Annotated in this window: 93 protein-coding genes and 14 pseudogenes; 78 read left to right on the forward strand and 29 right to left on the reverse strand. The window is 75.1% G+C overall.

The annotated features are described in order from the left end of the window. Positions 1–57: 57 nt before the first annotated feature. The 4 genes from AC1VL8_RS10890 to AC1VL8_RS10905 all read left to right on the forward strand — a co-directional run bounded on the left by AC1VL8_RS10890 (position 58) and on the right by AC1VL8_RS10905 (position 3152). Positions 58–480, forward strand: a complete 423-nt coding sequence (locus AC1VL8_RS10890; protein ID WP_389226987.1) for a VOC family protein — start codon at positions 58–60, stop codon at positions 478–480. A 49-nt stretch (positions 481–529) separates the two neighbouring features. Then, positions 530–1813: an AfsR/SARP family transcriptional regulator gene (locus tag AC1VL8_RS10895; protein WP_483075180.1), complete on the forward strand. Its 1284-nt coding sequence runs from the start codon at positions 530–532 to the stop codon at positions 1811–1813. Beyond that, positions 1770–2360: a hypothetical protein gene (locus AC1VL8_RS10900; protein ID WP_483075181.1), complete on the forward strand. Its 591-nt coding sequence runs from the start codon at positions 1770–1772 to the stop codon at positions 2358–2360. Before AC1VL8_RS10895 ends, AC1VL8_RS10900 begins: the two co-directional genes overlap by 44 nt. A gap of 483 nt (positions 2361–2843) precedes the next feature. Continuing rightward, on the forward strand, positions 2844–3152 hold the full coding sequence (locus AC1VL8_RS10905) for a hypothetical protein (protein ID WP_483075182.1): 309 nt from the start codon (positions 2844–2846) through the stop codon (positions 3150–3152). A 116-nt stretch (positions 3153–3268) separates the two neighbouring features. Here the strand turns inward: AC1VL8_RS10905 and AC1VL8_RS10910 are convergent, their stop codons facing one another. The 3 genes from AC1VL8_RS10910 to AC1VL8_RS10920 all read right to left on the reverse strand — a co-directional run bounded on the left by AC1VL8_RS10910 (position 3269) and on the right by AC1VL8_RS10920 (position 5566). Further along, complete coding sequence (locus AC1VL8_RS10910) at positions 3269–3967, reverse strand: matrixin family metalloprotease (RefSeq protein ID WP_483075183.1); 699 nt, start codon at positions 3965–3967, stop codon at positions 3269–3271. 199 nt (positions 3968–4166) lie between these two features. Further along, positions 4167–4481 carry a hypothetical protein gene (locus AC1VL8_RS10915; RefSeq protein WP_483075184.1) on the reverse strand — a complete coding sequence of 105 codons (315 nt, stop codon included), beginning with the start codon at positions 4479–4481 and terminating at the stop codon, positions 4167–4169. Continuing rightward, a complete protein-coding gene (locus tag AC1VL8_RS10920; RefSeq protein WP_483075185.1) occupies positions 4472–5566 on the reverse strand; it encodes an NYN domain-containing protein in 1095 nt (364 codons plus the stop codon). The genes AC1VL8_RS10915 and AC1VL8_RS10920 overlap by 10 nt, the downstream gene beginning before the upstream one ends. Positions 5567–5666: 100 nt before the next feature. Between AC1VL8_RS10920 and AC1VL8_RS10925 the strand changes: the two genes are divergently transcribed. Together AC1VL8_RS10925 and AC1VL8_RS10930 are read left to right on the forward strand one after the other, a co-directional pair. Continuing rightward, a complete protein-coding gene (locus tag AC1VL8_RS10925) occupies positions 5667–6167 on the forward strand; it encodes a PucR family transcriptional regulator ligand-binding domain-containing protein (RefSeq protein ID WP_483075186.1) in 501 nt (166 codons plus the stop codon). Then, positions 6164–7228 (forward strand): PucR family transcriptional regulator, encoded by a 1065-nt coding sequence (locus tag AC1VL8_RS10930; RefSeq protein WP_483075187.1) that lies wholly within the window; start codon positions 6164–6166, stop codon positions 7226–7228. The genes AC1VL8_RS10925 and AC1VL8_RS10930 overlap by 4 nt, the downstream gene beginning before the upstream one ends. 174 nt (positions 7229–7402) lie before the next feature. On the opposite strand, the gene AC1VL8_RS10935 is transcribed toward AC1VL8_RS10930, so the two are convergent. Further along, complete coding sequence (locus tag AC1VL8_RS10935) at positions 7403–7861, reverse strand: PPC domain-containing DNA-binding protein (protein WP_389227008.1); 459 nt, start codon at positions 7859–7861, stop codon at positions 7403–7405. A 1-nt stretch (position 7862) separates the two neighbouring features. Next, positions 7863–8885 (reverse strand): adenosine deaminase, encoded by a 1023-nt coding sequence (add, locus tag AC1VL8_RS10940; protein ID WP_483075188.1) that lies wholly within the window; start codon positions 8883–8885, stop codon positions 7863–7865. A gap of 384 nt (positions 8886–9269) precedes the next feature. On the opposite strand from add, the gene AC1VL8_RS10945 reads away from it, so the two are divergent. From AC1VL8_RS10945 to AC1VL8_RS10965, 5 genes and pseudogenes are all read left to right on the forward strand, one after another. After that, positions 9270–10343 carry an ABC transporter substrate-binding protein gene (locus AC1VL8_RS10945; RefSeq protein WP_483075189.1) on the forward strand — a complete coding sequence of 358 codons (1074 nt, stop codon included), beginning with the start codon at positions 9270–9272 and terminating at the stop codon, positions 10341–10343. Between the two features lie 65 nt (positions 10344–10408). Further along, positions 10409–10621 (forward strand): annotated as a pseudogene (locus AC1VL8_RS10950) (ATP-binding cassette domain-containing protein); the annotation flags it as partial. A gap of 130 nt (positions 10622–10751) precedes the next feature. Further along, positions 10752–11120, forward strand: a complete 369-nt coding sequence (locus AC1VL8_RS10955; protein ID WP_483076233.1) for an ATP-binding cassette domain-containing protein — start codon at positions 10752–10754, stop codon at positions 11118–11120. Beyond that, a complete protein-coding gene (locus tag AC1VL8_RS10960; RefSeq protein ID WP_483076234.1) occupies positions 11117–11890 on the forward strand; it encodes an ABC transporter permease in 774 nt (257 codons plus the stop codon). The genes AC1VL8_RS10955 and AC1VL8_RS10960 overlap by 4 nt, the downstream gene beginning before the upstream one ends. After that, on the forward strand, positions 11887–12678 hold the full coding sequence (locus tag AC1VL8_RS10965; RefSeq protein WP_483075190.1) for an ABC transporter permease: 792 nt from the start codon (positions 11887–11889) through the stop codon (positions 12676–12678). Before AC1VL8_RS10960 ends, AC1VL8_RS10965 begins: the two co-directional genes overlap by 4 nt. On the opposite strand, the gene AC1VL8_RS10970 is transcribed toward AC1VL8_RS10965, so the two are convergent. Then, a complete protein-coding gene (locus AC1VL8_RS10970; protein ID WP_483075191.1) occupies positions 12618–13508 on the reverse strand; it encodes a hypothetical protein in 891 nt (296 codons plus the stop codon). The two genes, AC1VL8_RS10965 and AC1VL8_RS10970, sit on opposite strands and share 61 nt — an antisense overlap. Positions 13509–13554: 46 nt before the next feature. On the opposite strand from AC1VL8_RS10970, the gene AC1VL8_RS10975 reads away from it, so the two are divergent. The 15 genes and pseudogenes from AC1VL8_RS10975 to AC1VL8_RS11045 all read left to right on the forward strand — a co-directional run bounded on the left by AC1VL8_RS10975 (position 13555) and on the right by AC1VL8_RS11045 (position 27660). Continuing rightward, complete coding sequence (locus AC1VL8_RS10975) at positions 13555–14256, forward strand: amidohydrolase family protein (protein ID WP_483075192.1); 702 nt, start codon at positions 13555–13557, stop codon at positions 14254–14256. Beyond that, the gene (locus AC1VL8_RS10980; protein ID WP_483075193.1) at positions 14253–15491 is read left to right on the forward strand and encodes a type III PLP-dependent enzyme domain-containing protein; all 1239 of its coding nucleotides are present in this window, start codon (positions 14253–14255) and stop codon (positions 15489–15491) included. The genes AC1VL8_RS10975 and AC1VL8_RS10980 overlap by 4 nt, the downstream gene beginning before the upstream one ends. A 73-nt stretch (positions 15492–15564) precedes the next feature. Continuing rightward, entirely contained in the window at positions 15565–16773 is a 1209-nt protein-coding gene (locus AC1VL8_RS10985; protein ID WP_483075194.1) for an amidohydrolase family protein, read from the forward strand. A 65-nt stretch (positions 16774–16838) separates the two neighbouring features. Further along, a complete protein-coding gene (locus AC1VL8_RS10990) occupies positions 16839–17603 on the forward strand; it encodes a hypothetical protein (protein ID WP_483075195.1) in 765 nt (254 codons plus the stop codon). Between the two features lie 91 nt (positions 17604–17694). After that, positions 17695–18888, forward strand: a complete 1194-nt coding sequence (locus AC1VL8_RS10995) for an NAD(P)/FAD-dependent oxidoreductase (protein ID WP_483075196.1) — start codon at positions 17695–17697, stop codon at positions 18886–18888. 125 nt (positions 18889–19013) lie between these two features. Next, positions 19014–19835: a PP2C family protein-serine/threonine phosphatase gene (locus AC1VL8_RS11000; protein WP_389227041.1), complete on the forward strand. Its 822-nt coding sequence runs from the start codon at positions 19014–19016 to the stop codon at positions 19833–19835. A gap of 121 nt (positions 19836–19956) precedes the next feature. Next, complete coding sequence (locus tag AC1VL8_RS11005) at positions 19957–20850, forward strand: LLM class F420-dependent oxidoreductase (RefSeq protein ID WP_389227044.1); 894 nt, start codon at positions 19957–19959, stop codon at positions 20848–20850. Positions 20851–20923: 73 nt separating this feature from the next. Beyond that, positions 20924–21304, forward strand: a complete 381-nt coding sequence (locus AC1VL8_RS11010; RefSeq protein WP_389227047.1) for a VOC family protein — start codon at positions 20924–20926, stop codon at positions 21302–21304. Positions 21305–21352: 48 nt separating this feature from the next. Further along, the gene (locus AC1VL8_RS11015; protein ID WP_483075197.1) at positions 21353–23011 is read left to right on the forward strand and encodes a SpoIIE family protein phosphatase; all 1659 of its coding nucleotides are present in this window, start codon (positions 21353–21355) and stop codon (positions 23009–23011) included. Positions 23012–23405: 394 nt separating this feature from the next. After that, positions 23406–23660 carry a hypothetical protein gene (locus tag AC1VL8_RS11020; RefSeq protein ID WP_483075198.1) on the forward strand — a complete coding sequence of 85 codons (255 nt, stop codon included), beginning with the start codon at positions 23406–23408 and terminating at the stop codon, positions 23658–23660. 176 nt (positions 23661–23836) lie between these two features. Beyond that, positions 23837–24817 (forward strand): annotated as a pseudogene (locus tag AC1VL8_RS11025) (RHS repeat-associated core domain-containing protein); the annotation flags it as partial. A 56-nt stretch (positions 24818–24873) separates the two neighbouring features. Next, positions 24874–24969, forward strand: coding sequence for a DUF6188 family protein (locus AC1VL8_RS11030; protein ID WP_483076279.1), 96 nt, complete (start codon positions 24874–24876; stop codon positions 24967–24969). Positions 24970–25438: 469 nt separating this feature from the next. Then, positions 25439–25828, forward strand: coding sequence for a hypothetical protein (locus AC1VL8_RS11035; protein ID WP_483075199.1), 390 nt, complete (start codon positions 25439–25441; stop codon positions 25826–25828). 249 nt (positions 25829–26077) lie between these two features. Next, on the forward strand, positions 26078–27058 hold the full coding sequence (locus tag AC1VL8_RS11040; protein ID WP_483075200.1) for a putative toxin: 981 nt from the start codon (positions 26078–26080) through the stop codon (positions 27056–27058). A 38-nt stretch (positions 27059–27096) separates the two neighbouring features. Beyond that, positions 27097–27660, forward strand: a complete 564-nt coding sequence (locus AC1VL8_RS11045; protein WP_483075201.1) for a HEAT repeat domain-containing protein — start codon at positions 27097–27099, stop codon at positions 27658–27660. Between the two features lie 40 nt (positions 27661–27700). Here AC1VL8_RS11045 and AC1VL8_RS11050 read toward each other — a convergent pair whose 3' ends face one another. Further along, the gene (locus AC1VL8_RS11050) at positions 27701–27850 is read right to left on the reverse strand and encodes a hypothetical protein (RefSeq protein ID WP_483075202.1); all 150 of its coding nucleotides are present in this window, start codon (positions 27848–27850) and stop codon (positions 27701–27703) included. A 61-nt stretch (positions 27851–27911) separates the two neighbouring features. Next, entirely contained in the window at positions 27912–29537 is a 1626-nt protein-coding gene (locus tag AC1VL8_RS11055; RefSeq protein WP_483075203.1) for an endo-1,4-beta-xylanase, read from the reverse strand. Positions 29538–29986: 449 nt separating this feature from the next. Here AC1VL8_RS11055 and AC1VL8_RS11060 point away from each other — a divergent pair, with 449 nt between their 5' ends. Together AC1VL8_RS11060 and AC1VL8_RS11065 are read left to right on the forward strand one after the other, a co-directional pair. Next, positions 29987–30505: a M15 family metallopeptidase gene (locus AC1VL8_RS11060; protein ID WP_483075204.1), complete on the forward strand. Its 519-nt coding sequence runs from the start codon at positions 29987–29989 to the stop codon at positions 30503–30505. Positions 30506–30575: 70 nt separating this feature from the next. Next, a complete protein-coding gene (locus tag AC1VL8_RS11065; RefSeq protein ID WP_483075205.1) occupies positions 30576–31454 on the forward strand; it encodes a universal stress protein in 879 nt (292 codons plus the stop codon). 15 nt (positions 31455–31469) lie between these two features. Here the strand turns inward: AC1VL8_RS11065 and AC1VL8_RS11070 are convergent, their stop codons facing one another. Next, entirely contained in the window at positions 31470–32075 is a 606-nt protein-coding gene (locus AC1VL8_RS11070) for a sugar O-acetyltransferase (RefSeq protein ID WP_483075206.1), read from the reverse strand. 25 nt (positions 32076–32100) lie between these two features. Beyond that, a complete protein-coding gene (locus AC1VL8_RS11075; RefSeq protein WP_389227066.1) occupies positions 32101–33141 on the reverse strand; it encodes a LacI family DNA-binding transcriptional regulator in 1041 nt (346 codons plus the stop codon). Between the two features lie 260 nt (positions 33142–33401). On the opposite strand from AC1VL8_RS11075, the pseudogene AC1VL8_RS11080 reads away from it, so the two are divergent. The 6 genes and pseudogenes from AC1VL8_RS11080 to AC1VL8_RS11105 all read left to right on the forward strand — a co-directional run bounded on the left by AC1VL8_RS11080 (position 33402) and on the right by AC1VL8_RS11105 (position 40208). After that, positions 33402–34332, forward strand: a pseudogene (locus tag AC1VL8_RS11080) (carbohydrate ABC transporter permease). 4 nt (positions 34333–34336) lie between these two features. Continuing rightward, positions 34337–35266: a carbohydrate ABC transporter permease gene (locus tag AC1VL8_RS11085; RefSeq protein ID WP_483075207.1), complete on the forward strand. Its 930-nt coding sequence runs from the start codon at positions 34337–34339 to the stop codon at positions 35264–35266. A gap of 47 nt (positions 35267–35313) precedes the next feature. Then, positions 35314–36627: an ABC transporter substrate-binding protein gene (locus AC1VL8_RS11090; protein WP_483075208.1), complete on the forward strand. Its 1314-nt coding sequence runs from the start codon at positions 35314–35316 to the stop codon at positions 36625–36627. An 81-nt stretch (positions 36628–36708) separates the two neighbouring features. After that, entirely contained in the window at positions 36709–37224 is a 516-nt protein-coding gene (locus tag AC1VL8_RS11095) for a beta-galactosidase (protein ID WP_483075209.1), read from the forward strand. Then, the gene (locus AC1VL8_RS11100) at positions 37164–38474 is read left to right on the forward strand and encodes a beta-galactosidase (protein WP_483075210.1); all 1311 of its coding nucleotides are present in this window, start codon (positions 37164–37166) and stop codon (positions 38472–38474) included. Before AC1VL8_RS11095 ends, AC1VL8_RS11100 begins: the two co-directional genes overlap by 61 nt. Before the next feature lie 111 nt (positions 38475–38585). Continuing rightward, positions 38586–40208, forward strand: a complete 1623-nt coding sequence (locus AC1VL8_RS11105) for a PAS domain S-box protein (protein ID WP_483075211.1) — start codon at positions 38586–38588, stop codon at positions 40206–40208. A gap of 311 nt (positions 40209–40519) precedes the next feature. Here the strand turns inward: AC1VL8_RS11105 and mtnN are convergent, their stop codons facing one another. From mtnN to AC1VL8_RS11125, 4 genes are all read right to left on the reverse strand, one after another. Then, positions 40520–41257 carry a 5'-methylthioadenosine/S-adenosylhomocysteine nucleosidase gene (mtnN, locus tag AC1VL8_RS11110; RefSeq protein ID WP_389227084.1) on the reverse strand — a complete coding sequence of 246 codons (738 nt, stop codon included), beginning with the start codon at positions 41255–41257 and terminating at the stop codon, positions 40520–40522. Further along, entirely contained in the window at positions 41254–41706 is a 453-nt protein-coding gene (locus AC1VL8_RS11115) for an S-ribosylhomocysteine lyase (protein WP_483076235.1), read from the reverse strand. Before AC1VL8_RS11115 ends, mtnN begins: the two co-directional genes overlap by 4 nt. 152 nt (positions 41707–41858) lie before the next feature. Continuing rightward, positions 41859–42821 (reverse strand): DNA-3-methyladenine glycosylase family protein, encoded by a 963-nt coding sequence (locus tag AC1VL8_RS11120; protein ID WP_483075212.1) that lies wholly within the window; start codon positions 42819–42821, stop codon positions 41859–41861. Positions 42822–42892: 71 nt separating this feature from the next. Beyond that, positions 42893–43726: an alpha/beta fold hydrolase gene (locus AC1VL8_RS11125; protein WP_389227090.1), complete on the reverse strand. Its 834-nt coding sequence runs from the start codon at positions 43724–43726 to the stop codon at positions 42893–42895. 115 nt (positions 43727–43841) lie between these two features. Between AC1VL8_RS11125 and AC1VL8_RS11130 the strand changes: the two genes are divergently transcribed. Continuing rightward, positions 43842–44432 (forward strand): TetR/AcrR family transcriptional regulator, encoded by a 591-nt coding sequence (locus tag AC1VL8_RS11130; protein ID WP_483075213.1) that lies wholly within the window; start codon positions 43842–43844, stop codon positions 44430–44432. A 79-nt stretch (positions 44433–44511) separates the two neighbouring features. Here the strand turns inward: AC1VL8_RS11130 and AC1VL8_RS11135 are convergent, their stop codons facing one another. After that, entirely contained in the window at positions 44512–45489 is a 978-nt protein-coding gene (locus AC1VL8_RS11135; RefSeq protein ID WP_483075214.1) for an alpha/beta hydrolase, read from the reverse strand. Beyond that, positions 45486–46904, reverse strand: coding sequence for an MFS transporter (locus AC1VL8_RS11140; protein ID WP_483075215.1), 1419 nt, complete (start codon positions 46902–46904; stop codon positions 45486–45488). The genes AC1VL8_RS11135 and AC1VL8_RS11140 overlap by 4 nt, the downstream gene beginning before the upstream one ends. A 98-nt stretch (positions 46905–47002) precedes the next feature. On the opposite strand from AC1VL8_RS11140, the gene AC1VL8_RS11145 reads away from it, so the two are divergent. Then, positions 47003–47914: a DUF72 domain-containing protein gene (locus tag AC1VL8_RS11145; protein ID WP_483075216.1), complete on the forward strand. Its 912-nt coding sequence runs from the start codon at positions 47003–47005 to the stop codon at positions 47912–47914. A gap of 19 nt (positions 47915–47933) precedes the next feature. After that, positions 47934–48764, forward strand: a complete 831-nt coding sequence (locus tag AC1VL8_RS11150; RefSeq protein WP_483075217.1) for a class I SAM-dependent methyltransferase — start codon at positions 47934–47936, stop codon at positions 48762–48764. A 4-nt stretch (positions 48765–48768) separates the two neighbouring features. Here AC1VL8_RS11150 and AC1VL8_RS11155 read toward each other — a convergent pair whose 3' ends face one another. Then, positions 48769–49149 carry an RNA-binding S4 domain-containing protein gene (locus AC1VL8_RS11155; protein ID WP_389227851.1) on the reverse strand — a complete coding sequence of 127 codons (381 nt, stop codon included), beginning with the start codon at positions 49147–49149 and terminating at the stop codon, positions 48769–48771. A gap of 77 nt (positions 49150–49226) precedes the next feature. After that, the gene (locus tag AC1VL8_RS11160) at positions 49227–50231 is read right to left on the reverse strand and encodes a ketopantoate reductase family protein (protein ID WP_483075218.1); all 1005 of its coding nucleotides are present in this window, start codon (positions 50229–50231) and stop codon (positions 49227–49229) included. Positions 50232–50291: 60 nt separating this feature from the next. On the opposite strand from AC1VL8_RS11160, the gene AC1VL8_RS11165 reads away from it, so the two are divergent. The 6 genes from AC1VL8_RS11165 (at position 50292) to arfA (ending at position 58788) form a co-directional block, all read left to right on the forward strand. Further along, on the forward strand, positions 50292–51518 hold the full coding sequence (locus AC1VL8_RS11165; protein ID WP_389227107.1) for an amidohydrolase: 1227 nt from the start codon (positions 50292–50294) through the stop codon (positions 51516–51518). A 118-nt stretch (positions 51519–51636) separates the two neighbouring features. After that, positions 51637–52932 carry a S1C family serine protease gene (locus AC1VL8_RS11170; RefSeq protein ID WP_483075219.1) on the forward strand — a complete coding sequence of 432 codons (1296 nt, stop codon included), beginning with the start codon at positions 51637–51639 and terminating at the stop codon, positions 52930–52932. Positions 52933–53050: 118 nt separating this feature from the next. Continuing rightward, positions 53051–54055: a LacI family DNA-binding transcriptional regulator gene (locus AC1VL8_RS11175; RefSeq protein ID WP_389227113.1), complete on the forward strand. Its 1005-nt coding sequence runs from the start codon at positions 53051–53053 to the stop codon at positions 54053–54055. Next, complete coding sequence (locus AC1VL8_RS11180) at positions 54052–55089, forward strand: LacI family DNA-binding transcriptional regulator (RefSeq protein WP_483075220.1); 1038 nt, start codon at positions 54052–54054, stop codon at positions 55087–55089. The genes AC1VL8_RS11175 and AC1VL8_RS11180 overlap by 4 nt, the downstream gene beginning before the upstream one ends. A gap of 169 nt (positions 55090–55258) precedes the next feature. After that, on the forward strand, positions 55259–57190 hold the full coding sequence (locus AC1VL8_RS11185; protein ID WP_483075221.1) for a glycoside hydrolase family 127 protein: 1932 nt from the start codon (positions 55259–55261) through the stop codon (positions 57188–57190). A gap of 86 nt (positions 57191–57276) precedes the next feature. Further along, on the forward strand, positions 57277–58788 hold the full coding sequence (arfA, locus tag AC1VL8_RS11190; protein WP_389227122.1) for an arabinosylfuranosidase ArfA: 1512 nt from the start codon (positions 57277–57279) through the stop codon (positions 58786–58788). A 188-nt stretch (positions 58789–58976) separates the two neighbouring features. Here arfA and ppdK read toward each other — a convergent pair whose 3' ends face one another. Continuing rightward, positions 58977–61688: a pyruvate, phosphate dikinase gene (gene ppdK / locus AC1VL8_RS11195; protein ID WP_483075222.1), complete on the reverse strand. Its 2712-nt coding sequence runs from the start codon at positions 61686–61688 to the stop codon at positions 58977–58979. A 297-nt stretch (positions 61689–61985) separates the two neighbouring features. Between ppdK and AC1VL8_RS11200 the strand changes: the two genes are divergently transcribed. The 22 genes and pseudogenes from AC1VL8_RS11200 to AC1VL8_RS11305 all read left to right on the forward strand — a co-directional run bounded on the left by AC1VL8_RS11200 (position 61986) and on the right by AC1VL8_RS11305 (position 89024). Continuing rightward, positions 61986–62996, forward strand: coding sequence for a PhoH family protein (locus tag AC1VL8_RS11200; protein WP_483075223.1), 1011 nt, complete (start codon positions 61986–61988; stop codon positions 62994–62996). Further along, positions 62993–63446 (forward strand): annotated as a pseudogene (ybeY, locus tag AC1VL8_RS11205) (rRNA maturation RNase YbeY). Before AC1VL8_RS11200 ends, ybeY begins: the two are co-directional and overlap by 4 nt. Before the next feature lie 89 nt (positions 63447–63535). After that, a pseudogene (locus AC1VL8_RS11210) lies at positions 63536–64129 on the forward strand (CNNM domain-containing protein); the annotation flags it as partial. Between the two features lie 187 nt (positions 64130–64316). After that, entirely contained in the window at positions 64317–64823 is a 507-nt protein-coding gene (locus tag AC1VL8_RS11215) for a transporter associated domain-containing protein (protein ID WP_483076236.1), read from the forward strand. Positions 64824–64834: 11 nt separating this feature from the next. Next, a pseudogene (era, locus tag AC1VL8_RS11220) lies at positions 64835–65738 on the forward strand (GTPase Era). Between the two features lie 80 nt (positions 65739–65818). Next, positions 65819–67315: an alpha/beta hydrolase family protein gene (locus AC1VL8_RS11225; RefSeq protein ID WP_483075224.1), complete on the forward strand. Its 1497-nt coding sequence runs from the start codon at positions 65819–65821 to the stop codon at positions 67313–67315. A gap of 86 nt (positions 67316–67401) precedes the next feature. Further along, complete coding sequence (locus tag AC1VL8_RS11230; RefSeq protein WP_389227143.1) at positions 67402–68232, forward strand: PP2C family protein-serine/threonine phosphatase; 831 nt, start codon at positions 67402–67404, stop codon at positions 68230–68232. Continuing rightward, positions 68229–69668 carry an FHA domain-containing protein gene (locus tag AC1VL8_RS11235; RefSeq protein ID WP_483075225.1) on the forward strand — a complete coding sequence of 480 codons (1440 nt, stop codon included), beginning with the start codon at positions 68229–68231 and terminating at the stop codon, positions 69666–69668. Before AC1VL8_RS11230 ends, AC1VL8_RS11235 begins: the two co-directional genes overlap by 4 nt. Continuing rightward, positions 69665–71218, forward strand: a complete 1554-nt coding sequence (locus tag AC1VL8_RS11240) for a serine/threonine-protein kinase (protein WP_483075226.1) — start codon at positions 69665–69667, stop codon at positions 71216–71218. Before AC1VL8_RS11235 ends, AC1VL8_RS11240 begins: the two co-directional genes overlap by 4 nt. Before the next feature lie 680 nt (positions 71219–71898). Then, positions 71899–74298, forward strand: a pseudogene (locus AC1VL8_RS11245) (Ig-like domain-containing protein); the annotation flags it as partial. Between the two features lie 454 nt (positions 74299–74752). After that, positions 74753–76327: pseudogene (locus tag AC1VL8_RS11250) on the forward strand (fibronectin type III domain-containing protein); the annotation flags it as partial. 144 nt (positions 76328–76471) lie between these two features. Beyond that, complete coding sequence (locus tag AC1VL8_RS11255; protein WP_483076280.1) at positions 76472–76888, forward strand: fibronectin type III domain-containing protein; 417 nt, start codon at positions 76472–76474, stop codon at positions 76886–76888. Positions 76889–77179: 291 nt separating this feature from the next. Continuing rightward, positions 77180–78133: an AAA family ATPase gene (locus AC1VL8_RS11260; protein ID WP_389227155.1), complete on the forward strand. Its 954-nt coding sequence runs from the start codon at positions 77180–77182 to the stop codon at positions 78131–78133. Between the two features lie 37 nt (positions 78134–78170). Further along, on the forward strand, positions 78171–79340 hold the full coding sequence (locus AC1VL8_RS11265; RefSeq protein WP_483075227.1) for a DUF58 domain-containing protein: 1170 nt from the start codon (positions 78171–78173) through the stop codon (positions 79338–79340). Then, positions 79337–81874: a transglutaminase-like domain-containing protein gene (locus AC1VL8_RS11270; RefSeq protein WP_483075228.1), complete on the forward strand. Its 2538-nt coding sequence runs from the start codon at positions 79337–79339 to the stop codon at positions 81872–81874. Before AC1VL8_RS11265 ends, AC1VL8_RS11270 begins: the two co-directional genes overlap by 4 nt. Beyond that, positions 81871–83475: an RDD family protein gene (locus AC1VL8_RS11275; protein ID WP_483075229.1), complete on the forward strand. Its 1605-nt coding sequence runs from the start codon at positions 81871–81873 to the stop codon at positions 83473–83475. The genes AC1VL8_RS11270 and AC1VL8_RS11275 overlap by 4 nt, the downstream gene beginning before the upstream one ends. A 35-nt stretch (positions 83476–83510) precedes the next feature. Continuing rightward, positions 83511–84725, forward strand: coding sequence for an outer membrane protein assembly factor BamB family protein (locus tag AC1VL8_RS11280; RefSeq protein WP_483075230.1), 1215 nt, complete (start codon positions 83511–83513; stop codon positions 84723–84725). After that, complete coding sequence (locus tag AC1VL8_RS11285; RefSeq protein WP_483075231.1) at positions 84680–84928, forward strand: hypothetical protein; 249 nt, start codon at positions 84680–84682, stop codon at positions 84926–84928. The genes AC1VL8_RS11280 and AC1VL8_RS11285 overlap by 46 nt, the downstream gene beginning before the upstream one ends. Positions 84929–85129: 201 nt before the next feature. Then, the gene (gene leuA, locus AC1VL8_RS11290; RefSeq protein ID WP_483075232.1) at positions 85130–86905 is read left to right on the forward strand and encodes a 2-isopropylmalate synthase; all 1776 of its coding nucleotides are present in this window, start codon (positions 85130–85132) and stop codon (positions 86903–86905) included. 191 nt (positions 86906–87096) lie between these two features. Next, positions 87097–87828 (forward strand): DNA repair protein RecO, encoded by a 732-nt coding sequence (gene recO, locus AC1VL8_RS11295; protein ID WP_483075233.1) that lies wholly within the window; start codon positions 87097–87099, stop codon positions 87826–87828. Beyond that, positions 87828–88621, forward strand: a pseudogene (locus tag AC1VL8_RS11300) (isoprenyl transferase). Before recO ends, AC1VL8_RS11300 begins: the two are co-directional and overlap by 1 nt. Before the next feature lie 49 nt (positions 88622–88670). After that, positions 88671–89024: a VOC family protein gene (locus tag AC1VL8_RS11305; protein ID WP_483075234.1), complete on the forward strand. Its 354-nt coding sequence runs from the start codon at positions 88671–88673 to the stop codon at positions 89022–89024. Positions 89025–89100: 76 nt separating this feature from the next. Here the strand turns inward: AC1VL8_RS11305 and AC1VL8_RS11310 are convergent, their stop codons facing one another. Beyond that, on the reverse strand, positions 89101–89706 hold the full coding sequence (locus AC1VL8_RS11310; protein ID WP_483075235.1) for a DedA family protein: 606 nt from the start codon (positions 89704–89706) through the stop codon (positions 89101–89103). 239 nt (positions 89707–89945) lie between these two features. On the opposite strand from AC1VL8_RS11310, the gene AC1VL8_RS11315 reads away from it, so the two are divergent. The 3 genes and pseudogenes from AC1VL8_RS11315 to AC1VL8_RS11325 all read left to right on the forward strand — a co-directional run bounded on the left by AC1VL8_RS11315 (position 89946) and on the right by AC1VL8_RS11325 (position 92992). Further along, the gene (locus tag AC1VL8_RS11315; RefSeq protein WP_483075236.1) at positions 89946–91991 is read left to right on the forward strand and encodes a glucose PTS transporter subunit IIA; all 2046 of its coding nucleotides are present in this window, start codon (positions 89946–89948) and stop codon (positions 91989–91991) included. Between the two features lie 175 nt (positions 91992–92166). Beyond that, positions 92167–92529, forward strand: a pseudogene (locus AC1VL8_RS11320) (CAT RNA binding domain-containing protein); the annotation flags it as partial. Positions 92530–92788: 259 nt separating this feature from the next. Next, complete coding sequence (locus AC1VL8_RS11325; protein WP_483075237.1) at positions 92789–92992, forward strand: PRD domain-containing protein; 204 nt, start codon at positions 92789–92791, stop codon at positions 92990–92992. A gap of 18 nt (positions 92993–93010) precedes the next feature. On the opposite strand, the gene AC1VL8_RS11330 is transcribed toward AC1VL8_RS11325, so the two are convergent. The 4 genes and pseudogenes from AC1VL8_RS11330 to AC1VL8_RS11345 all read right to left on the reverse strand — a co-directional run. Beyond that, positions 93011–93913 carry a metal ABC transporter permease gene (locus AC1VL8_RS11330; RefSeq protein ID WP_483076237.1) on the reverse strand — a complete coding sequence of 301 codons (903 nt, stop codon included), beginning with the start codon at positions 93911–93913 and terminating at the stop codon, positions 93011–93013. A gap of 23 nt (positions 93914–93936) precedes the next feature. Further along, positions 93937–94740 (reverse strand): metal ABC transporter ATP-binding protein, encoded by an 804-nt coding sequence (locus tag AC1VL8_RS11335; RefSeq protein WP_483076238.1) that lies wholly within the window; start codon positions 94738–94740, stop codon positions 93937–93939. Further along, positions 94737–95447: a metal ABC transporter substrate-binding protein gene (locus tag AC1VL8_RS11340; RefSeq protein WP_483075238.1), complete on the reverse strand. Its 711-nt coding sequence runs from the start codon at positions 95445–95447 to the stop codon at positions 94737–94739. The genes AC1VL8_RS11335 and AC1VL8_RS11340 overlap by 4 nt, the downstream gene beginning before the upstream one ends. 70 nt (positions 95448–95517) lie before the next feature. Continuing rightward, positions 95518–95715: pseudogene (locus AC1VL8_RS11345) on the reverse strand (zinc ABC transporter substrate-binding protein); the annotation flags it as partial. A 124-nt stretch (positions 95716–95839) separates the two neighbouring features. Here AC1VL8_RS11345 and AC1VL8_RS11350 point away from each other — a divergent pair. Both AC1VL8_RS11350 and AC1VL8_RS11355 read left to right on the forward strand, forming a co-directional pair. After that, positions 95840–97225, forward strand: a complete 1386-nt coding sequence (locus AC1VL8_RS11350; protein WP_389227200.1) for a glycine--tRNA ligase — start codon at positions 95840–95842, stop codon at positions 97223–97225. 86 nt (positions 97226–97311) lie between these two features. Beyond that, the gene (locus tag AC1VL8_RS11355) at positions 97312–98385 is read left to right on the forward strand and encodes a YibE/F family protein (RefSeq protein ID WP_483075239.1); all 1074 of its coding nucleotides are present in this window, start codon (positions 97312–97314) and stop codon (positions 98383–98385) included. Positions 98386–98757: 372 nt separating this feature from the next. Here AC1VL8_RS11355 and AC1VL8_RS11360 read toward each other — a convergent pair. After that, positions 98758–99983: pseudogene (locus AC1VL8_RS11360) on the reverse strand (YibE/F family protein). A gap of 86 nt (positions 99984–100069) precedes the next feature. Between AC1VL8_RS11360 and dusB the strand changes: the two are divergent. Then, a pseudogene (dusB, locus tag AC1VL8_RS11365) lies at positions 100070–101252 on the forward strand (tRNA dihydrouridine synthase DusB). 85 nt (positions 101253–101337) lie between these two features. Here the strand turns inward: dusB and AC1VL8_RS11370 are convergent. Both AC1VL8_RS11370 and AC1VL8_RS11375 read right to left on the reverse strand, forming a co-directional pair. Next, positions 101338–103083 carry a glycoside hydrolase family 13 protein gene (locus AC1VL8_RS11370; protein ID WP_483075240.1) on the reverse strand — a complete coding sequence of 582 codons (1746 nt, stop codon included), beginning with the start codon at positions 103081–103083 and terminating at the stop codon, positions 101338–101340. Continuing rightward, on the reverse strand, positions 103080–104108 hold the full coding sequence (locus AC1VL8_RS11375; RefSeq protein WP_483075241.1) for a LacI family DNA-binding transcriptional regulator: 1029 nt from the start codon (positions 104106–104108) through the stop codon (positions 103080–103082). Before AC1VL8_RS11375 ends, AC1VL8_RS11370 begins: the two co-directional genes overlap by 4 nt. A gap of 214 nt (positions 104109–104322) precedes the next feature. Between AC1VL8_RS11375 and AC1VL8_RS11380 the strand changes: the two genes are divergently transcribed. The 4 genes and pseudogenes from AC1VL8_RS11380 (at position 104323) to AC1VL8_RS11395 (ending at position 110184) form a co-directional block, all read left to right on the forward strand. After that, the gene (locus AC1VL8_RS11380) at positions 104323–105555 is read left to right on the forward strand and encodes a sugar ABC transporter substrate-binding protein (RefSeq protein WP_483075242.1); all 1233 of its coding nucleotides are present in this window, start codon (positions 104323–104325) and stop codon (positions 105553–105555) included. Positions 105556–105752: 197 nt separating this feature from the next. Next, a pseudogene (locus AC1VL8_RS11385) lies at positions 105753–107379 on the forward strand (ABC transporter permease subunit). Positions 107380–107465: 86 nt separating this feature from the next. Next, complete coding sequence (locus tag AC1VL8_RS11390; protein ID WP_483076239.1) at positions 107466–108314, forward strand: sugar ABC transporter permease; 849 nt, start codon at positions 107466–107468, stop codon at positions 108312–108314. Between the two features lies 1 nt (position 108315). Next, a complete protein-coding gene (locus AC1VL8_RS11395) occupies positions 108316–110184 on the forward strand; it encodes a glycoside hydrolase family 13 protein (RefSeq protein ID WP_483075243.1) in 1869 nt (622 codons plus the stop codon). Positions 110185–110233: 49 nt separating this feature from the next. On the opposite strand, the gene AC1VL8_RS11400 is transcribed toward AC1VL8_RS11395, so the two are convergent. Next, on the reverse strand, positions 110234–110629 hold the full coding sequence (locus AC1VL8_RS11400) for a type II toxin-antitoxin system VapC family toxin (protein WP_483075244.1): 396 nt from the start codon (positions 110627–110629) through the stop codon (positions 110234–110236). Further along, complete coding sequence (locus AC1VL8_RS11405; protein ID WP_389227230.1) at positions 110626–110874, reverse strand: FitA-like ribbon-helix-helix domain-containing protein; 249 nt, start codon at positions 110872–110874, stop codon at positions 110626–110628. The genes AC1VL8_RS11400 and AC1VL8_RS11405 overlap by 4 nt, the downstream gene beginning before the upstream one ends. A gap of 106 nt (positions 110875–110980) precedes the next feature. On the opposite strand from AC1VL8_RS11405, the gene AC1VL8_RS11410 reads away from it, so the two are divergent. The 3 genes from AC1VL8_RS11410 to AC1VL8_RS11420 all read left to right on the forward strand — a co-directional run bounded on the left by AC1VL8_RS11410 (position 110981) and on the right by AC1VL8_RS11420 (position 115211). After that, positions 110981–112201: a deoxyguanosinetriphosphate triphosphohydrolase gene (locus AC1VL8_RS11410; protein WP_483075245.1), complete on the forward strand. Its 1221-nt coding sequence runs from the start codon at positions 110981–110983 to the stop codon at positions 112199–112201. Between the two features lie 163 nt (positions 112202–112364). Then, entirely contained in the window at positions 112365–114617 is a 2253-nt protein-coding gene (gene dnaG / locus AC1VL8_RS11415) for a DNA primase (protein ID WP_483075246.1), read from the forward strand. 87 nt (positions 114618–114704) lie between these two features. After that, entirely contained in the window at positions 114705–115211 is a 507-nt protein-coding gene (locus AC1VL8_RS11420) for a phosphoribosyltransferase (RefSeq protein ID WP_389227239.1), read from the forward strand. Positions 115212–115343 lie beyond the last annotated feature (132 nt).

Here is a 115343-nt window from a genome sequence, read left to right on the forward strand (position 1 = left end):
GTGAGGTGGGTCACACGTCGCCCGTCCGTCCAGCCCTGAGTCGCCCTGGAGGTCGTCATGCCCACCCGACTGAACCCGTACCTCGGCTTCCGGGACGACGCCCGGCAGGCGATGGAGTTCTACCGCTCGGTGTTCGGTGGCGAGCTGACCCTGAGCACGTTCGGCGAGCTGCAGGCGAGCGACGACCCGGCGGAGCGGGACAAGATCATGCACGCGCAGCTCGAGACGCCCGGCGGTCTGGTCCTGATGGCCGCCGACACCCCGAACCGGATGCCCTACACGCCGGGCGACAACTTCTCGGTCTCGCTCAGCGGCGGCCCGGACTCGGACGCGGAGCTGCGCGGCTACTGGGCGGGGCTGGTCGAGGGCGGCACCGTCGTCGAGGACCTCGCGGTCGCGCCCTGGGGTGACGCGTTCGGCATGGTCAAGGACCGGTTCGGCACCCTGTGGCTCGTCAACATCGCCGGAGCCGCGGCCTGAGCCGACGGGCCGGGCCGGGGCGGGCGCCCGCCAGGACGGTGACCGCGCCGTGGCCGCCGGGATCACGCTGCTCGGACCTCCCGCGGTGCGGGGGGCCGGGGACGCGCCCGGGGTCGGCGGCGTACCCGGTCCGCGGGGCACCAAGGCGTGGCTGCTGCTCGCCTACCTGGTGCTCGCCGAGCGGCCGGTGCCGCGCGCCCGGCTCGCGCGGCTGCTGGTCGACGACGCCGACGACCCCGGTGCCGCGCTGCGCTGGAACCTCTCGCAGCTCCGCCGGACGCTCGCGGGCGTGGCGGACGTGGGCGGGGACCCGGTGGCCCTGGACCTGCGGCCCGGGGCCGTCGTCGACGTCCGCGTGCTCGCGGACGGGCCGGTGGACCGGGCGCTCGCGCTGCCCGGGTTCGGGGGCGCCCTGCTGGAGGGGGTGGTGCCGCGCGGGAGCGCCGCGCTCGAGCTGTGGCTGGCGGGGGAGCGCGAGCGCGTCGCCGGTCTGACGGCGGGCGTCCTGCACGAGGTCGCCCACGCGCGCCTCGCCCGCGGGGACGCCGCCGGTGCCGTGGCGCTGGCCGCCCGCCTGGTCGAGGCCGAGCCGCTCGCCGAACGCGGGCACGAGCTGTGGGTCCGGGCGCTGCTGGCCTCGGGCGACCGGGCCGGTGCCGAGCGGCGCGCGGCCCGCAGCGCGGCGCTGCTGCGGCGCGAGCTCGGGGTCGAGCCCTCGCCCGGCCTGACCGCGGCGCTGGGACCCGCGCCCGCGCCCGCGCCGTCGCCCGCGGCGGTGGACGCCGCGGTCGAGGGCGGCGACGGCGCGGCGACGGCGGGGGCGTACGAGCGGGCGATCGAGCTGCTCCGCGCGGCGCTCGCCGGGGCGCGGGCGCTGAACGACCCGGCGCGCGTCGCCCGGGCGTCCGGTGCGCTCGGGCGGGTGCTGGTGCACGGGGTGCGGGGCAGCGACGAGGAGGCGGTGGCGGTGCTGCACGGCGCGCTGCTGGCCGCCCGTCGCGCCGACGACCCGCGGGTCGCCGCGCGCGCCGCCCTGGAGCTCGGGCACGTCGAGCCTGCTGCGCGGTCGGTACCCGCGGGCGGCGTCCTGGTTCGACCGCGCGCTGCGGCTCGACGGAGCCGACCCGCGGCTGCGCGCCTGGGTGGGGGTGTTCGCGGGGATGGCGCTGAGCGACCGCGCGGAGTACCCGGCGGCCGCCACGACGCTCGGTACGGCGGTCGACGACGCCCGGGCGGCCCGGGACCCGCGGGCCGAGGCGTACGCGCTGACGGCGCTCGGCCGGGGTCACGTGCTGCTCGACGAGCGCGACGAGGCGCGCCGCCGGCTCGATGAGGCGTGCGAGGTGGCGCAGGAGGCGGGCGCCACGTCGTTCCTGCCGTTCCCGCGCGCCCTGCGGGCCGAGGTGCTGCTGCGCGACGGCGACCTCGACGGCGCCGGCGCGGGGCTCGAGGGTGCGTACGCGCTCGCCTGCCAGGTCGGCGACCCGTGCTGGGAGGCCTACGCGCTGCGGGGTCGGGGGCTGCTCGCCGCGGCGCGGGGTGACGGCGCGACCGCGCTGGCGCTGCTCGCCGAGGCGCCCGCGGCGTGCCGTCGGCAGCGCGACGCCCACGACTGGGTGCAGGGGCACGCGCTCGACGCCCTGTGCGGGTACGCCGTCCCGCACGGCGTGCCGGGCGCGCCCGGCTGGGTCGACGAGCTGGAGGCGTTCGCGGCCCGGCGGGGGATGACCGAGCTCGTCGCGCGGGCGGCCCTGCACCGGGCCGCGCTCGGGCAGCCGGGCGCCGCCGAGCACGCCGCGGCGCTGGTCGCCGGGGTGGCGAACCCGTGGCTCGCGCGCACCGCGGCGGGGGTGGCGGTGCGGGCGGTGCCGCGGGCGTGAGGCGCGGGCGGTGTCGCGGGGCGGAGCCGAGTCGCGCAGCGGTGCCGCAGGATCCGCCCCGCGCGACGAGCGGCCGCCGAGCCCTCCACAGGGCGTCCGGGTGCGCGTCGTCCCCAGGTGAGGGCGTCGTGGGTCCGCGGAGCCCTGCACGCGTCCGTAGCGTCGCCACCTCGGAAGAGGGGAGTGCGATGCGTGACAGGGTGCGTTACATTTTCTGGAGGCGGTCGAGCTGATCTGGTCCGAGGAGTTCGAGGACCACATCGCGCGGCACGCCGTCACGCCGGAGGAGGTGCACCAGGTGGTCGCCGAACGCTACGCGCGCGTGCGGGGGCGTGCCGGGGTGAGCCTGGTGTACGGCCGGACCCGCGGGGGCCGCCCGCTCCTGGTCGTCCTGGCGCCCACCGAGGCCGGCGCGGCGACGGTCGTGACCGCCCGGGACCTGACACCGGCCGAGCGTCGGTCGGTGCGACGAAAGGGGTCGCGATGACCGAGGACGTGGACAGCCTGCGGGACTACTACGACACCACCGACACCAGCGAGGCGCTCGAGGCGGCGCAGGTCGTGGAGCCCGGCGGGGGCGCCACGATGGTCGGCATCACGATCCGGCTGCCCGTCGCGACGCTGGACGCGGCCCGTGCCCTCGCCCGGGACGACGGCGTGAAGGTCACCGCGCTGCTGCGGGCCTGGGTGGAGCAGCAGGTCGCCGAGCGCGTCGACGACACCTCCGTGATCCCGGTCGCTGAGCTGCGACGGCTGATCGCGCGCGCGTCCCGGGAGTCGCGCGGCGGCTGAGCCGCGGGCGGCTGCCGACCATATCGACCCGCGCCCGGCCCGCACCTCCGGCCCGCTCGTCCGGCCCGCACGTCCGGCCCGCTCGTCCGGCTCACGCGCTCCGCGCGCCCCTCGGCTCACACCCCCGGCGCGCAGGGCCCGCGTCCGAGCTCGGCGAGCCCGGTGAGGTCGCCCGCCTGGAACGTCGCGACCCCGGTGGTGGGGTTCATCATCTGGGTGGGGTCGTCGACGTGGTCGAGGCCGACGACGTGGGCGAGCTCGTGCCGGAGGACGGCGAGGTAGGCGGCCGGGTCGTGGTCGGCGTGGAGCAGCTCGGGGTCGAGGTACACGGTGCCGGAGACGAAGTGCTGCCTTCCGGACCGGCTGCTCGCGCCGTTGACCTGGGCGATGCCCGCGACCGTGCCGGCCAGCTCTGGCACGTCGGTCGGGTTCCCGAAGCCCACCAGCACCGGCGCCCACCGGTCGCCGTAGAGCTCGGGCTGGAACATCGGCCGCTCGAGCCCGGTGGGCTCGTCGACCTCGCCGTCCACCGTGAACGTCAGTCCGGTCGCGGCTGCGACCTCCGCCACCGCGGCGGCCACGTCGGCCTCGAAGTCCACGGGCGCGGCCGTCGTGTCGACCACCACGTGCACCGGGCGGCAGGGCGACCAGGTGACCGGGACCTGGGCGCCGTCGACGTCCTGCATCTCCTGGAACGCGTACGACGGGTCCGGCGCGGTGACGTCGACCGCCGGCGCGATCCGCTCGTCCGACTCCTCGTACCCGGGTCGGGGGCGCTGCGCGACGAGGCGGGCCGCAGCTCCGGGAACGCCCACGACGGGCCCACGACGCCGCGCTCGGCGAGCCAGTCCACGGCGACGAGCGAGGCCAGCACCCCGATCACCAGGCACAGCACGGCGGCGGTGAGCGAGGGACGACGTCGGCGGCGGGTCACACCGACTCATCGGCGCGACCCCCCGCCCGGTTGAGGCTCCGGGGCGGAGGTCCCCCGGCTGCGTCAGTCCTCCGGCTGCCTCAGTCCTCCAGCTCGTCCAGCAGGCCGCCGCCGACCCAGTCGTCGATCGCGGCCTCGTCGGCGGCGGTCAGCTCCATGCGGGCACCGCGGCACAGGCCCACGACGTTGTCCGCCCACGCCTCGGCGATGTCCTCGGCGGTGACGGTGCTGTCCAGCTCCAGGCCGGAGTAGAGCACCCCGGACAGGACGAAGTTCACCGTCGAGCGACCGACGGCCGCGCCGGCCTCCTGGCACTTGTCCCGGACGCGGCGGGCCGTGGCGGCGCGCTCGAACGGGTGCGCGCGGACGTCCTCGGCGAGGGTGGTCAGCAGCACCCGGTAGTTGTCCTGGCTGAGGCCGGGGGTGTCGGTGACGGCGATGACCTGGCGCTGCAGGGCCGTCGGGTCGGTGCCCTCGGACGCGGCGCCGGGCAGGTCGGCCTCGCCGAACCGCTTGGGGTCCCACACGTAGCCGGGGACGGCCGGGCGGCGACGCCGAGCTCGGGCACGGCCTGCGCGAGCCACGGCAGGAACCCGCCGGTGCCGTTCCAGCGCGAGCCGGGCAGCGAGGGGTCGGCCTTCTGGGCGGCCTGCGCGACGGCGCCGGTGGGCACGGGGCGGTCGGCGGACCGCACCCGCTGCAGCACCGCGCGCCGGGCGGCGAGCGAGCCGGCGGCGGGCGCGGCGGCCTGAGCCTCCTTGCGGCCCCCGCGCGCGGCGGGCTCGGTCGTCGACGCGGCTGCGGTCGCGCCCGGGCCCGTCGGGGCGCCGGTGCCGGTCGCCTGCTCGGTGGCCGGCGCGTTCCGGTCGGTCGCGGCGACGGCGGCGGTCGGCGTGGCGGCGTGGTCGGTGTCGTCCGCGCCGTCGCCGTGGTCGACGGTGACCAGCTCGGCGAGGTCGTCGGCGGTGATGACGGTGTCGGCGACGGCCCGGTAGGCGCTGGCCGCGGGGCTCGCGGTGATGATGGTGACCCGGCGGTCGGCGGCGCGGCACCGCTGCACGAGCGGCGTGAAGTCGGCGTCGGCGGACACGATGACGAACTCGTCGTACCGGGTGTCGGCGTCGAGCGCGTCGACCGCGTCGAGCACCAGGTTGATGTCGGCGCTGCTCTTGCCCTGCTGGGTCAGCGACGGGCAGTCGACGACCTGGAAGCCGGCGCGCGTGAAGTTCGGCCGGTAGCGGGAGAACACCGACGGGTTGAGGTAGCAGGCCCGCACGAGGAACCGGCGGTTGAAGTCGCCGTCGGCGTCGGTGCCGTTCTCCAGCTCCGCGAGCCAGTGCCCGGGGTCGGACGCGAACGCCTCCGCGGCGTCCGGGTCGAGCCGGCGCAGGCCGATGTAGACGTTGTCGAAGTCGACGAACATCGCGGCACGCAGGCGGCGCGGGGAGTCGAGGCGGTCGGTTTCCAGGGCGGACGTCACGGCCCCATCCTGCCCCCTCGCGCGGTCGACCTCCTGCCGGACGCCCCCGGACGGCCCTCGTACACTGGCCCGGTGCCGAGCAGGAGCCGGGCGGTGACCCGTGGACGTCCGTGACCTCCTCACCACCCCGGGCCTGGGGCTGAGCGTGGTCGCGGCCGAGCGGGACGCCCTCGACCGTCCGGTGACCGCCGCCTACATCACCGACCTGCCGGACCCGTCGCGGTTCCTGTCGACGGGCGACGTGGTGCTGACGTCCGGCCTGTGGCTGGACCGCCCGGACGGCGCGGAGACGTTCCTCGGAGCGCTGGCGCGGCAGGACGTCGCCGCCCTGATCGTCGGGCTGATCGAGATCGGCGTGATCCCGGACGAGGTGATCGCGCTCTGCCGGGCGCGCGGCCTGACGCTGCTGACGGTGTCCCCGGGGGTGTCGTTCCGGCAGATCGCGGACGAGATCGCGGCCCGGCAGCCGGGGTCGGCCGCGGGGCTCGCGACCCGGACGATGCGGTTCAGCCGCCGGATCGCGGACACGGTGTCGCGCGGCGGCGGCGTGGCGGGCTGCTGGCGCAGTTCTCCGCGGAGTTCTCGATCGGCTGCTGGGTGATCGACGAGACCGGGATGCTGCTCGCGTCGGTCGGCGCCGCGCCGGACCGCGCGCAGGTCGCCGAGCAGTGGAACGCCGTCATCGCCCGGGAGCACGACAAGCGCGTCATCGTGCCCGGCGGCCGCGGCGGGGCCGACCAGGGCCCGGTGACGATCACCCGCACCGGGGCGCGCGACCGGTCGGGGTTCTTCGGGTGCTGGGGCGACCACCGGTCGTTCTCCGACGAGGTCGCGCTCGCGATGGACGCGCTGGTCGGGGCGCTGCGGGTGGAGATGGAGCTCGCCGGACGCTGGCGGGAGACCCGCGACGCGCAGGTGGCGGGGCTCATCACGTCGATCCGCGACCAGGAGGCCTCACCGGGGGCGATCTCCGCGCGGATGCGCCTGGAGGGGCTGGGGCCGCAGGACGAGACGACGATCGTCGCCGCGCAGGTCGACGACCCCCGGTTCCCGCAGGCGGCGGTGCTGGAGATGCTGCAGCGGACCCTGTCGGCCCGCGGGCACCGGGTGATGGGCTGCCGGTCGCAGGAGCTGGTGGTGCTGCTGGTCAACGGCCCCGGCGACGACGACCGGCCGCTCGCCGAGCACCTCGCGGAGGAGTACCACCTGCTGCTCGCGGGCCGGCAGCTGCGGGTCGGGATGAGCGACCCGGTCAGCGGGGTCAGCCGGCTGAACTCCGCGATCGCGACCGCCGTCGAGCGGGTGCAGAACGCGTCCGGCACCGAGCCCGTGGTGGTGTCGACGTCGCTGCACGTGCAGACGCACCGGGCGCTGCTGCGGATGCTGGGGGAGAGCACCCGCGCCGGGTACGCGCGCGAGGTCCTCGCGCCGCTGCTGTCCTACGACGAGCGGCACAACGCCGACCTGGTGGGGACGCTGCGCGCGTTCCTCGACGGCGGCGGGGCGTGGCAGGAGACGGCCCGGCAGCTGCACCTGCACACGAACACGCTGCGCTACCGGATCGCGCGCATCGAGGAGCTGACCAACCGCGACATGAGCACGATGTCCGACCGGGTGGACATGTTCCTGGCGATGACCTGCCTGGACGAGTCCGGCGACTGACGACCGCGCCCGCTCGCCCGCTCGCCGGATCGCCCGCTCGCCGGATCGCCCGCTCGCCGGATCGCCCGCTCGCCGGATCGCCGAGATAGGACCGCGTCGCCGAGCAAGGGCCTTGGGACGCCCCGTCTCGGCGCGGAGGTCCTATCTCGGTGTCGAATCCGGCGTCGGAGTAGGTCAGGCGAACCGCATCGTCGGGATGCCGAAGGCCCGCGGGTCCGGCACCCGCAGGAGCGCGGGCGCGACGACCTCCTCGACCAGGATCTCCACCGTGTAGTGCGCCTCGGCCCCGAGCAGGTGGCCGGCGAACGCCGCCGCGGCCGCGTTCTTGACCCCCACCGCGAGGTGCAGGTGCGGGGTGGCGGCGCCGGCGTCGGCGTCCCAGAGGATCGTGCCGCTGCCGATGCCCTCGGTGTAGGTCACCGTGACCTCCTGCGGCAGGGGCGGCTCCTGGTCGGCGACGGGCTGGTCCGCGGCGATGAACCGCGCGGTGCGGAACGCGCCGGAGAACACCGGGACGAACCCCTGCCGGATGCCGTGCTCGGCGCAGGCCCGGGCCAGCGAGCCCAGCACCTCGTCGCCGGGCTCCAGGACGATCGCGACGCGGCGGCCCGTGGTGACCTCGCTGCTCTGCACGTCAGAGCGCCCCGGCCGGGTCGAGGGCGAGCGCGGGCACGGCGGCGCCGACCGCCTCGGCGTACGCGCGGATCTCGGCGAGCAGCGCGGCCTTGCCGGCGTCGGGCAGGAACGACGACACCACCGCGTTCGCGGCGAGCACGCCGACCTGGTCCTCGGTGACGGTCCCGGCGGCGAGCAGCGCGCGCACGGCGTCGTCGAGGTAGCCGCCGAAGTACGCCGGGTCGTCGGAGTGCACCGACGCGCGCAGGCCCTCGTCGAGCATGACGGCGATCGGGTGGTCCGCGAGGTCGGGGCCGGCGGTGCGCAGCGCGACGTTGGACAGCGGGCACACGGTCAGCGGGGTGCGGGTCTCGCGCAGGTGCGCGACCAGCTCGACGTCCTCCAGCGCGCGGTTGCCGTGGTCGATCCGCTCGGCGCCGAGCACGTCCAGGGCCTCCCAGACGTAGTCCGGCCCGCCCTCCTCACCGGCGTGGGCGACGCGGCGCAGGCCCTCGGCGGCGGCGCGCTCGTAGACGTCGCGGAACAGCGCGGGCGGGAACCCCACCTCGCTGGAGTCCAGGCCGACGCCGAGCAGCAGCGCGCGGTGCGGGAGCACGGACTCGAGGGTCGCCATCGCCGCCTCGGGCCCGAGGTGCCGCAGGAAGCAGACGATCAGCCCGCCGGACATGCCGTGCGCCGCGCGGGCGTCGGCGAGCGCCGCGGACAGGCCGAGCAGCACGTCCTCGACCGGGACCCCGCGGGCGGTGTGCGACTGCGGGTCGACGAACACCTCGGCGTGCCGGACGCCGGCCGCCGCGGCGCGCGCGAGGTAGCGGGCGCCGAGGTCGTGGAAGTCCTGCCGGGTGCGCAGCACGTCGAGGTTCGCGTAGTAGACGTCGAGGAAGTCCTGCAGGTCCCGGAACGGGGCGCCACGGCCCGCGCCGGCCGGGACGGGGACGCCGTTGCGCTCGGCGAGCACGCGGATCAGGTCGGCGTCCAACGTGCCCTCGATGTGCACGTGCAGTTCAGCCGTCGGCCACACGTCTCGCTCCTGGTCCCTCGGTGGTCGTCGCGGGTCCGTCACAGGAGGTCCCCACGCTCGTCCCGGAAGCCAACCACAGGGCGCTGGCCTGCTGCCTCGTGCGATCCACCAACGACGCGCGGCCGCCGCGGGGGTGCCGCCTGGGCGATCCGCCGGGGCCGCGCGGGACCGCCGTCGTCGTGTGACGAACGCGTGACACGACGGTGCGGTCGCACAACGGACCGCACGGCCGGGGGCGGGGGAGTTCGGAGGATCCCACATGGCGACGACGACGCGCGGGCCTGTGTGATGGAGGTCGTCGCCGGCCAGCACCGGCGCGCAGCTGCCCCCAGGCACCGCGGCCACCCGAGGACCGGGTGGCCGCACGACGTGATCGAGGTTGACGTGACCCGCACCATCACGACCCCGCGCCGCCCGCGCCGCACCGCCGGCCTGGTCGCCGCGGTCGCCGCCGCCGGCCTGCTGCTGTCGGCCTGCTCGGGCTCCGACGACGACGCGGCCGCGGACGGCGCGAGCCCCGGCGTCGAGTCGTTCGACGCGGTCAGCGTGCAGCTGTCCTGGCTGAAGAACCAGCAGTTCGCGGGCGAGTACGTGGCCGTCGAGGACGACCTCTACACGGACGCCGGCTTCCCGGAGGTCACGCTGACCGCGGGCGGCTCGTCGGCCACCAGCGCCGAGGCCGCCGTCGCGACCGGCCAGGCGTTCGTGGGCCTGTCCTCGCCGCTGATCACCGCGCCCGCGATCCAGGGGGGCGCGGAGCTGAAGATCGTCGGGGCGACCTACCAGCGCAACCCGTTCGCGCTGGTGTCCGCGGACTCCGCGCCGATCACCGGGCCGGACGACCTGCCCGGCACGACCATCGCGGTCTCCGACTCGAACACGCTGGTGTGGAACGCGTTCCTCGCGGCGAACGACCTGGACGACACCGACGTCACCACGGTGCCGCTGTCCGACACGTCGATGCTCACCACCGGCCAGGTCGACGGGTTCATCGGCTACACCACCACCGGCGCCGCGGCCCTGGAGAACGCCGGGTTCGCGGCCACCGAGTTCCTGCTGGCCGACGAGGGCCTGCCGATGGTCGGCGAGGTGCTCGTCACCTCGCAGGAGGCCATCGACGACAAGCCCGAGCAGGTCAAGGCGTTCCTGCTCGCGACGGTCCGGGGCTGGCAGGGTGCGCTTGCCGACCCCGCCCGCGCCGTGGACCTGACGGTCAACACCTACGGCAAGGAGCAGCAGTACGACGCCGACGCGGTGACGCTGTCGTTCGACCGCCAGGCCACCCTGATCGAGACGGACGAGACCGCCGCGAACGGCATCCTCACCGTCTCCGACGAGCTGCAGCAGGGCACGATCGAGTCGCTGGCGTTCGCCGGTGTCGACATCGACGCCGCCGACCTGTTCGACCTCTCCCTCCTCGACGAGGTGTACGCCGAGAACCCGGACCTGCTCCCGTGACGTCCCCCGGGCCCGGCATCGAGATCACCGGTCTGCACAAGGAGTTCCGGTCCGGCCGCCGCACGGTGACCGCGCTCGAGGACGTCAGCCTGACCACCCCGCAGGGCTCGTTCCTGTCGCTGCTCGGCCCGTCCGGCTGCGGCAAGTCCACCATCCTGCGGATCCTCGCCGGGCTCGAGACGCCGTCGGCGGGCACGGTCGCGGTCAACGGCACTCCCGTCGCCGCGGGGAAGCGCGCCGAGGGGATGGGCATCGCGTTCCAGGACCCCGCGCTGCTGCCGTGGCGCTCGGTCCGGACGAACATCCGGCTGCCGCTGGAGATCCAGGGCCGCGCGGACGACGGCATCGTCGACGAGCTCGATCGAGCTGGTCGGCCTCACCGGGTTCGAGCGGTCGCGCCCCGCGCACCTGTCCGGCGGCATGCGCCAGCGTGCGTCGATCGCCCGGGCGCTCGCGGTCCGGCCCGACTTCCTGCTGCTGGACGAGCCGTTCGGCGCGCTGGACGACATGACCCGGCAGCGCCTGAACTTCGAGCTGCAGCGGATCTGGACCGAGCGGTCCGCGACCACGCTGATGGTCACGCACGGCATCGCCGAGGCGGCGTTGCTGTCGGACGTCGTCGCGGTGATGTCGGCGCGACCGGGGCGGATCGTCGAGGTCGTCGAGATCCCGTTCGAGCGCCCGCGCACGCCCGAGATGATGCGCACGAAGGAGTTCCACGAGGTCGTCGACCACCTGTCGGGGCTGCTGTTCGCGCCGGCCACGGGGACGCCGTGACGGCGGTGCGCGGCGCGCTCGCCCGGCCGTGGGTCGGCGGCACGGTCGGCATCGTGCTGCTGCTCACGCTCTGGTGGGCGATGACCGCCGGGCTGGAGAACAGCACCTCGTTCCCGTCGCCCGTGGACGTCGCCCGGTCCGCGGTGCAGGACGGCTGGTCGTACTACGGCCCGAACGTCACCCCGACCCTGACCCGCGCGGCGCAGGGCTACCTCTGGGGCAACCTCGCGGGCCTGGCGCTCGCCGCGGTCGTCCTGGTGGTGCCGCGGCTCGAGGACGTCGTCACCCAGCTCGGGGTCATCAGCTCGTGCCTGCCCGTCACCGCGATCGGCCCGATCGTCATGGTGATCTTCGGCGGCCGCGCCTCGGCGATCTTCCTGGGCGCCCTGCTCGTCTTCTTCACCACGCTGGTCGGCGCCATCCTCGGGATGCGCTCCGCCAGCCGCAGCTCGCTGGACCTCGTGGCCGCGTACGGCGGCGGCCGGTGGACCCGGATCCGCAAGGTCCAGCTCATGTCGGCGCTGCCGGCGATCGTCACCGCCCTGCAGGTGGCGGTCCCGGCAGCGCTGCTCGGCGCCGTCGTCGGGGAGTACCTCGGCGGCATCGACGCGGGGATCGGCGTGGCGCTGAACGCCGCGCAGCGCCAGATCCAGCCCGACCGCGTCTGGGCGATGAGCATCCTGGCCGGGCTGATCTCGCTCGGCGGCTACGCGCTCGTCGGGCTGGTCGGGCGGGTCCTCACCCCCTGGGCGACGGAGCGGCGCGCATGACCGGCGGCACCGGGGCGTTCGTCGCCCGCCGGGTCGGCACCCTGGCCCTCGCGGTCGTCGTCGCGATCGGCGTGTGGATCGCGGTGCTCGAGGTGTTCGACGTCAGCGAGCTGATCGGCAAGCGGCCCTGGCAGGTGCTCGACTACGTCGTCACCGCCGACGGGGCCGCGGAGCACCGCGCCACGATCGCCGCGGACCTCGCCGTCACCGTCCGCGACGCCGGCACCGGCTACCTCGTCGGCCTCGCCGCGGCGTTCGCGCTCGCGGTGGTGTTCGCCGTGTCGCCGGTGCTGGAGCGGATCGTCATGCCGACCGCGATGGTGCTGCGGTCGATCCCGCTGGTGGTCCTGACGCCGCTCATCACGCTGATCTTCGGCATCGGGCAGGCCGGGGTCACGGCGATCGTCCTGCTCGTGGTGTTCCTGCCCGCGCTCGCGAACATCCTGTACGGGCTGCGCAGCGTGTCCGCCGAGCACCGCGACCTGGTTCTCGCGTACGGCGGGTCGTCGTGGACGGTGCTGCGCAAGGTCGCCCTCCCCGCGGCGGTGCCGTCGACGCTGGCGTCCGCACGGATCGCGGTCCCGTCGGCGGTGACCGGCGCGATGATCGCGGAGTGGCTGTCCACCGGCCGGGGTCTCGGCGGCGCCATCTCGCGGGCCGCCGGGTCGTTCGGCTACGACGCCATGTGGGCCTCGGCGATCACCGTCGCGGCGGTCACGATGGCGGTCTACGCCGTGGTGAGCGTCGTCGACACCCTGGTGCAGGAGCGGATGGGCCGGCTGTCGTGAGCGCCCTCGTCCTGCGCGCCGGGACCGTGGTCGACGGCACCGGCGCGGCACCGGTCGTCGCGGACGTCGTGGTCGTCGGCGACCGGGTGCTGGCCGTCGGGCCGGACCTGGCCGTCCCCGCCGGTGCGCGCGTCCTCGACGTCGCCGGGCTGGTGGTCGCGCCCGGGTTCGTCGACCTGCACACCCACTCCGACGTCGTGCCGTTCATGGCCGCCGCGCAGCCGTTCAAGGTGCTGCAGGGCGTCACCACCGAGGTGGTCGGCAACTGCGGGAACTCCGCGGCGCCGCTCGTGGACGACCGCGCCGTCGAGCTGCACCGGCCGATCTCGAGCACCGTCGCCGCCGGGGTGCGGTCCTGGCCGCGCACGTTCGCGGAGTACCTGGACGCGGTCGAGGCGCACGGGCCGACCACGCACGTCGCGTCGCTGGTCGGGCACCACACCCTGCGGATCAGCGCGAACGGCATGGCCGAGGACCTGGCGCCCGGCGCGTTGGACCGGATGGTCGAGCTCGCGGACGCCGCGTTCGCCGAGGGGGCGTTCGGGCTGTCCACGGGCCTGATCTACGCCCCGGGCGTCTACGCCGACGCCGCGGAGGTCACCGCGCTGGCCGCGGTCGCCGCCCGGTGGGGCCGGCCGTACGCCACGCACATGCGCGACGAGGGCGACGGCCTCGCGGACTCCCTGGCGGAGACCCTCGACGTCGCGCGCCGCACCGGCGTGCGGGTGCAGGTCTCGCACTGCAAGGCCGCGGGCCGGCGCAACCACGGCCGCGCGGGCGAGCTGCTCGCCACCCTGCACGCCGCCCGCGCGGCGGGGGTCGACGTGCACGGCGACGCCTACCCGTACACGACCGGCGAGAGCTTCCCTGACGGCGTTGCTGCCCGCGCAGGCGCAGGTCGGGGGCCGCGACGAGCTCGTCCGCCGGCTGTCCGACCCCGCGGGCCGCGCGGCGCTCGCGGCCCGGTCGGCCGCCGGCGGACCGGGCTCGGGGTCGTGGACCCAGACCACCCCGGACGGCGTGCTGCTGAGCATGCACGCCGACGCGGGCCTGCTGGGGCGCAGCGTCGCCGACGTCGCCGCGGAGCGCGGGCTGGACCCCTGGGACGCCCTGTGCGACCTCGTGCTGGCCGACCCGGGGGCGATGATGGTCTACGAGCTGATGGCCGAGGCCGACGTCCGCACGATCCTGGCGGACCCGCTGATCGCGATCGGCTCCGACAACTCCGTGCCCGTGGGCAACGCGCACCAGCGCGGCTGGGGCTGCTTCCCGACCGTGCTCGGGCGCTACGTGCGCGAGCTCGGCGTCCTCGACCTCCCGGAGGCGATCCGCAAGATGACCTCGCTGCCCGCCGACCTGATCGGCCTGACCGGGCGCGGTCGGCTCGTCCCGGGAGCGGTCGCCGACGTGGTCGTGCTCGACCCCGCGACCGTCGGGCACGCCGGGACGCCGCAGGCCCCGTGGGTCCGGCCGACGGGCGTGCGCTGGACCGTGCTCGCGGGCGTGGTCGTCGTCGACGACGGGGAGTTCACCGGGGTGCGTGCCGGGCGCGTGCTGCGGGCCGGGGCCGCCGCGTGACCGGGCGGCACGCCGCCGGGGCGGGCGCGGGGGAGGGCACCGGAGCCAACGCGAGGACCACCGGCGCGGTCGCCGACCTCGAGCTGCCCGTGATGCTGCTGCACGACGACGCGCTCGACCACAACGTCCGCCGGATGGCCGACTGGTGCCGCACGGCCGGGGTCGCGCTCGCACCGCACGCCAAGACGCACATGTCCCGCGACCTGGTCCGCCGCCAGGCCGCCGCCGGTGCGTGGGGGTTCACCGCCGCCACCACCGCGCAGGTGCGGCGGCTCGCCGACTGGGGCGTCGGCCGGGTGCTGCACGCGAACGTGCTGGTCGACCGCGCGGCGATCGCCTGGGTGGCGACCCACCTGCTCGCCGCGGGCTCCGCCACCGAGTACCTCTGCTACGTCGACTCCGACGCCGGGCTGGACCTGCTGCTCGCCGAGCTCGCGGTCCACCGACCCGCCCGGCCGCTGCCGCTGCTCGTCGAGCTCGGGTTCCCCGGGGGGCGTACGGGGCTGCGCGACGACGTCGCGGCGCTGGCGCTGGCCCGGCGGGTCGCGGCCGCGGAGCACGTGCGCCTGGCGGGGGTCGCCGCGTTCGAGGGCCTGGTGCCCGCGGGCGCGGCGGGCTCGTCGCCCGCGGGCGGCGACCCGTCCGCGCCCGACGGAGCCGTCGCCCTGCTGGCCCGCGTGCGGGGGCTGCTGACCGCGCTGTCCCACGAGGGGCTGGTGGCCGGCGTCCCGGTGGTCAGCGCCGGCGGGTCCTCGTACCCGGACCTCGTGGTGCGCGAGCTCGGCCCCGCGCTGTGGGACTTCCCCGTGACCACGGTCCTGCGGTCCGGCTGCTACGTGACGCACGACCACGGCGTCTACCGCCGCACGTCGCCGCTGGGGGAGGAGCGCGGCGACGCGAGCCTGCGCCCGGCGTTCGAGCTGCGCGCGTCCGTGCTGTCCGCCCCCGAGGACGGCCGGGTCGTCGTCGGGTTCGGCCGCCGCGAGGTGCCGACCGACGACCGGCTCCCCGTCGTGCTGGGCGGGGTCGACCCCGGCCTCGACGTCCGCGGCTGGGCGGTCACCGGGGTCAACGACCACCACGCCTTCCTGGCCGTCCCGCCCGGCGTCCGCCCGGCGCCCGGGACGGCGCTGCGGTTCGGCATCAGCCACCCGTGCGGGGCGTTCGACCGGTGGCGGCACATCCCGCTGGTCGACGGCGAGCGCGTGGTCGGCGAGATCACGCCTCGGCTCTGACCCGCCCGCGCACCCCCGACCCGGCCCGCGCACCCGCCCGCGCACCCACCCGCCCCGACGCGAAGGACCCCCGATGACCGGCACCGCACCCGAGCAGACCCTCGACGGCATCGCCCTGTGGGACGGCGAGCGCGAGGTCGGCCCCGCGCGGCTGACGTGGTCCGGCGACCGCGTGCTCGCCGTCGAGGAGGCCTCCGAGCGGCACCCGGGTCTGAGCGTCGTCCCGGGGCTGGTCGACACCCACGTGCACCTGGGGTACCCGGCGGGGGAGCCGGCGAAGGACGCCTCCGCCTGGCCGATCCTCACCCCGCCCGAGGAGCGGTCGCTGCACGTCGCCGCGAACGCGCTGCGCTGCGCCCGCGGCGGTGTCACCACGCTGCGCGACCTCGCCGCCGACTCCGTCCAGCTGGCCGTGGGCCGGGCGTTCGAGGCCGGCGTCCTGGTCGGGCCGCGGCTGCTGTCGCACGGCCAGGTCGGCATGACCGCGGGGCACGGCGACCTGTTCGTCCCCCCGCACTACCCGCACCGCCCCGCCACCGCCGACAGCCCCGACGAGTGCCGCAGGCTCGTGCGGGTCTGGGCGCGCACCGGCGCCTCGGGCGTGAAGATCTACACCTCCGGCGGGGTGCTCTCGATGGGCGACAAGGTCGGCTGGCGCAACCAGACCCGCGAGGAGATCCGCACCACCGTCGACGAGGCGCACGCCCTCGGCATGCTGGTCGCCGCGCACACGCACACCGCCGAGGGGCTGGACATCGCGCTGGAGGAGGGCGTCGACTCGATCGAGCACGGCACCGCGATCCTCGAGCGGCACCACGCCACGCTCGTCGAGCGGAACCTGCCGGTCGCGCCGACCCTGCTGATCAACGACATCATCGCCGAGGGCCGCCGACCCGTGTCCGCCGAGGCGCAGGCCAAGGCCCGGGACGTCGTGGCGCTGCGGGACGCCGGGTTCGCGCGGGCCGCGGAGGCCGGGGTGCGGTTCGTGCTCGGCACCGACGCGTCGGGGCAGTTCGTCGCGTTCGGCGACCAGATGGAGGAGGTCCGCACGATGGCGGCGATGTTCGGCTGGACCGCCGAGCGGACCCTGGTCGCCGCGACGTCCGACGCCGCCGACGCGATCGGGCTGGGGGCCGTCACCGGGCGGCTCCGGCCCGGGCTCGGCGGCGACTTCGTCGTGCTGCGCGGGCGGCCGTGGGAGGACGTGGACGCGCTGCGGACCGAGAACATCGTGGCCGTCGTGTCCCGCGGCCGGGTCGTCGCGGGCGCGCTGCCGGCGTGACGCCCGGGGTGCGTCCGGGCGGCGCCCGGGGTGCGTCCGCGCACGTGGCGGGCATGATGGCACCTGTGCCCTCCCTGAACCGCCGCTCGACGGCTCCTGTGCTCGCGCTCGCCCTGCTGCTGCTCGCGGGGTGCGGCTCCGGCTCCGACGGGGCGGTCGCGACGCCGTCCCCGACGGCCGAGCCGACCCCCAGCGCGACGGCCACGCCGACGCCCACCGCCGAGCCCGAGCCCACGCAGGAGCCGCTGCCGCGGGCACGCGTGGACGCCGGCACCGTCGGCGAGGGCGCGCCCGCCACGGCCACCGGGGAGGGCCCCGCGCAGGTCGGCGTCAAGCGGTCCGGGGAGTTCGGCGTGGTCGCGCACGTCGACTGCAGCTCGTGCACCGGTGACGTCGAGATCACCGCGGACGGCCGGATGTCGCCGTGGGGCGCGGGCCCGGCGCCGTTCACCGGCACCTACCTGATCGACAACATCGTCGGCTCCGCGGAGCAGCAGGTGCTCGTCGTGCGCGCCCAGGGACCGTGGACCATCCGGTTCGAGAGCTGGAACGACCTCGCGCCCGTCAGCGGCGTGCAGCAGGGCACCGGGTCGGCGGTCCTGCTGATCGGCGACGACGCGAGCGCGGTCCAGGTGGACTTCACGCCCGCCGGCCCCGAGGACGAGCTGTCCGCGCGCGTCATCTCGGCCGTGGACGTCTCCGAGACGGGCAGCCCCGCCACGCTGCTGTTCGGCGACAGCGTCGCGTTCAGCGAGACCGCGCAGATCCGGATGCCCGGCATCGTCACCGTCGCCACCAACGGCTCCTGGACCATCACGCCCCTCCCGTGACGATTGTGTGCAGGCGCGGCCCCTCGGCGTGCGCGGCGCTGCCGACCGGGTGAGCCTGGTCGGGCAGGGTGCTCGAGCCGAGGAGGCACAGGTGCAGGACAGCTACGACTACGTGGTCGTCGGGGCCGGCATGGCGGGGGACGCCGCCGCCCACGGCATCCGGGAGCTCGACCCTACGGGCAGCATCCTGCTGATCGGCCGCGAGTCCACCGGGCCGGTCACCCGCCCGGCGCTGTCCAAGAGCCTGTGGACCGACGCGGCGTTCACGTTCGACCAGGTCTGGCTGCCGACGGCCGACGACACCGGCGCGGAGCTGCTGCTCGGCGAGTCCGTCGTCGCGGTCGACCGCGAGGCACGGACCGTCACCACGGACGCGGGGATCGTCGTCGGCTACCGCGAGCTGCTGCTCGCCACCAGCGGGTCCCCGCGCCGCGTCGAGGGCGTCGAGCCGTCCGGCCGGGTCGTCTACTTCCGCACCGTCCGCGACTACGAGCGGCTGCGCGACCTCGCCGGCGGGGGCCGGCACGTGGTGGTGGTCGGCGGCGGGTACATCGGCACCGAGCTCGCCGCCGGCCTGGTGCAGAACGACACCCGGGTCACGCTGGTGTTCCCGCAGCAGGTGCTCACCGGCCACACGTTCCCGGCCGGGCTCGCGGAGCGCGTCGAGCGGCGGTACGTCGAGGGGGGCGTGACGCTCGAGCGCGGCACGCGCGTCGTCGGCGTCGAGTCGGGGCCCGACGGGGTCGAGGTCACGCTCGACGACGGCCGGGTGCTCGCCGCGGACGCCGTGGTCGTGGGCACGGGCATCGAGGTCGAGACCGGGCTGGCGGAGTCCGCCGGGCTGGTCGTGGACGACGGCGTGGTGGTCGACGAGCAGCTCCGCACCGCCGACCCGCACATCTGGGCCGCCGGCGACGCCGCGCAGTACCCGGACCGCATCCTCGGCCGGCGGCGCGTCGAGCACGTCGACAACGCCACGACGATGGGCCGCCAGGCGGGTCGCAACCTCGCCGGGGCGCAGGAGCCGTACCGGCACACGCCGTTCTTCTACTCCGACCTGTTCGACCTCGGGTACGAGGCGGTCGGTCGGCTGGACGCCTCGCTGACCACCGTCGAGGACTGGCACGAGCCCGACCACGGCGCGGGCGTCGTCTACTACGTCGACGGCGACCGCGTGGTCGGGGTGCTGCTGTGGAACGTGTGGGACGCCACCGACCGTGCCCGGGAGGTCGTCGACACCCAGCGCGACGTGCGGCCCGAGGCGCTGCGCGGGCTGATCGCCTGACGCACCGCGCCCGACCACCCGGTCGGCCGCGTCCCGCGAGGTCACCCGCGCGTCCGCTCGGCCGAACCCGGACGGGCGTGGCAGGGTGGGGCCGCAGAGGTACCCGTGATCCGAGGAGGTGCCGCATGCCGTTGACCCTGGTCACCGCCCTGCGCTCGGTCACGGGCGCGCACCGGGCCGGCAACGAGGACTCCGCGGCGTGCGCGCCCGGTTTCGCGCTCGTCGCCGACGGGGTCGGCGGCCACGCCGGCGGGGACGTCGCGTCCGGGACCGTCGCGCACCGGCTCGTCGCGGCCGTCGACGAGCCCGGCCACGACCGACCGGGCGCCGCCGAGCTGCGCGCCGCCGTCGAGGCCGCCAACGACGAGCTGGCGCAGCGCGCGCGGAGCCAGCCCGAGCTCGCCGGCATGGCGACCACCCTCACCGGCATCTTCTGCGCGGACGACGCCGTCCGGCTGGTGCACGTCGGCGACTCCCGCGCCTACCGGTGGCGCGACGGCCACGGCCGCCGGGTCAGCCGCGACGACTCGCTGGTGCAGATGCTCGTCGAGGAGGGCGTGATCGCCCCCGCCGACGCAGCACGCCACCCCCGCCGGAACGTGATCCTGCACTGCCTCGCCGGCGACGCCGCCGACCCGGCGCACGTCACCGTCGCCGACGTGGACGCCCGCCCCGGCGACCGCTGGCTGCTCGCCACCGACGGCCTCACCGACTACGTCCCCGAGCACCACGTGCTCGCGCTCCTGGGCGCGGCCGGCAGCCCCGAGGAGGCCGCCGAGGCCCTGGTCCGGACCGCCCTGGACGCCGACGCGTGGGACAACGTGAGCGTCGTCGTCGCCGACGTGGTCGAGGCCGACCCCGACACCCACCCCGCGGGGCACGCCGCCCGGGTCGCGGGCGCCGCGGCGCGGGACGCCGGGGGCGAGGCGCTGGACCCGACCGCCTGACGGGCTCCCGGCGGGGCGGGCTCCCGGCGCGGCGGGGTTGACTTCGAGCGCGCTGCAAGGGGGATCGTCGGAGCACCGGCCGGGGAGGAGCCCCGGCGGCGCCACGACAGGAGAGCCACCCATGCGCCTCGGAGCCCACCTCATGCGGTTCGACGCCGTCGAGCCCGCCCGCCTGCGCCAGGAGCTCGCCGACACCGGGGAGGCCGCCGAGGACGCGGGCCTGTCCTGGCTGTCGGTGATGGACCACTTCTTCCAGATGGAGCCCGCGGGGTTCCCGGCCGAGGACCCGATGCTCGAGGCGTACACGACGCTGGGCTTCCTCGCGGCGCGCACCGAGACCGTCCAGCTCGGTGCCCTGGTGACGGGCGTGACCTACCGGCACCCGGGGCTGCTCGCGAAGATCGTCGCGACGCTCGACGTGCTGTCCGGGGGCCGGGCGACGCTCGGCATCGGCGCGGCCTGGTACGAGCGGGAGCACCGGGCCCTGGGCGTGCCGTACCCGGCGCTCGCGGAGCGGTTCGAGCGGCTGGACGAGGCGCTGCGGATCTGCCGGCAGATGTGGCGCCCGGGGGACGACGGGCCGTTCGACGGCGCGCACTACCAGCTCGCGGAGACGCTGTGCTCGCCGCTGCCGCTGAGCCGGCCGGGCCGCGGGCCGGAGATCCTGGTCGGCGGCGCGGGGGAGCGCAAGACGCTGCGGCTCGTGGCGGAGCACGCCGACGCGTGCAACCTGTTCGAGACCTCCCCGGACGAGATCGCGCACAAGCTCGACGTGCTCCGCCGGCACTGCGACGACGTCGGCCGGGACGTCGCGGAGATCCGCGTGACGCTGCTGATGGGCGGGCGGCAGCTCCTGGAGGGCGACGTCGACGGGTTCGTCGAGGCGGCGCGCCCCTACGCCGCGCTGGGTGTCGAGTCCGTGATCCTCAGCCCGCCGGCCACGCCGCTCGCCGCGTGGGTGCGGGACCAGGTCGCCCCGGCCGTGCCACGGCTGGCGGAGCTGGCGGCGCGCTGAGCGGACCGGGGTGCGCGGGGCCGCCGGGCCGGGCCGACATGCCCGATCCCGCCCGAGCGGCCACGATGGGCCCATGCGGGGACGGGCCGAGGACGGCTGGTGGGGCGTGGTGATCGACGCCCCCGACCCGGCCGCGCTCGCGGCCTTCTACGCCCAGGTGCTGGGCTGGCAGGTGGTCGGCGACGACCCGGACCACGCGGTCGTCGCGGCCCCCGGCGGCGTCGCGTACCTGGCGGTGCAGCGCAACCCCGAGTACCGCCCACCCGCCTGGCCGCCGGAGCCCGGGGCGCAGCAGATGATGCTGCACCTGGACGTCGAGGTGGTCGAGCTCGAGGCGGCGGTCGAGGACGCGGTGCGGCTCGGGGCGCGGCTCGCCCCCGGGCAGCCGGACTCGGCGCTGCGGGTGCTGGTCGACCCGGCCGGGCACCCGTTCTGCCTGTACCGCGACGGCTGAACCGACGTCCGTGCGGCGGCTGTCGGTCCCGCCACGTACTGTCGGCGCGTGCGCTCACCCTGGTTCCGCCGTGTCACCGCCGGCACGGACGTCGGCGCGGTGGCCCGCGCGGTGGACTGGGCGTCCACGCCGCTGGGCCCGCCGTCGACGTGGCCCACCGCGCTGCGCGTGATCGTCGAGACCTGCTTCTCGACCCGGTTCCCGATGCTGGTGACCTGGGGTCCGGAGCTGACGATGATCTACAACGACGGCTACCGGGAGATGCTCGGCACCCAGAAGCACCCCGGCGCGATGGGGTCCCCCCTCGCCGAGGTCTGGTCGGAGATCTGGCCCGACCTGCTGCCCGCCGTCCAGCAGGTGATGGAGCGCGGCGAGCCGACCTGGAGCATCGACGCACCGCTGGTGATGCACCGCTCGGGGTACGACGAGGAGACGTGGTTCACCTTCTCGTACTCGCCGATCCGCGACTCCGGCGACGTGGTGCGCGGGCTGCTGGACATCGCGACGGAGACCACCGAGCGCGTCGTCGAGCGGCGCCGGATGCAGCTGCTCGGGGCGATGTCGGTGCGGCTGACGGCCGCGCACGGGGACATGGGGGCGGTGGTCACGGCGACGTCCGAGCTGCTGGCCGCCTCGGCCGACGTCTCGTCGTCGGCGGTGTACCTCTGGGACGACCACGGGGCGCTCGAGCGCGCGGACGCGGGCCAGGACCCGATCGTCCCGACCGAGATGGTGCAGCGGGTCGCCCGGACGGGGGTCGCCGAGGAGCGCGAGCGGCTGCTCGTCGCACCCCTGCGCGCGAGCGGCGACCCCGGGGCGTGCGGCGTGCTGGTGCTGACGGCGGGCGCCCGGCGGCCCTGGGGCGAGGCGTACCGCGGGTTCTTCGGCCTGGTCGCCTCGGCGGTCGGTGCCGCCGTCAGCGGCACGGTGCGGCACACGAAGGAGGTCGACCACCTGCGCGAGGTGAGCGACACCCTGCAGGCCGCGATCGTCCCGGAGGGCTCGACGCTGCCCGGCGTGGTCGCGCGCTACCGGCCGGCGTCGGGCGACCTCGCGGTCGGGGGTGACTGGTACGACGTCGTCGAGCTCGGTCCGGGCCGCCGGGCGCTCGTGGTCGGCGACTGCGTCGGCCACGGTCTGGACGCCGCCGCGCGGATGGGGCAGCTCCGTGCGGCCACTCGCGCGCTGCTGCTCCAGGACCGCAGCCCCGCGCAGGTGCTCGACGGACTGGACGCGTTCGCCCGCACGCTGGACGGGGCGGAGTGCACGACGGTGTTCTGCGGGGTGGTCGACGAGGTCGAGCACACTCTCACCTACGCCGTCGCCGGGCACCTGCCGCCCGTGCTGTCGCGGGCCGGAGGCATGACGGAGCTGCTGACCGGGGGGCGCAGCGCGGCGCTCGCGCTGAGCACCGCCCCGCGGGCCGAGGCGGTCGAGCGCCTGGTCGACGGCGACCTCCTGGTCCTGTACACCGACGGCCTGGTCGAGCGGCGCGGCGAGTCCCTGCGCGTCGGCCTCGACCGGCTCACCGAGGCGGTCCGGGACCAGGCCCACGACGCGGGCCCGACGGCGGTCGCGGACGGGCTGCTGCGCGCGTTCGTGCCGGACGGTGCCGCGGACGACGTGGCGCTGGTCGTGTACCGCGTGGGCGGGGTCGACGGGGCACCGGCCCGACCGGCGGGCCGGGCGGTGCTGCGCGGGGTCTGAAACCCCGGCGCGCCGGGCCGGCCGCCGAGATCGTCCCCGTTCGACCCGGTTTCGCGACGGTGGTTGTGACCTACGTCACCAACCGTCGGTCATCTGACCTGCACAAACGCCGGACACAGGCTGTGCGGCGTCGGTACGTTCCCCGCACGAGGCGCCTCGCGCCACTCTGCGAGGAGGAACCGTGACCCCCCGACGCCATGCCGTCTCGAGGCGCCGCACCGCTGCGGCTCTCGCCATCGCTCTCGCTCTTGTCGAGCTTCCCGGGCCTGGCCTCGGCGACGGTCCGAGCAGAGGGGCGGCCGGCAACCGGCTGAGCCAGACGCGGCACACGTCAGCCGGCGACGTCACCGATCAGTACTCCTACCCGGCGGCGGGCAGTGCCCGACCGCACGCCGTGACGTCGGTCGCGCGGACCGCGCCCACGGGTGCCGGTACCTCGACCTACGCGTACGACGCCACGGGCAACACGACCGGCCGCGCCGTGGCTGGGTCGGCCGCACAGCAGCTGACCTGGGACGCGGAGGGGCGCCTGGCGACGGCGACGCAGGGGTCGGCGACGTCGTCCTACCTGTACACCGCGGACGGGGACCGGCTCATCCGGCGGCAGTCCGGGACGACGACCGTCTACCTGCCCGGGGGCAGGAGCTGACGCTCACCGCGGCCACCTCTGCGGTGACGGCGTTGCGCTACTACGCCTTCGGCGGGCAGACGGTCGCGATGCGGACGGGCAAGGCCGGGTCGACGGTCTCCTCTCTCGTCTCGGACCCGCACCAGACGGCGACGGTCGCGATCGGGAACACGACGCAGGCGGTCACGAAGCGGCGGATGGACCCGTACGGGAACGTCCGTGGCGGGGCGGTGTCGTGGCCGGGGGACCGGTCGTTCCTGAACAAGCCGTTGGACGCGACGGGTCTGACGTCGATCGGGGCGCGGTACTACGACGCGTTGATCGGCCGGTTCGTGTCGGTGGACCCGGTGATGGATCTGGGGTCGCCGCAGCAGTGGGCGGCGTACTCGTCCGCGGACAACAACCCGATCGCGAAAGTCGGACCCGACGGGGTTGCTGTCGATCGGGTCGGCGTGGAAGAACGTCACGTCGGCGGTCTCGCGGGGTGCGGCGGCGACGTCGCGGTGGGTGCGGACGCACCAGGCGGAGATCGTGGGTGGGATCGTCGGCGCGGCTGTGACCGGTGGGTGCCTGGCGGCGAGCTGGGGCGTGGGGTCGGTCGGGTGTGCGGCGCTGGGTGGGGCTGCTGCGGGGGCGGTGAGCAACCTGTGGAAGTCGCAGGTGCAGAAGACGCAGAAGTTCTCGTGGGGGTCGCTGGCGCGGGAGACCGCTCTGGGGGCTGCGCTCGGTGCTGCAGGAGGTGCGGCGGGGAAGCTCGCGTCTCCGGTTGTGCGGCGGCTGACGTCCACCGTCTCCAACCGAGTCGCTTCAGTCGCCGCACGAGTTCGTTCGTTTTCGCGGCCAGTTCCAGAATTGACCGCCGGTCCAGCGAGCGGAGGTGTGCCCGCCCAGGGCTTGGCCGCTGGACCCACGACATCACCGCCCGCGGCTCGGTTCGTGGCTGGGACGGAAGGGATAATCGACACCGAGGCTCCAGCCCTTCGGACTCAAATCAGGAACGTCATCGACTCTGTGAGGTCGACCGGCCCCCGCCGGTTGGCGTCCGTCAAGGCGGGATCAAGGGGCGACCCGGGGTGTGGGCCAACCGTGAGGGATTGCTTCCGGAGCAAGAACTGGGGTACTACATGGAATCGGACGTCTGGCCTACCGCTGGCCGCCGCGGGTCCGAGCGGCTCATCTTTGGCGCGTCAGGTGAGGTGTGGTACACGCCGGACCATTACGGCACAATGAGAGCGTGTGGGACGAGGACTACGAGGCCTGGGGGGCGTCTGGACCGGGTGGCATGAAGCTGTTCTCCCTGCCTGGAGGGGGCCTGGCCGTCTGGCTGTAGCCTGCGCCAACCGGGTCCGCCGGGGCGCGTGGCGCGCGAACGCGAAGAGTTCGTCCTTGCGAAGCAGAATCGAACAGAGGCCGCACTCGGAACCCGGAGCTCGCAGGGGCAGGCATCGCGCTCGCGGAGGTCGGGTGCGTAGGCCACGGACGTCGTCGCGCTTGCCGTCGCAGTCGGGGGAATGGCAGTCGAGCTCTGAGTCCCGAAGTCGACCCAGTGGGCCCTGGACCTCCAACAGACACCTTATTGTCGAGGGAATGACCTGACGAGCGTGTGCGCAGGGCTGAGGGCGCTGTCTGACGAGGAGGAACATGTGGCCCATCACGTCGGCGTGGGGTGTTGACCCTGGGGCCGCGATCAGGCTGATCGCGGCGACGCCATGATGTTGACCTCGGGAGCCGAGACCGCTGTGGTGTCGGGCCGACAGTTGTTCGGTGTCCGTGTGGCGGAGGTGGACTACCCTCGGTCGATGAAAGTCACGATCGTCCTGGATGGCACGTTCGAGTGGACGTTCGATCAGGCGGGCTGGCGTCCGTTGGCCGTGGGGCTGGGCGCCGCGGGCGCCTTTCTCTGGTCGGCGCGTGAAGTGATCGTGCTGCCGGTCGAGGCGAGTGGCGCGCCTGTGGTCGAGTTCGTCGCGGACGAGGACCTCTTGGCGGTGTTCAGCGATGATGGCGGGTGGGTGCTTGTGTGCGAGACATCGGTGCGCCGCGTGATCGGGTGGCGTGAAACCGGCCGGGTCGAGTTGGACGATGTGATCGAGTCGTGTTTCTGGGCGAGCGATGACGAGATTGTGCTTCGAGTGGCCGACGGGTCCGAGCGTCGGTTGTTCCTCCGCGGCGCGAGCCTGGTCGGCTGATCGTCGTCTGTCGTGCTTGGCGTCGAAGAAGTGGGAGACTGACCCGCTTTTCCGGACACGTGGTCTGAGGCGATGATCGTCATCGGGGATAAGTCTGGGATGCCTGCAGCTATGCCGCCGGATTTCCGGCGCTGAGCACTGGACCTGACCCGCTCGAGTCAGCAGCCGGTCGCGAAGATTGCGTCCGAACGGCAACGTCCGTGGAGCGGGGTGTCGTGGCCGGGGGGCCGGTCGTTACTGGACAAGTCGTTGGACGCGACGGGTCTGACCTCGATGGGTGCGCGGTACTACGACGCGTTGATCGGCCGGTTCGTGTCGGTGGACCCGGTGATGGATCTGGGGTCGCCGCAGCAGTGGGCGGCGTACTCGTCCGCGGACAACAACCCGATCGCGAAGTCGGACCCGACGGGGTTGCTGTCGATCGGGTCGGCGTGGAAGAACGTCACGTCGGCGGTCTCGCGGGGTGCGGCGGCGACGTCGCGGTGGGTGCGGACGCACCAGGCGGAGATCGTGGGTGGGATCGTCGGCGCGGCTGTGACCGGTGGGTGCCTGGCGGCGAGCTGGGGCGTGGGGTCGGTCGGGTGTGCGGCGCTGGGTGGGGCTGCTGCGGGGGCGGTGAGCAACCTGTGGAAGTCGCAGGTGCAGAAGACCCAGAAGTTCTCGTGGGGGTCGCTGGCGCTGGACACCGGGGTCGGCGCGGTCGTCGGTGCGGTGAGCGCGGGGCTGGGCAGGGCGGCGGCGCCGGCGTTGCGGCGGGGTGCCGCCGCCGCGTCCGAAAGCGTGGTCGCCGCGGCGTCGCGGACCGTGCAAGTGGCTCGCCGCGCTGTCGTTTCAGGGCGCTCAGCAGTGACGCGGGTGACGTCTGGGGCTGGCCGCGCTCAAGGCGCCGCAAACACCGCAATTGACGGTATGGTTGGGGTTCGTACTGCTGGCGTTGCTGGCGTTGCTGGTGAGCAGGCGGCCGGGATCATCAAGAACACTCAGCGCATCCCGTCTTTGAGTGGCACGGCGTACTATCGGATCCCGGACGAGTTGACGAGCACGGCTCTGTGCGAGGTGAAGAACGTCGTGAATCTGAGCTACACGAACCAGTTGCGCGACTTTGCCGCCTATGCCCAGCAGGAGGGCCTGGGATTCAACCTGTACGTCCGCGGCTCGACGACGCTTTCCGGGCCACTGCAGGACGCGGTCAGTGCTGGCCAGATCAACTTGATCAGGAACTTGCCCTGATGGGCTCGGCGGCGCCTGCCCCTGGCGAGGGGCCGATCTTGATCGACCTCGCTGCGGTTGGGTTCGAGGTGGGCTCGCTGGCGGACCTGCGGCGGTCTGGTGTCCGGTATCGCGAGGCGATCCCGGTCCTGGTCGACTGGCTCAGTCGCGCGAGCGATCCGAAGGTCAAGGGTGAGCTCGTGCGGGCGCTGTCGGTGCCGTGGGCCAAGCCCGTTGCGACGGGGACGGTGATCGACGAGTTCCGCGCGGTTGACGCGGAGGTCGATCCAACCGGCACGGGGTTGCGCTGGACGATGGGCAACGCGCTGGAGGTGCTGTTCAACGATGCCGACTTCGACGCGTTCGTTGAGCTGGCCGTCGACGAGCGGTACGGCAAGGCGCGGCAGATGGTCGTGCTGGGGTTGGCGAAGTCGAAGAAGCCCCAGGCCGTCGACGTGCTGCTCGGCCTGGTCGAGGACCCGGACGTCGATGGACACGCTGTGAAGGCGCTGGCGAAGCTCAGGGTTCCCGCCGCGCGACCAGCCTTCGAGTCGAAGCTTGGTGACAGCCGTGCCTGGGTGCGGAGCGAGGCGCGCAAGGGGCTGAACAAGCTGACCGGGTGAGTGCTCAGTCGCTCCAGACGTGCCGGGTCCCAGGTCTGGCCTAGAACGGTTCGTAGTCGATGCCGCGGCCGAAGCGCTTCTCGGCATAGGGCAGCGCGACGGTCAGTGCCGGACCCGACCTCAGCCGAGACTGCTCCGTCAGTGGGCCGTAGCACCAGTCGCAGTAGTCCTGGAGCTCCTTGTTCGTCACAGCGTGAAACGTGTCGCTCAGGCAGATCTACGCCATCAGTTCCGAGACGGCCCCCTGGTCCTCAGCCCCCCGTCGTCCCCTCGACGAATCCCCAGAACGCCGGCTTCGCCTGCAGGTCGTCGTCGAACAGCAGCGGCGCCTCGAACGGCCGGTCCTCGGGCCAGGTGCGCAGCCAGGACCGGGTGTCGTAGAGGCCCCACACGCTGATGAACTCCAGGTCGCGGGCGGTGAACACGCCGACGAGGGCCCGGACCTGCTCGCCCTGCTGCTCGAGGCGGTCCTGCGGGGTGGACTCGAGGGTCTCGTCGCGGGAGGACAGCGCGACGTCGAGCTCGGTGACGGCCTGGCGCAGGCCGAGCGCCGCGATGGCGTCGAGGGTGGTGGCGACCCGGTCGACGTCGGTGCCGAGGCCGGCGTGCATCTGGTGGCCGACGGCGTCCACGGGGACGCCCTGCGCCTGGAGGTCGAGCAGCAGCCGGACCAGGGAGCGGCGGCGGTCGGGGGCGTCGGTGTCGTAGTCGTTGAGGTATAGCGTGACGTCGGGGCCGAGCTCCTCGCGGGCGACGCGGAACGCCTCGCCGATGTAGCCGGCGCCGAGGACCTCGTACCAGCGGCTGTGCCGGAGGCCGTCGGGCTGCTCGGGGTCCACGGACTCGTTGACGACGTCCCAGGACCGCACGGGGTTCGCGTCGCCGTACCGCTCGTCGAGGTGGTCGGCGATCGCGCGGGTGTGGGTGCGCAGCCGGTCGAGCAGCAGCGCCCGGTCCTCGGGGCTGTCGGTCAGCGGGCGGCCGTCGGGCGCCTGGAAGAACCAGTCGGGGGTGGACCGGTGCCACACCAGCGTGTGCCCGTGCACGGTGAGGCCGTGCTCGACGGCGAAGTCGGTGACCTCGTCCATCGGGCCGAAGTCGAACGTGCCCTCGACCGGCTGGACGGTGACGGGCTTCATCGCGTTCTCGGGGGTCACCTGGTCGAAGTGCCGCAGCAGCAGGTCCGCGGACCGGCCGGTGAGGTCCTGCGGGCCGACCGCGACGCCGACGGGGTTCTCGGCGCCGTCGCGCAGCGCGGGGATGTCGGTCTGCACGGCCGGGGTGGGGCGCTGCACGGTGACGTCGTCCAGGCGCAGGTCGGCCAGGGACTCGGCCGTCTCGACGTAGAGGCGCCACTCGCCGTCGCCCTCGGGGACCTCGGCGGTGCCGGCGACCTCGACCCAGTCGCCGCTGGTCGCGGTCACGTCGGCGACGTGCACGTAGAGCGGGTCCTCGCCGGGATCGCGTTCCAGGGTGAGCCGGACGTCGGCGTCGGGCTCGCCGTCGCCGAGCCGCACCCACGCGGACACGGTGTGCACCTCGCCCGGCGCGACCTTCCCGGAGAGGTCCACCGCGGCGCCGTGCCACGGCTCGCCGCGCCCGGAGACCAGGAGGCTGCCCGCACCGCCGCGCGTGACGTCCTGCGCGGCGGTGACCTCGACGCCGTCGCCCAGCGGGGTCCAGCCCTCGTCGCCCTCGTCGAAGCTGCTGGCCAGGACGGTGGTCAGCGACGCTGCGGGCGGGCTGCTCGGGGCGGCGGAGGCCGTCGGCGCGGGTGCGGGGGAGTCGTCGTCGCGGGACACCAGCACCACCACCAGGACCAGCGCGAGGACGACGACCAGGGCTCCGGCACCGATGAGCAGGGCAGGTCGGCGCACGCGGGGGTCCTTCGTTCGGGTGACGGGGCTCCCACGGTAGGCACCAGGCGGGCGACCTGACCAGCGGTCGGCGCGCGGAGCGGTCGCGCGACCGGCCGACGGCGGCGGCGCGGCCTAGGCTGGCGGCGTGCGGGCCACCCGGGGGGACGGGCGCCGTCGCGCGGGTGCCGCGCGGCGGGCACCGGCGCTGCTCGCGGTGATGGTGCTCGCAGCGGCTCTGGTGACCGGGTGCGTGCCGGACGCCGACCCCGCGCCCTCACCGGGGCTGCGCGCCCAGGACGGCACCCCGACGTCGACGCCCACGGCCGCTCCCGAGGCCGCGCCCGACGCCGGCCCCGTGGTCGCCCCCGACGCCGCCTGGCCGGACCACGGCGCGGTCGCGGCCGACGCGCTCGCGGGCGGGTACGCGGGGACGGTCGGGCCGATCACGCCGGAAGCTCGAGGCCCGGATGGCCCCGTCGTGGCGCGCGGGCTGCCCGGTGCCGCTGGCGGACCTCCGGTACGTCACGGTGACGCACGTGCTCCCCGACGGAGGTCTGGCGACCGGCGAGCTGGTCGTGCACGCGGACGTCGCCGAGAGCGTGGTGGCGGTGTTCGGGGAGCTGTTCGCCCTCGGCTACCCGATCCGGTCGATGCGCCTGGTCGACGACTTCGGCGGCAGCGACGACGCGTCGATGGCGGCGGACAACACCTCGGCGTTCAACTGCCGGCCGATCAGCCGGGGCACCGGCTGGTCGGAGCACGCGTACGGCCGCGCGATCGACCTCAACCCGGTCGAGAACCCGTACGTCCGCGGCGACCTGGTGCTGCCGCCCGAGGGCCGGCCGTACGCGTCCCGGCCGGACGCCCCGGGCGTGGTGCACGCGGGTGACGCGGTGGTGCGCGCGTTCGCCGCGCACGGGTGGCTCTGGGGCGGCGACTGGGACTCGCCGGTCGACTACCAGCACTTCTCCACCACCGGTCGCTGACCGGGACCTGCGGCTGTGGTGCCGGTGGCCCGTCGGGGGCAGGGTGGGGACCAGGCACGGGAGGTGCGAGATGGACGACAGGGTGGTCGTCGGGTACGACACGTCGCCGGAGTCGGCGGACGCGGTCCGGTGGGCGGCGACGCAGGCCGCCGGCCGGGGGTGGACGCTGGACGTGGTGCACGTCTGGGGGTTCGCTGGCCAGGAGGGCGGCGGGGCCGGGGACTCCTGGCTCGGCCGCGAGGTGCAGCACCAGGTGCAGGAGACCGCCGAGGAGGGAGCCGCCCTGGCGCGGGAGGCGGCGCCGGGCGTCGTGGCGTCGGCCGTCGTCGCCCACGGCTCGCCCGTGGCGGCGCTCGCGGACCGGGCCGCGGACGCGCGGCTGGTGGTCGTCGGCCGGCACGGGGCGGGTGGCACGCTCACGGCGCTGACCGGCTCCGTCACGACCGGGGTGCTGCACCGGGCCGGGTCCGCGGTCGCGGTGGTCCCGCGCGGGTCGTGGCCCGCAGCGCGCGCCGGGGACGCGGTGGTCGTCGGGTTCGACGGGTCGCCGGGCGCGTTCGGGGCGCTCGAGGCCGCCTCCGAGCAGGTGCAGCAGGGCGGGCGGGCCCCGCTGCCGGTGCTCGCGGTGACGGCCTGGAGCGCGGTGGGGGCGGCCGGCCGGGGGGCGCCGGCCACCGCGGCGGACGCCGAGCTGCTGCTGGACCGGGTACGCAGCTGGGCGGCGTCCCGCCCGGACCTCGCGGTGACGTGCGAGGTCCACGAGGGTCGCCCGGTGCAGGTGCTGGAGCGGCTGTCCCGGCGGGCGGCGCTGGTGGTGGTCGGCACGCGGGGGCGCGGCGGCTTCGCGAGCCTGGTGCTCGGGTCCACCAGCCGGGCCGTCGTCCAGCGCGCGCACTGCCCGGTGCTGGTCGTCCGACGCGCGGCGGGCGACGTCGCCGGCCCGGCCTGAGCGGGGGAGCGCGGGTCAGAGCGTGCGGATCACCCGGGCGGGGTTGCCGGCGACGACCACGCCGGCGGGGACGTCGCGGGTGACGACCGACCCGGCGCCGACGATGCTGTCCGCGCCGATGGTGACGCCGGGGAGCACGACCGCGCTGCCGCCGATCCACACGTTGTCGCCGACGGTGATCGGCGCGACGCGCTCGTAGCCGGCGCGGCGGTCCGCGGGGTCGAGCGGGTGGTTCGGGGTGTAGAACCGCACCCCGGGGCCGATCAGCACGTCCTCGCCGATGGTGATCCGGCCGCCGCCGAGGGCGAGGAAGTCGGTGTTGACGAACGTGCCGCGGCCGATCGTCATGTGCTGGCCGTACTCGACGTAGAACGGCGGCCGGAAGTCGACGCCCTCGCCGACGGCGCCGAGCAGCTCGTGCAGCAGCGCGAGGCCGGCGGCCGGGTCGGTGCGGTAGACCTCGGCCAGGCGCCGGGACGCCTCGTGGTTGTGCGCCGTGATGTCCGCGAGCTCCGGGCTGAGCCGGTACCGGTACCAGTCGCCGGCGACCATCTTGTCGTACTCGCTGCGGTCCGGGTCGGGGGTGGGCCGGGTCGGGTCCTGCGTCGTGGAGGAGGTCACGGTCGACCAGGCTAGGGGCGGCGGCCTAGGACCTGGCGGGTGCCGCGGTGCTGTCCCGGACCACGAGCCGGGTGGGGACGACGATCCGGGTGTCGGTGAGGGTCTCCCGGCCGCGGATCTGCCGGAGCAGCAGGTCGACGAGCTGCTGGCCGATCAGGTGGAAGTCCTGCTGCACGGTGGTCAGCGGCGGCCAGAGGAACTCGGTGAGCGGGATGCCGTCGAAGCCGACGACCGAGATGTCCTCCGGGACGCGCCGACCGTGCTCGTAGAGGGCGCGGACCAGGCCGGCGGCCATCTCGTCGTTGGCGCACAGCACGGCGGTGACGTCCGGGTCGCGGGCCAGGCGCGCGCCCTGCTCGTAGCCGGACCGTGCGGACCAGTCGCCGCGCAGCGGCTCGGGAACGGGACGGCCGGCGCCCACGAGGTGCTCGCGCCAGGTGTCGAGGCGGATCTCGGCGGGTGCGGAGTCGACGGGGCCGCCGAGGTGGTGCACGGTGCGGTGGCCCAGGTCGAGCAGGTGCTGCACGGCGACGTGCGTCCCGGTGACCTGGTCGGCGCCGACGGCGGGGTGGTGGCCGACGAACCGGGAGTCCGAGACGACCACCGGCATCCGGGGCGGCAGGACCAGCCCGGCGGGGGTCGCGGTCTCGGCGCGGATGATGACCAGGCCGTCGATCGACTGGTGCGACAGGCGCTGCGCGGCCTCGGCCATGTCGTCCGAGGACGGGGTCTGCACGTCGAGCAGGCTGACGGTGTAGCCCTCGGCGCGGGCGGCCTCGACGACGGCCTCGACCGTGCGGGACTCGCCGGTGCGGGCCAGGCGGTGCGCGATCAGCCCGATGGTGCCGAAGCTGCCGTTGCGCAGCGCGCGGGCGGCGTGGTTGGGGGAGTAGCCGAGCTCGTCCATCGCCGCGAGCACGCGCTCGCGGGTCTCGGGGCGGACGTTGTCCGCGCCGGTCGAGACGCGCGAGACCGTCTGCGCGGACACGCCGGCCAGCTGGGCGACGTCGGCGATCGACGGGCCGGACCGGCCGCGCCCCGGCGCCGGGACGAGGTCGAAGGACATGCCGCTGATGGTAGGGCATGGTGACGTCACCATCGGGCGGGTCCCGGGCGCCCGGTCCCGCCGGGTGATCCCGGGGCTCTCACTCGTCCGTGGCCCGGCACCGGGAAAGCGCTGCCGCGTGATGGTGCGGATGGTGACGTCGCCATCCGCGACCTGACGCTCGGTTGACAGCGTTCCCGACCGCGTGGCAACGTGAGCCCGCGCCGCAGGATGTTGACGTCAACATCGACCGACGCCCGACCCCGAAGGAGTGGCTCGCTGTGACGACGCAGAACGTCCCCGTGCCCGTGGTGCCGGCCCCCCGGGCCGTCGCCGGCAAGCGCACCCGCCGCGGACGGTGGACTGGCTGGGGGTTCGTCGGCCCGTTCATGGCCGTCTTCGCCCTGGTGTTCCTCGCCCCGATCGCGTACTCGATCTACCTGAGCCTGTTCCGCAAGCAGCTGGTCGGCGGCAACTCGTTCGTCGGGTTCGACAACTACCAGCGCGCGTTCACCGACCCGCAGTTCTGGGAGTCGGTCGGCCGCGTCGGGGCGTTCCTCGTCGTGCAGGTGCCGATCATGCTCGGCCTGGCGCTGCTCGTGGCGCTCGCGGTCGACAGCGGCCGCCTCTACGGCAAGAGCTTCTTCCGGATCTCGATCTTCCTGCCCTACGCGGTGCCCGCGGTCGTCGCGGCCCTCATGTGGGGCTTCATGTACGGCACCCGGTTCGGCCTGGTCGGCAACATCAACGACCTGCTCGGCGTCTCGCTGCCGAACCCGCTGTCGCCCGACCTGGTGCTGGTCTCGATCGGCAACATCGTGACCTGGAAGCTTCGTCGGCTACAACATGCTGATCTTCTACTCCTCGCTGCGCACCATCCCGACCTCGCTGTACGAGGCCGCGGAGCTGGACGGCGCGAGCCAGTGGCAGGTGATCCGGGCGATCAAGATCCCCGCGATCCGCGGCGGCCTCGTCATCGCGACGATCTTCTCGATCATCGGCAGCTTCCAGCTCTTCAACGAGCCGAGCATCCTGCAGAGCCTCGCGCCGAACGCGATCACCACCTACTTCACCCCGAACCTGTACGCGTACTCCCTGTCCTTCTCGGGCCAGCAGTACAACTACTCCGCGACCATCGCGATCATCATGGGTCTGATCACCATGGTCATCGCCTACGTGGTCCAGCTGCGCGGCATGCGCAAGGAGGCGTGACGCGATGACCACCACCACCGTCGACCCGACGGCGCCCGCGCGTCGCCCCGCCGGCCCCCGCCTGAAGAGCCGCAAGGCCTACAGCGCGGACCGGCCCCGCCGCAGCGTCCTGCTGACCGTGCTCACCGCGGTGATCGGCCTCTACAGCCTGATCCCGCTCGCGTGGCTGCTCATCAACGCCAGCAAGACGCAGTCGGACCTGTTCGACTCGTTCGGCCTGTGGTTCAGCGGCGACTTCGCGCTGTTCTCCAACATCGCGGACACCCTCGCCTACGACGACGGGATCTTCGTCCGCTGGCTCGGCAACACGCTGCTCTACGTGGTCGTGGGTGCCGGCGGCGCGACGCTGCTGGCCGTGCTCGGCGGCTACGGCCTGGCGAAGTTCTCGTTCCCCGGCAAGAAGGCGGTCTTCGCGATCGTCATCGGCGCCGTGGCCGTGCCGGGCACCGCGCTCGCCGTCCCGACGTTCCTCATGTTCAGCCAGATGGGCCTGACCAACACCCCGTGGGCCGTCATCATCCCGTCGCTGATCTCCCCGTTCGGGCTCTACCTGATGTGGACCTTCGCGGCCGAGGCGATCCCGACCGAGCTGATGGAGGCCGCCCGGATGGACGGCGCCAGCGAGGCGCGCACGTTCGCGCAGATCTGCCTGCCGCTGCTGGCCCCCGGCATCGTCACGGTGCTGCTCTTCACGATGGTCGCGACCTGGAACAACTACTTCCTGCCGCTGATCATGCTGAAGAACCCCGACTGGTACCCCCTGACGCTCGGCCTGAACGCGTGGAACGCGCAGGCCGCGACCGCGGGCGGCGAGGCGATCTTCAACCTCGTCCTGACCGGCGCGCTGCTGACGATCATCCCGCTGATCGTGGCGTTCCTGCTGCTCCAGCGGTTCTGGCAGTCCGGCCTGTCCGCCGGCTCCGTCAAGGAGTGACCCACCCCTTTACGTCCCGTTCTGACAACGAAGTGAGAGGACCTCGCATGACCACCACCCCCCGCCGCAGGCTCTGGAGCGGCGTCGCCGCGGCCGGCGCGCTCGCGCTCGCCCTGACCGCCTGCTCCTCGGGCGGCTCCGACTCCGGTTCCGACGGCTCCGCCGAGGACGGCGGCAAGCTGACCGTCTGGTCCTGGGACAACACGGTCGAGCCGATCGCCGAGGCCTACATGGCCGAGCACCCCGACGTCGAGATCGACGTCGTGAACGCCGGCACCAACACCGACGAGTACACGGCGCTGCAGAACGCCGTCGCCGCCGGCTCCGGCATCCCGGACCTCGCGCAGATCGAGTACTACGCCATCCCGCAGTTCGCGATCGGCGAGTCGCTGGCCGACATCTCCGGCCTGGGCGCGTCCGACCTGGACGGCACCTACAGCACCGGCCCGTGGAACGCGGTCCAGCAGGGCGAGGGCATCTACGGCCTGCCGATGGACTCCGGCCCGATGGCGCTGTTCTTCAACACCACCGTGTTCGAGAAGTACGGCGTCCAGGTCCCCACGACCTGGGACGAGTACCTCGAGGCCGCGCGCGCCCTGCACGCCGCCGACCCGAACGTCTACATCACCAACGACACCGGTGACGCGGGCTTCGCGACCAGCATGATCTGGCAGGCTGGCGGCCAGCCGTACCAGGTCGACGGCACGGACGTCACCGTCGACTTCACCGACGAGGGCTCCACCAAGTTCGCCGAGCTCTGGCAGCAGCTGCTCGACGAGGACCTGGTCGCCCCGACCTCGTCCTGGAGCGACGAGTGGTACCAGGGCCTCGGCAACGGCACCATCGCCACGCTGACCATCGGCGCCTGGATGCCCGGCAACCTCGAGGCCAGCGTCACCCAGGCCGCGGGCCAGTGGCGCGTCGCCCCGATGCCGCAGTGGGAGGCCGGCCAGACCGCGTCCTCCGAGAACGGCGGCTCGGCCATGTCGATCATGGAGGCGGCCCCGAACAAGGAGCTCGCCTACGACTTCCTGACGTACCTGTCGAACGGTGACGGCACGAAGATCCGCATCGACGCCGGCGGCTTCCCCGCCACGACGGCCGACCTCGAGTCCGACGAGTTCCTGAACAAGGAGTCGGAGTACTTCGGTGGCCAGAAGATCAACGAGGTCCTGGCGCAGTCGGCCGCGGACGTCGTCGAGGGCTGGCAGTACCTGCCGTTCCAGGTCTACGCGAACAGCATCTTCAACGACACGGTCGGCCAGGCCTACGTCGGCAGCACGACGCTCACCGAGGGCCTCGCGGACTGGCAGACCCAGTCCATCGCCTACGGCAACGAGCAGGGCTTCACCACCAAGTGACGCCCCCGGCCGGCGGCGGGGCGCACGTCCCGCCGCCGGCCGACCCGTTCCACCCACCACACCCGGGAGCCCAGCACAGCCATGCCCACCTTCGAGATCGGTGACCGCGACTTCCTGCTCGACGGCCGCCCGCACCAGGTGATCTCCGGCGCCCTGCACTACTTCCGGGTGCACCCCGACCAGTGGGCGGACCGGATCCACAAGGCGCGGCTGATGGGCCTCAACACCATCGAGACCTACGTCGCGTGGAACTTCCACGCCCCCGAGCGCGGGCGGTTCGACCTCGACGGCCGGCGCGACCTGGGCCGGTTCCTCGACCTGGTCGCCGCCGAGGGCATGCACGCGATCGTGCGCCCCGGCCCCTACATCTGCGCCGAGTGGGACGGCGGCGGCCTGCCGGGCTGGCTGCTCGCGGACCCCGAGGTCGGCGTCCGCCGGCACGAGCCCCGCTACCTCGCGGCGATCGAGCAGTACTACGACCAGCCCTGCCCCTGGTCGCCGAGCGGCAGATCAGCCGCGGCGGGCCGGTCGTGGCGGTGCAGATCGAGAACGAGTACGGCGCCTACGGCGACGACCAGGAGTACCTGCGCGCGCTGATCGCGATGACCCGCGCGCGGGGGATCGACGTCCCGCTGCTGAGCTGCGACCAGGCCGACGACGAGATGCAGACCCGCGGCAGCATCCCCGAGCTGCACCGGACGGCCACGTTCGGCTCGCGGTCCACCGAGCGCCTCGCGCTGCTGCGCCGCCACCAGCCCACCGGCCCGCTGATGTGCATGGAGTTCTGGAACGGCTGGTTCGACTCCTGGGGCCTGCACCACCACGTCGCCCCGTCCGAGGCCAACGCCCAGGACCTCGACGACCTGCTCGCCGCCGGCGGCTCCGTGAACCTCTACATGTTCCACGGCGGCACGAACTTCGGCATGACCAACGGCGCCAACGACAAGGGCACCTACCTGCCGATCACGACCTCCTACGACTACGACGCGCCGCTCGCCGAGCACGGCGCCGTCACCCCGAAGTGGCACGCCATGCGCGAGGTCATCTCCCGCTACGCGCCCGTCCCCGACGAGCTGCCCGCCGAGGCCGGCCCCGCGCCGGAGCTGACCGTCGACCTGGACCGGCGGCTGCCGTTCGCCGCGGCCGTGGGCGCGCTCGGCGAGGCCCGCTCCTGGGACCACCTGCCGACCACCGACGAGCTCGGCCACTGGTCCGGGTTCACGCTCTACCGGACGCAGGTCACCGCCGACGACCTGGTGCTGACCCTGGACGAGGTCCGGGACCGCGCGGTCGTCGCCCTCGACGGCGAGCCCGTCGGCGTGCTCAGCCGCACCGAGCACAGCCGCACCCTGGCGCTGCCCGGGCGCGCCGGCGAGCTCACGCTGCTGGTCGAGGACCAGGGCCGGGTCAACTACGGCCCGCGGATCGGCGAGCCCAAGGGCCTGATCGGGCCCGCACGCACCGCCACCCGCGAGCTCACCGCGTGGGAGACCGTCGCCCTGCGGCTGGACGAGGTCGAGCCCGCGCTGGCGGCCCTGCTCGCCGACGCGCCCGCCGCGGACCCCGCGTCGCCCGTCGCCGGTCCCGCGTTCCTGCGGGGCACGTTCGACACCGTCGCCGGCGCCGACCACTTCCTGCGCCTCGACGGCTGGGGCAAGGGCCTGGTGTGGGTCAACGGGTTCCCGCTCGGCCGGCACTGGAGCGCCGGGCCCACCGCGACGATGTACGTGCCCGGACCCGTGCTGCGGGCCGAGGGCAACGAGATCGTCGTGCTCGAGCTGCACGGTGCCGCGTCCGCGCGGGTCGAGATGGTCGCGGGTCCGGACCTCGGGTCCTCGGAGGTCTGAGACCTCACCCGCTCGCGGGCCAGACCACCCGGTCGGGGACTCAGAACGGCCCCCGGCGCGCCGATGACCAGGACAGGTGCCCGGCTGACCGGGCACGTCGTCGGAGCGAGGATGGGTCAGGACGTGGACGCCGCAGGGCCGCAGGAGACGTGGCCGGATTCCGCCGAGGGTGCGCGGCTGCTGCGCGGTGCGCTGGCGGCGCTGACCCGCGAGGGCGGCTTCCCGCTCGACGGCGTGGCGGCGGCCAAGCGGTCCGCGTCCGCTCCCGCCCCGACACCTGGCGGCTCCCGGCTGCCCCGGCGGCGCAAGCGCGACGCGGTGGCCGAGGACCCGGCGGCGGTCGTCGCCCGGCAGGCCGAGCGGATCCGCCAGGTCGAGAGCCTCATCGAGGCGGCGCCCATCGGCATCGGCCTGGTGTCCCTCGACGGCCGCACGCCGCTGACGAACGACACCCTGCGCCGGCTGCTCGGGTACTCCACCGAGGAGTTCGCGTCGATGCCGTTCTCCGCTTACACCGCGCTGGAGGACATCGCCGAGAACGAGCGGCTGTTCGACGCGATGGTCGCGGGCGAGAACGACGGCTTCGGCCTCGAGAAGCGGTTCGTCCGCAAGGACGGCACCGCGCTGTGGGTCGACCTCACCGTGTCGCTGGTCCGGGACGCCGACGGTCGGCCCGACTACGCGATCGGCATGACGCAGGACATCACCGACCGCAAGCGGCTCGCCGAGGAGCTGCGCGCCGCCGAGCTGCACTACCGGCTGCTCGTCGAGCACGTGCCTGCGGTCGTCTACATCGCCGAACCCGGCCCCGGCGGCCGGTTCTCCTACGTCAGCCCCCGGCTCGAGTGGATGCTCGGCTACTCCCCGGAGGAGTGGCTCGCCGACGCGACGCTCTGGTCGCGCAGCATCCACCCCGCCGACCGCGCGATGCGGACCCACGAGGAGGCGATCCGGCAGGGCCTCGGCGAGGACGAGATGCTGCCGTCGATCACCTACCGGCTGCGGCACCGTGAGGGCCACGACGTGTGGGTGCGCGACGACGCGGTGCTGCGCCGCGACGACGACGACGGCCGCCCGCGGCTGCACGGCGTGCTGGTCGACGTCACGCAGGAGAAGACGCTCGAGGAGCGGCTCGCGCACATGGTCGACCACGACGCGCTCACCGGCCTCGTCAACCGCGCCCACTTCCACCGCCTGGTGGACGAGGCGCTGGCCGGCGGGAACCTCGGCGCCCGACGCGCGGTCGCGGTCATGTACGTCGACCTCGACGACTTCAAGGCCGTGAACGACAACTTCGGCCACGCCGCGGGCGACCGCGTCCTGGTCGCCGTCGCCGACCGGCTGCGCGAGCTCGTGCCCGCGGGCAGCGCGGTCGCCCGGCTCGGCGGCGACGAGTTCGCGCTGCTGGTCACCGGCACGCGCGCCCGGGTCGAGGCCGCCGTGGCCGCCGCGTCCGCGATGGGCCAGGTCTCCGTCGACGTCGCGGGGGAGTACGCCCGGGTCGGCGCCAGCTTCGGCGCCGCGCTCGCCGACCGGCACCACACCACCGAGCTGCTGCTGCACGACGCCGACCAGGCGATGTACCAGGCGAAGCTCGGCGGCGACCGCGCAGACCGCCGTGGCGGCGACCGCCGCACCACCGCCGACCGCCGCACGGGCGGCGACCGCCGCAGCGGCGGAGACCGCCGCACGACCGCCGACCGCCGCGGCACCGCCGCCGACCGCCGCGCCTGACCCCGCCCGCACCCGCCCCGAGTGGATCCACCCGGGGCGCCACGCCGACGCGTGTCGACCGGGATCGTCCACCCTCGGGCCTGCCGGGCCCGGGTGGATCCACCCTGCGCGACGTGACGAGTGGATCCACCCTGCGCGCCACGCCGAAGCGTGTCGACCGGGATCGTCCACACCTCGGGCCTGCCGGAACGGGGTGGATCCACTCCGCGCGCAACGCCGGTGCGTGTCGACCGGGATCGTCCACACCCGGCCGCGGGTGCGGCGGGTGCCGCGGGTGGGGCGGGTGGTCGCGGATGCCGCGGGGCCGCGGGTCAGGCCGGCGCAGCCACCCGGGGGAGCATCGCGAGCACGACGGCGGCGGACCGGTCGGCCGCGTCGTCGACGTGCGTGAGGAAGTCGTCCGCACCGGCGGGGCCGCAGAGGTCCGAGATGCCGCGCACCGCGAGGAACGGCACGCCGTAGACGTGCGCGACCTGCGCGAGCGCGGTGGTCTCCATGTCCGTCGACAGGCCGCCGGGGAACTGCTCGCGCACCGGCCCGACCAGCCCGGCGTCGACGAACGCGTCGCTCGACAGCATCAGGCCGGTCCGCACGGTGAGGTCGCCGGCGTCCGCGCCGAGGGCGGCACCCCGCAGGGCGGAGTCGCCGCCGTAGGTCGCGGGCATCCCGGGCACCTGGCCGAGGGCGTAGCCGAACGCGCGCGCGTCGGCGCCGGTGTAGACGTGCTCGGTGCCTACGACGACGTCGCCGACGTGCACGCCCGCCTGCACCCCGCCGGCGCTGCCCGCGCTGATCAGCGCGGCCGGGGCACGACCGCCGCGGGCCGCCGCGACCAGCACCAGCGCCGCGGACGCGGCCGAGGACGCGTTCGCCAGCCCGATGCCGCTGCGGACCAGCAGCACCTCGCGGCCGCCGACGGTGAGCACGTGGTGCTCCGCGCCGCCGACCGTGGTGGTGGCGCCGACGGAGTCGGCCTGGGCGAGGAACGGGGCGGCCTCGTCCGGCATGGCGACCGAGACGACGACGTCCACCGCCGCGAGGGCGCTCACGCGGTCACCGTGCTCCACTCGGCGCGGTGCGCGAGGAACTCCCGCGCCGCGGCCTGCGCGCCCTCGAGGGTGTGGTTCGCGCCCCAACCGCACTGCACCTCGTTGGCCGCGGGGACCTCGTCGGCGGTGGTGAGGTCCGCGAGCGTGTCGGCGACGAGCGCCTCGACGTCGTCCTGCGCCCACTCGCCCTGGAGGATCAGGTAGAAGCCCGTCTGGCAGCCCATCGGGGAGAAGTCGATCACCCGGTCGCTGTGGTTGCGGGAGTGCTCGGCGAACAGGTGCTCCAGGGAGTGCACGACCGGCATCTCCAGGTGCGCCTTGTTCGGCTGGGTGAACCGGACGTCGAACTTGCTGATCACGTCGCCCGCCGGGAGGACCTTCGTGTCGGCCAGCCGGATGTACGGGGCGACGACCGTCCGGTGGTCGAGGTTGAACGACTCGACGTTCATGCGGGGCTGGTTCACGGCACTCCTCGGCTCGCGGGTGGGGACCTGACCATTGTGCAGCGGCGGGTCCGGGCGTGGTATTCCGGCCGGGATGCGGGCGCGGGTGTCGTGCGGGGACGACGGGCGGGGTGCGTCGGGGGTGACCCGGGAGGCCGTCACGCCAGGCGGGCGGCGCGGGGTGGCCGGGGCCGGGTCCGCGGCGACGTGGTCCGGTCGGTGAGCTCCAGCAGCCGCACGACCCGCCCTCGGTGCGGCGCCCACGGCGCGAGGACGTCCAGCACCTCCTCCTGCTCGACGCGGCGCCCGGCGATCGCGGTGCCGACCAGCCGCGGCAGGTGCAGGTCCCCGACGGACACCGCGTCCGCGTCGCCCAGCACCCGCCGGGTCGTCTCCGCGATGGTCCAGACCCCGATGCCGGGGACGGTCGCGAGGCGGCGGCGCAGCTCGGCGGGCTCGTGGCGCACGCCCTCCTGGAGCCGCGCGGCGACCGCGGCGGCGCGCAGCACGGCGGAGGACCGCTGGTCGTCGACGCCGGCCCGTCGCCAGTCCCAGACCGGCACCCGGCGCCAGCCGGCCGCGTCGGGCGGCACACGCATCCCGGAGGGCGCCGGCCCGGGCGGCGTGGTGCCGTGCCGCAGGAGCAGCCACCGCCACGCGGCGTGCGCGTCCAGCGTGACGACCCGCTGCTCCAGGACCGCCGGGACCAGCGCGCCCAGGACGTCGCCGGTGGCGGGCAGCCGCAGCCCGCGCAGCCGGTGGTGGGCGGCGGCGAGCCCGGCGTGCCCGGCCGGGTCGAACGTGCGCGGGTCGTCGTGGGAGCCGAGCAGCCGGGGTACGCCGGCGAGCGCCCGCTCGGCGCCCGGGCCCCACGCGGTCGCCGCGACCCCGCCGGCCGCGGCGGGCCGCAGGTGCAGCGTCGCGGGGCCGGTCGCGGTGCGCAGCACGTGCCAGACCGTGCCGTCGGGCAGCACCCGCAGCGCCGGGTCGCCCCCGCCGCGGCGCACGAGCATCAGCGTCAGACGGACGTCGAGCGGGCCGTCGGGCCGGTAGGTGCTGGTCAGCGGGGCGACGTCCGGCGACGGGCCCGCGGCGGGGTCGGCGGGGGTCGTCGGGGGCACACCATCAGCATGACCCACGGGTGCGACACGGGACCGGACGGCCCCGTGCCGCACCCGTGGGACGACCGGCGTCAGCGGGCGAGGAAGTCCAGCAGCAGCGCGTTGACCTCGTCTCCGTGGGTCCAGAGCATCCCGTGCGGGGCGCCCTCGATCTCGGCGTACTCGGCCTGCGGCAGGGCGGCGTGGAACGGGCGGCCGGTGGCGTCGATCGGCAGGATCCGGTCGGCGGTGCCGTGCACGATGAGCGTCGGCACGTCGATCTTCGGCAGGTCGCCGCGGAAGTCCGTCAGCCAGGTCGGCACGACGGCGGACGACGCGAACCAGGACGCCCCGGCGGCGACGTCCCAGGAGTGCCGCAGAGCCTCCTCCGAGAGGCGGCTCCCCAGGTTCTCGTCGGTGTTGTAGAAGTCGGCGTAGAAGCTGGTGAAGTACGCGTACCGGTCGGCGGTCACGGCGGCGAGGATGCCGTCGAACACGTCCTGCGGGACGCCCGTCGGGTTGTCGTCGGTGTGCAGCAGGAACGGCTCGAGCGAGGCGAGGAACACGGCCTTCGCCACGCGCTCGGAGCCGTAGGTGCCGAGGTAGCGGCCGACCTCGCCGGTGCCCATCGAGAACCCGACGAGCACGGCGTCGCGGACGTCCAGCGTGTCGAGGACGACCTTCAGGTCCGCGGCGAACGTGTCGTAGTCGTACCCGGTGGTCGGCTGGCTGGACTGCCCGAACCCGCGGCGGTCGTAGGTGATGACCCGGTAGCCGGCGCGGAGCAGCGCGGCGGACTGCTTCTCCCAGGAGCGGCCGTCGAGCGGGTAGCCGTGGATCAGCACGACGGGCTGGCCGGTGCCGTGGTCCTCGTAGTACAGGTCGATCGAGGTGGTGTTCTCGGTTCCCACGGTGATGAACGGCATGGTGCGCCTCTTCCCTCCGGTGGAGAACGATCGTTCTCCGCGATGTGGGCTACAGTAGAGAACGAACGTTCTCCGCGCAACCCCTGCGCCCACCCCCTCGAGGAGGGCCGCTCCGATGAGCACCACGACCGCCGGCACCAGCCGTGACGAGACCCAGCGCGAGCAGGTGCTCGCCGCCGCTGACCGGCTCTACTACACGCGCGGCATCCAGTCGGTCGGCATGGACGCGCTGCGCACCGAGGCCGGGGTCCCGCTCAAGCGGCTCTACCAGCTGTTCGGGTCGAAGGACGCGGTCGTGGCCGAGGTCCTCCGGCGGCGCAGCGCGAGGTGGGAGACGGGGCTCGCCGCCGCGGTCGCCGCCGCCCGCTCCCCGCGCGACCGGCTGCTCGCGGTGTACGACCACCTCGCCGGGTGGTTCGGCGACGCCGACTTCCACGGCTGCATCTTCATCAACTCGTTCGGCGAGCTCGGCGGCTGCTCGCCCGAGGTCGCGGAGCTCGTCCGGGAGCACAAGGCCGGGTTCCAGGCGTACGTCGCCGAGCTCGTCGCGGCCGTCGGCGGGCCGCCCGCGCTGGCTGCGCAGCTCGCGATCCTCGCCGAGGGCGCCCAGACGACCGCCGCCATCGCCGGCACCCCCGAGGCCGCGGCCCAGGCCCGCGCCGCCGCGGAGACGCTCATCGCCGCCGCGGGCGTCCCGGCCACCTGAACCCAGCCCCGCGAGCCGCCGAGACAGGACCGCCCGCCCGGGACAGGACCTCCCACCGCCCCGTCTCGGCGCGGAGGTCCTACCTCGGCGGGGCCGTGCGCTGGAGCCAGGTCGTCACCGCGTCCAGGTACAGCGCGCGCGGGGCGTCGGCGGACAGGGTCAGGTCGTGGATCCCGCCGGGGACGGACAGCAGCGTGACGTCGTCGCCGAGGTGGTGCGCCCGGGCCCGGATCTGCCCGACGTCGAGGACCGTGTCCTGGGCGTCGAGCAGCGGGTTCTCCCGGCTGTTCGGGCCGGACTCCGCGGCCGTCGCGACCAGGACCGGCACCGGGACGTGCAGCCCCCGGGCGAGCCGCGCCTGCCCGCGGCGGACCGCCCGCAGCCAGCCCGCGCGCACCGGGAACCCCTCGGCGGGCTTGAGCCGGCGGTCGTAGTCCCACCGGCCGCCGTTCGCGACGTGCAGGTGCCACGAGTACGCCGACGGCCCGTCCGCGAGCACCCGCATCCGGTCGACCGGTCCGACGGTGTCGAGCACCCAGGTGAACACCACCCGGTGGAACCACCGGGCGTCGAGGTCGAACCACGGGCTGTCCAGCACCAGCGCGTCGACCGCCGCACGGCCGCCGGGGCTGTCGGCCCAGAGCGCCGCGGTCAGCCCGCCGGTGGAGTGGGCGTGCACGGCGAGCCGGTCGTGGCCGAGCGCGTCCCGGACCAGCCGCGCGGCCAGGCCGAGGTCGACCCGGTACTCGGCGAGGTCGTCGACGTAGTGAGGTACCTGCCCGGGGCGCCAGGACCGGCCGCAGCGGCGCAGGTCGACCGCGTAGAACGTGTGGCCCGCCCGCTCCAGCGCGTCGGCCAGGTGGGTCTGGAAGAAGTAGTCGTTGAAGCCGTGCACGTGCAGCACGGCGGGGCCGCCGGGCCGCGTGCCGGGGGCGGGGGTGCGGCGGACGACGGTCGTGACGAGCCCCGGGTCGCTCGCGGACACGCCGAGGGTCACGTGCTCCCAGCCCGGTCCGAGGGGGTCGGGCTCCCACGTCAGCCCGGGGCCGGTGCTCACCGCGGGTCCCGGGGCCCCGGTCGCACGGGCGACGCCGACGCGGGCAGCCGCAGCGGCAGCAGCGCCGCGAGGCCGATCCCGATGACGAGCACGAGACCCAGGATGCCCCAGCGCTGCGACCCGGAGACGGCCACGAAGGTGGCGAACGCCATCGGCGCGAGGAAGCTCGCGGCGCGACCGGTCGTCGCGTACAGCCCGAAGATCTGGCTCTCGCGGCCGTCGGGTGCGACGCGGGTCAGCAGCGACCGGCTGGCCGACTGCGCCGGGCCGACGAACACGCACAGCAGCAGCCCGCAGACCCAGAACGCCGACGTCCCCGCGCCGGCGAGCGCGAACGTCGCCACCCCCGCGACGACCAGGCCGACGAGCGAGCCGACGATCAGCGCCCGGGGCCCGACGCGGTCGTCGAGCAGCCCGGCGAGGACCGTCGAGACCCCGGCGACGACGTTCGCGGCGATCGCGAACACCACGACCTCGCTCGCGCTGAACCCGAACGTGCCGGACGCGATCACCGCCCCGAACGTGAACACCCCCGCGAGCCCGTCCCGGTAGACGGCGCTGGCCAGCAGGAACAGCACCGTCGAGCGGGAGGTGCGCCACAGGTCGCGGACGTCGGCGACGATCCGGCGGTACGCCTCGACCACGCCGGGCCGGCGGCGCGCGGCGGTCCCGGCGTCCGGCGCGTCGGGGACGGCCAGCAGCACCGGCACCGCGAACACCCCGAACCACAGGGCCGACACCAGCACCGCGACGCGGATGTTCTGCCCGTCGTCCCCGGTGACCCCGAACCAGCCGACCTCCGGGTTGATGAACCCGACGAACAGGATCAGCAGCAGCACGATCCCGCCGACGTAGCCGGCGCCCCAGCCGAGCCCGCTGATCCGGCCGAGCGTCGCGGGCGTGGCGACGCGGGGGAGCAGCGCGTTGTAGTGCACCGACCCGAGCTCGAACGTCACGTTCGCCGCCGCGAGCAGCGCGATGCCGAGGAGCAGGTTCGCGGTGAGCGAGTCCGGGTCGGGGCGCACCAGGGCCATCGCCGCGCACAGGGCCACGGTGACCGCCGTCTGCACGGCGAGCCCGCGCCGCCGACGCCCCGATCCGTCCGCCCGGGTGCCGGCGAGCGGCGCCGTCAGGGCGATCAGCACGCCCGCGGCCGTCAGGCCCCAGCCCAGCCAGGTCGAGTGCTCGGCGAGCGCGGCGTCGAGCGCGTCACCCCCGGCGGCGACGACCGCCGGGTCGACGAACGCGTCGCTGGTGAGCCACCGGGTGAACACGAACGTCGTGATGACGGCGTTGAACGCCGCCGACCCCCAGTCCCACAGCGACCACGCGACGACCGGCCACCGGCCCCGTCGGGTCCCCGGCGCGGCCTCGGCGGCGACGGGTGCGGGCAGCGGGACGAGGTCGGGGTGCACGGACCAGGGATACCCCGGTCCGGCGTCCGGCGCGTGTCGACCCGCTGAACGACCGGCGACCGGTTGCCGGGCCGTGCGCCGCTGCCTACGGTCCCGGCATGACCGCCACCGTCCGCACCGGCATCTCCGGCTGGCGGTACGCACCGTGGCGCGGGGTGTTCTACCCGCCGGGCCTGCCGCAGCGCCGGGAGCTGGAGTTCGCGTCGCGACGGCTCGGGTCGATCGAGGTGAACGGGTCGTTCTACGCCCTCCAGCGACCCGGGTCGTACCAGGCGTGGCGCGCGGAGGTGCCGCCGGGGTTCGTGTTCTCCGTCAAGGGCCCGCGGTTCGTGACCCACATGAAGAAGCTCGCGGACGTCGCGACGCCGCTGGCGAACTTCTTCGCCTCCGGCGTGCTGGCGCTCGGGGACGGGCTCGGGCCGGTGCTGTGGCAGCTCCCGCCGACGCTCGGTTACGACGCCGACCGGCTCGCGCGGTTCTTCGAGCTGCTGCCGCGCACGACCGCCGAGGCCGCGGCGCTCGCGGAGCGCCACGACGAGCGGCTGGACGACCGGGCGTGGACGACCACCGACGCGGACCGCCCGCTCCGGCACGTGCTGGAGGTGCGGCACGCGTCGTTCGAGACCCCGGAGTACCCGGCGCTGCTGCGGGAGCACGGGGTCGGGCTCGTCGTCGCCGACACCGCCGGGCGCTGGCCGTACCTGGAGGACGTCACCGCGGACCTGGTCTACGTCCGGCTGCACGGTGACGCGGAGCTGTACGTGTCCGGGTACGACGACCCCGCGCTGGACCGGTGGGCGGACCGGGTCCGGGCGTGGGCGGCCGGGGGCGAGCCCGGCGACGCGCGGCGGCTCGGACCACCGGCGGAGCCGGCGCCCGCGGGGCGGGACGTGTTCGTGTACTTCGACAACGACACGAAGGTGCGCGCGCCCGTGGACGCGATGGCGCTGGCCCGACGGCTGGGAGTCGGGCCCGTGACCGGCGACGGAACGGCCCCCGCGGCACCGTGACCTGCGGCAGGGTGGCCCCATGACCGCGCACGACCCCGCGACCACCCGCGCCTACTACGACCGGCTGGGCGCGGCCGAGCACGAACGCCTGACCGCCGACGTCGCGGGCCGGGTCGCCCTGGAGGTGCACCGTCGGTTCCTCGCGCGGCACGTCCGGCCCGGCGACCGGGTGCTGGAGGTCGGCGCCGGGCCGGGGCGGTTCACCACCGCGCTCGCGGAGCTCGGCGCCCGCGTCGTCGTCACCGACCTGTCTCCGGTGCAGCTCGACCTGAACCGCACGCTGGTCGGCGCGACCGGCGCCGAGGCCGCTGTGGAGCGCCGGGAGCTGCTCGACGTCGCCGACACCACCCGGTACGGGGACGGGGAGTTCGACGCGGTGGTCGCGTACGGCGGGCCGTTGTCGTACGTCTTCGACGAGGCCGGGCCCGCTCTGCGCGGGCTGCTGCGCGTGACCCGGCCCGGGGGCACGGTGGTCGCGTCGGTGATGTCGGCGCTCGGCACCTGGCGGCACCACCTGCCCGGGGTGGTCGGGCTCGCGTCGGCGGTGGGCGAGGACGTCAACGACCGCGTGCTGCGCACCGGCGACCTGCGGCACGTGCCCGGCGCCGCGCACGTCTGCCGGATGTACCGGGCCGGGGAGGTGGCCGACCTGGCCCGCGCCGCCGGGGGCAGGCTGGTGGACGCGAGCGCGAGCGGCTGGGCCGCGCTCGGCGACCCCGCGGCGCTCGCGGTGCTGGAGTCCGACCCCGACCGGTGGGCGCGGTTCCTCGACCACGAGGTCGCGGCGTGCGCGGAGCCCGGGGCGCTCGACGGCGGGACCCACGTGCTGCTGGCGGTCCAGGGGGCCTGAGCGGTCAGTGCTCCCGGCCGCGCAGCCGGTCGATCTCGCGACGCTCCCGCTTGGTGGGTCGACCCGCGCCCCGGTCGCGCTGCGCGGCGACGGCGACCTGCTCCGGCGGCGGTGGCGCGGGCGTGCGGTCGACGTACGCGGTGGCCGCGGGGCCGGCGCCGACGCGGCGCTCCAGGACGTGCGCGACCTCGACGATCCGCTCCGGTCCCTCGCCGCGGACCCGCACCTCGTCGCCGACCTTCACGCTGGTCGCCGGCTTCGCGCGGTCGCCGTTGACCCGGACGTGCCCGGCCCGGCACGCCGCGGCGGCCAGGGCGCGGGTCTTCGTCAGGCGCACGGCCCACACCCACCGGTCGACCCGGGTCGACGACGGCCCGGCGGGCAGCACCGGACGTGCCGGGGGAGCCGGGCTGGTCGGCGGTGCCGGGGCGTCCCCGGGGTCGGCGGTCACGGTCGCGTCGCTCAGGCCGCGACCCGGGCGGCCGCGCCCCGGACGTCCGCGGGGTCGTGCCCGCCGGGCTGCTCGCCGTGGGCGGCGGCGTGCTCGGCGAGCCGGAGCAGGGTGGCGTTCAGCGGGGTCGGCACCCCGTGCAGGCGGCCGAGCAGCACGATCTCCCCGTTGAGGTACGCGGCCTCGATGGACCCGGCGCCGCGGACCAGGCTCTGCCAGGAGGACCCGCCGCGGCGGGTGACGCCCGGCAGGTCGACGAGCGTGAAGTCGCCGCGTTCGCGCTGCTCGTCCTCGGGCGCGACGGGCTCGATGCCGGCGGCGGCCAGCACCGCGCGGGCCTCCGCGACGGTGTCGGCCAGCAGCTCCCGGGCCGCGGGCTCGCGGACCGGGCCGCACAGCGCCTCGACGGCGTTGCCGAGGTTGCTCAGCAGCTTCGCGTACTTCCACGCCATGACGTCCTCGACCACGGGGGCGCGGAAGCCCGCTGCCACCAGGTCGGCGCCGACGCGGCCGAGGTCGGGGTCGGGCGCGCCCGCGGGGACCGTGCCGAGCGTCAGCACCCCCGCGACGGGGCTGCCCGCCGCGGACACCCGGCCGGGCTCCAGGAACGTCGCCGGCAGCCACACGCACATGCCCGCGACCCGCGCGAACCGGCGCAGGGCCGTGCGCTCGTTGTCGACGCCGTTCTGCGCGCAGACCAGCAGCAGGTCCTCGCCCGCGGTCCGGCCGCCGGCGACGGGGCGGTCGGCCCACTGCGCGGTGGTGGCCGCGGTGTCCTGGCCCTTGACGGCGAGCACGAGCACGTCGCCCGGGCGCAGGTCGACGTCCTGCGGGCCCGACGCGACCGGGGCGTGCACGGTGCGCGCGCCCGACTCGGTGGTCAGGTGCAGGCCGTCCGCCCGCAGCGCGTCGAGGTGGTCGCCGCGCGCGACGAGGACGACGTCGCGCCCCGCCTCCGCGAGCAGCCCGCCGATGGTCCCGCCGACCGCGCCGGCCCCGATGATCACGTATCGCACCCGGTCACGGTGCCACATCCCGGTCGCCTCCCGCTCCGGAGGGCGACGTACGGTGGAGGTATGACCACCTCCTCCCTCGTCGCCATCACGGGCGGCTACGTCGTCCCCGTCTCCTCCGCCCCGATCGAGGGCGGCACCGTCCTGATCCGCGACGGCCGCATCGAGGCGGTCGGCGCCGACGTCGTGGTGCCCGACGGTGCGACGGTCGTCGACGCGACCGGCCGCTGGGTGCTGCCGGGCTTCGTGGAGGCGCACGGCCACGTGGGCATCCACGAGGAGGGCGAGGGTGTCGCCGGCAACGACACCAACGAGATGACCGGGCCGAACATGGCCGGCGTCCGGGCGGTCGACGCCATCAACATCGACGACGAGGGCTTCCGCGACGCGCTGTCCGGCGGCATCACCTCGGTCGTCGTGAAGCCCGGGTCGGGCAACCCGATCGGCGGCCAGAGCGTCGCGATCAAGTCCTGGGGCGGGCGCACGATCGACGAGCAGGTGATCTCCGACGCCGTGAGCGTCAAGTCCGCGCTCGGGGAGAACCCCAAGCGCGTGTACGCCGAGAAGAAGCAGACCCCGTCGACCCGCCTGGGCACCGCGCTGGTCATCCGGCAGGCGTTCACCGACGCCCAGCACTACCGCGCCGCGCGGGACGCCGCCGCAGCGAAGGGCGAGCCGTTCAAGAAGGACCTGACGCTCGACACCCTCGCCCGGGTGCTCGACGGCGAGCTCGTCTGGGACCAGCACACCCACCGGCACGACGACATCGTCACGGCGATCCGCCTGGCCGACGAGTTCGGCTACAAGCTCGTCATCAACCACGGCACCGAGGGCCACAAGGTCGCGGACGTGCTCGCCGAGCGCGACATCCCGGTGATCTTCGGCCCGATGTTCACGTCGCGGTCCAAGGTCGAGCTCCGCGACCGCGCCATCGCGCACCTCGCCACGCTCGCCGCGGCCGGGGTCCGGGTCGCCATCACCACCGACCACCCCGTCGTGCCGATCAACTTCCTGGTGCACCAGGCCACGCTCGCGGTGAAGGACGGCCTGCCGCGCGAGACCGCGCTCGAGGCGCTGACGACGAACCCCGCCGCGTTCCTCGGGCTCGACGGCCGGGTCGGGGCGCTCGAGGCCGGGCGCGACGGCGACGTCGTCATCTGGTCCGGCGACCCGCTCGACGTGCACGCGCGCGCCGAGCACGTCCTCATCGAGGGCCGGACCGTCTACACGTGGGACCGCGAGACGGCGACCGCCCACGTGGTCGAGCGCGCGGAGCGGTTCACCGCCTGACGCCCACCGGCGCGGGTTCATGGGCGGCTCCCAGCGACCGCCCAGCGGACGGTCGGGGGAGCGGGGTGCACTGAGGGTCGTCGACGCCACCCGCGGCGTCGCCCCCCGGAGGTGCCTCATGGACCAGCACGACCCCACCACGCCGACCCCGGCCGCCGACCCCGCGAGCACGCCGCAGCCCGTCGTCGCGGACGCGTACCCGCCCCGGCGGATGTCGCGCCGGCGGCGGCGGGCGGTCGCGCTCGTGTCCTCGGGTGTCGTCGCGGCCGGGCTGGTGCTCGGCGGGTCGGCGCTCGCGGTGGGCCTGCCGGACGGGCGCAGCACCGGGCTGACGGTGGCGCCGGAACCCGCGACCGGCTCCGGCGGGCTCACCGCGCCCCGGTGGTCCGGCGGACCGGCCACCGGGTCGTCGGGGTCGGGGTCGTCCGGTTCGGGCGGCCCGTCCGGCTCGGCCGGCTCGACCGGCACCGCGACCCTCGACGCCGCCACCGCCTCCGCGGCGCAGCAGACCGGCGTGGTGCTGATCGACACCGTCCTCGGCTACCAGTCCGCGCAGGCCGCCGGCACCGGCGTGGTGCTCACCTCGGACGGTCTGGTCGTGACGAACAACCACGTGGTCGAGGGCGCGACCGAGATCACCGTGACCGTCGGCGCCACCGGCGAGCAGTACCCGGCCACGGTCGTCGGCACCGACGCGTCCGCGGACGTCGCCGTGCTGCAGCTCGCGGACGCCTCCGGCCTGGCGACGGCCTCGCTGGACGACGACGACGCGGTGGCGGTCGGCGACGCCGTCACCGCGGTCGGCAACGCGCAGGGCGGCGGCGTCCTGCTCGCGGCGGGCGGCACGGTCACGGCGCTGGACGAGTCGATCACCACCCAGGCCGAGGGCGTCTCGGCGGGCGAGCGGCTCACCGGCCTGATCCAGGTCGACGCCGACGTGGTGTCCGGCGACTCCGGCGGGCCGCTGCTGGACGACGAGGGCGAGGTCGTCGGCATCACCACCGCCGCGTCGTCCGGGTCGGCGGACATCACCGGCTACGCGCTCCCGATCGGGGACGTCCTCGACGTGGTGACGCAGATCGTCGCCGGCGACGACACCGACAGCATCGTGCTCGGGTACCCCGCGTTCCTCGGCGTGCAGCTCGCGACCACGTCGACCGGGCTCGGGTCGGGCCTCGCGGGCGGCGGGGCACGTGTCGCCGGGGTGGTCGAGGGCACCCCGGCGGTCGACGCCGGTCTGACCGCCGGCGACACGATCACCGCGGTCGACGGCACCCCGGTGGCGGACGGCGACGCGCTCAGCGCCGCCCTGGCCACCCGTGCCCCCGGCGACGCCGTCGCCCTGACCTGGACCACCGCCGCGGGCGAGACCCGCACGGCCACGGTCACCCTCGCCCAGGGCCCTGCCGCCTGACCCTCCCGCCGGCCGCCGCCGAGATGACACCCCTCACCTGTGCCGCGGGGTGCCGCCGCAGGCGCGTTCGGTCATCTCGGCGGGGGAGGGTGCGGGTGCGCCGGTACGCTCGCGGGTCATGGCCGTCACGATGCAGGACGTCGCGCGCCGGGCGGACGTCTCCGTGAAGACGGTGTCCCGGGTGGTCAACGACGAGCCGCACATCAGCCCGGACAAGCGCGAGCGGGTGCTCGCCGCGATCGACGAGCTCGGGTACCGGCTGAACCCGGCGGCGCGGACCCTGCGCACCGGCCGGTCGGGGGTCATCGGCCTGGGACTGCCGGACCTGCGCGAGCCGTACTACGCCGAGCTGGCGCACGCGGTGCTGCAGCAGGCCGGCCGGCGGGGGCTGACCGTGCTGGTCGACCCGACCGGCGGGGACCGCGACCGGGAGCTGGCGCTGCTCGGCGGGCGCGGCGGCGGCCTGGACGGCGTGCTGCTGTACGCGCTGGGGGTCGGCGCGCAGGACGCCGTCGGGGCGGCGCTGCCCGCGGTGCTGCTCGGCGAGCGGGTCGCGCCGGGGGCGTCGGCGGCCGTCGACGTGGACCCGGCCGTGGCCGCGGCGGTCGCGCACCTGGTCGAGACGGGCCGGCGGCGGGTCGCGGTCCTCGGCGCCGACCCCCGGCCCGGGTCCCCGGGTGCGCGGCGGACCGAGGCGTTCCGCCGGGCGGCCGCCGTGCACGGTCTGGCGGTCGACGAGGCGCTGCTCGTGGACGTCGGCCCGCGGTGGGGCCGGCAGGAGGGTGCCGTCGCCGCGGCCCGGCTGCTGGACGCCGGTAGGCCGTTCGACGCGCTGCTCGCCCACAACGACGCCCTCGCCCTCGGGGCGCTGCGCGCGGCGCTCGACCGCGGCCTGCGGGTGCCGGGGGACCTCGCGGTGATCGGCTCCGGGGACACCGAGGACGCCCGGTACGCCGTGCCGTCGCTCACCTCGATCGCGCAGGGCACCAGCGAGGTCGCGGGCACGGCGGTCGCGCTGCTGGTGGACCGGATCGAGGGCCGCCCGTCCCGCGACGAGGCGCCGCGCGCCGCCGCAGTCGACCTGCGGCTGCGCGAGTCGACGCTCGGGGTGGGGGTCGCGTGAGCGGCGAGGAGGGCCGCGCGGTCACGATGGCCGACGTCGCCGCAGCGGCGGGCGTCTCGGTCAAGACCGTGTCGAACGTCCTGGCCGACCACCCCCAGGTGCGGGCCGCGACCCGCGACCGGGTGCTGGCCGCGGTGACGGCGCTGGGGTACCGGGTGAACCCGTTCGCCAGCCGGCTGCGGTCCGGGCGCACCGGGGTGATCGCGTTCGCGCTGCCGCACCTGTACCAGCCGTACTTCGGCGACATGGCCGAGCGGGTGATCGCCGAGGGGGAGCGCCGCGGGCTGACCGTGGTGATCGAGCCGACCGACGCCCTCGCCGAGCGGGAGCGGGCCGTGCTGTCCGGTGCGCGCCGCCAGCAGGTGGACGGGGCGATCCTGTCCCCGGCCGCGCTCGGCGTCGCGGAGCTCCAGGGGCTGCGCGTCGAGGGCCCGGTGGTCCTGCTCGGGCCGCGGCTGGCGGCCCCGCCCGCGGACCAGGTGGTGATGGACGACCAGGGCGCGGCGCGCTCGGCGGTCGAGCACCTGCTCGCCTCGGGTCGCCGTCGGGTCGCGGCGATCGGCACGGCCGACGACGGCGGGTCCGCGGACCGGCGCGAGGCAGGGTACCGGGACGCGCTCGCGGCGTACGGCGTGCCGGTCGACGAGGCGCTGCTGCTGCGGGCGCCGGACTGGGACCGCCGGTCGTCGGGTGCGGCCGCGGTGGTGCGGCTGCTGGACTCGGGCGCGCCGTTCGACGCGGTGTTCTGCTTCAACGACGCGATGGCGTTCGGGGTGCTGCGGGTGCTCGCGAGCCGGGGTCTGCGGGTGCCGGACGACGTGGCCGTGGTGGGGTTCGACAACACCGAGCAGTGCCGGTTCTCGACGCCGCCGCTCACGTCCGTCGAGCCGGGGCAGGAGCAGATCGCGCGGACGGCGGTCGACCTGCTCGTGCGGCGGATCGAGGGTCGGACGGACGGGCCCGAGGTCGTCGTCGCCGACCACCACCTGGTGGTCCGGGAGTCGTCGGGCGGGCCGCGGACGCCGGTCGCCTGACCGGCGCCGACTCCGACGATGTCAGTGCCAGCACGCTCATCGGGTCGTCACGGTTGACAACGATGTAAGTCTGGCCGCAAGGTGGCTCCGCACACCGACGCACGCACCGCCCGCACCCCGCACCGCCCGCACCCCGCACCGCCCGCACCCCGCACAGGCAAGGACGCCCATGCCGCTCGACCTCCGACCCGCCGACGCCGGACCCGCCCCGGCCCGCCCCGCCCACGCCGGCCCGGTCGACCCCCGCGCCACCGACCGCCTCGCCCAGCGCCCCCTGCCCGCGAGCGCCGTGCGCCTCGACCCCGCCGGGCACCTCGGTCGCTGGCAGGCGCTGAATGCCGCCGCGACCCTGCCGCACAGCATCGCGATGCTGGAGACCTCCGGCGCGCTGCCGAACCTGCGCCGGGTGGTCGGGGAGTCGGACGCGGAGTACGTCGGGTACATGTTCGCGGACTCGGACGTCTACAAGGTCCTCGAGGCCGTCGGCTGGGAGATCGGGCGGACGGGTACGGACGCGTTCGACGGGTTCCTCGCGGACACCCTCGACCTGCTGACCCGGGTCCAGGAGGACGACGGCTACCTCAGCTCGTACGTCCAGGGGACCCGGCCGGGGGAGCGGTTCGCGGACCTGCGCTGGGCGCACGAGCTCTACTGCGCCGGGCACCTGATCCAGGCGGCGGTCGCCCTGCACCGCGGCGCCGGCCGCGACGACTTCCTGGCCCTGGCCCGCCGGTACGCCGACCTGCTGGTGCGGACGTTCGGCCCCAAGGGCCGGGCGGGCTACTGCGGGCACCCCGAGGTCGAGACCGCGCTGGTCGAGCTGTACCGCGCGACCGGCCACGAGCCGTACCTCGCGACCGCCCGCCGGATGGTCGACGAGCGCGGGCAGGACCTGGCGCTGCTCGGCCCGGACCGGCTCGGCGCCCACTACTTCCAGGACCACGCCCCGGTGCGGGAGTCCCTCGAGGCGACGGGGCACGCGGTCCGGCAGCTCTACCTGAACGCCGGGGTCACGGACGTGTACCTCGAGCAGGGCGACGACCGGCTGCTCGCCGCGGTGCGCGCCCAGTGGGACTCGGCGCACCACCAGAAGATGTACGTGACCGGCGCGATGGGCTCGCGGCACTTCGACGAGTCGTTCGGCGACGCCTACGAGCTGCCGCCGGACCGCGCCTACGCGGAGACCTGCGCGGCGATCGCCGACGTGCAGTGGAGCCAGCGGATGCTGCTCGCCGACGGCGGGTCCCGGTACGCGGACGCGGTCGAGCGCGCGCTGCTGAACGCCGTCGCCGCGTCGGTGTCCGCGGACGGGCGCGCGTTCTTCTACTCCAACCCCCTGCACCTGCGCGCGGGGCACCGCGAGGAGGAGAACGCCCCGTCGCGGCGCACGCCCTGGTACTCGTGCGCGTGCTGCCCGCCGAACATCGCCCGCCTGGTCGCCTCGCTGGCGGCCTACGTGGCGACCGCGACCGACGACGCCCTGCGGGTCCAGCTGTACGCCGCCGGGGAGATCGACCTGCCCGCGCACCTCGGCACCGGCACGGTCCGCGTCGCCACCGCCTACCCGGCGGACGGGCGGGTCCGGGTCGACGTCGACGGGGAGCTGACCGGCCGCCTCGAGCTGCGCGTGCCGGCCTGGGCGCCGGGTCTGCGGCTGTCCGTCGACGGCGCCCCCGTCCCGGAGCCCCGGGTCGTCGACGGGTACCTGACCGTCCCCTCCGGGACGCGCCGCGTCGAGCTGGACCTGGACATGCCCGCCGTCGCCGTCGCCGCGCACCCGCGGGTCGATGCCGTCCGCGGTGCGGTCGCGCTCACCCGCGGGCCGGTCGTCTACTGCGTCGAGCAGGCCGACCACCCCGACGGGCCGTCCGTCGAGGACGTGCGGCTGCGGCCCGGCGGCGCGCTGGTCGTCGAGCCCCGTGCGGGTGCGCTGCCCCTGATCCGCGCGCAGGGGGTGGCCGCCGAGACCGACGACGCCCCGCTCTACGGCACGCGCACCACCACCCCCGCCGACCGCCCCGTCCCGCTCACCGCCGTCCCGTACGCCGAGTGGGGCAACCGCGCGCCCGGCCCGATGCGGGTCTGGCTCCCGCTCGCCTGACCCGCCCCCGCCGACCCCGACCCCCGTACCACCCCAGCCCCGCACCACCCCAGCCCCCGCACCACCCCAGGAAGGACATCCCACCCGTGACCGACGCCCGCCTCACCGTCGACCCCGAGCTCGTCGTCTCCCCGGTCCACCGCCGCACGTTCGGCTCGTTCGTCGAGCACCTCGGCCGGTGCGTCTACACCGGCATCCACGACCCCGGCCACCCGACCGCCGACGAGGACGGGTTCCGCGAGGACGTCCTGGAGCTCGTCCGCGAGCTCGGCGTCACGAGCGTGCGGTACCCGGGCGGCAACTTCGTCTCCGGCTACCGCTGGGAGGACGGTGTCGGCCCGGTCGAGGACCGTCCCGCCCGGCTCGACCTCGCGTGGCACTCCCTGGAGCCCAACACCGTGGGCGTCGACGAGTTCCTGCGCTGGACCCGCAAGGCCGGTGTCGAGCCGATGATGGCCGTCAACCTCGGCACCCGCGGCGTCCTCGAGGCCGTCGACCTGCTCGACTACTGCAACAGCACCGCGCCGACCGCGTGGGCGAAGCAGCGGGCGGCGAACGGTTCGCCGGAGGCCTACGACATCCGCATGTGGTGCCTGGGCAACGAGATGGACGGGCCCTGGCAGACGGGCCACAAGACGGCCCACGAGTACGGCCGGATCGCCGCCGAGACGGCCCGGGCCATGCGCCAGGTCGACCCGACGCTCGAGCTGGTGGCCTGCGGGTCGTCCGCGCCGGACCTGCCGACGTTCGGCACCTGGGAGCGCGAGGTGCTCACCGAGACCTACGACCAGGTCGACTACATCTCGATCCACCGGTACTACGAGATCAAGGGCGACGACACGCACTCGTTCCTCGGGTCGTGCGTCGACATGGACGCGTTCATCGACGACGTCGTGGCGACCGCCGACGGCGTCCGCGCCGCGCTCAAGGCCGAGAAGCGGATGATGCTCTCGTTCGACGAGTGGAACGTCTGGTACCAGTCCCGCGCGGCCTCGGTGCCGCCGGCGGGCGACGACTGGCCGGTCGCGCCGGTGCTGCTCGAGGACCGCTACTCCGCGATGGACGCCGTGGTGGTCGGCAACATGCTCATCACCCTGCTGCGGCACTCCGACCGGGTGACCAGCGCGTCCCAGGCGCAGCTGGTCAACGTGATCGCGCCGATCATGACCGAGCCGGGCGGGCGGGTCTGGAAGCAGACGATCTTCCACCCGTTCGCGCAGACCGCCGCCCTCGCGCGGGGCTCCGTGCTGCGGGTCGACCCGGTGTCGGAGACGTTCCCGACCGCGCAGCACGGCGACGTGCCCGCGGTCGACGCGGTCGCCACCTGGGACGAGGAGACCGGGACCGGCTCCCTGCTGGTGGTCAACCGGCACCCGGAGCGTGCCCAGGACCTCACCGTGGACCTGTCCCGGCTCGGGGACGTCCGGGTCGTGGCGGCCACGACGCTGCACCACGACGACCCGTTCGCCGTGAACACCGCCGACGCCCCCGACGAGGTGGCGCCGCGCGCCCGCGAGGACGTCGCGCTGGTCGACGGCACCCTGACGATGGCGCTGCCCGCCATCTCGTTCAGCACCGTCGCGCTGGCCCGCGGCTGACCTGCGGTGCGGGCGCGCTCGCGCGTCCGCACCGTTCGTCCGCGCGCCCACGCCGTCCGCGCGCGTGCCCGCCGGGCTCGGCGCCCGCCCCCGCCGTGGGGGTCAGGGTGCCGAGCCCGCCGGACCGGACGCCCGTGTGCCGCCGGCCCCGGTGTCCCAACCGGGGCGACGGCGCCGCGCGCGTCCCCTCAGCGGGAGTCGGAGACGGTGCCCCGGATCGCGGCCCTGCCGGCCTCGAGCCGCGCGACCGGGACCCGGAACGGCGAGCAGGACACGTAGTCCAGCCCGACCGCGTCGAAGAACCCGATCGACTCCGGGTCGCCGCCGTGCTCGCCGCAGACCCCGATCACGAGGTCCGGCCGGGAAGCCCGCCCCTCGTCGACCGCGAGCCGCACGAGCCGCCCGACCCCCTTGGTGTCGATGCTCTCGAACGGCGACACGGTGAGCACGCCGTTCGCGAGGTACTGCGGGAAGAACGCCCCCTCCACGTCGTCGCGGGAGAACCCCCACGTGGTCTGCGTGAGGTCGTTGGTGCCGAACGAGAAGAACTGCGCGACCTCCGCGATGCGGTCCGCCGTGAGCGCCGCGCGCGGCAGCTCGATCATCGCGCCGACCGGCAGGTCCAGCGGCACCCCGCGGGTCGCGCCGACCTCCGCCATGATCCGCAGCGCCTCGTCGCGGACCAGGTGCAGCTCCATCACCGACCCGATCAGCGGCACCATGATCTCCGGCCGCGGCGAGCCGCCGGCCTCCAGCCGGTCCGCGGTGGCCTCGCACACCGCCCGGATCTGCAGCGCGAACAGCCCCGGCACGACCAGGCCCAGCCGGACGCCGCGCAGCCCCAGCATCGGGTTCGCCTCGTGCATCCGGCGCACCGCGGCCAGCAGGCGCACGTCCCGCTCGTCGGGGGCGCCGCGCTCCTCGGCCAGCGCCACGCGGACCGCCAGGTCCGTCAGGTCCGGCAGGAACTCGTGCAGGGGCGGGTCGATCAGCCGGATCGTCGTCGGCAGCCCGTCCATCTCGGCCAGCAGCCCGACGAAGTCCTCGCGCTGCAACGGCAGCAGCGCGTCGAGCGCGGCCTCCCGCTCGGCGTCGTCCTCGGCCAGCACCACCCGCTCGACCAGCACCCGCCGCTCGCCGAGGAACATGTGCTCCGTCCGGCACAGCCCGATGCCCTCGGCCCCGAGCGCCCGGGCCCGGCGCGCGTCGTCGGCGGTGTCGGCGTTGGCGTGCACGTGCAGGCGCCGGGTGTCGTCGGCGTGCGTGAGCAGCCGGTGCACCGACCGCACCAGGTCGCCGGTCTGCTCGTCGTCGCCGGCCTGCGCGAGCGCCGCGTCGAGGCCCTGCTCCAGGTAGGTGCTCACCGGCGACGGCGACACGGGCACCGCCCCGAGGAACACCTCGCCCGTGGACCCGTCGAGCGCGAGCACGTCGCCCTCGGCGACCCGGTGCCCACCGACCGCCATCGCGCGGGCCGCCGGGTCGATGTCCAGCGCGTCGGCGCCGACCACGCAGGTGCGCCCCATCCCGCGCGCGACCACGGCGGCGTGCGAGGTCTTCCCGCCGCGGGCCGTGAGCACGCCCACCGCCGCGATCATCCCGCCGAGGTCGTCCGGGTTGGTCTCGCGGCGCACGAGCACGACGTCCTGGCCCTCGGCCGCCCAGGCCTGCGCCGTCGCGGAGTCGAACACCGCCCGCCCCACCGCGGCGCCGGGGGAGGCCGCCATGCCGCGGGCCAGGGTGGTGCGCTCGGCGGTCGCGTCGAACTGCGGGAACATCAGCTGCGCGAGCTGCGCGCCGCTGACCCGGGTCAGCGCCTCGTCCATCGTGATGAGGTGCTCGTCGACCAGCTGCGTCGCGATCCGGAACGCGGCGGGGGCGGTGCGCTTGCCGACCCGGGTCTGCAGCATCCACAGCGTGCCGCGCTCGACAGTGAACTCCACGTCGCACAGGTCGCGGTAGTGCGTCTCGAGCCGGCGCATCGCCTGCCGCAGGGCCGTGTACGAGCGGAGGTCGACCTGCTCCATCTCGGCGAGGCTCAGGGTGTTGCGGATGCCCGACACCACGTCCTCGCCCTGGGCGTTCACGAGGTAGTCGCCGTAGTCCCCGGACCGGCCGGTCGCGGGGTCGCGGGTGAACGCCACGCCGGTGCCCGACGTCGGGCCGAGGTTGCCGAACACCATGCTCACGACGTTCACCGCGGTGCCGAGGTCGTCCGGGATCCGCTCGCGCCGCCGGTACAGCCGCGCGCGGTCGGTGTCCCAGGACCGCAGCACCGCGACGATCGCCAGGTCCAGCTGCTCGCGCGGGTGCTGCGGGAACACCCGGCCGGACTCCGCCAGGACGATCGCCTTGAACTCGTCGACCAGCGCGCGCAGGTCGTCGGCGTCCAGGTCGACGTCGTGCTCGACGCCCTTGGTGGCCTTGGCGCGGTCGAGGGCGGCCGCGAACAGGTCGCCGTCGACGTCCAGCACCGTCTTGCCGAACATCTGGATCAGCCGCCGGTACGAGTCCCAGGCGAACCGCTCGTCCCCGGAGAACTCCGTGAGCCCGACGACCGACGCGTCGTTCAGCCCGACGTTGAGCACCGTCTCCATCATCCCGGGCATCGAGAACTTGGCACCGGAGCGGACCGACACCAGCAGCGGGTCGTGGAAGTCGCCGAGCCGCCGGCCGAGCGTGTCCTCCAGCCGGCGCAGCGCCATCGTCACCTCGACCCGCAGCTCCGGCGGCAGGTGCCCGGTCCGCATGAACGCGCGGCACGCGTCGGTGGTGATGGTGAACCCCGGCGGGACCGGCAGGCCGAGCCGGGTCATCTCGGCGAGGTTCGCGCCCTTGCCGCCGAGCAGGTCCTTGTCGTCCTTGCCGCCCTCGGAGAAGTCCTGGACGTAGCTGGCCACGTGCACCCCCGGGTCCCGCGGAGGGCGCCGTTGCCCCCACACGCCCGAGTGTCCACCCGCCCCCGCCGCCGCCACCAGGGACGAGGGTCCCCCCTTCTCGCCTCCGCTCGGCGGGCGAGGTCGAGGGTTTCGCCCCAGGAGGGGCCGTGAAACCCTCGACCTCGCGCGAAACCCTCGACCTCGGCGCCAGCCGCGCGGAGCCGGTCAGCGGTATCAGGGGGCGACGCGTCGGTGGCCGCCGGTAGGATGGTCGAGTCCTACCCGTCCGGATCAAGGAGCGCGGCGCGAGCCGAGCACATGGCTGAGACCTCACCCGATCGACACGATCGATCGCTCCCCGGCGTGGCGGCCCGGGTCGAGCACCGCATCACGATCCCGTCCGGCGTGTCGATGGTCGAGCTGCTGGGCCTGAACGACCAGGTGCTGCGTGCCGTGGAGTCGGGCTTCGCGACGGTCGACGTGCACGTGCGCGGCAACGAGATCGCGCTCGCCGGGCCGGCGGGCGACGTCGCCCTGGTCGCGCGGCTGGTGGACGAGCTGGTCGAGATGGCCGCGGTCGGCACGCCGCTGACGGCCGACGTCGTGACGCGCTCCGTCGCGATGCTGACCGCGGGCACCGCGACGCGCCCGGCCGACGTGCTGGCGTTCAACATCCTGTCCAACCGCGGCCGGACGATCCGCGCCAAGACGTCGGGGCAGAAGGAGTACGTCGAGGCGATCGACCGGAACACCATCACGTTCGGGATCGGCCCGGCGGGCACCGGCAAGACGTACCTGGCGATGGCGAAGGCCGTGCAGGCGCTCCAGGCCCGGCAGGTCGACCGGATCGTGCTGACCCGCCCCGCGGTCGAGGCCGGCGAGCGCCTCGGGTTCCTGCCCGGCGGGCTCAGCGAGAAGATCGACCCGTACCTGCGGCCCCTGTACGACGCGCTGCACGACATGGTCGACGTCGAGTCGATCCCGCGGCTGATGGAGGCGGGGACCATCGAGGTCGCCCCGCTGGCCTACATGCGCGGCCGCACGCTCAACAGCTCCTTCATCATCCTGGACGAGGCGCAGAACACCTCGGCCGAGCAGATGAAGATGTTCCTCACCCGCCTCGGCTTCGGCTCGAAGGTCGTGGTCACCGGCGACGTCACGCAGGTCGACCTGCCGTCGGGGACCCCGTCCGGGCTGCGGGTGGTGGAGTCGATCCTGGCGGACGTCGACGACGTCGCGTTCTGCCGGATGTCCTCCTCCGACGTCGTCCGCCACCGGTTGGTGAGCGACATCATCGACGCCTACGCACGCTGGGACAGCAACACATGAGCATCGAGGTCAACAACGAGTCCGGCCACGAGGTCGACGAGGCGGAGTTCGCCGCACTGGCGCGCTTCGTGCTCGACCAGATGCACGTGCACCCGCAGACCGACCTGTCGATCCTGTTCGTGGACACGACGGTCATGACGGACCTGCACGTGAAGTGGATGGACGAGCCCGGCCCCACGGACGTGCTCTCCTTCCCGATGGACGAGCTGCGCCCCGGCCGCGCCGACGAGCCCACGCCCGCCGGGCTGCTGGGCGACGTGGTGCTGTGCCCGGAGGTCGCCGTCGAGCAGGCGCGCACCGCGGGGCACTCCACGGCGGAGGAGCTTGCTGCTGCTCACCACGCACGGGATCCTGCACCTGCTGGGCTACGACCACGCGGAGCCGGAGGAGGAGAAGGAGATGTTCGGCCTGCAGCGCCAGCTGCTGCTGACCTTCCTCGCCGGCCGATGACCGAGGTCCCGGTCGGGCTGCTCGTCGTCCTGACGGTCCTGGCCGTCCTGGTGGCGGCGGCGCTGTCCGCGGGCGAGGCCGCGGTGCTGCGGGTCGGCCGGAACGACCTGGCCGACCTGCTGAGCGGACGGCACCCCGCCGCGGAGCGGGTGCAGCGCCTCGCCGAGGACCGCACCGCCGTCGCGGGCGCCGCGTCCGTGGTGCGGCTGCTGTGCGAGATGCTCGCGGCGGTGTGCCTCACGCTGGCGATCGCCGCCTCCGACCTGGTGTGGTCGGTCGAGCTGGTCATCGCCGTGCTGGCCTGCGCGTTCCTGACCGTGGTCCTCGCGCGGCTGAGCCCGCGGTCGCTCGGCCACCGCTACCCGCGGGTGGTGCTGACCGCGACGTCGCGGCTGCTCGCCGGCGTCCGGGTGGTCGCCGGCCCGCTGGTCGGCGTCGCGTCCGCCGCCGGCTCCGAGGTCGAGCCCGACGAGCTGCGCGAGATCGTCGAGCGCACCGGGGACGGCCCGGGCGTCGACACCGACGAGCGCCAGATGGTCCGCTCGGTGCTGGGCCTCGGCGACACCCTGACCCGCGAGGTGATGGTCCCGCGCACCGACATGGTGACGACCGTCGAGTCGACCCCGCTGACCAAGGTGCTGTCGCTGCTGCTGCGTTCCGGGTACTCGCGTGTGCCGGTGATCGGCGAGCAGGTGGACGACCTGCGGGGCGTGCTCTACCTCAAGGACCTGGTCCGGCGGATGCAGGACGACCCGACCGCCGGGGACGCCCCCGCGGGGTCGCTCGTCCGGCCCGCGGTGTTCGTCCCGGAGTCCAAGCCGGTCGACGAGCTGCTGCGCGAGCTTCCAGGCCGGGGCCTCGCACATCGCGATGGTCGTCGACGAGTACGGCGGCATCGCCGGGCTGGTGACGATCGAGGACGCGCTGGAGGAGATCGTCGGCGAGCTGACCGACGAGCACGACCCCTCCGCCCCGCAGGTCGAGGACCTCGGCGGCGGCACCTACCTGGTGCCCGCCCGCCTCGGCAAGGACGAGCTCGGCGAGCTGTTCGGCGTCGAGGTGGACGACGACGACGTCGACACCGCGGGCGGGCTGCTCGCCAAGTCCCTCGGCAAGGTGCCCATCCCGGGCTCCGCGGGGGAGATCCACGGGCTCCGGCTCGTCGCGCAGGGCACCGAGGGCCGGCGCAAGCGCGTCGCCCGGGTGCTCGTGTCCCGCGCCCCCGACGACGCGGACGCCCAGGACGCCCCCCGCACCGACGACCGCGGCGACGCCCGGTCCGACTCCCGGTCCGACTCCCGGTCCGACGACCGCCCCGAGACACCCGACCGCGCCGCCGGCGCCGTCGCCCCCACGCACCGCCCCGCAGACCAGTGACGGAGACCCCCGTGACCCACCGCTCCGGATTCGCCTGCCTCGTCGGCCGGCCCAACGCCGGCAAGTCGACCCTGACCAACGCCCTCGTCGGCCAGAAGGTCGCGATCACCTCCGGCCGGCCGCAGACCACCCGGCACACCGTCCGCGGCATCGTGCACCGCGACGACGCCCAGCTCGTCCTGGTCGACACCCCCGGGCTGCACCGCCCGCGCACGCTGCTCGGCGAGCGGCTGAACGCCCTGGTGCGGGACACCCTCACCGAGGTCGACGTCGTGGGCTTCTGCCTGCCGGCGGACCAGAAGGTCGGACCGGGCGACCGGTTCATCGCGGAGCAGCTCGCGCAGCTCGGCCGCCGCACCCCGGTGATCGCGCTGGCGACGAAGGCGGACCTGGTCGGCAAGCAGCGCCTCGCGGAGCACCTGCTGGCGATCTCCGAGCTCGGCGAGTGGGCGGACATCGTGCCGGTGTCCGCCGAGAGCGGGTACCAGGTGGACGTCGTCGAGCAGGTGCTGGTCTCGCACCTGCCCGAGGGCCCGGCGCTGTACCCCGAGGGGGAGCTGACCGACGAGCCCGAGGCCGTCATGGTCGCCGAGCTCGTCCGCGAGGCCGCGCTGGAGGGCGTCCGCGACGAGCTTGCCGCACTCGCTCGCGGTGGTCGTCGACGAGATCGTGCCGCGTCCGACCGCCGAGGGGCAGACGCCGATGCTCGACGTGCGGGTCAACCTCTACGTGGAGCGGGACAGCCAGAAGGCGATCATCATCGGCCGCGGCGGCTCGCGGCTGCGCGAGGTCGGCACCGCCGCCCGGCGCGGCATCGAGGCGCTGCTGGGCTCGCGCGTCTACCTCGACCTGCACGTCAAGGTCGCGAAGGACTGGCAGCGCGACCCGAAGCAGCTCGGGCGGCTGGGCTTCTGAGCGACGGGACCACCTACCCGGTCCCGCGGCGGGGTCGGTGGGGTCGGGGCGGCACGGACCGGTTCGGCCATAATCGCGAGGTGCGCAACCGGACCGCCGCGGGCACCGTGATGGGGGCCATCGCCCTCGCCGTGCTCGGCGCGCTCATGGGGCCGCAGTACGCGCCGGTGCCGATGACCGACCCGCTGACGGTCCAGGCGTCGTCGACCGCGATCCCGGGTGCGGAGCCGACGGGCCCCTACGCGGTCGAGTCGTCCGTGGTGACGGTCGAGCTCGAGGGCGCGACGGTCGAGGCCCGGCTGCTCGTGCCCGAGGGCGTGGGGGCGGACGTGCCCGGCGTGGTGTTCGTGCACGGTGCCGGCACGGGCCGGTTCGCGGACGCGTTCGTCGACCAGGCGCGGGCGCTGGCGGAGTCCGGGGTCGCGACGCTCGTCCCCGACAAGCGGCTCGACACCTACAGCGCCCGGCACCGCGACTACCTGGCGATGGCCGAGGACTACCTGCGCTCGTTCGACGTGCTGCGGGGCACGCCCGGCGTCGACCCCGACCGGGTCGGCGTCTACGCGGAGAGCGAGGGCGCCTGGATCGCGCCGGTGATGGCGGTCGACCAGCCGGACGTCGCGTTCGTCGTGCTGGTGTCCGCGCCGGTCGTCGCGCCCCGGCAGCAGGCCGCGTTCGCGGTCGACTCCTACCTGCGCAACACCGGGGTCCCGCAGCAGGTGTTCCGCGCGATCCCGCGCGCGGTCGGCATGTCGCTGCCCGGGGGCGGGTTCGAGTACGCGGACTTCGACGTGGCGCCCTACCAGCGGCGGCTCACCCAGCCGGTGCTGGTCGCGTACGGCACCGCGGACGCGTCGATGCCGCTGGTGCAGGGCGCCGAGCAGATCATCCGGGACGTCGCCATCGCCGGGAACGCCTCCTACACCGTGCGGTACTACCGGGGCGCCGACCACGGCATCCGGGTGGACGGGTCGGTGTCGACGGCGTTCCTGCGCGACCTGACCGGGTGGGTGACGGGGCTGCCGGGGACCGGGTCGGCGTGGCCGCGGGTCGCGGGCGCGCAGCCCGAGCAGCTGTACTGGGCGGCCCCCGTGCCGCAGCCGCGGTGGCTCGGGAACGGCGACGTGCTGCTGTTCCTGGTGATCGGGGCGGTGGGCGTCCTCGTCCTGCTGCCCCTCGGCCGCGCCGCGCTGGTCGGGGTGCACCGTCTCCGGGGGACGGCGCCCGCGCACGGGCGCGACCGCGGCCTGGACCGGCGCCTCGGCGTCCTGTCGGTGGTGACCGTCGCGACCGTCGGCGCGCTCGTCTGGTACCTCGTCGCCGTGGCCCGGCTCGCGCTGGGCTACGAGCGCAACGGCTGGGTCGTGCAGGGCGGGTGGCTCGCGGTGCGGGTCCTCGGCCTGGTGGCGGTCGCGGCCGCGGCCTCGGTCGTCGTGCGGCTGCGCGCGCTCCGCGAGCGCGGGGAGCCGCTCGCGCACGGCGTCGTCGGCCACGCCGTCCTGTGGGGGACGAGCGCGGCCTGCACGGCGCTGCTGGTCGTGCTCGCGTACTGGGGCGTGTACCAGCTGGGGATCTGATCGAGCGGCCCCGCGCGGCGCGGGGCGCGCGCGGGCGTCCGGACCAGGCACCATGGGTGCCGGAGTACTGACCGAGGGGAGCACAGGTGCGCACGACGTGGGGTTCGGCGACCGACCGGGGGCGGGTGCGCTCGCTCAACGAGGACGCGCTGCTGGCCCACCCGCCGGTGTTCCTGGTCGCGGACGGCATGGGCGGCCACGAGGCCGGGGACGTGGCGAGCCGCCTGGCGGTCGAGGAGTTCGCGCGCCTCGCCGGGCTGACGGTCGTCGACCCGTCCGACCTGCACGCCTGCTTCCGGAGCGCCGCGCAGCGCATCCGCGGCGCGTTCGAGCGTCGGGAGGGCGGCACCACCGTCGCGGGCGTCGCGCTCGGCGAGCACGACGGCACCGCCCACTGGCTCGTGTTCAACGTCGGCGACTCCCGGGTGTACCGGTGGCAGGACGGCCGGCTCGCCCAGGTCACCGTCGACCACTCGGTCGTGCAGGAGCTCGTGGACTCCGGGACGCTGAGCCGCGACGCCGCGGAGCAGCACCCCGAGCGGCACGTCCTCACGCGCGCGCTCGGCACCGGGGCCGACCCCGAGCCCGACTACTGGATGCTGCCCGCGCAGCCCGGTGACCGGCTGCTGATCTGCTCCGACGGCATCACCGGCGAGCTCACCCCCGCCGACGTCGCCGACGTCCTGGCGCGCACGGCCGGCAGCGGCGCCGCGGCGGCCGAGCTCGTGCGGCGCGCGGTCGAGGCCGGCGGGCGCGACAACGCGACCGCCGTGGTGGTGGACGCCACGTCCGAGATCGAGGGTTCTTCACCCGGATGGCTCGCGTTCGGCACCGAGCCTGCCGATAGGACATGGGACGAGACGGTCGACGGGGCCACCATCCCGCGACCCCGCAGCCATCAGGAGGACCCTCGGTGATCGTGCCCGAGTACACGCCCGGAGACTGGTACGCCGTCGTGGCAGGCGGCGTCGTGCTGCTGCTCGCCCCGTCGACGCCGCCGGAGGTGGTCCGCGACGTGTGGGCCGCCGCACCCGAGCAGGGCGGTGGCCTGAGCGGCCAGCTGGACGCGCTCGTCCGGCACGGCATCGGCGGGCTGCACCCGTTCGCGGCGGTCGACCTCAGCACCGGCGCCGTGCACACCGCGCTGCGCGGCGACGTCGAGGTCGAGGTCGTGCGCGGCACCCGCGCCGAGGTGCTCACCGCGCCGACCGTCGTGTCCTGGTCCGAGCGCTCCGTCGGCTCCGCCGACGAGGTGACGGTCCGGACCCCCGGCGCCGCCCGCGGCTCCGCGCTGCCCCTCGTCGGCGGCGTCGTGCGCGCCTCGCGCGTGCGCGTCCGGCTCACCGACGCGGACGTGGCGCCCGCGCCGGCGGCCGCGTCGGACACGCCCGTGGTGCTGCCCGCGTCCCCGACGCCCGTGGCGGTCGCGCCGGCGGAGCCTGTCGCGCCCGCGCCGGCGGAGCCGGCTGCACCCGCGCCGTCGGAGTCCACCGCCGCGCCCGCGGCCGAGGAGCAGGCGGCCGAGGTCGAGGTCGTCGCGGAGCCGGCTGCGGTGGTCGAGCCGACCGCAGCGGCCGAGCCGGCCGCCGAGGCCGCGCCCGCGCCGCAGCCCGCGCCCGAGGCCGTCGTCGAGCCTGAGGCGCTCGTCGACCCCGAGGCCCTCGTCGAGCCCGAGCCGGCCCCCGAGCCCCAGCCCCTCGTCGAGCCCGCACCGGCCCCCGCCGTCGAGGCGGCCCTCGAGCCCGAGCCGTTCGTCCCCCCGGCCGCGCCGGTCCCCGCCCTGCCGGGCCCGGCCTCCGCGGACGACCACGACGGCCTGACGATCCTCAGCGGCGAGCTCGCGTCGATCCGCCAGAACCTGCCCTCGTGGGCGGTCTCGCAGACGGGCGACTGGCCCTCGGGCGCGGGGATCCCGACGCCGGCCCCCGGCCCGGGCGCGTTCGCGTCCTCGTCGCCGGTGTCGGGCGCGGTCCCGGTCTCGGGCGCCGCCGCCGCGCCGACGACGCACGCCCCGGTGCCGCGCCTCGCGCTGTCCACGGGTGCCCTCGTGCCGGTCGACGCCGTGGTGCTGATCGGTCGCGCCCCGCAGGCCGGTCGCGCGCCCGACGGCGCCGAGCCGCGCCTCGTGACGGTCCCGAGCCCCGAGCAGGACATCTCGCGCACCCACGCCGAGGTCCGCCTCGAGCTGGGCCGCGTGCTGGTCACCGACCTGTACTCCACCAACGGCATCACCGTCGCCAGCGGCGGGCTGCCGCCGCGCCGCATCGCCGCCGGCGAGCCCGTCGCGGTCGGGGAGGGGGACCTCGTCGACCTCGGCGACGGCGTGACGTTCACCGTGGAGCCGGGTGCGTGAGTCGACGACGTGAGGCCTCGCGGCCGCCGCACCTGCCGGGCTACGCGGTGCAGCAGCTGCTGGGTTCGGGGGGCTCGGCGGACGTGTTCCTGTACGAGCAGGAGCTGCCGCGCCGGTCGGTGGCGGTCAAGGTGCTGCTCGGGGGCGTGGACGCGGACACCCGTGCGGCGTTCGAGCGCGAGGCCGACCTGACGGCACGCCTGTCCCACCACCCGTCGATCGTGACGGTCTACCAGGCGGGCGTCGCGGACGACGGCCGCCCCTACCTGGTGATGGAGTACTGCTCGCGGCCGAGCCTGGGGCAGCGGTACCGCAGCGAGCGGTTCGACGTCGCCGAGGTGCTGCAGCTCGGCGTGCGGCTCGCGTCGGCGGTCGAGACCGCGCACCGCGCGGGCATCCTGCACCGGGACATCAAGCCCGGGAACGTGCTGACCAACGACTTCGGCCGGCCGGTGCTGAGCGACTTCGGCATCGCGGCGACCGTCGACGCGGGCGGACCCGCCGTCGGCATGTCGATCCCGTGGGCCGCGCCGGAGCTGCTGGCGGCGGAGCCGTTCGGCGACGCGCGCTCCGACGTGTACTCCCTGGCGGCGACGCTGTTCTCCGCGCTCGCCGGACGGTCGCCGTTCGAGCGGCCCGGTGGCGGGAACGAGGCCGCCGACCTGGTCGGGCGGATCGAGCGCGGCGCGCCGGTGCCGTTCACCCGCGACGACGTGCCCGAGCGCTTGCGGACCGTGCTGTCCCGCGCGATGGCCCGCGACATCCAGCAGCGGCACGGCAGCGCCGTCGAGCTCGCGCACGACCTGCGGGCCGTCGAGGCCGACCTCGGTCTGCCGCTGACCCCGCTGGACGTCGAGGACGTCACGGCGCGGTCGACCACCGACTGCGCCGCCGCGGCCGCCGAGCAGGACGCGACCCGCGCGCGGCCGGTGGTCGAGATCGCGCCGGGCGCCCCCGCCGCCGGGCCCCGGGTCCGCACGACAGTCCCCGTCGGCCCGCCGCTGGACATCGGCGCGGGCGCCGAGGCGACCCGGATGCGGCCCGTGGTCACGGTGCGCGCCGACGTGCCCGCGGACGGCCCCGTCGTCGCCCCGCCGGCGCCGGTGCGCGAGGTCAGCCCGGGTGCGCCGCGCCGGTCCCGCACCGGCCAGGTGCTGGCCGCCGTCGGCTCGGTGCTCGCCATCGCGGCCGCGGTGGTCGCCGTCGTGCTGCTGGCGAACCGGCCCGACGCGACCCCCGGCCCCGACGCCGAGACCGACTTCCCGGGCCCGCAGGACACCGTCGCCGCGACGGTCCCGAGCCCGACCAACCTGTTCGGCTCGCGCGCGGCGGACGGCACGATCGTGTTCACCTGGACCAACCCGGACGAGCAGGAGGGTGACACCTACCTGTGGGGTCGGCTGACCACCACCGGGGAGCCCCGGCTGCAGATCGTCGAGGACCAGACCGTGACCCTGCCCGCCGACCCGGGTGAGGTCTGCATCGAGGTGTCGATCGTGCGCGCCGACCGGCGGGCGTCCGCGACGCCGACCGAGGGGTGCGCCGCGTGAGGTTCGCCTGGAACCGGAAGAAGACCGTCTCCGCCGTGGCGGTGGTCAGCGTGCCCGCCGTGGTGGCGACGCTCGCCCTGGTGAACCCGGGCTTCCCGCTCGCGCAGGTCGACCTGAACGACGGCGCGGTCTGGCTGACGTCGACCAGCACCCTCCAGGTCGGCCGCTACAACGCGCAGGTCGAGGAGCTCAACGCCGGGCTGACCGCGACGGGCGGCGAGTTCGACGTGCTCCAGGAGGCCGGCAACGTCCTCATCGTCGAACCGGGGACGGTGTCGGTCGTCGACCCGGCGGGCGTCACCGCCGCCGCGCAGGTCGCCGTCCCGGCGGGCGCGCAGGTGTCGATGGCCGGCGGGACCGTCGCGGTGATGGACCCCGAGGGTCAGGCGTGGGTGCGGACCTTCGCCGACCTGCCGCTGCTCCAGGTCGCGGCCGACGAGCCGGACGCGGACGTCGGCGCCGGCGGCCTGGTCGTCGCGACCGCGGGGGGCGACGCGCTGGCGGTCGAGGCCACCTCGGGCGACGTGACCCGCCTGACCCCGACCACGGGCGCGCCCACCGCGGCCGAGCCCGCGTCGTCCCTGGGCGGCGCCGTGGACCACGTGACCGCCGTCGGCGACGTCCCCGTGGGCCTGGACGGCGAGACGGTCCGGACCCCCGGCGGGTCGAGCGACGTCGGCATGGCGCAGCCCGTCCTCCAGCAGGCCGGCCCGGCCGCCTCGACGGTGCTGGTCGCGGGCAGCACCGGCCTGGTCGAGGTCGCGCTGTCCTCCGGCGACGTCGCCGCGGAGCACGAGGCCGGCGGCGGGGGCACCCCGGCCGCCCCGGTGCGGGTGGGCCGGTGCGCGCACGCCGCCTGGCCGACCGCCACGGGGAACTACCTGCGCCTGTGCGACGACGCCGCGCCCGAGCTGTTGGACCTCGACGGCGTGACCAGCGCCGACGCCCTGGTGTTCCGGGTGAACCGCCAGGTCGTCGCCCTGAACGAGACCACCGACGGCCGGCTGTGGCTCCCGCTCGAGGACACCGAGCTGCGCGAGCCCGAGTGGACCGACGTCGTGCCCGAGGAGGAGCCGGACGACGAGACCGAGCAGTCCGAGGGGGAGCGCACCACGCAGGAGCTGGTGCCCGAGTGCTCGCCCACGAGCGCGGCCCCGAACGCCGTGGACGACGAGTTCGGCGTGCGCGCCGGGCGCACCGCGATCCTGCCGGTGATCGACAACGACACCTCCTCGGACTGCGGCATCCTCGTCATCAGCGACGTCGACGCCCTGGCGCCCGAGTTCGGCACGCTCCAGCAGGTGTACGGCGGGCGGGCCCTGCAGGTCGCCGTGCCCGCGGACGCCACCGGCTCGACGACGTTCACCTACTCGATCAGCGACGGCCGCGGCACCACCGCGCCCTCGACCGCCCAGGTCACGCTGACGGTCCGCGCCCCCGGCCAGGACGACCCGCCGGTGCAGGTCCGGACCGGGGAGATCCGCGTCGAGCAGAACCAGACGACGACCTACCCGGTGCTCGCGGACTTCACCGACCCGGACGGCGACCCGCTGACCCTCGTGTCCGCGACGGCCGAGTCCGGCACCGCCCGGTTCCGGCAGGACGGCACGCTGACCTACGTGGCCGACGGCGGCGCGCTCGGCCGGACGGTCGTGCACGTCGTCGTCTCGGACGGTGTCAACAGCGCCGAGGGCACGGTGGACGTGGACGTCCGCGCGCCCGGCTCGCTGCCCCTGCAGATCGACCCGGTGCACGCGTTCACCTACACCGACCAGGACGTGCTGGTCCGCCCGCTGTCCGCGGTGCGGTCCGCCGGGGCCGAGCGCCCGCGCCTGGCCGGCGTCGAGGACGCCGCGGGCACCACGATCACGCCGGACCTGGACGCCGGGACCTTCACGTTCCGCGCCGCGCAGCCCGGCACCTACTACGTGACGTTCACGGTGACGGCCGCGCCCCAGCAGGCGACGGGCGTGGCGCGCGTCGACGTGCGCGAGCGGCCCGAGGTGCCCGAGCCGCCGGTCGCCGTGCTCGACCGCGCCTGGCTGCCCGCCGGCGGGCAGACCACCGTCAACCCGCTCGACAACGACACCGACCCGGGCGGCGGGGTCCTGGTGCTCCAGTCCGTCGACGCCCCCGACGGCCTGCGGGTCGCGGTCCGGCAGCGGGAGATCGTCACGATCTCCGCGGTCGGTGCGCTCACCGAGCCCGTGACGCTCCAGTACGTCGTGTCCAACGGCGTCGCGTCCACGACCGGGCAGATCCTCGTGTCGCCCGTGCCCGCGTCGTCCACCTCGCAGCCACCGGTCGTGCCGAACGCCACGGCGGACGTGCGGACCGGCGGCGTCGTGACCGTCCCCGTGCTCGAGGACGCCTACGACCCCGACGGCGACGAGATCACGCTCAAGACCGAGTTCGCGGAGCCGCTCGCCGACGGTCAGGGCCTGCTGTTCGTCGCCGGGGACGTGCTCCGGTACCAGGCGCCCGCCACGGCGATGACCGTGCACGCGACCTTCGTGGTCCGCGACGCCACCGGCAACGAGACCGCCGCGACCCTCACCGTCCGGGTGCACGACTCCGACCCGACCACCAAGGCACCGCCGCGCCCGCGGGCCCTGGTCGCCCGGGTGTTCGCGGGGGAGACCGTGCGGATCCCCGTGCCGCTGGCCGGCATCGACGCGGACGGCGACGGCATCACCCTGCTCGGTGTCGCGTCCGCCGGCACCAAGGGCCGCGTCACCACGGTCGGCGCCGACTACCTCGAGTACGAGGCGCTGCCCGGCGAGGCCGGCACCGACACGTTCACCTACGCCGTCGAGGACTGGACCGGCCAGCGCGCCGTGGCCACGATCCGCGTCGGCATCGCCGCGCGCCCCGGGGACAGCAACCGCGTGGTCGCGCGCGACGACACGATCACCGTGCGGCCCGGCCAGACCGTCGAGGTCCGGGTCCTGGAGAACGACACCGACGTCTCCGGCGGCGACCTGTCCCTGCAGGGCGACCTCGAGGCCGACCCGGGGATCACGGCGTCCGTCGTCGGCAGCCGTGTCCTCGTGGTCGGCGAGCAGGCCGGCACGTTCACGATCGGCTACACCGCGGCGAACGCCCGGGGCGCCCGCGCCGGCGCCGTCCTGACCGTCACCGTCGACCCGGACGCGCCCGTGCTGGCACCGATCGCCCGCGACGTCGTCGTGCCGCCCGTCGACACCGTGGGCCGCACCAGCGTCGACGTCGACGTGCTCGCCGTCGCGCAGAACCCCAGCGGGCCGCTGGGCGACCTCGCCGTGTCGGTGCCGCGCAGCGCCGCCGACGTCGCCACGGTCGCCGAGGACGGCACGGTCACCGTGACCCTCGCGGAGACCGCGCAGACCATCCCGTACCTGCTGACCAACACCACCGCCGACGGCGTCCGCTCGTACGCGTTCATCTCCGTGCCCGCGCTCGGGTTCTTCCCGCCGACCGCGCGCCCCCGTGCCCCGGAGCTTCCGGGTCGCGGGCGGCGAGACGCTGACCATCCCGCTCGGCGAGCAGATCCAGGTGGCCCCCGGCCGCACCGCCCAGGTCGCCGACCCCACCGCGGTCACCGCGACCCGGTCCGACGGCTCCCCGCTGGTCGCGGACAGCACGACGGTCCGGTTCACCCCGGCCGCCGGCTACGTCGGGCCCGCGTCGATCACCGTCCCGGTCACCGACGCGACCGGCGCGGGCGACACCACCGCGCGGACGTCCGTCATCACGCTCCCGATCACCGTCTACACGCTCGACGACTACCCGCCGACGTTCGTCCCCGCGAGCCTGTCGGTCGGCCCGGGCGAGGCACCGACCACCGTCGACCTGCTGGCGTTCACCCAGGGCGTCGAGGGCGCGTCGGGCGCGGACACGTACACGTACAAGATCAACGGCGACGTGCCCGCCGGGTTCACCGCCTCGCTGTCGGGGAGCAACCTGACGGTCGCGTCCGACGTCAGCACCCCCAAGGGCACCCGCGGCACGCTGCCGCTGACCCTCGGGTACGGGCGCGCCGGGACGATGGAGGTCCAGGTCGAGCTGCGGACCGTCGCCAGCACCCGTCGCGTCGCGGTCGTGAACAGCGTGGCCGTCAACGACGGCGTCCAGGGCCAGGAGCGCGTCGTCGACATCCTCGCCGGCGCGTACAACCCGTTCCCGGACCAGCCGCTGCGGATCGTCGGCGTCAGCGTCGAGACGCCCGGGACCGGCACCGCCAGCGCGTCCGGCGAGCGCGTCGTGGTGCGCCCGACCGACGACCTCGTCGGTCAGATGGTGGTCCGCGTCCGCGTGCGCGACGCCACCGACGACAGCGCCCGCGAGGTCGCCGCGTCCATCACGCTGCGCGTCCGCGGCAAGCCGGTGGCCCCCACCGCCCCCCGGGTCGGCGAGGTCCGCGACGGCACGGTCGTGCTCAGCTGGACCGCCCCCGACGGGCGCGGCGAGCCGATCCAGGGCTACCGCGTGGTCGCCAGCGCGGGCGGCCCGACGACGGCCTGCCCCAGCACCACGTGCACGATCACGGGGCTGACCAACAACGTCGAGTACACGTTCACCGTGGCCGCCGAGAACGCCGTCGGCTGGTCCGACCCGAGCCCGGCGTCCGCGGTGGCGCGCCCCGACGCCGTCCCGTCCACGCCGGACGCCCCGGTGTGGACCGCGTTCGGCGACGGCACGCTGACGGCCGCGTGGAACCCGCCCGCGACCTCCGGCTCGCCCGTGACGTCGTACACGCTGATGCTCTCCCCGGCCCCGCCGGGCGGGAACCCCTCGGTGACGACCACGGGGACGTCGTACACGTTCCGCGGACTGGCGAACGGGACGCGCTACAGCGTGCAGGTTCGCGCCCACAACCGTGCGCCGGAGCCGAGCCCGTGGAGTACTGGATCGGCCGTCGACTGGCCCGCGGGCGCTCCTGGTGCCCCGACCTTCCCCGCGGACGCAGTCACGTCGAGCGCTGCGAACGAGTTCACTCTGCGGTGGAATCCTGCGCCGCCCAACGGGGACGACTTGCGCAACTATGTCGTCACTGTCACCGGCGGGCCCGGGGCCGGGACGTTCGAGGTCGCCCCGTCCGAGGCTCCCTCCCTGCGGGTGGCCGGCGTGAACAACGACACGCCGTACAGCGTCCGGGTGACGGCCCGCAACAAGGCGGGGTCCACGGACTCGGCGACGATCTCCGCCATCGCCTACGACGTGCCGGATCCGGCGGACAAGCCCTATGTCGTTCGAACATCGGGCGGGGAAGCCGTGCCCGGCCAGGGTGAGGCGACCTTCGGCTGGAACACGCCGCGAGGGAACGGCGCCCGGGTGGAGTACTTCCGCGTGCTGGTGAACGGTGCGGAGGTCGCTCAGACCGGCGACACCCGCTACACCGTGCGAAACCTGCGGGGCGGTGAGTCGGTGAGCGTCGCCGTGATCGCCTGCAACCTGCGAGGCTGCGGCCCCTCCAGTGTGGGCAGTGACGCCGCCACGGTGTACACGCGGCCGGCGGCACCGACCGCTCTCCAGCTGACCACGAGGTCGACGTCGCCGTACGGCCGCCCGACCGAGGCGACGATGAGCTGGGCTGCTCCGACGGACACCGGTGGGCTGCCGATCAAGGCCTACCGGTACGAGCTCGCGGTTGGGGATGGCCCGAAATCTCGGGTTCCCCCACACCCGTGACGGGTACGAGCGCGACCTTCGCCCTAGGCCGGTCGAACCTGGCGAACGGCGGTCAGGTGACGATCCGGGTCCAGGTCCAGACGGACGCGGGGTGGAGCGACTGGGCGGAGGCATATCCCGCGATCTCCTGGACGGACGAACCCCCGCCCGACCCCGAGCCGACGCCGAACCCCGACGACCCCGCCCCCGGCGGAACCTCGCCGTGACGCCCGACCTGCCGATCAGACCACCGAGCCCCGCCGCGCCACCCGCCCCGCACCGCCGCCCCACCCGACAGGAGCACACCCCCCGATGACCCCCGAGCAGTCCGCCTGGTTCTCCGAGACGTTCACCTCGCTGGTCACCAACGTGTCCCGTGCCGTCCTGGGCGCTGACAAGCCGGTCCGCCTGGTGCTGACGGCGATGGTCGCCGAGGGGCACGTGCTGCTGGAGGACGCGCCGGGCACCGGCAAGACGTCGCTGGCGAAGGCCATCGCGGCGTCGGTCCAGGGCACGCACCAGCGCATCCAGTTCACGCCGGACCTGCTGCCGTCCGACGTGACCGGCGTGACGATCTGGGACCAGGGCAACCGGACGTTCCAGTTCCACCCGGGCCCGGTGTTCACCTCGGTGCTGCTCGCCGACGAGATCAACCGCGCCTCGCCGAAGACGCAGTCCGCGCTGCTCGAGGTGATGGAGGAGGGGCACGTCACGGTCGACCGCGACACCCACCCCGTGGGCCGGCCGTTCGTGGTGATCGCGACGCAGAACCCCATCGAGCAGGCGGGCACCTACCGGCTGCCGGAGGCGCAGCTCGACCGGTTCCTGGTCCGCACCTCGCTCGGCTACCCCGACCGGACGGCGACGGTCGAGATCCTGTCGGGCAACCGCGACCGGACCCGCACCCTGGACCCGGTCGTGACCACGGCGGGCGTCGTCGAGATGGCCGAGCTGGCGCAGACCGTGCACGTGGACGGCGCGGTGCTCGACTACGTGGCGCGCCTCATCGAGGGCACCCGTGAGGACCCGCAGACCGCCCTGGGCGCGAGCGTCCGCGGCGGCCTGGCGCTGGTCCGCTGCGCCCGCGTGCACGCCGCCGCGCAGGGGCGGGCGTTCGTGATCCCGGACGACATCAAGGACCTCGCGGTCCCGGTGCTGGCCCACCGCCTGGTCCTGGACCCGGAGGCGGACTTCCTCGGCGCGACGACGATCCAGGTCGTCGAGCGCGTCCTGTCCGCGACCCCGCCGCCGGTGGCGCGGGCGTGACCGTGCGGGACTCGTGGACGAGGTCCGGGGGGCGGCCGTGAGGCGGTCGCACACCCGGCTGTCCGGCGTCGGCTGGGGCGCGCTGCTCCTCGGCGCCGCGGTCCTGGCGGCGGGCTACCTGCTCGGCTGGCTCGAGCTCGCCACGGCGGGCGCGGTCGGCGTGGCCGCGGTGGTCGTCGCCGTGGTCATGACCTGGGGCCGGTTGCCGCACGACGTCCGGCTCGACCTCGCGGACCGCCGCGTGCGGGTGGGCGAGCGGGCGTTCGGCGGCGTCGTGGTGACCGCGCCCGGCAGCCGCCGCACCCGGGCCGTGCGCCTGGAGCTGCAGGTCGGCGCGGGCCGCGCGGAGCTCGAGGTCCCCGCGCTGTCGCCGGGGGAGGAGCACGAGGAGCTGTTCGCCGTGCCCACCGACCGGCGCGCGGTCGTGACGGTCGGCCCGGTGCGCGCGGTGCGCGGCGACCCGCTGGGTCTCGCGGTCCGGCACGCGGTGACCACCGGCTCGGAGGAGCTGTACGTGCACCCCCGCGTGGTGATGCTCACCGGTGCCGACGCGGGACTCCTGCGCGACCTCGAGGGGGGTGCGACCCGCGACCTGTCCGACATGGACCTGGCGTTCCACGCGCTGCGCGACTACGTGATCGGCGACGACCGCCGGTCGATCCACTGGCGCTCGACCGCCCGGCGGGGGGAGCTCACCGTCAAGCAGTACGAGGACACCCGGCGCACCCAGACGGCGATCGCGCTGGCCACCGACCCGCGCGACTACCGGCGCGGCGACGACGACGCGGAGCTGGAGCTCGCGGTGAGCGTCGTCGCGTCCGTCGGCGTGCGCGTGCTGGCCGAGGAGCACCCGCTGGCGGTGCTCGCCGGGAAGGGCCGGGTGCGGACCACCGCGCGCCGGCCGTTCCTCGACGACTGCTCGGGCATCGCGGTCGGGCCGGACGGCACCGCGTCGTCGCTGCTCGGGCGCCGCGTCGCCCGCGAGTCGCCCGACGTGACCCTCGCGTTCCTGGTCACCGGCTCCGTCGTCGCGGACGCCGACCTGCGCGCGGCCGCGCGGCACGTGCCCGAGGGCACCCGCACCCTGGTGATCAGCTGCCGGCCCGGCGCCGAGGTCGAGGTCCGCACGCAGCGCACCCTCAGCCTGGTGCGGCTCGGCTCGCTGGACGACCTGCCCCGCGCCCTGCGACTGGCGGCCGCCGCATGAGCGCCCCGACCACGTCCGACCTGCCCGTCGCCGCTCCGGGCCGGGACGCCGCCCCCGGCCCGGAGGCCGCGCCCGGACCGTCCACCGCACCCCGGCGCCCGCGCGGCGTGCCCCGCGGCCTCGCCGCCGTCGTCGACGTCGCGGTGCTGTCGGTCGCGGTGCTCGCCGCACTGACCCCGCTGCTGCCCGTCTACGGCGGCGCCGTGCTGCTCGCACCCGTCGTCGGTGGCGTGGCCGTCGGTGCGGCCGTCGGCGTGCTCACCGCCTGGGCGCGCTGGTCGGCGCCGGTGACCACCGCGGTGCTCGTCGCCGTCACCGTGCTCGTCGGCGGCCCGCTCGCGACCCCGGACAGCACCCTCGGCGGCGTGCTGCCGACGCCCGCCTCCGTCGCGGCCGTGGTCCGCGGCTCCGCGCTCGGCTGGAAGGACGTGCTCACGCTCCAGCCGCCGCTCGGTGGCTCGGGCTGGCTGCTGGTCCCGCCGTACCTGCTCGCCCTCGTGGGCGCGGCCGTCGCCGTGCGCCTGGCCGTCGGCGCGAGCCGGGGCGCCGCCGCGGCCGCCGTGGTCCCGCCCGTGGTGCTCGCCGGCGCGGTCGTGCTCGGCACGCACACCACGGTCGCGCCCGTCGCGGTCGGTACCGCGCTCGCCGCCGTGCTCCTGGTGTGGGCCTCCTGGCGCACCGGCCGGCTCCGCGCGCGCCGTCCGCTCGCCCTGGTGCTGCTCGTGGCGCTCGCCGCCGGCGCCGGGGTCGGCGGGGGAGCGGTCGTCGCCGACCAGCGCGACCGCTACGTGCTCCGCGACGCGCTCGTGCCGCCGTTCGACCCCCGCGACTACGCCTCCCCGCTGTCCGCGTTCCGCGCGTACGTGAAGGACGACGACACCGTCGACCTGTTCCAGGTGCAGGGCCTGCCCGAGGGCGCCCGGATCCGGCTGGCGACGTTCGACCGGTTCGACGGCGTGGTGTGGAACGTGGCCGGCGACGGCTCGTCCCGCGCGTCCGGCGAGTTCCGCCGGGTCGGCGAGACGGTCAGCGAGGACGCGGCCCTGCAGGCGGAGGCCGCCTCGGCGTCCGGCGACGGCGGCACGCGCGTCGAGGTCGAGGTGCAGGTCGACGAGCTCGGCGGCGTCTGGCTGCCGACCGTCGGCGACGCGGTGTCCGTGCGGTTCGACGACGTCGAGGCGCAGTCCCGGCTGCGGTTCAACGACGCGACGGGCGCGGCGGTCCTCACCGGCGGCCTCGGCACCGGCCTGACCTACACGCTCGACGCGGTGATCCCCACCGAGCCCGACGACGAGCAGGTCGGCACCGCCGCCGCGCGCGACCTCGACCTCCCCGAGCCGCAGTCGGTCCCGGACGCCGTGGCGTCCGCCGCCGCGGACGCGGCCCGCGAGGCCGAGACCCCCGTGCAGGTCGGCCGGGCCATCGAGCAGGCGCTGCACGAGGGCGGGTTCTTCTCGCACGGCCTCGCGGACCAGGGCGACTACCCGTCGCTGTCCGGGCACGGCGCGAGCCGGGTCGCCACCCTGCTCGACGGCGAGCTCATGGTCGGCGACGCCGAGCAGTACGCGTCGGCGATGGCCCTGATGGCCCGCGAGATGGGCCTGCCCGCCCGCGTCGTCATGGGTTTCGTCCCCGGTGCCGACGAGGACGGCGAGGTGCCCGACGCCACCGACCCCGCCGCGCCGGAGGCGGACCCGTCGGCGCCGGTCGTCGTCACCGGGGCGGACGTCAGCGCGTGGGTCGAGATCGCGTTCGAGGGGTACGGCTGGGTCACGTTCGACCCGACGCCCCCCGAGAGCCAGACCCCGCAGGACGAGGAGGACACGAGCCAGGCCGACCCGGAGCCGCAGGTCGCCCAGCCGCCGCCCCCGCCCGCGGACCCGGTCACGCCCCCGGAGGACGACACCGAGCAGCCGCAGACCCAGGACAGCGACGACGCCGCGGGCTGGGCCCTGTGGCAGCGGGTCGTCGTGGGCGTCGCCGCCGGCTCGGGCGTGCTCCTGCTGCTGCTCGCGCCGTTCCTCGTGATCGCCGCGCTGAAGGCGCGTCGCCGCCGGCGCCGGCGGCGGGACCCCGTGCCGGTGCGCCGGGTCGTCGGTGGTTGGCAGGAGGTGCTCGACCTCGCGACCGACCTGCGCCGCGACGTCGACGCCGTGGCGACCCGCCGCGAGGGCGCCCGCGCGCTCGAGCTCGGCTTCACCACCGTGCCCGAGCCCGAGGAGCCCGCGGGCCGACGCAAGCGCCGCCGCCGCGCGCCGAAGCCGGTCGCCGGCCCGACCCCCGCCGGGCTCGAGGCGGGCGCCGCCGTCGTGGCCCTGGCCGCGCGCGCGGACGCGACGGTCTTCGGCCCCGCCGAGCCCACCGCCGCCGACGCCCGCGCCTACTGGGCGCAGGTCGACGAGGCCCTGGCCCGGATGCGGGCCGCCACCACGCGCAAGGAGCGGTGGCGCGGTCGCGTGACCACCCGGTCCCTGCGCCGCTCGGCGCGGCGGTCCGCCGCACGAGCACGACGGAGCACGGGAGTCCAGCGATGAGCAGCACCAGCGGCAGCGGCGTCCTCGGGGCGTACGGCGCACCACCGGCGCCGCTCGGCCGCCGGGTGGGTGCGTGGCTGGTGGACGGTGCCGTGACGAGCGTGCTCGCCGCGCCGGCCTGGCTCGCGTTCCTGCCGGTGCTCACGTCCGCGTCCGCTGCCGCCGACGCCGCCGCCCTCGGGGTCGCCGCCGACCCCGTGACCGCGACGCCCAACGCGGTCCTGCTGGTCGTCGGCACCGTGCTGCTGCTCGCCTGGGGCGGGTTCCAGTGGTGGTGCCACGGCACCCGCGGCTGGACGCTCGGCAAGCGCCTGCTCGGGCTGCGCACCGTGCACGTCCGCACCGGCCGGCCGATCGGCCTGGGCCACGCCGCGATCCGCTACCTGGTCGTCGTCGCCGGTTCGCTCGCGTGCGGCGTCGGCCAGGCCGTGGTGCTGCTGTCCCCGCTGTTCGACGGCACCCGGCGGTACCGCGGCTGGCACGACCGCGTGGGTGAGGCGATCGTCGTCGACGTCCGCGGGCTCCAGGCGCAGCGGCGCGTGGCGTCCTGGGACGACCCGGCGCGGCGGTCCGCGGACGCCTGGGCCACCGGCGGCACGCCTGGGTCGGGGGTCACGGGCACGAGCGCGGCGGGCACGGGCCCGGCGGGCACCGGCGCGGCCAGCACCGGCGCGCCCGGGTTCGCGAGCGGTGACCTGACGCCTGCTCCCGCACCGGCTCCCGCGCCGTGGTCCGCGCCCGTCTCGGCGACGCTCGCGACGCCGCCCGCAGCCCCCGCGCCCGCGCCCGCCCCGGCCCCCGCCGAACCCGACGAGCCCGCCCGCACCCGGTGGACCACGCTCGCCGCCGGTCGCCGGCTGGACACCCCCGGACTGGTGCTCCCGCCGTTCGGTGCGCCGGGTCCCGGTCCCGACCTCGACACCCGGCAGATCCCGGTGGTGCCCGCCCCGGCCCCGTCGCCGTACCCGCCGTTCCCGGCACCCGCGCCCGCGCCTGCTCCCGAGGCCGCGCCCGCACCCGCACCCGCACCCGCACCCGCACCCGCACCCGCACCCGCACCCGCACCCGCACCCGCGGTCGAGCCCCCCGCGTGGCCCGACCCCGCGCCGGGCGCCCACGCGGCCGCGCGGCAGGACGGCGGCCGCCACGCCGTGCGCCCGACCCCCCCTCCCGCCCCCGCGCCCCTCGAGGTCGAGGGTTTCGGTCCGGGCACCGGCGTGTCGCACGGCGTGTCGCGTGGAACCCTCGACCTCGGCGGCCGGACACCCGAGGCGGCGGCCGGGTGGTGGGTGCGGCTGCCCGACGGGACGGCGCTCGCGCTCGACGTGCCGCTGGTCGTCGGGCGCAACCCGGACCCGCTGCCGGGGGTGCGCGCCGTGCCGGTGGCGGACCCGGGGCGGTCGGTGTCGAAGAACCACCTGATGCTCGGGGTCGACGAGCACGGCCCGTGGGTCGTGGACCGCGGGTCGACGAACGGCACGCTCGTGACGCTCGCGGACGGGCAGCGGATCGTGTGCCTGCCGGACCGGCGGGTGCGGCTCTCGGACGGGTCGCTCGTCGCGTTCGGCGACCTCTCGCTGTCCGTGGGGGACCGCGCCTAGAGTGACGCATGGGCCGCGCGCGGTCTGCTGCGACGATGCAGGACGTCGAGATGGTGGACGTCGCTGGGACGTCGAGCGCGCCCGGATCCCGCACGGGACCGCCTCGCCGCACCCAACCCGACCCGGACACCGCGGGGCGTCGCCGCCGCCGCTGGCTCGCGGTGGGCGTCGCCGTCGCCGTGGCGCTCGGGGTGTCCGAGGTGGTCGGTCGCGTGACAGCCGTCGAGCCCGCGGTCGAGGTCCCGGCGGGGATGGTGGCGCCGGTCGACGGCCCCCCGTGGGCGCGGTGGCGGGCGCCCGCCGCGCGGACGGACGACGTGCTCGCCGCGTCCGGCGCCCTGGTGGTGGTGGCCGTGCGGGACCGGCGGTTCGAGGTCGTGGCGCACGACGAGCGCACCGGCGAGCGGCTGTGGTCCCAGGACCTCGGCCCGGTGTCGGGGACGCAGCCGCTGACCGGCTGCCCGCACGACGGCGCCGACGTCGGCGACCTGCTGCTGTGCCTCGTCGAGCCGCCGCTCGACCCGCGCGAGACCTGGCGTCGGGGGACGGTGGCGTTCCCCGCGCCGGACGACCGCTGGGCGCGCGTGTCGGCGGTGCTCGCGGCGACGGGCGAGGTCGTCGGGACGTGGCGGGTGCACGGCCGGCTGATCGGGGTGCAGCGGGTAGGCGACGACCTGGTGGTGCTGAGCGTCGGCGCCGACGGCCGCGCCCGGGTGGCCCGGTACGACGGGCTCACCGGCGACCGCCTCTGGTGGTACCGCGGGTCGGCGCCGTTGCGGCTGCGCGAGGGGATCGTGTCGGGCGCCGAGCTGCGGGTGTCCGAGGAGTTCGTGCTCGTGCAGGGGTGGGCGGCGACGGTCCTCGACGTGGACGACGGCACCGAGCTGACCAGCACGCCGCCGGCGACGTACGCGCTCGGGTCGCTCGGCGGCTCGGTGTTCGGCACCTGGACCAACGGCGTCGGCGCGACCGTCCGGGACGCCGAGGGGCGGAGCTGTTTACGGCGCGCGCGCTGTTCCCGGTGCTCGCGGCCTCGGACGGGGAGCCGCGCGACGTGCTGGTCCTGGACGAGGGCGGCGCCCTGGTCGGCCGGTCGGTCGCTGACGGGCGGGAGCTCTGGCGGCTCGACACCTACCGGGCGGCGCGGTTGCGGGCCGGCGGTCACCTGCTGCTGCTCGGCGTGGACGGCTACCAGGTCGCGGACGTGCGGACGGGGGAGGTGGCGTGGGAGTCGCCGGTCCGGGCCCTGATGTGGTGGGCGCCGCTCACCGACGGCCGCACCGTGCTCGCACCGGGCCGGTCCGGCGGCGGCGCCCCGACGCTCGAGGCCCGTCGGCTCGACGACGGGCACCTGGAGTGGTCGATGCCGCTGGAGGAGGGCGTGCGCTCGGTGACCGCGGTCGGCGGCCACCTCGTGCTGCGCACCCGGCACGAGCTCGTGGTGCTGGGGTGAGCCCGCGCCGGTCGCTGCCGAGGCAGCGCGTCCGGATGCTGAGCGGTTGCGGCCGCCCGGTGGGTGCGGAGTATGGTGCTCGGGTGCTCACGCGTCGCAGCCTCCTTCTTCGCTGCCGCGACGAGGCCCTCTAGGCCGGACCCTCGTCGCGGAGTTCGGTGTGCCGGCTGACACCCGCAGCGACACGAAGGAACCGCCCCGATGAGCTACCACGACCGCACCCCCCAGCAGCCCTCCGGCATGCCGGTGCACAAGTACCGCCCGTTCGCCGAGCAGATCACCGTCGACCTGCCGGACCGCACGTGGCCCACGAAGCAGATCACCACGGCCCCGCGCTGGTGCGCGGTCGACCTGCGCGACGGCAACCAGGCGCTGATCGAGCCGATGAACGCCGCCCGCAAGCTGCAGATGTTCGAGCTGCTGGTGCAGATGGGCTACAAGGAGATCGAGGTCGGCTTCCCGTCGGCCTCGCAGACGGACTTCGACTTCGTCCGCAAGCTGATCGACGAGGGGCGCATCCCCGACGACGTGGTCATCCAGGTGCTGACCCAGGCCCGTGAGCACCTGATCGAGCGCACGTACGAGGCGATCGCCGGCGCGAAGCAGGCCATCGTCCACCTGTACAACTCCACGTCGGTGCTCCAGCGGGAGGTCGTGTTCCGCAGCGACCCCGACGGCATCGTCGACATCGCCGTGCAGGGCGCGCGCCTGTGCAAGAAGTACGAGGAGTCCGTCCCGGGCACCGACGTCTACTACGAGTACAGCCCCGAGTCGTACACCGGCACGGAGCTGGAGTTCGCCCTGCGGATCAGCAACGCGGTGCTGGACGTCCTCGAGCCGACCGCCGACAAGCCGGTGATCATCAACCTCCCGGCGACGGTCGAGATGGCCACCCCGAACGTGTACGCGGACTCCATCGAGTGGATGAGCCGGAACCTGCGCTACCGCGAGCACGTGGTGCTGTCCCTGCACCCGCACAACGACCGCGGCACCGCCGTCGCAGCCGCCGAGCTGGGCTACCTGGCCGGCGCCGACCGCATCGAGGGCTGCCTGTTCGGCAACGGCGAGCGCACCGGCAACGTCTGCCTGGTGACGCTCGGCATGAACCTGTTCAGCCAGGGCGTGGACCCGCAGATCGACTTCAGCGACATCGACCACATCCGGCGCACCGTCGAGCAGTGCAACCAGATGCCCGTCGCCGAGCGCCACCCCTACGGCGGCGACCTGGTGTTCACCGCGTTCTCGGGCTCGCACCAGGACGCGATCAAGAAGGGCCTGGACGCGATGGCGGTCACCGCCGAGGCCGAGGGCGTCACCGTCGACGACATCGTGTGGGCCGTCCCGTACCTGCCGATCGACCCGAAGGACGTCGGCCGCTCCTACGAGGCGATCATCCGGGTCAACTCCCAGTCCGGGAAGGGCGGCATCAGCTACCTGATGAAGTCCGAGCGCGACCTGGACCTGCCGCGCCGCCTGCAGATCGAGTTCTCCGGCGTCGTGCAGCGGTACACCGACGCGCACGGCTCCGAGGTCACCGCCGACGCGCTGTGGCGGATCTTCACCGACGAGTACCTGCCGGTCGACGCCGGGTCGGACCTCGCGCCGTGGGGCCGGTTCGCCCTGCGCGGCACCCGCGCCACCAGCGGCGAGGCCGGTCCGGACACGCTGACGGTGGACCTCGTCGACGGCGGCGTGGAGCGGACCGTCGAGGCGTCCGGCAACGGACCGATCGCGGCGTTCGTCGCGGCGCTGGACCAGGTCGGCGTCACGGTGCAGGTCCTCGACTACGCCGAGCACGCCCTGTCCGCGGGCGGCGACGCGACCGCCGCCGCGTACGTCGAGGTGGCCGTGGGCGACCGCACCCTGTGGGGCGTCGGCATCGACCCGTCGATCACCACCGCGTCGCTCAAGGCCATCATCTCGGCGGTCAACCGCGCCGAGCGTGCCACGGACCACCGCGAGCCGACCGGCCGCTGACGCCCGGCCGCCCCAGGAGGGGCCGGCCGCCACCCCTGACCGGCCCCAGCGCCCGGTCCCGGTACGACGCGCCCACCCGCGCGCCCGGGGCCGGGCGTCGCCGTGCCGCCGTGTGCAGGTTCGGCGGTCGGACGGCACGCGGACGGCGAACACGTGCGGCCCTCGGGCCCGGGGCGGGGGATGATGGTCCGGTGAGCCTCTACCGCGACGAGGCGATCGTGCTGCGCACCCACAAGCTGGGGGAGGCGGACCGGATCGTCACCCTCCTGACCCGCACCCACGGCAAGGTGCGCGCGGTCGGCAAGGGCGTCCGGCGGACCACGTCGCGGTTCGGCTCGCGGCTCGAGCCGTTCATGCACATCGACGTGCAGCTGAACACGGGCCGGAACCTCGACATCGTCACGCAGGTCGAGACCCTCGGGCCGTACGGCCGCGCGGTGTCCGAGGACTACGCGCTCTACACGGCGGGGACCGTGATGCTGGAGACCGCGGAGCGCCTGGTCGAGGCGGAGCGCGAGCCGGCCCTCCAGCAGTACTGGCTGCTGGTCGGGGCGGTGCGCTCGCTGGCCGCGCGGGAGCACGCACCCGGGCTGGTGCTCGACTCGTACCTGCTGCGCGCGCTCGCGATCGCCGGGTGGGCGCCGTCGTTCACCGACTGCGCGCGCTGCGGCCGCCCGGGCCCGCACCACTCGTTCGCGGTCGCGCAGGGCGGGTCCGTCTGCGGGCACTGCCGCCCGCCGGGCGCGACCGCCCCCGCCCCGGAGACCCTGGGCCTGCTGGCCGCGCTGCTGGTCGGCGACTGGTTGGTGGCGGACGCGTCCGCCGAGCGGCACCGCAAGGAGGGCAACGGGCTCGTGTCCGCGTACTCGCAGTTCCACCTGGAGCGCACGCTGCGCTCGCTGCCGATGGTCGAGAGGATCTGATGCCGGTTCCGCCGCCCCCGCACCCCAGCGGTGCCCGCCCGCCCGTGCTGCCGAAGGAGCCGTCCCGAAGCACGTCGCGATCGTCATGGACGGCAACGGCCGGTGGGCGAACGCCCGGGGTCTGCCGCGCACGGCCGGGCACGCCGCGGGGGAGGCGTCGCTGCTGGACGTCGTCGCCGGGGCGATCGAGGTGGGCGTGACGCACGTGTCCGCCTACGCGTTCTCGACCGAGAACTGGTCGCGGTCCCCGGAGGAGGTGCGCTTCCTGATGGGCTTCAACCGGGACGTGCTGCGCCGCCGCCGGGACGTGATGAACTCCTGGGGCGTGCGGGTGCGCTGGGCGGGTCGCCGGCCGCGGCTGTGGCGCTCGGTGATCACCGAGCTCGAGGAGGCCGAGCGGCTGACCGCGGGCAACTCCACGTGCACGCTGACGATGTGCGTGAACTACGGCGGCCGCGCGGAGATCGCCGACGCCGCGAAGGCCATCGCGCAGGACGTCGCCGCGGGACGGCTCAAGGCCGACAAGGTGACCGAGAAGACGGTCCAGCGCTACCTGGACGAGCCCGACCTGCCCGACGTCGACCTGTTCCTGCGCAGCTCGGGGGAGCAGCGCACGTCGAACTTCATGATCTGGCAGGCCGCCTACGCGGAGCTGGTGTTCCTGGACGAGCCGTGGCCGGACGTCGACCGCCGGCACCTGTGGCGCGCGGTCGAGACGTACGCCCGCCGCGACCGCCGGTACGGGAAGGCCGTCGACCGGCCCGCCACGCCCGACCGGCCCGCGGCGACCTGACCTGCCCGTTCGCCCCCGCCGTGTCGGTGGTCGGTCCTAGCCTGGCCGCATGAGCACTCTCACCGTGGGCATGATCACGTTCGACACCACCGACGCCGTCGCCCTGGCGACCTGGTGGGCGCGGCACACCGGCGGCACCGTGCAGGACGAGGCGGACGGCTGGTTCGTGACCGTCGCGTCCGACGGGCCGACGCTCGCGTTCCAGAGGGTCGCCGACCCGACGCCGGGCAAGAACCGGGTGCACCTGGACCTGCACGTCCCCGACCGCACGGTCACGGCCCAGGCGCTCGTCGCCGACGGCGCGACGCTGGTGGCGGAGCGGACGATGGGGGACTTCGCGTGGACCGTGCTCGCCGACCCGGACGGCAACCAGTTCTGCCTGGCGCAGGAGGACGGGGCCTGACGAGCGCCGGTCTGACCTGCCCGTCCGCCGCGTCGGTCGCCGGCGGGCGGGTCAGACCAGCTCGCCGGCGGGCGGGTCAGACCAGCTCGTCGGCGTCCGCGTCGGCCGGCTGGTCGCGCGCCGCCAGCCGCTGCGCGGACCGTCGCGACCGGCGGCGCGCGACCAGCGCGGCCACCACGGCCGCGACCACCAGCAGCGCGCCGGCCAGCGCCCACGGCGACGCCGCGGCGAGGCGCAGCCCGGCCCAGACGGCGCCGATGCCGATGGTGCCCCAGATGAACGCCCACGCGATGCTGCCGGGCACGGACGCGAGCAGGAACCGCGGGTAGGGCATCCGCAGCAGCCCGGAGGCGACGAACACCGCGGTCTGCACGCCCACGGTCAGGTACGCCCCGGTCACGGCGAGCGGACCCCAGCGGTGCACCAGTGCGAGGCCGCGCCGCGCGCCCGGGGTGCGCATCAGCCGCAGCACCCGGGCGCGGGCGCCGGACTCGTCGACGGTCGGCGTGAGCAGGTCCTCGAGCACGTGCGAGCGGTCCGCGAGCCGGGTCGCGCCGCCGACGACCCCGCGGCCGAGCCAGTAGAACAGGTGCGAGCGGGCCATCACGATGACGAACAGCCCGGCGACGACGGCCTCGAGGGGCCAGCCGCCCATGCCGTACGCCGCCGCGGTCTCGTTCACGCGCCCGAGTGTACGAGTGAGGTCAGGCTTACCCGTAGGACGACGGTCACGATCGCGGGCGCGGGACCTAGATCCCGGTCGGGCGCGCGGCGGGGTGCTAGGTTCTCCCACGAACTCGAGTTGTTCACCAGGGTTGTTACCCGCCGTCGTCGCGGGGCAAGACCTGAGCCGCAGTGATGCGACTCGGGTCTTTTTTTGTGCCCGGACGCCGACGGACCGTTGCCTACGAGGGAGTACCGATGACGTCCGCGACGACGCGCGACAGGGCCCAGGAGATCATCACGGCGGTCGGCGGACCGTCCAACGTCCTGAGCCTCACCCACTGCGCCACCCGCCTGCGCTTCGAGCTGCGCGACGCCTCGGTCGTCGACCAGCGGGCCGTGGAGGGCATCCCCGGCGTGATGGGCGCGGTGCCCCAGTCCGGTGACCGCTACCAGGTCGTGATCGGCGGCGCCGTGCAGTCGGTGTACACGCAGATCATGCACCTGCCGGAGATGGCCGGGGTCGGCGCGAGCCGCACGTCCGACGCCGACGTGAAGGCGGCCGCGCGCGCCAAGGGCCGCGGCCGGGTCGCGTGGCTGGACTCGGTGTTCGAGTACCTGTCGGACTCGTTCCGCCCGCTGCTCGGCGTGCTGCTCGGCGCGTCCCTGATCATCGCGTTCGCCGCCGTGCTCGACGCGCTCGGGGTCGTCGACTTCCGGGCCGCGGACAAGCCGGCGACCTGGGTGTTCGTGGACGCGATGTGGCGGGCGGTGTTCTACTTCCTGCCGATCATGGTCGCGTACAACGCGGCGAAGAAGCTGCAGGTCGACCCGTGGCTGGGCGCGACCGTGATGGCCGCCGTGATGACGCCCGACTTCCTCAGCCTGACGTCGGCGGCCTCGACCGTGTGCACGACGAACGCGACGCTCGGCACGACCGCCTGCGTCGCCGACGTGTTCGGCCTGCCGATGCAGCTCAACGACTACGGCGGCCAGGTGTTCGTGCCGCTGATCATGGTCGCGGTGCTCGCGCCGCTGTACCGCGGGCTCAAGCGGGTGTTCCCGGAGAACATCCAGATGGTGTTCGTGCCGGCGCTGTCGATGGTCGTCATGATCCCGGTGACGGCGTTCCTCCTCGGCCCGCTCGGCATCTGGCTCGGCACCGGCCTGGGCGACGGCCTCGCCTGGCTGAACGGGAACGCGCCGATCGTGTTCGCGATCGTCATCCCGCTGATCTACCCGTTCCTGGTGCCGCTCGGCCTGCACTGGCCGCTGAACGCGCTGATGCTCGTCAACCTCAACACCCTCGGGTACGACTTCATCCAGGGCCCGATGGGCGCGTGGAACTTCGCGTGCTTCGGCGCCACCGCGGGCGTCCTGGTGCTGGCGGTCCGGGACAAGGACACCCAGATGCGGCAGACCGCGACGGGCGCCCTCGCCGCGGGCCTGCTCGGCGGCATCTCGGAGCCGTCGCTGTACGGCATCCACCTGCGGTTCAAGCGGATCTACCCGCGCATGCTCGTCGGCTGCCTCGTGGGCGGGCTCATCATCGGGCTGCTCGGCGGCGTCGACACGCAGGCGTTCGCGTTCACGTCGCTGCTGACGATCCCGGTGTTCGACCCGATCCCGGTGTACGTGGTCGCGGTGGTCGCGGCGTTCGTGGTGTCGATGGTCCTCGTGATCGTGTCCGACTACCGCACGCCGGAGCAGCGCGCCGAGGCGCGGGCCGCCCGCGAGCAGGCCGAGGCCGACCTGGCGCTCGAGGCGTCCGCCGTCCCGTCCGGGGCTGCGCCGTCCGGTGCCGCGCCGTCCGGCGCCGCGGTCTCGGCTCCCGCGCAGGACGCCGGGCCGACGTCCGTCGTCGTGGCCCCGGTCGCCGGCCGGGTCGTCCCGCTGGCCGAGGTCGCCGACCCGGTGTTCTCGTCGCTGGCCCTCGGTGACGGCGTCGGCGTGGTCCCGTCCGCGGGCGAGGTCGTGGCCCCGGTAGCGGGGAAGCTCGTCACCGTGGCGGACACGGGGCACGCGTTCGGCCTCCGGACCGCCGACGGCGTCGAGGTGCTGGTGCACGTGGGCATCGACACGGTCCGGATGGCGGGTGCGGGCTTCGCGGTCGCGGTCACGAAGGGCCAGCACGTCGCCGCGGGCGACCCGCTCGCCACCGTCGACCTCGACGCGGTGCGCGCGGCCGGCTTCGACACGACGACCGTGGTCACCGTCCTGAACTCCCGGACGCTCACGGCGGTCACGCCCCGCGCGGCGGGTACCGTCGTGCCGGGCGACGCCGTCATCGACGTCGAGCCCTGACCGTCGCGGCGCGGCTGCCGGCGGACGACGCGGCGTCGCGGGCCCTGCGGGGCGCCGCGCGGCACGTCGTCCGCCCGGCGGCACCCGCCCGGGCCTGAGGAGGAGGGACTCCGTGGACGTCCTGCGCGTGTTCAACAACAACCTGGTCCTCGCGCGCGACGAGTCGGGCGTCGAGGTGATCCTCACGGGCCGCGGGCTCGGGTTCCAGGCGAAGCCGGGCGACCTCGTCGTGCGCGAGCGGATCGTGCGCGTGTTCCGGGCCGAGGACGGCCGGGACCCGGACCACCTGGCGGGCCTGCTCGCCGGGATCCCCCCGGAGCACGTGCAGCTCGTCGTCGACGCGCTCGCCGAGATCGGCCTCGACCGGGTCGCGGCGAAGCCGGCGCTGGTGGTCGCGATGGCCGACCACGTCGGGAGCGCCCTGGCGCGCGCCGCCGACGGCCAGGTGGTCGTGTACCCGCTGCTCGGCGAGGTGACGAACCTCTACCCCGAGGAGTACGCGCAGGCGACGGCGCTGCTCGACGCGGTGAACGCCCGCGTCCCGGTGCCGCTGCCCCGCGAGGAGGCCGTGGCGCTCGCGCTGCACCTCGTGAACGCCGGCTTCGCGACCGGCGACCTGTCCGCGAGCTACACGATGACGGGGCTGATCCAGCAGCTGCTCGACGTGGTCGCGGGCGCCCACGGGGTCGTGCTCGAGCCCGGCAGCGTGAGCGTGGGGCGGTTCGTCACGCACCTGCGCTACCTCGTCGTGCGGATCTCGCAGCGGCGGCAAGCTCGACGACCGGCGGCACTCCGAGGTGGGCGAGGCCGTCCGGCGGTCCTACCCGGAGGCGTGGGAGACCGCCGCCCGGCTCGCGCGGCTGGTCGAGCTCCGCCAGCAGGTGACGCTGACGCCCGACGAGGTGTCGTACCTCGCGATGCACGTGGCGCGCATCGTGCAGGACGCGGGGGCGACGGACGAGGACGCGGGCGAGCCCGACCAGGACGCGCCCGCGGGCTGACCCGGGCCCGCGCGGGCGTCAGGCCCCGCGCGCCCCCGCGAGGTCCACGTCGTCCGGCAGCTCCGGGTGCGGGTCGTGCGCGGCGTCCCCGTCGCGCCTGCCGGCGAACAGCGGCCGGGTCACGGCGACCATCGCGTACAGGGCGATGGCCAGCAGCACGATCGTCGCGCCGGGCGGCACGTCCTCCCAGTAGGTGATCGACAGGCCGACGACGCTCACGCCGACGCCGATCGCGCTGGCGAGCGTCATCGTCCGGGTGAACGACCCGGCGACGAGCTGGGCGACGGCCACGGGCACGATCATCAGCGCGCTGACCAGCAGCAGCCCGACGACGCGCATCGCGACGGTGACGGTCAGCGCCGACATGCACGCCACGATCATGTTGACCGCCGTCACCGGCAGGCCCGAGCCGCGCGCGAACTCCTCGTCGTGGCTGACCGCGAACAGCACGTGCCGCAGCCCGATGCCGACCGCGAGCACCGCGACCGCCAGGCCTGCGGTCCACCACAGGTCGCCCGTCGAGACGGTCGAGATCGACCCGAACAGGTACGACACGAGGTTGGCGTTGGTGCCGCCGGCGAGCTTGATGAGCAGCACGCCGCCGGCGATGCCGCCGTAGAACATCAGCGCCAGCGCGAGGTCGCCGGACGTCCGGCCCCGGGCGCGCACCCACTCGATCGCGACCGAGCCGATGATCGCGGCGACCACGGCGCCGGGCACCGCGAGGGTGTCGGCGGGCGCGAGGCCCGCCCAGGTGCCGACCAGCCAGCCGAGCGCGACGCCGGTCAGCGCCACGTGGCCGATGCCGTCCCCCATCAGGGCGAGCCGGCGCTGCACGAGGAACGTGCCGACGACCGGCGCGGCGGCGCCCACCAGGACGGCCGCGATCAGCGCGCGCTGCATCAGGGGCGACGACAGCATCGCGCCGAGGGTCTCGAACCAGCTCACGGGAGGACCTCCATCGACAGTCCGGTGGAGCCCGTCTCGGGCGGCGTCGGGTCGGCGTGCGGGTGGGTGTGGTCGTGCTCGTCGTCGGCGTGCTCGCCGCGGGCGGACGGCGGCGGGCCGTCGTAGACCACGCGGCCGTGCCGGAGCGCGACCGCCCGGTCGATCAGGCCGGCGAACGACCCGAGCTCGTGCAGGATCACCAGCACGGTGCCGCCGGCGTCGTGCAGGCGACGCACGGTGTCGACGAACGTCTCCTGGGTGGGCAGGTCGATGCCGGAGGTCGGCTCGTCGAGCACCAGCAGGTCGGGCTCGCGGACCAGGGCGCGGGCGATCAGCACCCGCTGCTGCTGGCCGCCGGACATCTGCAGCACGGACCGGCGCGCGTGCGCGGCCATGCCGACCTGCTCCAGCGCGGCGAGCGCGCGTCGGCGCCCGTCGCGCGGCGGGCGCAGGGTCCGGCCGTGCACGAGGCCGGAGACGACCACCTCGAGGGCGGTCGCGGGGACGCCACCGCCCGCGGGCAGGCGCTGCGGGACGTAGCCGATCCGGTCCCAGGGCACCCCGTTGCCCAGGCGCCCGCCGAGCAGCGTCACCTCGCCGGCCGTGCGCGGGACGATGCCGAGCAGCGCCCGGACCAGCGTGGACTTGCCGGAGCCGTTCGCGCCGAGCAGCGCGACGACCTCGCCGCGGGCCACCCGCAGGTCGACGCCCTGGAGGATCGCGTGCCCGCCGAGGACCACGTCGACGCCGGTGGCCTCGACGGCCGCGTCGGGGGCGACGGCCGCGTCGGGGGTGCTCACGCGCAGCCCAGCGCGGTCCGCAGCGTCGCGAGGTTGTCCTCGGCGACGGACACGTAGTCCTGGCTGTCGTCCGTCAGCCCCTCGAGCGGGTCGAGGACCGCCGTCTCGACGCCGAGCTCGTCGGCGAGGGTCTGCGCGACCTTCGGGCTGGCGAGCGTCTCGAAGAAGATCGTGCTGACCCCCTCGTCGCGGACAAGGTCGCCGACCTCCGCGAGCCGGGCGGGCGAGGGCTCGCCCTCGGGGTCGATCCCGGAGATGCCGACCTGCTCCAGGTCGTACCGCTCGGCGAGGTAGGAGAACGCCTCGTGGGTCGTGACGATCGTGCGGCTGTCGCAGGTGGCCAGGCCCTCGGAGTACCGCGTGTCGAGGTCGGTCATCGCCTGCGTGAACGCGTCGGCGTTGGCGGCGTAGGTGTCGGCGTTGTCGGGGTCGATCTCGCTCAGCTGCGCGGCGACGTCGTCGGCGACCGGGGGCAGCCGGGTCGGGTCGAGCCAGAAGTGCGGGTCGAGGGAGCCGTGCCCGTGGCCGTCGTCCTCGGCGTGCTCCTCGCCGTCCTCGGTGTGCTCCCCGTCCTCGGCGTGCTCCGCGGCGTGCAGCTCGGTGTCCTGCGCGGCGTCGACGACGTGCGCCGGCGGGTTGGCGTCCACGGCGTCGTCGACGGCGGCCTGGAAGTCGGACAGGTACACGACCAGGTCGGCGCGGCCCACCTGGTCGACCTGGGCGGGGGAGAAGCTCGAGGTCGTGCGGCTCGGCCCCGGGCGGGGTGAGGGAGTCGACGTCGACCAGGTCCCCGCCGACCTGCTGCACGACGAACTGCAGCGGGTAGAACGACGCCAGCACCGCGACGCCGTCGCCGTCACCGGAACCGCCCGAGCCGCCGCCGGAGGAGCAGGCGCTCAGCGCGAGGGTGGCGGCGAGGCCCGCGGACACGGCGACGGGCAGGGTGCGGCGACGGGGGGACATGTCCGCCATCATCCGCCTGTTGAGAACGAGTGTCAAAACCTGCCCGCACCAGGGCGCGTGCGGCCCGGTAGCCTGGGGGATCGACCCCTCCCCGCACCACCCAGGCGCGGGAACCCCGGCACCAGGAGCACTCACCGTGGCAGCACCCTCTCGTCTCGACTCCGTCGTCTCCCTCGCCAAGCGGCGCGGGTTCGTCTTCCAGAGCGGCGAGATCTACGGCGGCTCGCGCTCCGCGTGGGACTACGGACCCCTCGGCGTCGAGCTGAAGGAGAACATCAAGAAGCAGTGGTGGCGGACCGTCGTGCAGAGCCGCGACGACGTCGTCGGCCTCGACTCCGCCGTGATCCTGCCGCGCAAGGTGTGGGTCGCCTCCGGCCACGTCGGCGTGTTCACCGACCCGCTCACCGAGTGCCAGTCCTGCCACAAGCGGTTCCGCGAGGACCACCTGCTGGAGGAGTTCGAGGAGAAGAAGGGCCGCGCGCCCGAGAACGGCCTCGCCGACATCGCCTGCCCGAACTGCGGCACCCGCGGCCAGTGGACCGAGCCCCGCGACTTCAACATGATGCTGAAGACGTACCTCGGCCCGGTCGAGGACGAGTCCGGCCTGCACTACCTGCGGCCCGAGACGGCCCAGGGCATCTTCGTGAACTTCGCCAACGTGCTGACCACCAGCCGCAAGAAGCCGCCGTTCGGCATCGGCCAGATCGGCAAGTCGTTCCGCAACGAGATCACGCCCGGCAACTTCATCTTCCGGACCCGCGAGTTCGAGCAGATGGAGATGGAGTTCTTCGTCGAGCCCGGCACGGACGAGACCTGGCACCAGTACTGGATCGACCAGCGCACCGACTGGTACGTCGACCTGGGCATCGCGCGCGAGAACCTGCGGCACTACGAGCACCCCGCCGAGAAGCTCTCGCACTACTCGAAGCGCACCGTCGACATCGAGTACAAGTTCGGGTTCACCGGCTCGGAGTGGGGCGAGCTCGAGGGCATCGCGAACCGCACCGACTTCGACCTCAAGACGCACACCGAGCACTCCGGCCAGGACCTGTCGTACTTCGACCAGGCGAAGGACGAGCGCTGGGTGCCCTACGTCATCGAGCCCGCCGCCGGCCTGACCCGGTCGCTCATGGCGTTCCTCGTCGAGGCGTACCACGAGGACGAGGCGCCGAACGCGAAGGGCGGCGTGGACAAGCGCACGGTCCTGCGCCTCGACCCGCGGCTCGCCCCGGTCAAGGCCGCGGTGCTCCCGCTGTCCCGCAACGAGGCGCTGTCCCCGAAGGCCCGGGACCTCGCCGCGGAGCTCCGCAAGCACTGGAACGTCGACTTCGACGACGCCGGCGCGATCGGCCGCCGCTACCGCCGCCAGGACGAGATCGGCACGCCGTTCTGCATCACGGTCGACTTCGACACCCTCGAGGACGACGCCGTGACGATCCGGCACCGCGACGACATGTCGCAGCAGCGCGTCGCGCTCGACCAGGTCACCGCGTACCTCGCGGCCCGCCTGCTCGGGGCCTGACCCTGACGCACGGCCACACCCACGGCCACCACGCGGGCGACGCCCCCGACCTCGAGGTCGGGCGGCGCGCCCGGGTGGTGGTCGTCGTGCTGCTGGCCGTCGCGCTCGCCGCGACCCTCGCCGGGCTGGCGTGGCTGTGGCCGGGATCGGGGGACCGACCGACCCTCGACACCACCCCCGAGGGCGCGTCCTACGTCGAGCTGACCGTCACCGACGTCGACCTGCTCGCCGACGCCGCGAGCGGCCCCGCCCTGCTGGCCGAGACCGACGGCGGCGACCCGGTCACCGTGCAGGCCGCGCCCGAGTACCTCGACGCCGTCGCGCCCGGCGACCGGATCCGGGTCCTGCACCTGCCGCAGGTCACCGGGGCGTCGCCGTACGTGTTCGTGGACCTGGTGCGCGGGCCGCCGATGGCCCTGCTCACCGCCGTGCTGGTCGTGCTGGTGCTCGCCGTCGCACGGCTGCGCGGGCTCGGGGCGCTGGCCGGGCTGGTCGTCGCGGTCGGCGGGGTGCTGTGGTTCACCGTCCCGGCGCTGCTGGACGGCCGGCCCGCACTGCCCGTCGCGCTGGTCACCGCGTCCGCGCTGATGTTCGCGCTGCTCTACCTCGCGCACGGGATCTCGGTGCGGACGTCCGTGGCGCTGCTCGGGACGCTCGCCGGCCTGCTGGCCACGGGCGCGCTCGCGGCGTGGGCCACCGGCGCCACCCACCTCAACGGCCTCAGCGGGGAGCACGCCCTCGACCTCACCTCGCTCGCGCCGGAGACGAGCCTGCGCGGGGTGCTGCTGTGCGGGATGGTCCTCGCGGGCCTCGGCGTCCTGAACGACGTCACGATCACGCAGGTCTCCGCGGTCTGGGAGCTGCGCGCGCTGTCGCCCGCGGCCACCCGCCGGGACCTGTTCACCGGCGGCATGCGGATCGGCCGGGACCACATCGCGTCCACCGTCTACACCGTGGCGTTCGCGTACCTCGGCGCCGCGCTGCCGCTCGTGCTGCTGGTCGCGATGTCCGACCGCACCCTGCTCGACTCGCTGACCAGCGGCGAGATCGCCGAGGAGGTGGTCCGCACCCTCGTCGGCTCCATCGGCCTGGTCCTCGCGATCCCCCTCACCACCGCCGCCGCAGCCGCCCTGGCCCCACCCCCCGCCCCCACCCCCTGACGCACCCGCGCCCGCCGTCTCCCGCCCCCCGCCCGCCCGCCCCCGCCCCCGCCCCCGCCCGCCCGGACGAGAGGTCACGACACGCTGGCCGACGGCGCACACGACCAGCGTGTCGTGACCTCTCGTCGCCAGGACCGGGCGCGGGATGCCCCGGTGCGCGGGAGTGCAGCCGCGGCGTGGGCGGGGGTGGGGCACGGGCGGGGGTGGGGCTCCCGCCTCGCTCTCGCCTTCGCCCCGCCCATGCCGTCGAGAGGTCACGACACGATGGGTGACGACGGCCTCGGCCAGCGTGTCGTGACCTCTCGACGCCCGGGCAGGGGGTGGAGGTGCGGCAGGCGGGGACGCGGGGGGGGGCAGCGATGCGGTCGCGGGTCAGTGGGCGTGCGCGTGGGTGGGGGTGTCCGTGTGGCGGGGGTGCGTGGTGCCCGCGCGGGTGGCGACGACCGCGGCGATCGCCGTCGTGATCGGGATGGCCAGTACCAGGCCGATCGAGCTGACCATCGTGCGGACGATCTCCTCCGCGAACTCCCCGCTGGTCAGCGTCGGGCCCAGCGGCAGCTGGTAGATCTCGAGCAGCAGCAGCACGGGCAGCGCGGCGCCGGTGTAGGCGAACGCGATCGTGTACACCGTCGACGCGATGTGGTCGCGGCCGATCCGCATGCCGCCGGCGAACAGCTCCGCCGGCCCGCGGTCGGCGACGCCGCGCGCAGCTCCCACACGGCCGACGCCTGGGTGATCGTGACGTCGTTGAGCACGCCGAGGCCCGCGAGCACCAGACCGCAGAGGAACAGCCCCCGCAGCGACGCCGTCCCGGACTCGCCGAGCAGCTGGGACAGCCGGTAGGAGTCCTCGGAGCTCACCCCGGACAGCCGGGCCCAGGAGGACGCGAGCACGCCGAGGCCCGCTGTCACCGCCAGCCCGGCGAGGGTGCCGAGCAGCGCCGTGGACGTCCGCAGCGACAGCCCGTGCGCGAGGTAGAGCACCACCGCCATGATGAGGGTCGACGCGCTCAGCGCCACCACCACGGCGTTCTCGCCGCGCAGCAGCGCCGGCAGCACGTACACGCCGATCACCGCGAACGCGATCACCAGGCCGATCAGCGCGCGCAGCCCACGGGTCCGAGCGACCAGGACGATCGCCAGCGCGAACGCCACCGCGAGCGTGACCAGGGGCAGCGTCCGGTCGTAGTCGTGCCAGGCCCAGACCTCGGGGTCCCCGCCCGACGCCGGGTAGTGCTCGACGAGGATCCGGGTGCCTGCCGGGACGTCGGCGGGGGTGGTGGACGCGGTCGCCCACACGGAGATCTCCCGGCCGCGCTCGTCACCGCTCGTGACGGTCGCCTGCACCCGCAGGCAGTCGACGGTCTCCGGGATCGTGCCGTCGGTGGTGCGGTCCTCGACCGTGCCCGCGCACTCCTCCTGCGAGGTCCCGGTGACGGTGGCGGTGGGGTAGTCGAGCGCGACGGCCTCCACGGTGCGCGCGGTGGTCGCCTCGCCGTGCGGCCAGGTCAGGGCCGCGCCGACGGCGGCGGCGAGCACCAGGGGCAGCAGCAGGGCGGCGATGACGCGGCGCGTCCGGACGGCGGCGGAGGAGGGCACGCAGCGATTCTGCCGGGTCGGCCGCGGACCGGCCGCCCGACCTGCGGATGTGGGGTCCGCCCGGTGTCTGGGGGAGAATCGGGGGCATGACCGCTCCCTCGACCGCCCCGGCCCCCGCCGGGCACGTGCTGCCCCCGCTGCAGATCGGTCCGCTGACGATCGACACCCCGGTGGTGCTCGCCCCGATGGCCGGCGTCACCAACGCCGCGTTCCGGCGGCTGTGCCGGGAGTCCGGTGCCGGGCTGTACGTGGCGGAGATGGTCACCTCCCGCGCCCTGGTGGAGCGGGGCGACGAGTCGATGCGGATCATCGCGCACGCCCCGGACGAGAAGCCCCGGTCCGTGCAGGTGTACGGCGTGGACCCCGCGACGGTCGGCGCCGCGGTGCACCTGATCGCGTCCGAGGACCGCGCCGACCACGTCGACCTCAACTTCGGCTGCCCGGTGCCCAAGGTCACCCGCCGCGGCGGCGGGTCCGCGCTGCCGTGGAAGGGCGGGCTGTTCCGGTCGATCCTGCAGGCTGCGGTCGCGGCGGCGGCGCCGTACGGCGTCCCGGTGACCGTGAAGATGCGCAAGGGCATCGACGAGGACCACCTCACCTACCTCGAGGCGGGCCTGGTCGCGCAGGACCTCGGCGTCGCGGCGGTCGCCCTGCACGCCCGCACCGCCGAGCAGTACTACTCGGGCACCGCGGACTGGGAGGCGATCGCCCGGCTCAAGGAGACGGTGACCGACATCCCGGTGCTCGGCAACGGCGATATCTGGTCCGCCGAGGACGCCGTGCGGATGGTCCGGGAGACGGGCTGCGACGGCGTCGTCGTCGGCCGCGGCTGCCAGGGCCGGCCGTGGCTGTTCGCGGACCTGGCCGCGGCGTTCGCCGGGTCGGACGAGCGGATCACGCCCGGGGCGCGGTACGTCGCGCAGATCATCCGCCGGCACGCGGAAGCTCATGGTCGAGACGTTCGGCGACGAGGGCAAGGCGCTGCGCGAGCTGCGCAAGCACATGGCCTGGTACTGGAAGGGCTACGTCGTCGGCGGCGAGCAGCGCGCGGCGCTCGGCCTGGTGTCGAGCCTCGCGGAGCTGGACGACCGGCTGGCCGCGCTCGACCTCGACCAGCCGTACCCGGGCGAGGCGGCCGAGGGTCAGCGCGGGCGCGCCGGCAGCCCGAAGCGGCCGCACCTCCCGGACGGGTGGCTCGACTCGCGCGAGCTGTCCGAGGACTTCCGCCGCGGGCTGCAGGAGGCCGAGCTCAGCGTCTCGGGCGGCTGACCCGGGGACGCGCGCGGGGCCGGCCGCCGGCACGGGTGTGCGGCGGCCGGCCCGACGGCGGCGGGGTGCGGTGGGGCCTGGCGGGTCAGCGCGCCCGCAGCCACACCGTCGTGTCGCCGGGCAGCTCAGCGCCGACCGGGGCGTCGCCCGGCAGGCCGGAGGCGAGCAGCACCTCGGCGCCCTCGGGCAGCGCGACCGGCGCGGACCCGAGGTTCGCCACGACGAGCACGTCCCGGTTGCGGACCGCGATCACGTCCGCGTGGGCCGCGAACGCGGCGTCCCAGGCGGCGCCGCCGGTGCCGAGCCGCTCGGACCGGCGCAGCCGCAGCGCCGCGCGGTACAGCTCGAGGGTCGAGCCCTCGACGCCGTCCTGCGCGTCCGCCGCGTACGCGGCCCACTCCGCGGGCTGGGGCAGCCAGGTGTCGCCGGTGGGGGAGTAGCCGAACCCGGGGGCCTCGGCGTGCCAGGGCAGCGGGACCCGGCAGCCGTCGCGGCCGCGCTCGGCGCCGTTCGTGCGGAAGAACGCCGGGTCCTGGCGCACCTCGGCGGGCAGCGCGGTGTGCTCGGGCAGGCCGAGCTCCTCGCCCTGGTAGAGGTACGCCGAGCCGGGCAGGCCCAGGAGCAGCAGGGTCGCGGCGCGGGCGCGGCGCAGGCCGAGCTCGGCGTCGGGCTGCTCGTCCTCGGCGGCGATGCCGTTCGGCCGCGACGACGGGTCCGCGAGGCCGAGCCGCGAGGCGTGCCGGACGACGTCGTGGTTCGACAGCACCCAGGTGGTCGGCGCGCCGACGGAGTCGTTCACGGCGTAGGACGCGGCGATGACCGAGCGCAGGGCGGGGGCGTCCCACCCGGTCGCGAGGAACGCGAAGTTGAACGCCTGGTGCATCTCGTCCGGGCGGACGTAGCGGGCGAGGCGGGACAGCGGCTCGACCCACGCCTCGGCGACCAGCATCCGGTCGCCGTCGTACTCGTCGAGCACCGCGCGCCAGGCCCGGTAGATCTCGTGGACGCCGTCCTGGTCGAACATCGGCCCCTGGTTGCCGGAGCCCTGGACGGTGTCGGCGCCGTCGCTGCCGTCGATCATCGCCACGTGGCCGTCCCAGTCGGGCAGCCCCTCGGCCTTGACCATGCCGTGCGCGACGTCGACGCGGAACCCGTCCACGCCCCGGTCGAGCCAGAACCGCAGCACGTCCTCGAACTCGGCCCGCACCTCGGGGTTGGTCCAGTCGAGGTCGGGCTGGCGGGAGTCGAAGAGGTGCAGGTACCACTGGCCGTCGTCGACGCCGTGCCGCTCGGGGGTCAGCCGGGTCCAGGCGTCGCCGCCGAAGATCGACTGCCAGTTGTTCGGCGGCTCGGAGCCGTCGACGCCCTTGCCGTCCCGGAACAGGTAGCGGGCGCGCTCGGGGGAGCCGGGCGGGGTGCGCAGCGCCTCCTGGAACCACACGTGGTCGTCGGACGAGTGGTTGGGGACCAGGTCGACGACCACCTTGAGGCCGAGCCCGTGCGCGCGCTCCAGCAGCGCGTCGAAGTCCGCGAGCGTGCCGAACAGCGGGTCGACGTCGCGGTAGTCGGCGACGTCGTAGCCGGCGTCGGCCTGCGGGGAGCGGTAGAACGGCGACAGCCACACGGCGTCGACGCCGAGCGCCGCGAGGTGGTCCAGCCGGGCGGTGATGCCGGGCAGGTCGCCGATGCCGTCGCCGTCCGCGTCGGCGAAGGAGCGCGGGTAGACCTGGTAGATCACCGCGTCGCGCCACCACGGGCCGTCGGGCGCACCGGGCTCGTGGACCACGCCCGGGGCGGTCACGGCGGCGGTCTGGTCGTCGAGCAGGGTCACGCGGGTCCTCCGGGAGATGCGGGTGCTGAGCTGGTCGATCCGCGCACGATGAGCTCGGGGTGGAACAGCAGCTCGGTGCGGGACGTGGGGGTGCCGTTGATCTCCGCCATGAGCGCGGAGACGGCGGCCTGGCCCATCGCCTGGACGGGCTGGCGCACCGTCGTGAGCGGGGGGTCGGTGAAGCCGATCAGGGGCGAGTCGTCGAAGCCGACGACCGAGAGGTCCTCGGGCACGTGCAGCCCGCGGGACCGGGCGGCGCGGATGGCGCCGAGGGCCATCAGGTCGGAGCCGCAGATGATCGCGGTGTGGCCCGCGTCGATGAGCTCGTGCGCGGCGGTGGCGCCGCCCTCGACGGTGAACAGCGTCGTGTTCACGTGCGGGGCGACGTCCTGGACGCCGAGCTGCAGGCGCAGCTGGTCGGCGAACGCCGCGCGCTTGCGGGCCGCGGGGACGAACCGCTCGGGCCCGATCGCCAGCCCGATGCTGCGGTGGCCGAGGGCGACCAGGTGCCGGACGGCGAGCTCGATGGCCACGGCGTCGTCGGTGGCGATGCTCGGGGCGTCGACGCCGTCCGCCTTGCCGTTGACCAGCACGACCGGCAGCCCGCGGCCGCGCAGCGCGTGGTAGCGCTCGGTGGACGCCTGGGTGTCGGCGTGCAGGCCGGAGACGAACAGGATCCCGGCGACGTCGTGGTCGAGCAGGATCTCGACGTACTGGTCCTCGGTGGTGCCGCCGGGCTGCTGCGCGCAGAGCAGCGGCGTGTAGCCGCGCTGGGTGAGCATCGACTCCATGACCTGGGCCATCGCCGGGAACACCGGGTTGGACAGCTCGGGCACGACGAGGCCGACGAGCCCGGCGGACCGGGTGCGCAGCTTCTCGGGCCGCTCGTAGCCGAGGACGTCGAGGGCGGCGAGCACCGCCTGGCGGGCCTGCGAGGACACGCCGGACTTGCCGTTCAGCACCCGCGAGACGGTCGCGGTGCTGACGCCGGCCTGGTCGGCGAGATCGGTGAGACGAGTGCGCACGGGAGCGAGCGTATTGCTCACGGCTGCCTCCTCGTCGTCGTTGTCCGGGGGCCGTGCGGGGCCGAGCCGTGGCAGCACTGTAACCGAGATCTGAAAGTTGCCGTAACGGCTTGCAAGAGGGTCGTCCGCCCGGCTACGGTCCGGGTCATCGAGCCAGCGCCGGCGGTGCCGTCGGACGCTCGCACCGCCCTCACCACCGCTGGGAGACACCCTGATGCGACGGAGCATCCCCGCCCTCGCCACGACCGCCGTGCTCGCACTGGCGCTCACGGCCTGCTCGAGCTCGGGCTCGGGCGACACCACCTCCGACGAGACCTCCGCCGCCGCCGGCGGCGACGGGGGCTCGCTGACCATCTGGGTCGACGACACCCGGATGGCCCCGGTCCAGGCCGCCGCCGCGGTCTTCGAGGAGGAGACCGGCGCCACGGTCGAGCTCGTCGAGAAGAACTTCGAGGACATCCGCACGGACTTCCTCGCCCAGGTCCCCACCGGCGAGGGCCCCGACATCACCGTCGGCGCGCACGACTGGCTGGGCGAGCTCACCACGAACGGCGTCGTCGCCCCCATCGAGCTCGGCGACCTCACCGACCAGTTCGAGGACGTCTCCATCGAGGCGTTCACGCAGGACGGCCAGGTCTACGGCCTGCCCTACGCGGTCGAGAACATCGCCCTGATCCGCAACACCGCGCTCGCCCCGCAGGCCCCGGCCACGTGGGACGAGGCCGTCGCCGCCGGCCAGGCCGCGGGCGCGCAGTACCCGGTGCTGATCCAGACGACGGAGGAGGGCGACCCCTACACCTTCTACCCGCTGCAGACGTCGTTCGGCTCCACCGTGTTCGCGCAGAACGAGGACGGCTCGTACGCCGCCGACCTCGCGCTGGGCGGTGCGGAGGGCGAGGCGTTCGCGGCGTGGCTGCAGGCGCAGGGCGCGGCCGGCACGCTCGACACCGCGATGACGTACGACATCGCCGTGGACGCGTTCGCGAAGGGCCAGTCGCCGTTCATCATCGGCGGCCCCTGGATGCTGGAGAGCTTCGGCGACCTCGACCTCGCGGTCGACCCGATCCCGAGCGCCGGCGGCCAGCCGGCCCAGCCGTTCGTCGGGGTGTCCGGCTTCTACGTCAGCGCGCAGAGCGACAACGCGCTGCTCGCCAACGACTTCCTGGTGAACTACGTCGCGACCGAGGACGCCCAGCTGGCGCTCTACGAGGCCGGCAACCGGCCGCCGGCCCTGATCTCCGCGGCCGACAGCGCCTCCGCCGACCCGATCACCGCGGGCTTCCGCGAGGTCGCGACCGACGCCCTGCCGATGCCGTCGATCCCCGAGATGGCCTCCGTCTGGGAGTTCTGGGGCGTCACCGAGGCGAGCATCATCAACGGGTCGCAGGACCCGACGGCCGCCTGGCAGAAGATGGTCGCCGACATCGAGGGAGCCCTCGGCTCCTGACGGCGCGTCCCTGACGCGCGGCAGGTGCGCGGGCGGCCCCGACCGGCCGCCCGCGCACCGTCGCCCGCCCGGCCCCGCCTGCCGTCCGGCACTGCCCCGCCGTCCCGCCCTGCCGTCCGGCACTGCCGTCCCGCACTGCCGTCCCACCCCGCCGCGCGACCCGCGGCACCGCCGTCCTGGAGCCCCGGAGGCCCGCGATGTCCACGCCCCCGACCACCCGCGCGGTCGACCCCGCGCCCGTCCCGGCCGGCGACGCCCCGCCGCCGCGCCGCCGCGACAGCTCGCACGCGCGCGACTTCCGGCCCGGCTTCGTCGTGAAGCTCGCGCTCGTCGCGGTCGTCGACGCCCTCGGCGTCCTCGGCGTGCTCGCGGCCTGGGCCCAGGAGTCCTGGGGGATCCTCGCCACGATGGTCGCGCTGCTGGTCGCCGCCAACGTCGTCTACTTCACGCGCCGCGCGCTGCCGATGAAGTACATCCTCCCCGGGCTGGCGTTCCTGCTCGTCTACCAGGTGTTCGTCATCGCCTACACGGGCTATGTCGCCTTCACGAACTACGGCGACGGCCACAACTCCACGAAGCAGCACGCCGTCGAGGCGCTGCTGGTGCAGAACGAGCGCCGCGTCGAGGGCACCGACACCTACCCGCTGACGGTCCTGGAGAACGGCGACGGGCTCGGCTTCGCGGTCGTCCAGCCCGACGGCGACGTCCGGGCCGGCGGCGCCGAGCAGCCGCTCGAGGACGTCGACGCCACGCTCGACGGCGACCGCGTCACGGCCGTCCCCGGGTGGGAGGTCCTGGACCGCGCCGCGGTGCTCGAGCGCCAGGCCGACGTCACCGGCCTGCGCGTCCCGCTGTCGGACGACCCCGAGGACGGCTCGATCCGCACCCAGGACGCCCGCACCGGGTTCGTCGCCGAGTCGACCCTCGAGCACGACGAGGCCGCCGACACGATGACGGACACCACCACCGGCACCGTCTACACCGCCAACGACCGCGGCCAGTTCGAGGCGCCGGACGGCAGCACCCTCGCGGTCGGCTGGCGGGTCGCCGTCGGGTTCGAGAACTTCACCACCGCGTTCGGCGACAGCCGGTACGCGTCGCCGTTCCTGTCGATCCTGCTGTGGACCTTCGCGTTCGCGGTGCTGTCGGTCGGCAGCACGTTCCTGCTGGGGATGCTGCTGGCGATCGTGTTCAACGACACCCGCCTGCGCGGCCGCAAGGTCTACCGGACGCTGCTGATCCTGCCGTACGCGATCCCCGGGTTCCTCGCCGCGCTGCTCTGGTCGGGCCTGCTGAACCGGCGGTTCGGGTTCGTCAACGACGTGCTGCTCGGCGGCGCCGAGATCCCGTGGCTCACCGACCCGTGGCTCGCGAAGCTTGTCCGTCCTCGGCGTGAACCTCTGGCTCGGCTTCCCGTACATGTTCCTGATCTGCGTCGGCGCGCTCCAGTCGCTGCCCGGCGACGTGCTGGAGGCCGCGAAGATCGACGGCGCCGGGCGGTGGCGCACCTGGCGGTCCGTGGTGCTGCCGCTGCTGCTGGTGTCGACCACCCCGCTGCTGATCTCGAGCTTCGCCTTCAACTTCAACAACTTCACGCTGATCTACATGCTCACCGGCGGCGGCCCGCGGTTCGCGGACGCCTCGGTGCCGCTCGGCCACACGGACATCCTCATCTCGATGGTCTACTCCGTGGCCGGCATCGACGGGAACGCCCCGCGCAACTACGGGCTCGCCAGCGCGCTGTCCATCGTCATCTTCGTGATCGTCGGGACCATCTCGGCGCTCGCGTTCCGTCGCACCCGCCGGCACGAGGAGATCGCCTGATGTCCGCCACCTCGCTGGGCGCACCGCCCCGCACCCCCGCCGGCCCGCCCGCCGGTCCCGCGCCCGCCACCGCCGCCCGCACCCGGATGCCGTTCGGCCGCTGGGTCCGCGAGCTCGGCTGGCGGCACCTCGTCGGCGTCATCGGCGTGGTCTACGCCGGGTTCCCGCTGGTCTACGTCATCTCGGCGTCGCTGTCCGACGGCGGCACGCTCACCGGGTCCAACCAGCTGTTCGCCGAGGTGAGCGGCGCGAACTACGCCGCCCTGTCCGACACCCGGTTCTGGACCTGGGCCGGCAACTCGCTGGTCGTCACCGTGGTCACCGCGGTCGGCACCGTGCTCATGGGCGCGTCCGCCGCGTACGCGTTCTCACGGTTCCGGTTCCGGGGGCGCCGCGCCGGGCTGACCGCCCTGCTCATCATCCAGATGTTCCCGCAGATGCTCGCGTTCGTCGCGATCTTCCTGCTGGCGATCAGCCTCGGCGAGGTCGTCCCGTCGCTGGGCCTGAACAGCAAGCTGGCGCTGATCTGCATCTACCTCGGCGGCGCGCTCGGGGTGAACACGTTCCTCATGTACGGGTTCTTCAACACCGTGCCGAAGGAGCTGGACGAGGCGGCGAAGCTCGACGGCGCGACGCACGCGCAGATCTACTGGACGATCATCCTGCGGCTCGTCGCGCCGATCCTCGCGGTGGTCGCGCTGCTGTCGTTCATCGCGACGTTCGGCGAGTTCATCATCGCCCGCGTCATGCTCCAGTCGGAGTCGAACTGGACGCTCGCCGTCGGCCTGTACGGCTGGGTGTCGTCGCAGCTCGACGCCAACTGGGGACTGTTCGCCGCCGGCGCGGTCATCTCCGCGCTGCCGGTGCTCGCGCTGTTCCTGTTCCTGCAGAAGTACATCGTCGGCGGGCTGACCGCCGGTTCCGTGAAGGGCTGACATGACGAGGCGGGTCGCGCTCGGGGCGCACCACGACGGGTCCGCGCTGCACGTCCCCGCGGGGACGCCGGCGCTCGGCGACGTGGTGCCCGTCCGGGTGCGGGTCCCCGGTGACGGCCCGGCGCCGCAGGTGCTGGTCCGGGTGGTCGAGGACGGCGAGCCGCGGGTGTACCCGGCGGTCGCGGACGGCGAGCACGCGGGCGAGCGCTGGTTCACCGCGGACGTCCCGGTGACCAACCCCGTCACGTCCTACCGGTTCCTGCTGCACGGCCCCGGCGTCCCGGACGGGCAGGTGTGGCTGAACGGCGAGGGCACGGTGCCCCGCGACGTGCCCGACGCGTCGGACTTCCGGCTCAGCGTGCACCCCCCGGGCCCGGACTGGGCGCGCGACGCCGTCGTGTACCAGGTGTTCCCGGACCGGTTCGCCCGGTCCGGGAGCCACGACGGCCCGCCCGCCGGACCGCTGCCGGACTGGGCGCTGCCCGCGTCGTGGTCCGACGAGCCCATCGGCGGCGGGCCCGGCACCGGGACCCAGCTGTTCGGCGGCGACCTCGCGGGCATCGAGGGGCGCCTGGACCACCTGGCCCGGCTCGGCGTCGACACGCTCTACCTGACGCCGGTGTTCCCGGGCCGGTCCAACCACCGGTACGACGCGCGGACCTTCGACCACGTCGACCCGCTGCTCGGCGGCGACGCGGCGTTCGCGTCGCTGGCCCGCGCGCTGCACCGCCGCGGGATGCGCCTGGTCGGGGACCTCACGACCAACCACACCGGCGACGCCCACGACTGGTTCCGCCGCGCGGTCGCGGACCCGGACGCGCCCGAGCGGGCGTTCTACCACTGGCGCGACGAGCACCCCGGCTACGTCGGCTGGCTCGGGCACGCCTCCCTGCCCAAGCTCGACCACCACGCCCCGGGCCTCGCGGAGCGGCTGCTCACCGGGCCGGGCTCGGTGGTCGGGCGCTACCTGCACGAGCCGTTCGCGATGGACGGCTGGCGGATCGACGTGGCGAACATGACCGGGCGGCTCGGCGCGGACGACCTCACGCACGACGTGTCCCGGCGGCTGCGCGCGTCGATGGCCGCGATGGCCCCCGACGCGGTGCTGATCGCGGAGCACTTCCACGACGCGGGGGAGGACCTGCGCGCCGGCGGCTGGCACGGGACGATGAACTACGCGGCGTTCACTCGGCCGGTGTGGACCTGGCTCGTCGACGAGGAGTCCGCCGCGGGCGTCCGGTACGTCGAGCTGCCGACCGGTGTGCCGCGACGGCCCGGCGGCACCGCGGTCGCGGCGATGCGGGAGTTCGGCGCCGCCGTCCCGTGGTCGGTGACCACCCACCAGTGGAACCTGCTCGGCTCGCACGACACCGCCCGGTTCCGCACGGTGGTCGGCAGCCGCGAGCGCGTGGAGGTCGGCGCCGGCCTGCTGCTCACGTACCCCGGCACCCCGGTGCTGTTCGCGGGCGACGAGGGCGGCGTCACCGGCCGCAACGGCGAGCACGCCCGGGTGCCGATGCCGTGGTCCGCCGTCGACGCGGGCGGCGGCCCGGGCTGGGACGCCGCGACCTTCGACGTGTACCGGTCGCTGATCGCCCTGCGCCGCTCGTCCCGGGCCCTGCGCGAGGGCGGGTTGCGGTGGGTGCTGGCCGACGACGACGTGATCGCCTACCTCCGGGAGACGTCGGACGAGCGGCTGCTGGTCGTCGCGTCCCGGGCGCCGTGGTCGGGCGCCGTGCTGCCCGGGTCGCTGCTGGCCCCGGGCCAGCGCCCCGCGAACCTCTACGGCGGCGAGGACCTCCCCGTCGACGCCGCGGGCCTGCACCTGCCGGGCGACGGCCCGGGCTTCCAGGTCTGGCGCCTGGTGTAGGCCGGGCACGCCCGAAGCACCCCGCCCGAAGCACCCCGGCCGGCCGGGCTCAGACGATCGTGCGGACCGCGCACCGCGCCACGCCGGCGCGCGCGATCCGCACGTCCGCCGTGACCAGCGTCGCGTCGTGCGCCTCCGCGGCGGCGACGTACGCGGCGTCGTAGGCGGAGAGGTCGTCGCGGAGCTCCCAAATCCGTCCCAGCAGCGGGGCGGTCGACGTCACTGCGACGGTGACCCGGGCGAGGTCGGCGACAGCCGCATCCGCGCGCTCGCGGTCCAGCCTGCCGCCGAGCAGCAGGCCGCGGATCACCGACAGCACCTCCACGTGCCACTGCTGGGGGACGAGCCAGGCGGTGTCGGTCCGCAGCACCCGGTCGGCCTCGTCGGCACGGGGGTCGGCCCCGGTGAACACGAGGGCGAACGCCGACGCGTCCGGGACGATCACCGCGGCTCGACCGAACGCTCGGCGCGGGCGGCGTCCAGCGCGTCGAGCACGTCCTGACCCGTCGTCGACGAGCCGGACCGCCAGGTCGCGATGCTGTCCAGCACGGCCAGGTTGTGGTCGAACGACGCCTCGCGGACGACGACGTCCCGCAGGTAGGCCTGGAGGCTCTGACCCTTCGAGCGGGCGCGCCGCGCGAGGGCGTCCCGGACGTCGTCGGGGATGTCGCGGATCTGGATCGCCACCATGCCGCCATTATGCATGCAGAACGCTTGAGCACCCCGCCCGATAACCTGGTGCCCGTGACCACCGAGCTTCCCCGACGGGTACGTCGACGCCGACCGGGAGCGCTGGGTGACCGAGGCGCCGAAGTCCCGCGCCCGCACCCCGTTCGAGCGGGACCGCGCGCGCCTCGTGCACTCCTCGGCGCTGCGCCGCCTCGGCGCGAAGACGCAGGTGCTCGGCCCGTCCACCGACGACTTCGTGCGGACCCGCCTGACGCACACGCTCGAGGTCGCGCAGGTCGGCCGTGAGATCGGCAAGACCCTCGGCTGCGACCCGGACGTCGTCGACACCGCGTGCCTCGCGCACGACCTCGGGCACCCGCCGTTCGGCCACAACGGCGAGCGCGCGCTCGCGCACCTGTCCCGCGACATCGGCGGCTTCGAGGGCAACGCGCAGACGCTGCGGCTGCTCACCCGCCTCGAGCCGAAGGTCGTCGGCCCGGACGGCGTCGCCGTCGGCCTCAACCTGACCCGCGCCAGCCTCGACGCGTCGGTGAAGTACCCGTGGGGCGTCGGCGAGGGCCCGCTGTCCGCGACCGGTCGGCCGACGCACAAGTTCGGCGTCTACGCCGACGACCTGCCGGTGTTCACCTGGCTGCGCGACGGCGCCCCGCGCGGGCGCAAGTGCCTGGAGGCGCAGGTCATGGACCTCGCCGACGACATCTCCTACTCGGTGCACGACGTCGAGGACGCGGTGGTCGGCGGCCGGTTCGACCTGTCGGTGCTGACCGTCCCCGAGGAGCGCGCCCGCGTCGTCGAGGCGATCCACACCTGGTACGGGGACGCGATCGACGCCGCCGGGCTCGAGGCCGCGATCGACCGGCTGGTCGCCGCCGAGCTGTGGGCCCCGTCGTTCGACGGCTCCCGCGGCGCGCTCGCCACGCTGAAGGACACCACCAGCCAGCTGATCGGCCGGTTCGCCCGCGCCGCCCAGGTCGCCACCCGCGAGCGCTACGGCCCCGGCCCGCTGACCCGGTACGCCGCCGACCTGATCGTCCCGGACGCCACGACCGCGGAGATCCTGGTGCTCAAGGGCCTGGCCGTCACGTACGTCATGGCGCCCCGGGAGCTCGAGCCGCTGTACCAGCGCCAGCGCGAGATCCTGGCCGACCTGGTGCGGGTGCTGTCCGACCGCGCGCCGATCGCGCTGGAGCCCCCGTTCGCCGCCGACTGGCGCGCCGCCGCCGACGACGCGGAGCGCCTGCGCGTGGTCGTCGACCAGGTCGCGAGCCTCACGGACGTGTCCGCCGCCGCCTGGCACGCCCGCCTGGCCCCACCGCCCCGCTACTGACCCCCTCCCGCGGCCGCGGCCGCGGCAGCGGCAGCCGAGGTCGAGGGTTTCGCGCGCCGGGCCCCGCTGGAACCCTCGACCTCGCGCGAAAGGCTCGACCTCGCGCGGGCGGTCGTCCCGGGCGGGGCGGGAGGGGGGTCGTGCACGATCTAGGATCGAGCCCGTGGCGGGACGGATCCGGCGGGAGGACGTGCAGACGGTCCGCGAGCGCGCCCGGATCGAGGACATCGTCGGGGAGCACGTCGCGCTGAAGTCCGCCGGCGTCGGCTCGATGAAGGGCCTGTGCCCGTTCCACGACGAGAAGTCGCCGTCGTTCCACGTCCGCCCGCAGGTCGGGCTCTACCACTGCTTCGGGTGCGGCGAGGGCGGCGACGTCATCGACTTCATCCAGAAGACCGACGGGCTGCCGTTCTCCGAGGCCGTCGAGTACCTGGCCGGCCGGGTCGGCGTGCAGCTGCGCTACGAGGAGGGCGGCGGCCCGCGCCCCGGGCACGAGCCCGGCAAGCGGCAGCGGATGCTCGAGGCGCACCGCGTCGCCGAGGAGTACTACGCCGAGCAGCTGCTCACCCCGGAGGCCGCGACGGCCCGGGCGTTCCTCGCGGAGCGCGGCTTCGACCGCGGCGCCGCGGAGCAGTTCGGCGTCGGCTACGCCCCGCAGGGCTGGGACCACCTGCTGCGGCACCTGCGGGGGCGCAGCTTCACCGAGGCCGAGCTCACCGCGACGGGCCTGATGAGCCAGGGCAACCGCGGGCAGTACGACCGGTTCCGCGGCCGCCTGGTGTGGCCGATCCGCGAGGTCACCGGCGACGTCGTCGGGTTCGGCGCGCGCAAGCTGTACGAGGACGACCAGGGGCCGAAGTACCTCAACACCCCGGAGACCCCGCTCTACAAGAAGTCCCAGGTGCTCTACGGGATCGACCTGGCCAAGCGGGAGATCGCGAAGAACAAGCAGGTCGTGGTCGTCGAGGGCTACACCGACGTGATGGCCATGCACCTGTCCGGGATCGGCACGGCGGTCGCGACCTGCGGCACCGCGTTCGGGCCCGACCACGCGCGGGTGGTGCGCCGGCTCATGGGCGCCTCGGGCGGCGGCGGCATCCAGCTCGCGTCGGGGGAGTCCGTCGGCGGCGAGGTGATCTTCACGTTCGACGGCGACTCCGCGGGCCAGAAGGCCGCGATGCGCGCGTTCGGCGAGGACCAGGCGTTCAGCGCGCAGACGTTCGTGGCGGTCGCCGACGGCGGCATGGACCCGTGCGACCTGCGCCAGACCCAGGGCCCCGAGGCGGTCCGGTCGCTGGTGCGGACCCGGCAGCCGCTGTTCGAGTTCGTCATCCGGACCACCCTGCAGGGCTACGACCTCGGCACCGCGGAGGGCCGGGTCGCCGCGCTGCGGGCCGCCGCGCCGATCCCCGGTGGGATCCGCGACGCGGCGCTGCGCCCGGAGTACACCCGGATGCTCGCGGGCTGGCTGGGCATGGACCTGGAGACGGTCCAGCGCGCGGTGCAGCAGGCCACCCGGTCCGGCGGTCGGTCCGCCGGCGGCCAGGGCCGGGCCGGTGGCTCGGGCGGCTCGGGCGACGGCTACCGACCCGGTGGGCAGGGCGGCCAGCAGGCGCCCGCGCGCGGGTTCGTCCCGCCGGGCCCGGAGCAGGACTGGCGCCGGGACCGCGGCGGCCGCGGGCAGGGCCGGGGCGGCGGCGGGTCCGGCTCGGGCGGTGGGCGCTGGGAGCAGCGTGGCGGCGGCCAGGGCGGGCGCGGCGGGCAGGGCGGTCAGGGCGGGCGCGGCGGCGACCGCGGTCGCGACGACCGGCGCTGGGACCCGCCGCCGGACGCGTACGGCCACGGCGACGAGCCGCCGCACGACCTCGACCACCCCGGCGACGGGACGGTGGCGCTGCCCGCGCCGCGGATGAGCATGCCCGACCCCCGCGACCCGGTGGCCGCCACCGAGCGCCGCGCGCTCGAGGCCGTGCTGCAGATGCCCGACGCCGTGCCGCCGGAGTTCGACGACCTGGCCGCCGACGCGTTCACGGCGCCGGCGTACCGGGCCGTGCACGCCGCGATCCGCGCGGCGGGCGGGGGCGCCGCGGCCCGGCAGAAGGTCGCGACGGCGGGCCCGGCGGGCACGGTGCAGTGGGTGGAGGCCGTCCGCGAGGAGGCCGCCGCGCCGGTGGAGGGGCTCATCACCCAGCTCGCCGTCGCGCCGCTGCCCGAGGACCGCCCCGATCGGCTGCCCGGCTACGCGCGCGGCCTGGTGATGGCCCTGGTCGAGATGGAGATCACCCGGCACATCGCGGACCTGCGCGGCCGGCTCCAGCGGATGGACGCGACCGCCGACCCCGACGGGTACCGGACGCTCACCGTGCAGCTCATGGCCGAGGAGAACCGCCGCCGCGCCCTGCGCGAGAGCGCCTGACGGCCTGCGCGAGAGTGCCTGACGGCCTGCGCGGGAGCGCCCGTCCGCGTGACCTCGCGGACATCTGCGCCCACTACCCTGGCGGCCATGACGACTGCGGAGGCCGCACCCGGCCAGGACCTGCCCACCGACCGCGAGATCCTGGGCTGGGACCAGTTCGGCGAGGCCGCCCGCGAGCTCGCGCGGGCCGTGGTGGCGTCGGGGTTCGAGCCGGACGTCGTCGTCGCGGTCGCCCGCGGCGGCCTGCTCCCGGCGGGGGCCCTGTCCTACGCGCTCGGCCTGAAGGCCTGCGGCACGCTGAACGTCGAGTTCTACACGGGTGTCGACGCGCGGCTGCCCGACCCGGTGGTGCTGCCGCCGCTGCTGGACACCGCCGCCCTCGTCGGCCGGCGGGCGCTGGTGGTCGACGACGTCGCCGACACGGGGGAGACCCTGGCCCTGGTGCAGCGCCTCGTCGCGGAGCACTGCGAGGACGCCCGGACCGCGGTGCTGTACGCGAAGCCGCACTCGATCGTCGCCCCCGACTTCGTGTGGCGGCGCACGGACCGGTGGATCACGTTCCCGTGGTCCGCCGAGCCGCCCGTCACCGCCTGAGCGCCGGGCGCGGAGCCGCTCGGACGCACCCCGCTCGACGGCGTCGCTACACTCGTGCCCACAGGCACCGATCCGGCCATCACCGGGGAGCCTCCGGAAGAACGGGCCCCAGCACCACCGGGGCCCCGGTAG

The organism is Cellulomonas sp. KU4C, from assembly GCF_056868065.1.

Bases quoted from the DNA above. Each gene is read 5' to 3' on its own strand.
- AC1VL8_RS10890 (WP_389226987.1), top strand. From the start codon at position 58: ATGCCCACCCGACTGAACCCGTACCTCGGCTTCCGGGACGACGCCCGG.
- AC1VL8_RS10905 (WP_483075182.1), top strand. From the start codon at position 2,844: ATGACCGAGGACGTGGACAGCCTGCGGGACTACTACGACACCACCGAC.
- AC1VL8_RS10965 (WP_483075190.1), top strand. From the start codon at position 11,887: ATGACCGGCGGCACCGGGGCGTTCGTCGCCCGCCGGGTCGGCACCCTG.
- AC1VL8_RS10985 (WP_483075194.1), top strand. From the start codon at position 15,565: ATGACCGGCACCGCACCCGAGCAGACCCTCGACGGCATCGCCCTGTGG.
- AC1VL8_RS11000 (WP_389227041.1), top strand. From the start codon at position 19,014: ATGCCGTTGACCCTGGTCACCGCCCTGCGCTCGGTCACGGGCGCGCAC.
- AC1VL8_RS11005 (WP_389227044.1), top strand. From the start codon at position 19,957: ATGCGCCTCGGAGCCCACCTCATGCGGTTCGACGCCGTCGAGCCCGCC.
- AC1VL8_RS11010 (WP_389227047.1), top strand. From the start codon at position 20,924: ATGCGGGGACGGGCCGAGGACGGCTGGTGGGGCGTGGTGATCGACGCC.
- AC1VL8_RS11035 (WP_483075199.1), top strand. From the start codon at position 25,439: ATGAAAGTCACGATCGTCCTGGATGGCACGTTCGAGTGGACGTTCGAT.
- AC1VL8_RS11060 (WP_483075204.1), top strand. From the start codon at position 29,987: ATGGCCCCGTCGTGGCGCGCGGGCTGCCCGGTGCCGCTGGCGGACCTC.
- AC1VL8_RS11065 (WP_483075205.1), top strand. From the start codon at position 30,576: ATGGACGACAGGGTGGTCGTCGGGTACGACACGTCGCCGGAGTCGGCG.
- AC1VL8_RS11075 (WP_389227066.1), bottom strand. From the start codon at position 33,141: ATGTCCTTCGACCTCGTCCCGGCGCCGGGGCGCGGCCGGTCCGGCCCG.
- AC1VL8_RS11085 (WP_483075207.1), top strand. From the start codon at position 34,337: ATGACCACCACCACCGTCGACCCGACGGCGCCCGCGCGTCGCCCCGCC.
- AC1VL8_RS11090 (WP_483075208.1), top strand. From the start codon at position 35,314: ATGACCACCACCCCCCGCCGCAGGCTCTGGAGCGGCGTCGCCGCGGCC.
- AC1VL8_RS11095 (WP_483075209.1), top strand. From the start codon at position 36,709: ATGCCCACCTTCGAGATCGGTGACCGCGACTTCCTGCTCGACGGCCGC.
- AC1VL8_RS11105 (WP_483075211.1), top strand. From the start codon at position 38,586: ATGGGTCAGGACGTGGACGCCGCAGGGCCGCAGGAGACGTGGCCGGAT.
- AC1VL8_RS11115 (WP_483076235.1), bottom strand. From the start codon at position 41,706: ATGAACGTCGAGTCGTTCAACCTCGACCACCGGACGGTCGTCGCCCCG.
- AC1VL8_RS11125 (WP_389227090.1), bottom strand. From the start codon at position 43,726: ATGCCGTTCATCACCGTGGGAACCGAGAACACCACCTCGATCGACCTG.
- AC1VL8_RS11130 (WP_483075213.1), top strand. From the start codon at position 43,842: ATGAGCACCACGACCGCCGGCACCAGCCGTGACGAGACCCAGCGCGAG.
- AC1VL8_RS11145 (WP_483075216.1), top strand. From the start codon at position 47,003: ATGACCGCCACCGTCCGCACCGGCATCTCCGGCTGGCGGTACGCACCG.
- AC1VL8_RS11150 (WP_483075217.1), top strand. From the start codon at position 47,934: ATGACCGCGCACGACCCCGCGACCACCCGCGCCTACTACGACCGGCTG.
- AC1VL8_RS11165 (WP_389227107.1), top strand. From the start codon at position 50,292: ATGACCACCTCCTCCCTCGTCGCCATCACGGGCGGCTACGTCGTCCCC.
- AC1VL8_RS11170 (WP_483075219.1), top strand. From the start codon at position 51,637: ATGGACCAGCACGACCCCACCACGCCGACCCCGGCCGCCGACCCCGCG.
- AC1VL8_RS11175 (WP_389227113.1), top strand. From the start codon at position 53,051: ATGGCCGTCACGATGCAGGACGTCGCGCGCCGGGCGGACGTCTCCGTG.
- AC1VL8_RS11185 (WP_483075221.1), top strand. From the start codon at position 55,259: ATGCCGCTCGACCTCCGACCCGCCGACGCCGGACCCGCCCCGGCCCGC.
- AC1VL8_RS11200 (WP_483075223.1), top strand. From the start codon at position 61,986: ATGGCTGAGACCTCACCCGATCGACACGATCGATCGCTCCCCGGCGTG.
- AC1VL8_RS11215 (WP_483076236.1), top strand. From the start codon at position 64,317: ATGGTCGTCGACGAGTACGGCGGCATCGCCGGGCTGGTGACGATCGAG.
- AC1VL8_RS11260 (WP_389227155.1), top strand. From the start codon at position 77,180: ATGACCCCCGAGCAGTCCGCCTGGTTCTCCGAGACGTTCACCTCGCTG.
- AC1VL8_RS11270 (WP_483075228.1), top strand. From the start codon at position 79,337: ATGAGCGCCCCGACCACGTCCGACCTGCCCGTCGCCGCTCCGGGCCGG.
- AC1VL8_RS11275 (WP_483075229.1), top strand. From the start codon at position 81,871: ATGAGCAGCACCAGCGGCAGCGGCGTCCTCGGGGCGTACGGCGCACCA.
- AC1VL8_RS11280 (WP_483075230.1), top strand. From the start codon at position 83,511: ATGCAGGACGTCGAGATGGTGGACGTCGCTGGGACGTCGAGCGCGCCC.
- leuA (WP_483075232.1), top strand. From the start codon at position 85,130: ATGAGCTACCACGACCGCACCCCCCAGCAGCCCTCCGGCATGCCGGTG.
- AC1VL8_RS11305 (WP_483075234.1), top strand. From the start codon at position 88,671: ATGAGCACTCTCACCGTGGGCATGATCACGTTCGACACCACCGACGCC.
- AC1VL8_RS11315 (WP_483075236.1), top strand. From the start codon at position 89,946: ATGACGTCCGCGACGACGCGCGACAGGGCCCAGGAGATCATCACGGCG.
- AC1VL8_RS11330 (WP_483076237.1), bottom strand. From the start codon at position 93,913: ATGCTGTCGTCGCCCCTGATGCAGCGCGCGCTGATCGCGGCCGTCCTG.
- AC1VL8_RS11380 (WP_483075242.1), top strand. From the start codon at position 104,323: ATGCGACGGAGCATCCCCGCCCTCGCCACGACCGCCGTGCTCGCACTG.
- AC1VL8_RS11390 (WP_483076239.1), top strand. From the start codon at position 107,466: ATGCCGTTCGGCCGCTGGGTCCGCGAGCTCGGCTGGCGGCACCTCGTC.
- AC1VL8_RS11395 (WP_483075243.1), top strand. From the start codon at position 108,316: ATGACGAGGCGGGTCGCGCTCGGGGCGCACCACGACGGGTCCGCGCTG.
- AC1VL8_RS11405 (WP_389227230.1), bottom strand. From the start codon at position 110,874: ATGGTGGCGATCCAGATCCGCGACATCCCCGACGACGTCCGGGACGCC.
- AC1VL8_RS11420 (WP_389227239.1), top strand. From the start codon at position 114,705: ATGACGACTGCGGAGGCCGCACCCGGCCAGGACCTGCCCACCGACCGC.